Source organism: Streptococcus sp. 1171_SSPC, assembly GCF_001069335.1.
Taxonomy (GTDB): domain Bacteria; phylum Bacillota; class Bacilli; order Lactobacillales; family Streptococcaceae; genus Streptococcus; species Streptococcus xiaochunlingii.
Window position 1 is genome coordinate 1 of record NZ_JWAK01000037.1, and the last position, 95,899, is coordinate 95,899.

Annotated in this window: 107 protein-coding genes, 1 pseudogene, 1 riboswitch and 1 other annotated feature; of the genes and pseudogenes, 13 read left to right on the plus strand and 95 right to left on the minus strand. The window is 41.8% G+C overall.

Annotated features, from left to right (window positions below; all coding sequences use genetic code 11):
• From ADF75_RS07575 to ADF75_RS07620, 10 genes are all read right to left on the minus strand, one after another.
• Positions 1–257: RpiB/LacA/LacB family sugar-phosphate isomerase (locus tag ADF75_RS07575; protein WP_048789769.1), on the minus strand; the 257-nt coding region annotated here is incomplete at its 3' end.
• Positions 258–273: 16 nt separating this feature from the next.
• Entirely contained in the window at positions 274–699 is a 426-nt protein-coding gene (gene lacA / locus ADF75_RS07580) for a galactose-6-phosphate isomerase subunit LacA (RefSeq protein WP_048789685.1), read from the minus strand.
• 69 nt (positions 700–768) lie between these two features.
• Positions 769–1,653 (minus strand): aldose 1-epimerase family protein, encoded by an 885-nt coding sequence (locus tag ADF75_RS07585; protein ID WP_048789686.1) that lies wholly within the window; start codon positions 1,651–1,653, stop codon positions 769–771.
• A gap of 103 nt (positions 1,654–1,756) precedes the next feature.
• Positions 1,757–3,232, minus strand: a complete 1,476-nt coding sequence (locus ADF75_RS07590; protein ID WP_048789687.1) for a PTS galactitol transporter subunit IIC — start codon at positions 3,230–3,232, stop codon at positions 1,757–1,759.
• A 96-nt stretch (positions 3,233–3,328) separates the two neighbouring features.
• Positions 3,329–3,634, minus strand: coding sequence for a PTS sugar transporter subunit IIB (locus tag ADF75_RS07595; protein WP_006148587.1), 306 nt, complete (start codon positions 3,632–3,634; stop codon positions 3,329–3,331).
• 39 nt (positions 3,635–3,673) lie between these two features.
• Positions 3,674–4,150, minus strand: coding sequence for a PTS sugar transporter subunit IIA (locus ADF75_RS07600; RefSeq protein ID WP_048689142.1), 477 nt, complete (start codon positions 4,148–4,150; stop codon positions 3,674–3,676).
• Between the two features lie 208 nt (positions 4,151–4,358).
• Positions 4,359–5,105: a DeoR/GlpR family DNA-binding transcription regulator gene (locus ADF75_RS07605; protein ID WP_048789688.1), complete on the minus strand. Its 747-nt coding sequence runs from the start codon at positions 5,103–5,105 to the stop codon at positions 4,359–4,361.
• 326 nt (positions 5,106–5,431) lie between these two features.
• The gene (locus ADF75_RS07610; RefSeq protein WP_048789689.1) at positions 5,432–7,006 is read right to left on the minus strand and encodes a DEAD/DEAH box helicase; all 1,575 of its coding nucleotides are present in this window, start codon (positions 7,004–7,006) and stop codon (positions 5,432–5,434) included.
• 702 nt (positions 7,007–7,708) lie between these two features.
• A complete protein-coding gene (locus ADF75_RS07615) occupies positions 7,709–8,617 on the minus strand; it encodes a magnesium transporter CorA family protein (protein ID WP_048789690.1) in 909 nt (302 codons plus the stop codon).
• A gap of 81 nt (positions 8,618–8,698) precedes the next feature.
• A complete protein-coding gene (locus ADF75_RS07620; protein ID WP_006596927.1) occupies positions 8,699–9,079 on the minus strand; it encodes a PH domain-containing protein in 381 nt (126 codons plus the stop codon).
• Positions 9,080–9,180: 101 nt separating this feature from the next.
• Positions 9,181–9,304, plus strand: a riboswitch (TPP riboswitch).
• An 81-nt stretch (positions 9,305–9,385) separates the two neighbouring features.
• Here ADF75_RS07620 and thiT point away from each other — a divergent pair.
• On the plus strand, positions 9,386–9,961 hold the full coding sequence (thiT, locus tag ADF75_RS07625) for an energy-coupled thiamine transporter ThiT (RefSeq protein WP_048789691.1): 576 nt from the start codon (positions 9,386–9,388) through the stop codon (positions 9,959–9,961).
• A 116-nt stretch (positions 9,962–10,077) separates the two neighbouring features.
• Here thiT and ADF75_RS07630 read toward each other — a convergent pair whose 3' ends face one another.
• The 9 genes from ADF75_RS07630 to pbp2b form a co-directional block, all read right to left on the minus strand.
• Entirely contained in the window at positions 10,078–11,622 is a 1,545-nt protein-coding gene (locus ADF75_RS07630) for a peptide chain release factor 3 (RefSeq protein ID WP_048789692.1), read from the minus strand.
• A gap of 178 nt (positions 11,623–11,800) precedes the next feature.
• The gene (locus tag ADF75_RS07635; RefSeq protein WP_048789693.1) at positions 11,801–12,487 is read right to left on the minus strand and encodes a TIGR02206 family membrane protein; all 687 of its coding nucleotides are present in this window, start codon (positions 12,485–12,487) and stop codon (positions 11,801–11,803) included.
• A 22-nt stretch (positions 12,488–12,509) separates the two neighbouring features.
• Complete coding sequence (locus ADF75_RS07640; protein ID WP_048789694.1) at positions 12,510–13,184, minus strand: YwaF family protein; 675 nt, start codon at positions 13,182–13,184, stop codon at positions 12,510–12,512.
• 28 nt (positions 13,185–13,212) lie between these two features.
• Complete coding sequence (locus ADF75_RS07645) at positions 13,213–13,914, minus strand: YwaF family protein (RefSeq protein WP_048789695.1); 702 nt, start codon at positions 13,912–13,914, stop codon at positions 13,213–13,215.
• Positions 13,915–13,944: 30 nt separating this feature from the next.
• Entirely contained in the window at positions 13,945–14,556 is a 612-nt protein-coding gene (locus tag ADF75_RS07650; RefSeq protein WP_048789696.1) for an NUDIX hydrolase, read from the minus strand.
• On the minus strand, positions 14,546–15,916 hold the full coding sequence (locus ADF75_RS07655; protein ID WP_048789697.1) for a UDP-N-acetylmuramoyl-tripeptide--D-alanyl-D-alanine ligase: 1,371 nt from the start codon (positions 15,914–15,916) through the stop codon (positions 14,546–14,548). The genes ADF75_RS07650 and ADF75_RS07655 overlap by 11 nt, the downstream gene beginning before the upstream one ends.
• Before the next feature lie 88 nt (positions 15,917–16,004).
• Positions 16,005–17,051: a D-alanine--D-alanine ligase gene (locus ADF75_RS07660; RefSeq protein WP_048789698.1), complete on the minus strand. Its 1,047-nt coding sequence runs from the start codon at positions 17,049–17,051 to the stop codon at positions 16,005–16,007.
• A 171-nt stretch (positions 17,052–17,222) separates the two neighbouring features.
• The gene (gene recR, locus ADF75_RS07665) at positions 17,223–17,819 is read right to left on the minus strand and encodes a recombination mediator RecR (protein ID WP_006596694.1); all 597 of its coding nucleotides are present in this window, start codon (positions 17,817–17,819) and stop codon (positions 17,223–17,225) included.
• Positions 17,820–17,829: 10 nt separating this feature from the next.
• On the minus strand, positions 17,830–19,911 hold the full coding sequence (pbp2b, locus tag ADF75_RS07670; RefSeq protein ID WP_048789699.1) for a penicillin-binding protein PBP2B: 2,082 nt from the start codon (positions 19,909–19,911) through the stop codon (positions 17,830–17,832).
• 312 nt (positions 19,912–20,223) lie between these two features.
• On the opposite strand from pbp2b, the gene ADF75_RS07675 reads away from it, so the two are divergent.
• The 3 genes from ADF75_RS07675 (at position 20,224) to ADF75_RS07685 (ending at position 22,212) form a co-directional block, all read left to right on the plus strand.
• Positions 20,224–21,051, plus strand: a complete 828-nt coding sequence (locus ADF75_RS07675) for an exodeoxyribonuclease III (protein WP_048789700.1) — start codon at positions 20,224–20,226, stop codon at positions 21,049–21,051.
• A gap of 10 nt (positions 21,052–21,061) precedes the next feature.
• Positions 21,062–21,448 (plus strand): bleomycin resistance protein, encoded by a 387-nt coding sequence (locus tag ADF75_RS07680; protein WP_048789701.1) that lies wholly within the window; start codon positions 21,062–21,064, stop codon positions 21,446–21,448.
• Between the two features lie 170 nt (positions 21,449–21,618).
• Positions 21,619–22,212 carry a helix-turn-helix domain-containing protein gene (locus tag ADF75_RS07685; RefSeq protein WP_048789702.1) on the plus strand — a complete coding sequence of 198 codons (594 nt, stop codon included), beginning with the start codon at positions 21,619–21,621 and terminating at the stop codon, positions 22,210–22,212.
• Positions 22,213–22,237: 25 nt separating this feature from the next.
• Here ADF75_RS07685 and nth read toward each other — a convergent pair whose 3' ends face one another.
• The 36 genes from nth to ADF75_RS07870 form a co-directional block, all read right to left on the minus strand.
• On the minus strand, positions 22,238–22,867 hold the full coding sequence (gene nth, locus ADF75_RS07690) for an endonuclease III (protein WP_048789703.1): 630 nt from the start codon (positions 22,865–22,867) through the stop codon (positions 22,238–22,240).
• Positions 22,868–23,029: 162 nt separating this feature from the next.
• Positions 23,030–23,722: a 5'-methylthioadenosine/adenosylhomocysteine nucleosidase gene (locus ADF75_RS07695; RefSeq protein WP_048789704.1), complete on the minus strand. Its 693-nt coding sequence runs from the start codon at positions 23,720–23,722 to the stop codon at positions 23,030–23,032.
• Positions 23,723–23,749: 27 nt separating this feature from the next.
• Positions 23,750–24,088: a cell wall synthase accessory phosphoprotein MacP gene (gene macP, locus ADF75_RS07700; RefSeq protein WP_048789705.1), complete on the minus strand. Its 339-nt coding sequence runs from the start codon at positions 24,086–24,088 to the stop codon at positions 23,750–23,752.
• Positions 24,089–24,106: 18 nt separating this feature from the next.
• The gene (locus tag ADF75_RS07705) at positions 24,107–24,655 is read right to left on the minus strand and encodes an NUDIX hydrolase (protein ID WP_048789706.1); all 549 of its coding nucleotides are present in this window, start codon (positions 24,653–24,655) and stop codon (positions 24,107–24,109) included.
• A gap of 9 nt (positions 24,656–24,664) precedes the next feature.
• On the minus strand, positions 24,665–26,044 hold the full coding sequence (gene glmU, locus ADF75_RS07710; RefSeq protein ID WP_048789707.1) for a bifunctional UDP-N-acetylglucosamine diphosphorylase/glucosamine-1-phosphate N-acetyltransferase GlmU: 1,380 nt from the start codon (positions 26,042–26,044) through the stop codon (positions 24,665–24,667).
• 104 nt (positions 26,045–26,148) lie between these two features.
• Positions 26,149–26,589 (minus strand): ASCH domain-containing protein, encoded by a 441-nt coding sequence (locus tag ADF75_RS07715; protein WP_048789708.1) that lies wholly within the window; start codon positions 26,587–26,589, stop codon positions 26,149–26,151.
• Positions 26,564–27,433, minus strand: coding sequence for a putative PEP-binding protein (locus ADF75_RS07720; protein ID WP_048789709.1), 870 nt, complete (start codon positions 27,431–27,433; stop codon positions 26,564–26,566). The genes ADF75_RS07715 and ADF75_RS07720 overlap by 26 nt, the downstream gene beginning before the upstream one ends.
• A 38-nt stretch (positions 27,434–27,471) precedes the next feature.
• On the minus strand, positions 27,472–28,200 hold the full coding sequence (locus ADF75_RS07725) for a GNAT family N-acetyltransferase (RefSeq protein WP_048789710.1): 729 nt from the start codon (positions 28,198–28,200) through the stop codon (positions 27,472–27,474).
• 7 nt (positions 28,201–28,207) lie between these two features.
• On the minus strand, positions 28,208–28,687 hold the full coding sequence (locus tag ADF75_RS07730; protein ID WP_048789711.1) for an NUDIX hydrolase: 480 nt from the start codon (positions 28,685–28,687) through the stop codon (positions 28,208–28,210).
• 38 nt (positions 28,688–28,725) lie between these two features.
• On the minus strand, positions 28,726–29,331 hold the full coding sequence (locus ADF75_RS07735) for a DUF6707 family protein (RefSeq protein WP_048789712.1): 606 nt from the start codon (positions 29,329–29,331) through the stop codon (positions 28,726–28,728).
• 59 nt (positions 29,332–29,390) lie between these two features.
• Positions 29,391–29,831: a hypothetical protein gene (locus ADF75_RS07740; protein WP_236127967.1), complete on the minus strand. Its 441-nt coding sequence runs from the start codon at positions 29,829–29,831 to the stop codon at positions 29,391–29,393.
• 134 nt (positions 29,832–29,965) lie between these two features.
• Positions 29,966–30,553, minus strand: a complete 588-nt coding sequence (locus ADF75_RS07745; RefSeq protein WP_048789713.1) for an SMI1/KNR4 family protein — start codon at positions 30,551–30,553, stop codon at positions 29,966–29,968.
• Between the two features lie 55 nt (positions 30,554–30,608).
• Entirely contained in the window at positions 30,609–30,968 is a 360-nt protein-coding gene (locus ADF75_RS07750) for a hypothetical protein (protein ID WP_048789714.1), read from the minus strand.
• Between the two features lie 151 nt (positions 30,969–31,119).
• On the minus strand, positions 31,120–31,674 hold the full coding sequence (locus ADF75_RS07755) for a DUF4304 domain-containing protein (RefSeq protein ID WP_048789770.1): 555 nt from the start codon (positions 31,672–31,674) through the stop codon (positions 31,120–31,122).
• A gap of 354 nt (positions 31,675–32,028) precedes the next feature.
• Complete coding sequence (locus tag ADF75_RS07765) at positions 32,029–32,655, minus strand: hypothetical protein (protein WP_048789716.1); 627 nt, start codon at positions 32,653–32,655, stop codon at positions 32,029–32,031.
• Positions 32,656–32,866: 211 nt separating this feature from the next.
• On the minus strand, positions 32,867–33,796 hold the full coding sequence (locus tag ADF75_RS07770) for a hypothetical protein (RefSeq protein ID WP_048789717.1): 930 nt from the start codon (positions 33,794–33,796) through the stop codon (positions 32,867–32,869).
• Positions 33,797–33,899: 103 nt separating this feature from the next.
• Positions 33,900–34,298 (minus strand): NTF2 fold immunity protein, encoded by a 399-nt coding sequence (locus tag ADF75_RS07775; RefSeq protein ID WP_048789718.1) that lies wholly within the window; start codon positions 34,296–34,298, stop codon positions 33,900–33,902.
• Between the two features lie 83 nt (positions 34,299–34,381).
• Complete coding sequence (locus ADF75_RS07780; RefSeq protein ID WP_048789719.1) at positions 34,382–35,122, minus strand: hypothetical protein; 741 nt, start codon at positions 35,120–35,122, stop codon at positions 34,382–34,384.
• A 162-nt stretch (positions 35,123–35,284) separates the two neighbouring features.
• Positions 35,285–35,980: an SMI1/KNR4 family protein gene (locus tag ADF75_RS07785; RefSeq protein WP_048789720.1), complete on the minus strand. Its 696-nt coding sequence runs from the start codon at positions 35,978–35,980 to the stop codon at positions 35,285–35,287.
• A 27-nt stretch (positions 35,981–36,007) separates the two neighbouring features.
• Positions 36,008–36,571 (minus strand): hypothetical protein, encoded by a 564-nt coding sequence (locus ADF75_RS07790; RefSeq protein WP_048789721.1) that lies wholly within the window; start codon positions 36,569–36,571, stop codon positions 36,008–36,010.
• Positions 36,572–36,625: 54 nt separating this feature from the next.
• Positions 36,626–36,907 (minus strand): hypothetical protein, encoded by a 282-nt coding sequence (locus ADF75_RS07795; RefSeq protein ID WP_048789722.1) that lies wholly within the window; start codon positions 36,905–36,907, stop codon positions 36,626–36,628.
• 98 nt (positions 36,908–37,005) lie between these two features.
• Complete coding sequence (locus ADF75_RS07800; protein ID WP_048789723.1) at positions 37,006–37,446, minus strand: hypothetical protein; 441 nt, start codon at positions 37,444–37,446, stop codon at positions 37,006–37,008.
• Positions 37,439–38,008, minus strand: a complete 570-nt coding sequence (locus ADF75_RS07805) for a hypothetical protein (protein WP_236127966.1) — start codon at positions 38,006–38,008, stop codon at positions 37,439–37,441. Before ADF75_RS07805 ends, ADF75_RS07800 begins: the two co-directional genes overlap by 8 nt.
• 329 nt (positions 38,009–38,337) lie before the next feature.
• Positions 38,338–38,727 carry an Imm50 family immunity protein gene (locus ADF75_RS07810; protein ID WP_048789725.1) on the minus strand — a complete coding sequence of 130 codons (390 nt, stop codon included), beginning with the start codon at positions 38,725–38,727 and terminating at the stop codon, positions 38,338–38,340.
• Positions 38,728–38,824: 97 nt separating this feature from the next.
• Positions 38,825–39,451: a hypothetical protein gene (locus ADF75_RS07815; RefSeq protein WP_048691817.1), complete on the minus strand. Its 627-nt coding sequence runs from the start codon at positions 39,449–39,451 to the stop codon at positions 38,825–38,827.
• A gap of 1 nt (position 39,452) precedes the next feature.
• Positions 39,453–39,968: an Imm26 family immunity protein gene (locus ADF75_RS07820; protein ID WP_048691819.1), complete on the minus strand. Its 516-nt coding sequence runs from the start codon at positions 39,966–39,968 to the stop codon at positions 39,453–39,455.
• 31 nt (positions 39,969–39,999) lie between these two features.
• Positions 40,000–40,560 carry an immunity protein gene (locus ADF75_RS07825; RefSeq protein ID WP_048691821.1) on the minus strand — a complete coding sequence of 187 codons (561 nt, stop codon included), beginning with the start codon at positions 40,558–40,560 and terminating at the stop codon, positions 40,000–40,002.
• A 72-nt stretch (positions 40,561–40,632) separates the two neighbouring features.
• Complete coding sequence (locus ADF75_RS07830; protein ID WP_048789726.1) at positions 40,633–41,442, minus strand: pentapeptide repeat-containing protein; 810 nt, start codon at positions 41,440–41,442, stop codon at positions 40,633–40,635.
• Between the two features lie 43 nt (positions 41,443–41,485).
• The gene (locus ADF75_RS07835) at positions 41,486–41,872 is read right to left on the minus strand and encodes a hypothetical protein (RefSeq protein ID WP_048789727.1); all 387 of its coding nucleotides are present in this window, start codon (positions 41,870–41,872) and stop codon (positions 41,486–41,488) included.
• Between the two features lie 45 nt (positions 41,873–41,917).
• Positions 41,918–42,256: a DUF7716 domain-containing protein gene (locus tag ADF75_RS07840; RefSeq protein ID WP_048789728.1), complete on the minus strand. Its 339-nt coding sequence runs from the start codon at positions 42,254–42,256 to the stop codon at positions 41,918–41,920.
• Between the two features lie 18 nt (positions 42,257–42,274).
• Complete coding sequence (locus ADF75_RS07845) at positions 42,275–42,694, minus strand: SMI1/KNR4 family protein (RefSeq protein ID WP_048789729.1); 420 nt, start codon at positions 42,692–42,694, stop codon at positions 42,275–42,277.
• 176 nt (positions 42,695–42,870) lie between these two features.
• Positions 42,871–43,569 carry a 3-oxoacyl-ACP reductase gene (locus ADF75_RS07850; protein WP_048789730.1) on the minus strand — a complete coding sequence of 233 codons (699 nt, stop codon included), beginning with the start codon at positions 43,567–43,569 and terminating at the stop codon, positions 42,871–42,873.
• A complete protein-coding gene (locus ADF75_RS07855; RefSeq protein WP_048789731.1) occupies positions 43,562–43,798 on the minus strand; it encodes a DUF2829 domain-containing protein in 237 nt (78 codons plus the stop codon). Before ADF75_RS07855 ends, ADF75_RS07850 begins: the two co-directional genes overlap by 8 nt.
• A 100-nt stretch (positions 43,799–43,898) precedes the next feature.
• A complete protein-coding gene (locus tag ADF75_RS07860) occupies positions 43,899–44,729 on the minus strand; it encodes a hypothetical protein (RefSeq protein ID WP_048789732.1) in 831 nt (276 codons plus the stop codon).
• On the minus strand, positions 44,726–45,526 hold the full coding sequence (locus ADF75_RS07865) for a hypothetical protein (RefSeq protein ID WP_048789733.1): 801 nt from the start codon (positions 45,524–45,526) through the stop codon (positions 44,726–44,728). The genes ADF75_RS07860 and ADF75_RS07865 overlap by 4 nt, the downstream gene beginning before the upstream one ends.
• Positions 45,523–45,849, minus strand: a complete 327-nt coding sequence (locus tag ADF75_RS07870) for a PadR family transcriptional regulator (RefSeq protein WP_048789734.1) — start codon at positions 45,847–45,849, stop codon at positions 45,523–45,525. Before ADF75_RS07870 ends, ADF75_RS07865 begins: the two co-directional genes overlap by 4 nt.
• Before the next feature lie 235 nt (positions 45,850–46,084).
• Between ADF75_RS07870 and ADF75_RS07875 the strand changes: the two genes are divergently transcribed.
• The gene (locus tag ADF75_RS07875) at positions 46,085–48,049 is read left to right on the plus strand and encodes a peptide ABC transporter substrate-binding protein (protein ID WP_048789735.1); all 1,965 of its coding nucleotides are present in this window, start codon (positions 46,085–46,087) and stop codon (positions 48,047–48,049) included.
• 107 nt (positions 48,050–48,156) lie between these two features.
• Here ADF75_RS07875 and ADF75_RS07880 read toward each other — a convergent pair whose 3' ends face one another.
• The 3 genes from ADF75_RS07880 to ADF75_RS07890 all read right to left on the minus strand — a co-directional run bounded on the left by ADF75_RS07880 (position 48,157) and on the right by ADF75_RS07890 (position 51,354).
• Complete coding sequence (locus ADF75_RS07880; protein ID WP_048789736.1) at positions 48,157–50,160, minus strand: FtsX-like permease family protein; 2,004 nt, start codon at positions 50,158–50,160, stop codon at positions 48,157–48,159.
• Complete coding sequence (locus tag ADF75_RS07885; RefSeq protein ID WP_023022533.1) at positions 50,153–50,920, minus strand: ABC transporter ATP-binding protein; 768 nt, start codon at positions 50,918–50,920, stop codon at positions 50,153–50,155. Before ADF75_RS07885 ends, ADF75_RS07880 begins: the two co-directional genes overlap by 8 nt.
• A 176-nt stretch (positions 50,921–51,096) precedes the next feature.
• Positions 51,097–51,354 (minus strand): SemiSWEET family transporter, encoded by a 258-nt coding sequence (locus ADF75_RS07890; protein WP_048789737.1) that lies wholly within the window; start codon positions 51,352–51,354, stop codon positions 51,097–51,099.
• A 286-nt stretch (positions 51,355–51,640) separates the two neighbouring features.
• Here ADF75_RS07890 and ADF75_RS07895 point away from each other — a divergent pair, with 286 nt between their 5' ends.
• Complete coding sequence (locus tag ADF75_RS07895) at positions 51,641–51,904, plus strand: SemiSWEET family transporter (RefSeq protein WP_003012241.1); 264 nt, start codon at positions 51,641–51,643, stop codon at positions 51,902–51,904.
• Positions 51,905–52,273: 369 nt separating this feature from the next.
• Here the strand turns inward: ADF75_RS07895 and ADF75_RS07900 are convergent, their stop codons facing one another.
• From ADF75_RS07900 to ADF75_RS07915, 5 genes are all read right to left on the minus strand, one after another.
• A complete protein-coding gene (locus tag ADF75_RS07900) occupies positions 52,274–54,259 on the minus strand; it encodes an ABC transporter permease (RefSeq protein WP_048789738.1) in 1,986 nt (661 codons plus the stop codon).
• Entirely contained in the window at positions 54,260–55,018 is a 759-nt protein-coding gene (locus tag ADF75_RS07905) for an ABC transporter ATP-binding protein (RefSeq protein ID WP_048789739.1), read from the minus strand. It lies immediately after the preceding gene.
• Between the two features lie 15 nt (positions 55,019–55,033).
• Positions 55,034–55,162 carry a hypothetical protein gene (locus ADF75_RS10885; protein ID WP_267913801.1) on the minus strand — a complete coding sequence of 43 codons (129 nt, stop codon included), beginning with the start codon at positions 55,160–55,162 and terminating at the stop codon, positions 55,034–55,036.
• 157 nt (positions 55,163–55,319) lie between these two features.
• Positions 55,320–56,294, minus strand: a complete 975-nt coding sequence (locus ADF75_RS07910; protein WP_048789740.1) for a sensor histidine kinase — start codon at positions 56,292–56,294, stop codon at positions 55,320–55,322.
• Positions 56,287–56,964: a response regulator transcription factor gene (locus tag ADF75_RS07915; protein ID WP_048789741.1), complete on the minus strand. Its 678-nt coding sequence runs from the start codon at positions 56,962–56,964 to the stop codon at positions 56,287–56,289. Before ADF75_RS07915 ends, ADF75_RS07910 begins: the two co-directional genes overlap by 8 nt.
• 174 nt (positions 56,965–57,138) lie before the next feature.
• Here ADF75_RS07915 and ADF75_RS07920 point away from each other — a divergent pair, with 174 nt between their 5' ends.
• Complete coding sequence (locus tag ADF75_RS07920; protein WP_048789742.1) at positions 57,139–58,323, plus strand: DUF2974 domain-containing protein; 1,185 nt, start codon at positions 57,139–57,141, stop codon at positions 58,321–58,323.
• Positions 58,324–58,434: 111 nt separating this feature from the next.
• On the opposite strand, the gene ADF75_RS07925 is transcribed toward ADF75_RS07920, so the two are convergent.
• Positions 58,435–59,703, minus strand: coding sequence for a DUF6287 domain-containing protein (locus tag ADF75_RS07925; protein ID WP_048789743.1), 1,269 nt, complete (start codon positions 59,701–59,703; stop codon positions 58,435–58,437).
• A 175-nt stretch (positions 59,704–59,878) separates the two neighbouring features.
• Between ADF75_RS07925 and ADF75_RS07930 the strand changes: the two genes are divergently transcribed.
• The gene (locus ADF75_RS07930; protein WP_048789744.1) at positions 59,879–60,400 is read left to right on the plus strand and encodes a DUF2975 domain-containing protein; all 522 of its coding nucleotides are present in this window, start codon (positions 59,879–59,881) and stop codon (positions 60,398–60,400) included.
• Positions 60,401–60,410: 10 nt separating this feature from the next.
• On the plus strand, positions 60,411–60,617 hold the full coding sequence (locus tag ADF75_RS07935; protein WP_003006064.1) for a helix-turn-helix domain-containing protein: 207 nt from the start codon (positions 60,411–60,413) through the stop codon (positions 60,615–60,617).
• Between the two features lie 504 nt (positions 60,618–61,121).
• On the opposite strand, the gene metG is transcribed toward ADF75_RS07935, so the two are convergent.
• The 17 genes from metG to ADF75_RS08015 form a co-directional block, all read right to left on the minus strand.
• The gene (metG, locus tag ADF75_RS07940) at positions 61,122–63,113 is read right to left on the minus strand and encodes a methionine--tRNA ligase (protein WP_048789745.1); all 1,992 of its coding nucleotides are present in this window, start codon (positions 63,111–63,113) and stop codon (positions 61,122–61,124) included.
• 213 nt (positions 63,114–63,326) lie between these two features.
• On the minus strand, positions 63,327–64,019 hold the full coding sequence (locus ADF75_RS07945) for a phosphoglycerate mutase (RefSeq protein ID WP_002900876.1): 693 nt from the start codon (positions 64,017–64,019) through the stop codon (positions 63,327–63,329).
• A 233-nt stretch (positions 64,020–64,252) separates the two neighbouring features.
• Positions 64,253–64,711 (minus strand): Fur family transcriptional regulator, encoded by a 459-nt coding sequence (locus tag ADF75_RS07950; protein WP_048687796.1) that lies wholly within the window; start codon positions 64,709–64,711, stop codon positions 64,253–64,255.
• Between the two features lie 149 nt (positions 64,712–64,860).
• Positions 64,861–65,016: a hypothetical protein gene (locus ADF75_RS10685; RefSeq protein WP_192831476.1), complete on the minus strand. Its 156-nt coding sequence runs from the start codon at positions 65,014–65,016 to the stop codon at positions 64,861–64,863.
• A gap of 119 nt (positions 65,017–65,135) precedes the next feature.
• Positions 65,136–65,411 (minus strand): HU family DNA-binding protein, encoded by a 276-nt coding sequence (locus tag ADF75_RS07955; protein WP_006596762.1) that lies wholly within the window; start codon positions 65,409–65,411, stop codon positions 65,136–65,138.
• 134 nt (positions 65,412–65,545) lie between these two features.
• Complete coding sequence (locus ADF75_RS07960) at positions 65,546–66,379, minus strand: DegV family protein (protein WP_048789746.1); 834 nt, start codon at positions 66,377–66,379, stop codon at positions 65,546–65,548.
• An 83-nt stretch (positions 66,380–66,462) separates the two neighbouring features.
• Positions 66,463–67,194, minus strand: a complete 732-nt coding sequence (locus ADF75_RS07965) for a metallophosphoesterase (RefSeq protein ID WP_048789747.1) — start codon at positions 67,192–67,194, stop codon at positions 66,463–66,465.
• Between the two features lie 16 nt (positions 67,195–67,210).
• Positions 67,211–68,875, minus strand: coding sequence for a DNA repair protein RecN (gene recN, locus ADF75_RS07970; RefSeq protein WP_048789748.1), 1,665 nt, complete (start codon positions 68,873–68,875; stop codon positions 67,211–67,213).
• A 7-nt stretch (positions 68,876–68,882) separates the two neighbouring features.
• Complete coding sequence (locus ADF75_RS07975) at positions 68,883–69,314, minus strand: arginine repressor (RefSeq protein WP_048789749.1); 432 nt, start codon at positions 69,312–69,314, stop codon at positions 68,883–68,885.
• A complete protein-coding gene (locus tag ADF75_RS07980; RefSeq protein ID WP_048789750.1) occupies positions 69,307–70,122 on the minus strand; it encodes a TlyA family RNA methyltransferase in 816 nt (271 codons plus the stop codon). Before ADF75_RS07980 ends, ADF75_RS07975 begins: the two co-directional genes overlap by 8 nt.
• Positions 70,103–70,990 (minus strand): polyprenyl synthetase family protein, encoded by an 888-nt coding sequence (locus ADF75_RS07985; RefSeq protein WP_048789751.1) that lies wholly within the window; start codon positions 70,988–70,990, stop codon positions 70,103–70,105. Before ADF75_RS07985 ends, ADF75_RS07980 begins: the two co-directional genes overlap by 20 nt.
• Positions 70,987–71,199 (minus strand): exodeoxyribonuclease VII small subunit, encoded by a 213-nt coding sequence (locus tag ADF75_RS07990; protein ID WP_006596769.1) that lies wholly within the window; start codon positions 71,197–71,199, stop codon positions 70,987–70,989. The genes ADF75_RS07985 and ADF75_RS07990 overlap by 4 nt, the downstream gene beginning before the upstream one ends.
• Entirely contained in the window at positions 71,177–72,517 is a 1,341-nt protein-coding gene (gene xseA, locus ADF75_RS07995) for an exodeoxyribonuclease VII large subunit (RefSeq protein WP_048789752.1), read from the minus strand. Before xseA ends, ADF75_RS07990 begins: the two co-directional genes overlap by 23 nt.
• 112 nt (positions 72,518–72,629) lie before the next feature.
• On the minus strand, positions 72,630–73,484 hold the full coding sequence (locus ADF75_RS08000) for an NAD(P)H-hydrate dehydratase (RefSeq protein ID WP_048789753.1): 855 nt from the start codon (positions 73,482–73,484) through the stop codon (positions 72,630–72,632).
• 3 nt (positions 73,485–73,487) lie between these two features.
• Complete coding sequence (locus ADF75_RS08005) at positions 73,488–74,312, minus strand: hypothetical protein (RefSeq protein ID WP_048789754.1); 825 nt, start codon at positions 74,310–74,312, stop codon at positions 73,488–73,490.
• A 121-nt stretch (positions 74,313–74,433) separates the two neighbouring features.
• Positions 74,434–75,291 (minus strand): bifunctional methylenetetrahydrofolate dehydrogenase/methenyltetrahydrofolate cyclohydrolase, encoded by an 858-nt coding sequence (locus ADF75_RS08010; RefSeq protein ID WP_048789755.1) that lies wholly within the window; start codon positions 75,289–75,291, stop codon positions 74,434–74,436.
• A 156-nt stretch (positions 75,292–75,447) separates the two neighbouring features.
• Complete coding sequence (locus ADF75_RS08015; protein WP_048789756.1) at positions 75,448–75,678, minus strand: DUF1797 family protein; 231 nt, start codon at positions 75,676–75,678, stop codon at positions 75,448–75,450.
• 229 nt (positions 75,679–75,907) lie between these two features.
• On the opposite strand from ADF75_RS08015, the gene ADF75_RS08020 reads away from it, so the two are divergent.
• The 3 genes from ADF75_RS08020 to ADF75_RS08030 all read left to right on the plus strand — a co-directional run bounded on the left by ADF75_RS08020 (position 75,908) and on the right by ADF75_RS08030 (position 79,255).
• Complete coding sequence (locus ADF75_RS08020) at positions 75,908–78,175, plus strand: ATP-dependent Clp protease ATP-binding subunit (protein WP_048789757.1); 2,268 nt, start codon at positions 75,908–75,910, stop codon at positions 78,173–78,175.
• A 260-nt stretch (positions 78,176–78,435) separates the two neighbouring features.
• Entirely contained in the window at positions 78,436–78,885 is a 450-nt protein-coding gene (locus ADF75_RS08025) for an NUDIX hydrolase (RefSeq protein WP_048789758.1), read from the plus strand.
• A gap of 67 nt (positions 78,886–78,952) precedes the next feature.
• Positions 78,953–79,255, plus strand: coding sequence for a DUF1827 family protein (locus tag ADF75_RS08030; RefSeq protein WP_048789759.1), 303 nt, complete (start codon positions 78,953–78,955; stop codon positions 79,253–79,255).
• Between the two features lie 80 nt (positions 79,256–79,335).
• Here ADF75_RS08030 and ADF75_RS08035 read toward each other — a convergent pair.
• The 14 genes and pseudogenes from ADF75_RS08035 to typA form a co-directional block, all read right to left on the minus strand.
• Positions 79,336–79,770: pseudogene (locus ADF75_RS08035) on the minus strand (GNAT family N-acetyltransferase).
• A gap of 60 nt (positions 79,771–79,830) precedes the next feature.
• On the minus strand, positions 79,831–82,623 hold the full coding sequence (ileS, locus tag ADF75_RS08040) for an isoleucine--tRNA ligase (protein WP_048789760.1): 2,793 nt from the start codon (positions 82,621–82,623) through the stop codon (positions 79,831–79,833).
• 53 nt (positions 82,624–82,676) lie between these two features.
• Positions 82,677–82,893, minus strand: a binding site (T-box leader).
• Entirely contained in the window at positions 82,884–83,729 is an 846-nt protein-coding gene (locus ADF75_RS08045) for a DivIVA domain-containing protein (protein WP_048789761.1), read from the minus strand. (Overlaps the previous feature by 10 nt.)
• Before the next feature lie 9 nt (positions 83,730–83,738).
• Positions 83,739–84,527: an RNA-binding protein gene (locus tag ADF75_RS08050; RefSeq protein WP_048789762.1), complete on the minus strand. Its 789-nt coding sequence runs from the start codon at positions 84,525–84,527 to the stop codon at positions 83,739–83,741.
• Positions 84,524–84,784, minus strand: a complete 261-nt coding sequence (locus ADF75_RS08055) for a YggT family protein (RefSeq protein ID WP_006596781.1) — start codon at positions 84,782–84,784, stop codon at positions 84,524–84,526. The genes ADF75_RS08050 and ADF75_RS08055 overlap by 4 nt, the downstream gene beginning before the upstream one ends.
• Position 84,785: 1 nt before the next feature.
• Positions 84,786–85,415: a cell division protein SepF gene (sepF, locus tag ADF75_RS08060; RefSeq protein WP_048715778.1), complete on the minus strand. Its 630-nt coding sequence runs from the start codon at positions 85,413–85,415 to the stop codon at positions 84,786–84,788.
• Positions 85,416–85,424: 9 nt separating this feature from the next.
• A complete protein-coding gene (locus ADF75_RS08065) occupies positions 85,425–86,093 on the minus strand; it encodes a YggS family pyridoxal phosphate-dependent enzyme (protein ID WP_048789763.1) in 669 nt (222 codons plus the stop codon).
• Between the two features lie 2 nt (positions 86,094–86,095).
• Positions 86,096–87,373, minus strand: a complete 1,278-nt coding sequence (ftsZ, locus tag ADF75_RS08070) for a cell division protein FtsZ (RefSeq protein ID WP_048715782.1) — start codon at positions 87,371–87,373, stop codon at positions 86,096–86,098.
• 15 nt (positions 87,374–87,388) lie between these two features.
• Complete coding sequence (ftsA, locus tag ADF75_RS08075; protein WP_048789764.1) at positions 87,389–88,741, minus strand: cell division protein FtsA; 1,353 nt, start codon at positions 88,739–88,741, stop codon at positions 87,389–87,391.
• 141 nt (positions 88,742–88,882) lie between these two features.
• On the minus strand, positions 88,883–90,100 hold the full coding sequence (locus ADF75_RS08080) for a cell division protein FtsQ/DivIB (protein ID WP_048789765.1): 1,218 nt from the start codon (positions 90,098–90,100) through the stop codon (positions 88,883–88,885).
• Entirely contained in the window at positions 90,097–91,167 is a 1,071-nt protein-coding gene (locus ADF75_RS08085) for a UDP-N-acetylglucosamine--N-acetylmuramyl-(pentapeptide) pyrophosphoryl-undecaprenol N-acetylglucosamine transferase (protein WP_048789766.1), read from the minus strand. The genes ADF75_RS08080 and ADF75_RS08085 overlap by 4 nt, the downstream gene beginning before the upstream one ends.
• A gap of 1 nt (position 91,168) precedes the next feature.
• A complete protein-coding gene (gene murD / locus ADF75_RS08090) occupies positions 91,169–92,521 on the minus strand; it encodes a UDP-N-acetylmuramoyl-L-alanine--D-glutamate ligase (protein WP_048789771.1) in 1,353 nt (450 codons plus the stop codon).
• 164 nt (positions 92,522–92,685) lie between these two features.
• On the minus strand, positions 92,686–92,952 hold the full coding sequence (locus tag ADF75_RS08095) for a DUF3165 family protein (RefSeq protein WP_023026447.1): 267 nt from the start codon (positions 92,950–92,952) through the stop codon (positions 92,686–92,688).
• 22 nt (positions 92,953–92,974) lie between these two features.
• Positions 92,975–94,822 (minus strand): translational GTPase TypA, encoded by a 1,848-nt coding sequence (gene typA / locus ADF75_RS08100; protein WP_048789767.1) that lies wholly within the window; start codon positions 94,820–94,822, stop codon positions 92,975–92,977.
• Positions 94,823–95,059: 237 nt separating this feature from the next.
• Between typA and ADF75_RS08105 the strand changes: the two genes are divergently transcribed.
• Positions 95,060–95,782 carry a 16S rRNA pseudouridine(516) synthase gene (locus tag ADF75_RS08105; protein WP_048789768.1) on the plus strand — a complete coding sequence of 241 codons (723 nt, stop codon included), beginning with the start codon at positions 95,060–95,062 and terminating at the stop codon, positions 95,780–95,782.
• The last annotated feature ends 117 nt before the right edge of the window (positions 95,783–95,899 follow it).

Here is a 95,899-nt window from a genome sequence, read left to right on the forward strand (position 1 = left end):
ACCAAGGCTGAACGAATTCCAGGAACCTTGTTAACAGCGTTGTTAATTCCAACACCAGTACCACAGATACATACTCCAAGATCAGCTTGACCACTAGCGACTGCTTCACCGACTTTTTTCCCAAAAATTGGGTAGTGGGTACGCGCATGGTCATAGGTTCCGAAGTCAAGGACTTCATAACCTTTTGATTTCAAAAATTCAGAAACAGCCATTTTTTCATTTGTGACAATATGGTCACATCCAATTGCAATTTTCATTCGTTTACTCCTCCCCTTAGCACATCTTGTTGAGCATATCGACACGGATTTGGTGGCGACCGCCGTCATACTTACCGTTTACAAAACCTTTGGCGATATTTTTGGCCAATTGCTCACCCACGATTTGAGCGCCCATGGTGATCATGCGAGAATTGTTGTGGCCACGAGTCATGTAGGCAGAACGCTCATCTGAAACTTCTGCCGCAACCATTCCTTTAATTTTAGTAGCGACCATGAATGGACCAGCACCATAGGCATCAATGACGATACCAAGATTGTCTTCTGCTTGTTTGACTTCTTTAGCGACAGCCAAGGTCACATCAACAAAGTCTTGCCCTTCTTCTGTAACATCCACCACTTGGAAACCTTCTGCTTCCAAATATTCTTTGACTACTTCTTTTAAGCGGATACCTGCTGCATCCGCACCAATAATAACTGACATATTATGCTCCTTCTTTTAATTCATTTTTCAATCAAATACAGAAACTTCTATATTCAACAACATTATTATCTATAAAATTTCGATTTCAAAACTTAGTTCAGCTGTTTGACCTGCTGGCAAGAGACGAACTTGCTTTTTATATTCCAAATAATCACTCTCTTCAAGGGAAGTGGATAAACCAGACCAAGGCTCTAAAGCGATAAAAGGTCCTTTATTTGGTGTTGTCCAGATGATCAAGTTTGAAAAATCTGGAAAATGAAGGCTTACTCCTTTTTCGTGCTTTTTAGAGCGAAGGGTCACCCTTCTTGATTGTAAACAATCTAAGGTGATGGCATCCTTTTGGAAGAGATCGTAATCGAGATTTAGGATTTTTTCTCTCTGTAAGAAAGGTGTCCGATCAAAGACGTTTAGCAAGCCTGTCTCTGGATAGGATTTTGGAATACTACAGGTCTCTTCTTGTTCGAACTCTAAGTAGTAATCTTCAAACCCTTCAGCCACCAGTAACGGACAATTAAATCCTGGATGGCCACCAACGAAAAAGGGCATGACTCCTTCTTCACCAAGATGGTGAACCCGATAGGTTACTTGAATCTTCTTACCTAGCAATTGATAGGAAATTTCTAATCTGAAATGATAGGGATATTGCTGATACATTTCTTCCGTATCTTCTATCCCAAAAGTCACCTGATCTTCTGTTTGCTCTACCAGCTCAAAGTTTTTCTTGCGAACCAGCCCGTGGCGAGGGATCTTCCCCACACCTTGAGGGCGATACATGGTTGTATCATTTCGAACCGAACCACAGATAGGAAAGAGAACTGGGGCTTGGCCACTCCAATACTGAGTATCACCCTGCCAAAGATATTCGATACCTTCCTGATCCTTGATAGAGGTCAGCTCACCACCTAACTCCTTGAAACAAACTTCCAGATCATTATTTTTTAAAGCTATCCTCATATTTCACTCCTTAGCATGTTATTTTAGAGAAAAAACTAGGCTACCCCTCCATGTCTGGAAAATTGATACCCTAGTTTTATCAAGTTACATATTTAGGAGCGGATTATTTTGCATTTGCTGCGTATTCTTCGTTACGTTTGATCATTTGTTTTCTGTACCATGCAAAGATTCCAACGTAGAATGCTAAGAAGGCAACAACACCAACAATAGCTTTGATGTCTCCTGTAGTTGCGTTACCAATAGTCCAACCAAGAAGTTTTTCAACTGGTCCTTCAAGAGTTGAGTGAGTGATCAATTGAGCTTTATCAACTCCTTCTGGGAAGGCATTGACACTTTTCGCCAATACTGTTGCAAATGGTGCGATAAGAGTACCTGAAAGAAGGAAGAGTGGCAACAAGAGTGTTCCAAATACGATCATACGGATCAATTTACCACGTGTTACAACCAACAAGGCTGGAGTCACACCCATAGCGATGATCCCTGCAAGTGGCAAGATACCATTTCCGACTTTAGAAAGAAGCACTGCTTCGATCAACATGATTGGTGCAAGTACGTTCGCACAAGCCCAGATTTCAGCACGACCAGCGATAAATGGCCAGTCCAAACCGATGTTGAATTTACGTCCTTGAAGACGTTTAGTAGCAACGTTTGTAATACCTTGTGACAATGGTTCTACCGCTGCGATGAACCAAGAACCGATCAATGAGAACAATTCCAAGCAGACACCGGCAGTCAAACCAAGGCTCAACCAACCTTTAATAACCAATTCCCAAGTTTTAGCATCAGCTACATCAGCAACTGGATGTGGAGTACCCATGATACCGATGACAATACCAAGAAGGAAACCGATAAAGAATTTAGATCCCCAGAAACCGATCTTCTTGTTCAATTTTGCTGCGTCGAAGTCGTATTTATCAAGACCTGGGAAGAATTTATCAAAGATTTTATCCAAGACCATGATGATTGGGTTCATCATGTAGTTCATGTGAGTTGATGTCATTGGTGAAGAACTAGGTGCATTCAACAAGTCATCAAATGTTGGTTTCATCAAATCTGAGTTGATGATCTTCATAATCCCTACGAGGACTACTGCTAAAGTGGCAACGAAGAGAGAAACTCCTGCGCTAACTCCATTTTTATCAGCATACCATTTAATCAAAAGACCTGTGATAGACAAGTGCCAGATATCGAAGATATCGACATCAAGTGTATCTGTTTTCTTCAAAGCTAGCATAGCAACATTGACAACCAACATAACTAGCAAGAAGTAAAGTGTCCAGGCAGACCCCCAAGTGATGGTTGCAAGTGGCGCCCAACCTACGTCTGTGATATTCAATTGAATACCAGTGTTCTCAACGAATTTTGCAAGAGACGCTGAGAAAGCTCCATTCAACATACCGATGATTGCACCGATACCAGTAAGAGCGATGGCAAGTTTAATACCACCTTCAAGCGCTTTGGAGAATTTCACTCCAAACAAAAGTGCCAATAGAGTTAGGACGATCAACATGATGATCGGTGCACCCATATCTAGAATGGGTTTGAAAAACTTATTGGCAAAATCGATAATGCCATTCATAATAAATCCTCCCGATTTATATTTTTATATTTTACAAAATTAAGAATGTCAGCAGTTCCCAGCATAGGAACCACTTACAAAATACAGATGAACAAATTAGCTTAAGCCGTGTTCTTTGATGGCTGCTTCAATATTGTCATATACCGGAGCGCTCATAGCTGGGATACGGAACAAGATTGGACCAGCTTCAACTACTGGAATACCAGGATCAAAGCCTAAATCTGTTGCAGCGATTGGTGTAAAGATATCATAACCTTTAATCAAGTCTTCATTGACATCTTTTACCATTACCGCATCACATTGTACATCATATCCACGGTTTGAAAGCTCTTCTTCTAGAGCACTTTTAATTTGGTGGCTTGAGTTAACCCCTGCACCACAGGCAGCTAAAATTTTAATCATTTGAATGACCTCCATTATAAATATATTTAATTGTTACTATTAAGCAATCGCTTCTGTGATATAGCGATATAAGTCTTCTTCAGTTTCCAATTTCGACATGTTTTCAAGATTTCCATTTGTCGTAAAGAAATCCATCAAATGCGCCAAAATGTTTGTTTGGCTGGAACTAGAATTGTTAATGATGAAGAATAAAAGAGAAACTTCTACTTCTTTATCAGGTGCGATCATATTGTGGAAGGTTACCGGATTTTTCAATCGAACAACTACAATATTCTCTGTCAGGTTATGGATGATATCCGTATGAGGAATCGCTACATTCGGAAGATCCTTTCCTAGAAATTCCATATCTAAACCAGTAGGGAACGATTTCTCTCTTTCTTTTAATGCAGCTCGATAAGAATCTGTCACAATCTGACGTTCTTCCAATAAAGTTGCAACTTGGTCAAACAATTCCTCTTGATTCGCAACATCTAGGCAAAAGACTAATTCCCGATTAAACAGTTGATTTAATCCCATCTTTTCACCCCTTCCACTTTTAAAATATCTTTTAATTACATGATAAGTATATCACTATATGAATGCGCTGTCAATTACAATATGTAATTTTTTGTTCTTTTTTGTTTGTTTTTTATAGATTTATTTATAACCCCTCCCCTATTAAAGGATATAAAAAAGACCAGAATCTGCTTGAATCCTGGTCTTTTAGCTGTTTATTTTCTAATTTTTACAAAATTTTTGTATAAGAATTGTATTTTTCTCGTACTTTTTTAGAGATAGAATGATCGGTAATCACCGCATCTAAATCATCTAGACGGTAAAAAGCATAAAAAGAATAGCTATCAAACTTACTGTTATCTGCTACTACATACTTTTCAATGGCATTGTTAAGAATAATTTTATTGCCGTTTCCTTCTTCTTCGTTTGCAGTCATTGCTGTATGACCATCAATTCCATTTACCCCAATAAAGGCTTTCGAAACCTTAATTTCCTTTAAGAGCTTATTTGCAAACTGTCCTACAAAGGTCTGTGTCTTAACCCTGTATCGACCTCCCACTAAAATGATGTCATAATTGGGTTGATCTTTTAATTTTTCAAAAATAGGTAGGGAATTGGTTACAATACTGACATGTTTCCCTTCAAGATAATCGCCAATAAAATCTGTGGTGGTCCCTGCTCCAATAAAAATTGTATCGCCTTCATCGATCAAAGCCGCACATTTTTGAGCAATTTCCCTTTTCTCTTCCACGTTCAACATGTTCTTTTCTGTATGGGAGACTTCTGTTAGACTATCCTTGATTTTTCGATGGGCCCCTCCATGAACACGAACCAACAATCCTTGTTCCTCTAAGTCCATCAAATCACGTCGAATAGTCATATCGGTTACACCCAAGAAATCGCTTAGATCCTTAACAGAGACTACTTCGTTTTTGTCCAACTCTTGTAAGATTGCTACATGTCTACTCTCTTTCATATGACGTCCTACTTTCCTATTTCTGCTTTCATTATACTATAATAGTGATCATTTTCAATAAGAAACAAACATTTTGTCCAATTTTTTCTATATTTACCACTTATTTTGTTGATCATTTTTGTAGATAAATTAAACTTTTTGTTCATTTTTTTAAAAAAAGTAAATTTTTTTTAGCAAATCTGTTGACAGGGCTCATAAAAAGTTGTATTCTTAATATGTTAACAGAATTGGTAACGCTACCACAGAGTGATAGCAAACGTTTTGTTTACGAATTTCGGTCTCCTTATAAATATACAAGGGTAAACAACTGTTTACCCTTGTATTTTTTATTTATCTCCTTTGTTACGAATCACAAAGCCTGTTTTCTTCTCGCTTGACGTATTGCGAGGTTTTTTATGATCCTTACGGTAACGCTTCTCTTTGTCAAAACGATCATTGGAACGACCACCCTTTCGGTAGTCATCACGACGACCATTGCCACGGCGATCACGATCTCGACGGTCATCACCACGGCGTCCACCGCGACCAGACTTGCCTTTTCCGCCAAATCCACCACCAGATGGTTTGAATGGTAATGGTTTTTCACGCGCAATTTCAACTTCTGGAAGACTATCTGGATCCTGAACCGTCAAGCTAAGGATGTACATGGCCAATTCTTCTGGGCTGAATTCTGCAGCCAATTTACGAGCATCCTTTGCAAATTTGTCGAAGTTACCTCGAATAGCTTCATCCGCAAAGTCACGTTCAATTTTCTTGAGTGCAACCTGTTTCTTAGCTTGGAAGGCTTCTTCTGCTGTCGCAGGTTTCAAGCCCTTCATGCGTTTCTTGGTCAAATTCTCAATGATTTGGAGGTAGCCCATCTCATTTGGTGCTACGAAAGTAATCGATTGACCTGACTTACCAGCACGACCTGTACGGCCAATGCGGTGAACATAGCTCTCAGGGTCTTGTGGGATATCATAGTTGTAGACATGGGTTACACCTGAGATATCCAATCCACGAGCCGCTACGTCTGTTGCTACGAGGACATCCAGATTGCCATTTTTGAAATCACGAAGGACACGAAGACGTTTGTTTTGGTCAAGGTCTCCATGAATCCCTTCTGCGCGGAAGCCACGGATCTTCAGACCACGAGTCAATTCATCTACACGACGTTTGGTACGACCAAATACGATCGCAAGTTCTGGTTGCTCAACGTCCATGAGACGAGTCATGGTGTCAAATTTTTCTTGTTCTTTAACTCGGATATAGTACTGGTCAACCAATTCTGTTGTCAACTCTTTAGCCGCAATCTTCACATGCTCAGGGTCTTTCATGAACTGAACACCAATCCGTTTGATAGCTTCAGGCATGGTTGCTGAAAAGAGTAAGGTTTGACGATTTTCTGGGACACGTGAGATGATGGCTTCGATATCTTCCAAGAAGCCCATGTTGAGCATCTCATCTGCTTCGTCCAGGATGAGGGTTTCAATGTCTTGTAATTTCAAGGCCTTGCGTTTGATCAAGTCTAGGAGACGACCAGGCGTTCCAACTACGATATGAGCACCTGATTTAAGAGCCTTGATTTGTTTTTCGATACTTGAACCACCATAAACAGAACGGACTTTTACTCCCTTGCTCCGACCAAAGCGGAAAAGCTCTTCCTGACTTTGCACAGCTAGTTCACGAGTTGGCGCGATGACCAAAGCTTGAATGGTCTGATCTTCTGTATGGATCTTCTCAAGGGTTGGCAAGCCAAAAGCTGCAGTTTTCCCTGTACCAGTCTGAGCTTGACCGATAACATCTTTTCCTTCAAGAGCCAAGGGAATAGTTTGTTCTTGAATAGGACTTGCTTCTACAAATCCTGCTTTATCAACTTCTGCTAACAATTCAGCAGATAAGTTCAATTCATTAAATTTCATGTTTTTCTTCTTTCTAAAGATGGTGCGAAGCCATCCTATAGCGCTTAGTTTATACTTTTCTTGTCATGACGTACTTTCAGTTTTCATGAAAGACCGTGTTGCTTCTTTTCCACTAAAGAAAAGTACTGCTTTTTTGCAACTTATCTAGTATACCATAGACCAGGGTTAAAAGATAGTAAAACGAAACAGGTTGAAAAGTTTTTAGTGGGTAACCCCTTTCAAATGAACTCTTTCCAACTTTGGTTCATTAGTATAACTCCTTATTTATTTCTTTTTTAAATTTGCAATAATAAAGAAGACTGAAAAGTCTCTTCTTTCATTTGAAGCACCTCACAAAAACAGCGTTACAATAGGCTTTCTAAAAATTTTTACTCACAAAAAATCCCCTTTTATTTTGGGATTATTTCCTTGATTTTTAAAATAAAAATATGTATAATGAATTTAGTATCTAGGATATTTCAGTATCATTAAAATGATTCATTCATTTAACTGATTCAACGATTCAATCCAATTATAAATTGTTTATAATCCACTCAGTACTTTTAAATCTACTCCTACTATTTCCAAGAAGATTTTGTACAGTCGATCACTTGTATCAAAACTGCCTCTTCTTCTTAGGGGAGGCAGAGTTAAAAATGAAGAATTTTCTGAAATAACCAAGATACGAAAGAGGTAAGGAATTTCTTCCCTACCTCTCTTTTTTTATCGTTTATGAGCAATCCAGCGCAAGATTCGTGATAAAATCAACCACAAGACGAAGCTAGCGATCGAAATATAAATCCAGGCATTGGGATCGTTTGTAAAGGGCAATGGAACGTTCATTCCAAAGAAACCAGTGACAACTGCTAAGACCGCTAAGAGGGCTTCTAAGATGGTCAAGGTTGTCAAATTATCATTCAGATTGTTATTCAGAATATTATTGTAGGAGCTAGACAATTGCTGCAAGACCTGAGAGTTTAACTCTGTCATGGAGGCCAACTGCCGGGCCTCAATCATGGCATCATCAAACTGTTCTTTTTCCACATCATCTAATTGACGATAGATCAGGTGAGCCTTGATATGTTCGAGCAACATGCGATTTTGCTTGGCCGCAGATACCAGATAGACCATACCCGTTTCCAAGTCCGAAAGAGCATAAAGGTTCTTACTGGTCGTAGTTTTTCGCAAGAGACGATTGATTTCGTCCTTATGTTTATCCAGACGCTCAATAATCGGATAATAAGCATTGCTGATCATCTCGAGGCCAGCAAATAAAAGTTTAAAGGTAGATAAGCTTTCATGAGCATCGACATAGCGCTCCATTTTTTCAATAACATAGGCATTATCCCGGTTACTGATGGTGACTAGTCGAGGCCCTTGAATAATAAAAGTCATAGGAATGGTTTCGTAATACTCCTTTTCCTTTTCCATATCCAATACATTATAGATAAAGGTCACAGTCCCATTTTCACGATTATAATCCATATGAGCACGTTCATTTTTATCCAGTGCATATTCAATGGTTTCTTGATCGATATCATACTTTTGATACAACTGGGAGGTTTCCGCAATCAAGTCAGAATCAATATTAATCCAACTCCGGCCATCTCCTAACTTTCTTTCAACGAACATTTCGTTTCCTCTTTACCTTATCTGCCAGTGCTCCTACCGATCATCCAAAATCACTATACGAGTCCTGTCCTCATTCACTTATCAACGCAAAACAGCTGCTGCCAAAGCCTGCTGGATTTCGATGACACTATTATCACTCTTAAATTGGAGTGTTTCTGATGGTTCTACAGCTGATGAAACCCAAATTTTTAATTCAGCATCCAAATCAAAATGACCAGATGTTTCTACTGAAAAACGCGAAATAGAACGATATGGAAGAGATTTATAAGATGTTTTCTTCCCTGTCATTCCTTGCTTGTCCACCAAAATGAGACGGTACTCAGTAAAGACAATCAAGTCACGAATCAAGCTAAAAGCCAAGGTTACCTGCTCACCTGGAACTAGGATATCCCCTAAATCTTTTTCAACCTTATCGACGTCTTTTTGAGAAGCATTGCCCATCAAACCTGCAAAAATACCCATGATTATTTCCTCCACAATTTGTACATTTTCTATCTTTATAACTATACCATATTTTTTGCGAGTTAAAAAGTTGCAGGAAGTTTTTTTAGATAGTATAATGTAAGAGTCACAAGAGGAGCAATTGCTGAGATTGGCTAGCTTGGATACCAGAGGTGTTCGTTACTGCCTAAACTCTTACCACCTGATCAGGTTAGGACCTGCGTAGGGATGTGTCTCAAAACAGAATGAAATAGAGAACTTCTATGACGTCGTTTTGGTGTGGCAACAAATGAGCCAATCAAAACGATTGGTATAGGAGGTTTTTTTATGTCGAAAACTACGGTTCGACCAATGATTGAGGTCGCTCTCTTAGCGACCATTGCTTATATTTTGGATTTGGTTACTCAACCCATGTCCTTAGGTCCTTGGATTTCTCTATCCTTTAAAATGGTTCCTATCTTTCTCCTTAGTTTCCGCTGGGGCGTCAAGGCTGGTGCCATGGGGGGATTCATCTGGGGACTCTTGCAAGTCGTAACGGGGGAAGCAGCTGGTGGTTGGTTGACTCCAATCCAAGGTTTCTTAGAGTATTTTGTAGCCTTCAGCTTGATTGGTCTGAGTGGAATTGTCAAACCTTCCCTTGATAAGGCTATCAGAGATAAAAAACGAGTTCAGACACTCACATATATTACTGCCGGAGTCGTCTTGGGTGGTTTTGCACGCTACCTCATTCACTACATTGCAGGGGTCATCTTCTGGGGAAGCTATGCTCCAGCTGGCCAAAGTGCCTACATTTATTCTCTTGTTGTGAATAGCTCGTCCTTCTTAGGGGAAACCATTGCTAGCCTCATTGTCTTCTTTATACTACAAGAATTTTTGGGAAGACTCCTTATTACAGAACAATAAAAAGCCAGCTCGCTTGAGCTGGTTTTTTCGGTTTATATATTCTATTCCCAAAGTAAGCCTAAAGAGTGGCTAGCGTCCAACAATTAGGGACTTTAGTTCCGATTATTGGTGCTGAGTTACATCTTTTCTTCCAACTCCACATCTGGATACTTGTCCGCAAACCAACGGAGGGCAAAGTCGTTTTCAAAGAGGAAGACAGGCTGGTCAAAGCGGTCTTTGGCCAAGATGTTCCGGCTTGAAGACATGCGTTCGTCTAAGTCTTCTGGTTTGATCCAGCGAACGGTCTTTTTACCCATTGGGGTCATGACCACTTCTGCATTGTACTCATTTTCCATGCGGTGCTTAAAGACTTCAAACTGGAGTTGCCCGACAGCACCTAACATGTATTCACCTGTTTGGTAGTTGGTATAGAGCTGGATGGCCCCTTCTTGCACCAATTGCTCAATCCCTTTGTGGAAGGATTTTTGCTTCATGACATTCTTAGCAGATACCTTCATGAAGATTTCAGGGGTAAAGGTTGGAAGTGGTTCAAATTCGAACTTGTTTTTGCCAACTGTCAGCGTGTCTCCAACCTGATAAGTACCAGTATCGTAAACCCCTATGATGTCTCCTGCTACGGCATTGGTCACATTCTCACGGCTTTCGGCCATAAACTGAGTGACGTTAGAAAGCTTAGCGCCCTTACCAGTACGAGGAAGGTTAACACTCATACCACGCTCAAATTCACCCGATACAATACGGACAAAGGCGATGCGGTCACGGTGACGAGGGTCCATATTGGCTTGGATTTTAAAGACAAAGCCTGAGAAATCCTTGTCATATGGATCAACAAGCTCTCCGTCAGTCTTCTTGTGGCCATGTGGTTCTGGAGCAAACTTGAGGAAAGTTTCTAAGAAAGTTTGTACCCCAAAGTTCGTCAAAGCTGATCCGAAGAAGACTGGTGTTAATTCACCCGCAAGGATGGCTTCTTCTGAGAATTCATTTCCAGCTTCTTGCAAGAGTTCGATGTCATCTTTCACTTGCTCAAAGAATGGATTGTTAGCAAAAAGCTTGTCTCCGTCTTCTAGACTCGCAAAGCGTTCGTCTCCTTTATAGAGTTCCAAACGTTGGTTATAAAGGTCATAGAGTCCCTCAAAGGCTTTCCCCATCCCAATCGGCCAGTTCATCGGGTAACTTGCGATGCCCAAGATCTCTTCCAATTCTTGCAAGAGGTCCAGTGGCTCGCGACCATCACGGTCCAGCTTGTTCATAAAGGTAAAGACTGGAATGCCACGGTGTTTGACAACCTCAAATAATTTCTTGGTTTGAGCCTCGATACCCTTGGCAGAGTCCACCACCATGACCGCAGCATCCACTGCCATCAAGGTCCGATAAGTATCTTCTGAAAAGTCCTCGTGCCCCGGTGTATCAAGGATGTTGACCCGTTTCCCATCGTAGTCAAACTGCATGACAGATGAGGTTACCGAAATCCCACGTTGCTTCTCGATATCCATCCAGTCAGACTTGGCAAAGTTTCCTGTTTTCTTTCCTTTTACAGTACCAGCTTCCCGAATCTCTCCCCCAAAGTAGAGCAACTGCTCTGTAATCGTCGTTTTACCAGCATCCGGGTGGGAGATGATGGCAAAGGTACGGCGTTTTTTAATTTCTTCTTGTACGTTCATGTTCCTATTTCTTTCTCTTCTTATTTTCTGACAAGTTTACAAATTCATCTCTACATCGGATTTCTCCTCAATTTCTCTATCTGTCCTATTATAGCGAAAATAGGCACTTTTTTCAACGATGATTCTTCTTTGAAATCAAAAAGGAAGACTAAAATCATACGATTCTAGTCTTCTTCAATTATATTGAATTACTTACTTTAACCCGCTCTCTTCTGCGACTGAAAAATACATTAAAGAGAAGCAAGGCTGCTGCTAGGATGCTGGAAACCACGACATAATTCACCAGGAGGCTGTCCCCTTTGATAATCGGTGGTCGGGCCATAAGTCCATAATTTCCTCCAGTGACTTGGTTGACACCAACTAGAAACATATCAAGGAAGAAGGTATAAAGAACAATTTCTCGATTTTTTAAGAGGCTCGAATCATAGCATCTCAAGAGATAAATCAAGGAATTAACCAAGAGACAGTAATGCCCTAAGAGAAAAGAAAAGCTCGTAATATGAGGGAAGGTATAGGGATCAAAGACCGGATAACCCAAGGCAAAGATCGCCCCACTGACTCCCATCAAGGCAAAGAACTGCTTGCTCTTCCATCGGTCTGGCAACAACAAGACAGCAAACATGGCCAAACGGCAATGGTACAAGGGTAAACTATTGGACCAGGGAAGTTGAAAAGCAAAATACCAGATATAGAGACAGATCAATTGAAATATTTGTAAGTTTCGAAAGATTTTTCGAAATTGTTCATTTTGATAGTAACGTAATGAAGCCCAAACTGCCATTAGGATTAAAAGAACCATGACCCCATACCAAAGGAGCGGGATAACAGGTGGTGCAGTGGATTCAGTTGTGAAAAAATGATGCATACGATCTCCTTATTAAGCGGATTCAGATGTTCTTTTTCTTACTGGACTTAACGATCACATTGATCAGGATAAGGGTTCCTGTCATCAGGATGGTCACGATCAAATAGTTGAGCACAAGTCCATGATCACCAAGTACAGGAGGGCGACGCATAAAGCCATAATTTCCACCTGTTACAAGATTAGCGAGCTGAATAATAGCATTAACCCCAAAAGTCATCTGACAGATTTTCCAGGCATCCCTTGCTTCCACCTGGTAGGATTGAACCAGATAGATCAAGCAATTGGCCAAGAGGGCCCAGTGCCCAAAGACATTGTTGATCGAGGATACGTGAGGAAAAGGATAGGGATAAAAGACGGGATGAACCAAAGCCATGATAGAGCCAAAGACTCCTATCAGGGCAAAATACTGCTTGAAACTTCCCTTAGGAGCCAAGAGAATGATCCACATGGCCATCCGGCTATGATAGAAGGGTAGGCTCTCTGAAAAAGGCAAGCATGCTGCAATATACCAAGCGTTGATAATCAGCAACTGGATCAACTGCCCCCAATACCAAAAGTTTTGATAGCCTTTGGAAGAGGCAAATCGAATAGACAGAAGACCCACCACTACCAATGATGTCGGCAACAAGAAATACCAAGCCCCCAATTGAGGAGGAGCCGTTGGTTGACTGGTGAAAAATAAATCCCAAAGAGTCATGTCTTCCTTACCTCAGCTCATCTAATTTCTATTCCGAATGCGAACCGACAGTCTCTTCAACCATCTTGTATTTGTACTTATAACGTTGGTTGACTAAGAAAATTCCAGCCACCATCACAAAGCTAACCAAGAGGTAGTTTAAGAGAGCACCGTGGTCGCCAATGATTGGTGGACGCCGTAAGAAGCCATAATCTCCTTTCGTCAAAACATTTATCAAGAAAATCAAGGCATTCATGCCAAAAGTGATCTTGAAAATTCTCAAGCTGTCTTGTTTTTCAGATTGATAATGATCCTGTAGGTAAATCAAACTATTGGCAAGCAAGGCCCAGTGACTAAAAATCAGATTCAACACAGTGATATGAGGGAATGGGAAAGGATCAAAGGCCGGATACACCAAGGCCGCAATCGATCCTAAAACTCCCAAGAGAGCAAAATATTGCTTGATATAGGTCCCTTTAGGGGCAAAGAGAATCACCAACATGGCCAAGCGGCAATGATAAAAAGGCAAATTATCCGTCAAAGGCATGTGGGCGAGAATATACCAAGCATTGATGGTCAGGACTTGGATCAACTGTGCCCAATACCAAAAGCGTTGGTAGCTTTTGGACTGTGCATATCTGATGGAAAAGTAACCAACCACCAACAAAGAGGCCGGCAGAATGAAATACCAGAGACCAAACCCAGGCGGGGCTGATTTTTGGTTTGTAAACAATAAATCCCAAAGTGTCATTTTCACATTCCTTTAATTTATAGATCGTTTTTAATCACAATACAAATCTCGTTTCCCATCATAGACCTCCCAAAGGAAGTTCAATTGTTCTTCTGTATTGCGCTTGGTAGAAAGAGCAGGTATTTTTTCTCTCTCAAAAAAGGCAAGGTCGGAAATTTCCTGATTCTGTTGAAAACTTCCATCCAGCAATTCACATTCAAATACCAATTTCACATATTGGCGACTTTGCAATTGGTAGCGATTGGTATCAAATACTGCCAACAACCGATTGACACGTGCTACATAGCCCGTTTCTTCTTGGATTTCCTTTAAAATATTTTCTTTAGGAGAATAGCCAACCTCACCAAAACCACCCGGCAAAGCCCAGGTCTCTTCTCCCTGACCTTTCACCAGACAAAGTTTTCCATCTTTGACAATCCAAGCCCTAACATCAATTAAGGGGGTGTCATAATAGTTTGTCGGTCGAAACAAATCCGATAATTCTTGTGAATTCAAATCAGTCGCTTCTCTGACGAGATCCTGTAAAATGTCACGAATATCCTGATAGCGCTCTTGATCAAATGGATCTTTTGAGAACGCTAAGCCTGTGTTGGTGATTGAAATCAAGCGCTGAATGTTCTTTAGCACATTATTACTCGCCATTCTCCAACTCCTCTACCAATTTGGCTAGATTCATAGAATTGCTTCCCTTGATGAGGATTTGGTCCAGCTCTTTTAAGCTTTCCTTGACTTGTTTGACCAGGTCCTCAAACTGGTCTTCCTCAGCGGTCTTTTTGAAATAATAGACATGTCCGAGTGGGAACATCTGGCTCGCTAATTGAGCCAAGCCCGCAATGTCTTGACCGTAGAAAATAACGGTATCCAAGACATCCGGTGACAGGCTGAGAATCATTTGGTTGTGCAGATCAATGGATTGCTCCCCGAGTTCTTTCATATCTGCCAAGACCGCTAGCTTGCGGCCATTTGAATTGGCAGGAATAGTCGAGAAGGTTTCTAAAATTAAGCGCATAGCCGTCGGATTGGCATTGTAGACATCGGATAGGATATCCGCTCCGTTACCTGCCTTCTTCCATTCTGTGCGGTTCTTAGTAAGTTCTAGGCCTTTAAAGCTTGCACGGATGGCTTCTTCACTGATTCCTTCTTTCAAGGCAACATAGGCCGCAATCATGGCATTGGTCGCATTGTATTTACCTGTGACAGGTAAGTCAACAGCATCTGATAAGAAGTTCGCTTCAAAGGTTAGGCTGTCCTTGCGTTCCTCCAACTTGGTAATGCTGATGTCTGCTCCTTCACCAAAGCGCACAAGCTCTTGTTGGCTCGGTAAAAAATCCTCGACAATGGGATCGGCCGGCACTAGAAGCAAGCCACCAGCTGGCATCCCATCCGCAATTTGCAATTTTCCTTTAGCGATTTCTTTGCGATCTTTGAAAAACTCCAGGTGAGCTTCCCCAATAAGGGTCACGATTGCTGCCTTTGGATGCGCAATTTCTGAGAGAAGATGGATATCTCCCAGATGGTCCTGCCCCATTTCAAGGACAAGCTTCTCTGTCCCTTCTGGCATATGGAGAACCGTATAAGGAAGGCCAATTTCGTTATTGTAGTTCCCTTGTGTTTTATAGGTTTTGTAGGTAGTTGACAGCAATTGAGCCAACATATCTTTGGTCGTTGTCTTACCGTTTGAACCGGTGACCGCCAAGACATCTACTTGACTCTTCTCCAACACATATTGGGCTAATTTTTGAAAGGCCGCTAGAACATCATCTACCAACAAATAAGGGTGGCCTTCTACTTCTTTTTCAGACAAGGTCGCTACAGCCCCATTTTCAAAGGCCGTCTTGATGAAATCATGCCCATCACGCGCCCCCTTAAGAGGGACAAAAAGGTCTCCAGGCCCAATCAAACGGCTATCAAATTCAGGCTTGGTAAAGTCTACATCTTCAAATTGACTGATATCATTGCGAGCAGCCAGGACACCTGCTACTTCGTGCAAGGTTACATTCATGGTATTCTCCTCTAAAAAGGGGGAGCAGGAAGAAAAGCGACTCCTCTATGAGTTGACTTCATCTCCCACTCCCGCTAGGAACAGATTCTTACAGTAAGTGTGCTTCGCGTTTTTCGAAAGTTGCTTTTGCCAACTCGACCAAACGCTCGATCAAATCAGGATAGGACAAGCCCATGTTGTCCCACAACAAGGGATACATAGACCATTGGGTAAAGCCAGGCATGGTATTGAGCTCATTCAAGTAGATGCCCTCATCCTCTGTGTAGAAGAAATCACAACGGGAGAGACCTTTCCCACCAATGGCACGGAAGGCCAATTCGGCATTCTGACGCATGGTCGCAGCAACTTCTGCAGGAATTTCAGCCGGAATCGCCATCGTAATCTTATTATCGATATATTTGGCTTCGTAGTCATAGAAGGCTACATCTTTGACCACCTCACCAGGGAGGGTGCTCTTGACATCGTAGTTACCCAACAACCCCACTTCAATTTCGCGCGCCACAACCCCTTGCTCAACCAGAACACGGCTATCATATTTAAAGGCCAATTCCAAAGATTGACGAAGTTCTGCCTGGTTCTCTGCTTTTGAAATCCCGACACTAGAGCCCATATTAGAAGGCTTAGTAAAGACCGGATAGGTCAATTCTGTTTCTATTAAAGCAATTTTAGCTTCTAGGTCATCTCCTTCAAGAACAGCCACATAAGGAACTTGTGGAATCCCTGCAGATTCTAGGACCCGTTTGGTGGTAATCTTGTCCATCGCCACACTAGAAGAAAGGATATCACATCCCACATATGGAAGTTTCAAGACTTCTAGGAAACCTTGAACCGATCCATCTTCTCCCATTGGTCCGTGAAGGACTGGAAAGACAACCGCTCCTTCTTGGTAGATACTGCTCGGAGATACTTTAGCTTCCCAATCAATGGTCTCGTTGGTCATCAAGCGTTCTGTTTCAGCAGGCTTCTCTTCAAAGGTTTGGGTCTTGATGAAGTCTCCCGCCTGAGTAATGAAATAGGTCTCAACAGAATACTTGTCATAATTAATCGCCCGCATGACGCTTTCAGCTGAAAGTACAGACACTTCGCGCTCTGCGCTACGGCCACCATAAAGAAGTACAATTTTTTCTTTTGCCATTGTTTGGTCCTAATCCTTTTTTTAATTTTGTGCTTTCTGATTGACTTGTCAGAAGCACTCCTCACAACCAAGTTCGTCCCTCTAGTATACCACACTTTAAAAAGAAAGAAAACGAGAGAGAACACCTAAAAAACAAAAAACCGGAGGGGTTCCTCCAGTTTCTGTAACCGCTTATAACTCGGTTCGATTTTCAATAGCTCGAAGAAGGGTCACTTCGTCCGCATATTCGATATCGGCTCCGACAGCTAATCCACGTGCTAGGCGGGTCACTTTGATGCCAGCTGGTTTGAGGACGCGAGAGATATACATAGAAGTTGCTTCCCCATCCGCGGTTGCATTGGTCGCCACAATTACTTCTTGGACCTCATGATCCATTAATCGTGTGATCAAGGACTTGAGGTTAATATCATCTGGTCCGACCCCATTCATGGGCGAAATCAAGCCATGAAGGACATGGTAGCGACCGTGGTACTCCTGAATATTCTCCATGGCTGACACATCTCGACTATCTTCTACCACTAAGATGGTCGATGGATCGCGCGTCTCGTCTCGACAAATGGCACACTCTTCTTCATCTGTTAGATTCCCACAGATGGAACAATAGCTTAATTCCCGCTTTGCTGACAAGAGATTCTTGGCAAACTCATTGACATCGTCATCACTCATTCCGATGGTATAAAAGGCCAGACGAGTTGCTGTTTTGATCCCAATACCAGGGAGCTTCGAATAACTTTCAATTAATTTTGCGATAGGTGTTGGATAGAGCATAGCTTCCTTTCTAATTCATAGGATGTTTTTGCTGGTAGAGATTGATAATCTCTCTGGTAATACTGTGACTAACAGTCGCTTGGAGATTAGTATTGTGAGGGAAGACGACTGCCACCGCAATCTGAGGATTTTCAGATGGGGCATAGGCGATGACATTGGTATTTACAGCAGGGGTCCCACCATTTACAAATGTTTCTGCAGTCCCGGTCTTCGCACTGATTGGAACGGCAGCTCCTTCTCCGATGGTTTTACCAGTTGTTAAGCCACTGGTTCCGTATACCACCTGATAAAAACCTTGTTTAATGATAGCTAGATTTTCGGGTGTTAGAGCTACTTGATTGAGTTCTCTTGTTGCAATCTCTTCTTTCAGAGGGCCCAAACCTCCCTTGGCATCATTCTCATAAATTCCTTGGACCAGGTGTGGCGCCACGCGTTTCCCATCGTTGGCAATGGTTGCAACATATTGAGCCAACTGCATAGGTGTATAGTTATCAAACTGACCAAAGGCGTCTGTTAGGTAATTACCAATCGTGAACTCTTTGGGAACATAGCCCGTTGATTCATTCGGAAGGTCAATTCCCGTCTCTGTTCCCAGACCATAAGAGGCAAAGGTCGAACGCAATTTGTTCATAGCTGGATCCAATTGATCTGTCTTCAAACTCATGTTTGGCTGATAGGGTTGGCCCATCAAATTAAGGGCAATCTGCACCATATAGGTGTTGGAAGAATATTCCAACGCTTGGACCGCATTGATTTCTTGGCTTCCAAACTGGGTGAACCATGAAGTGATAGGAGCTGAACCAGAAAAGGAGATTGGTTGATCCAATAGGACTTGGTTCCCAGAAATCACTCCATTTTCCCATCCTGCTGTCAAAGTCGCTGCTTTCACAACCGATCCTGGAACAAAGACATTGGTCACTGTCCCTAAAGCATCAGGGGTCAGATCTTGCGAACCAGCTTCATGTTTCATCCCCGCCATCGCAAGGATTCTACCCGTTTTTGGATCTAAGGCAACAGCATAGACACCTTCTGAGTAGGTGGCGTTGCCAGCGGCCAATTCTGCCTGGAAGGACTTCTTCAAGATGTCTTCCACTCCTCTTTGGAAATCCAAATCAATGGAAAGCTTGATATTGTTCCCTTTGCTTCCTTTGGAGAGGGTTTCGATCTTTTCGACATTGCCATTCTTATCCAAATGGATTTCTTTTTCAACCCGTTCTCCTTGGAGAACAGACTCATATTGTTTTTCTAAATAAGAAGTTCCGACGCGATCATTTAAGGCATAGCCTTTTTCCAAATAATCATCCACTTCTTCAGCTGGAAGACCGGCTTGCTCTGTCGACACACTACCAACGATGGAAGCCAAGGGACTATCAACCACTTTTCGATCCCAACTCGTAATCACTTCAAATCCTGGAAATTCTTTTAAATGATCTTTGACCGTCGTTACCTGCTCATCGGACATTGGATCGGTCACAATCGTAGCACTAGCAAAGTTTTCAACGGCATTCATTTGGCTAAATAGATAGATGGCCTTCTTTTCTTCTTCTGTATAGCCTAATTTTTCAGTCTCAATACTATCAACAGCATGCTGATAGATAGTTGCTTCTGGAAGTGGGTTGCCGTCCGTATCGATTCGTTCGTCTTTGGGCAACTTGTCCACTACCTCTTTATAGACTTCCGAATTTGCGAGATAAAAGTCGATCTCTTGACGCTTGGTGATTTGGGGATTCGAAACACTTACATAATTCAGAAGAAGCTGAGCTGTTTGACGCATTTCTTCTGCAGTAAACTTATTGCTTCGGGTAAAAGACAAGACCTTCTTGTCAACATTTTCTACCAGAGGCTGACCAGAAGCATCATAAATCTGTCCCCGGAGACTCCCTCTTGTTAAGTGTTTTTTGGTAGCTTTTGCCAATTTTTGTGTATAAAAGCCTTGATGAGTAATCTGCATATACCCTAGTCGAGCAATTAAAATCAAAAAGAGGGTACAGACTATACTGAATAACAAATAAAGTCGTCTAGTAATCCACCGATTATCAAATTTTCTCACCTTAGCATTCGCTTTTTTTGAACGTTTAGATTTTTGCGCCATACCTCTCCTTTCACTGTGATTCTCAGTCCCAGTCCCTAACAAGACATAAAAATAGGATAACTTTAAAGGGAATCTGAGGAATATTTCTATTTTAAACTCAACTTCCATTATAGCACATTTCATCCAGACACGAGTCGCTAGACCAGATAAAATAATCGTCATTCTGAACTCCTCGGCAAGCATTGTTTTATGCATATGCGGGAGGCATAGCTCTTGACTGCAAAATAGCTCCTTCCTCAAATCACAGGAGACAAGTGATAGGAGATTTTTTGGTATAATAGAAACATCGAAAAAGTTAGTAAAGGAAACGATATGAAACTGATCTCATGGAATATTGACTCATTGAATGCCGCCTTGACGAGTGACTCTGCACGCGCAAAACTCTCTCAAGACGTCCTCCTCACCTTGGTTGCAGAGGATGCGGATATCATTGCCATTCAGGAAACAAAATTATCTGCTAAAGGACCAACAAAAAAACACTTGGAGGTCTTAGCAGAACTTTTCCCTGGATATGAAAATACATGGCGGTCCTCTGTGGAACCAGCCCGTAAAGGCTACGCAGGAACCATGTTCCTCTACAAAAAAGAATTGAAACCGACCGTAACCTTCCCAGAAATCGGTGCTCCTTCTACCATGGACGTCGAAGGTCGGATTATTACCCTTGAATTTGATGACTTCTTTGTGACCCAGGTCTATACTCCGAATGCTGGAGATGGGCTCAAACGCTTGGAAGAACGCCAAATCTGGGATGCCAAATATGCAGACTACTTGGCAGAACTAGACCAGCAAAAGCCAGTTCTGGCAACAGGAGACTACAACGTAGCCCACAAGGAAATCGACTTGGCCAATCCAGCCAGCAACCGTCGTTCCCCAGGCTTTACCGATGAAGAGCGTGCTGGCTTCACTAACTTGCTAGCCAAAGGGTTCACTGATACCTTCCGCCACTTGCATGGGGACCTTCCAGATCAATATACTTGGTGGGCACAACGTAGCAAGACATCTAAAATCAACAACACAGGCTGGAGAATTGACTACTGGCTCACTTCTAACCGCATTGTGGACAAAGTGACTAAATCAGCTATGATTGACTCCGGTGCCCGTCAAGACCATACACCAATTGTCATGGAGATTGATCTTTAAGGAGAAAACAATGGACTATCAAGCTGTCATCCCTGAATTTGTCGTATCGGATATTGAGAAATCGCGTCGCTTCTACTGCGACTTGTTGGGATTCTCTGTCCAATACGAGCGTCCAGAGGAAAAATTTCTCTTCCTTTCCCTTGAAGACTGTCAGCTAATGCTAGAAGAAGGCAAGGAGGAAGAATTAGCCCAACTGACCTATCCTTTCGGTCGCGGTATCAATATTTCCTTTGGCATTGAAGATGTCCCACAGCTCCATCAAAAACTGCTGGAAGCTGACTATCCCATCCATCGTCCGCTGACAAAAAGAGAATTTCGAGTGGGAGATAACTTTATCTATCCCCATGAATTTGCGATTTTGGATCCAGATGGTTATTTTTTAAGATTTAGTGAATAAGAAAAAGGAGGCTCTTGGCCTCTTTTTCAGTAGGTAACTATCCATTGACAGGCTTGTAAATCTATAGTCAAAAACAGTTGCTAAAGCCTATGAAATCAACATGTCAAAGAACTTTGATAGTCATTTTTTGTATAATTGAGTAGAATAAAATCAGAAAGCGAGGAAATCTTATGCAAGTCGGAAAGCAGATCCAGCACTATCGTAAAGAGAAAAATTTATCTCAAGATGATTTGGCTGAAATCATCTTTGTCAGCCGTCAATCCATTTCCAACTGGGAACGCGGCGCAACCTATCCTGATATTCAAAACCTGCTCTTACTAAGCAAGGTCTTTGAAGTGTCATTGGACAAACTAGTCAAAGGAGATTTGGAAACCATGAAACAAATTATTCACGACCAAGAATTTATGCGCTATCAAAAAGATGAAGTGGTCTTTAGCTTACTACTAATTGGCAGTCCTATCATCAGCACTCCCCTCATTCTTTATTTGGATGGATACGGCATCGCTATTAGTTGCTTGATTCTTGCTGTCGGTATATTCTACGCCCTACGCATTGAAAAATTCAAGAAAAAGCATAATCTTCGTACTTATCGCCAGCTTGTCGCCTATGAACAAGGACGCAGTCTGAGCGAGATTGAAGAAGCTGAAGAAAGGGGTAAAGATCCCTACCAAAGAATCCTCATTCCTATTCTATTTGTCCTTGGAATTGGCGCTATTACTCTACTGATTTCTTGGCTCTTACTTACTTTCTTCCCTATCAAATAAAAGCGAAGTCATTAGACCTCGCTTTTTAACTGTCTTTAAAGTTATACAATTGCGGATAGTGATCACATTCAGGATTTTTTGGATGGCAAATAGCCCGTCCAAAATAGATCATGGCCTGGTGAGCTGGGAGCCAGCGCTCAGGGGGAAGAACATCCATGACTCGTTTTTCCACTTCTAACGGCGTAGCCGACTTCTTGACAATGTCATGGTGCTTGCAGATCCGCTCTACATGGGTATCAACGGCAAAGGCAGGAATGCCAAATCCTACACTCATGACCACATTGGCTGTCTTGCGTCCCACTCCAGCTAGGCTCTCTAATTCTTCACGCGTCTGAGGGACTTGGCCATCAAAGTTATCCAACAATTGTTGGGCACATTTTTTGAGAAACTTAGCCTTATTGCGATAGAGGCCTAATTTGGAAATATGCTTGGCAATGTCGGCTTCACTGGCGACCGTCATGTCTTGAGGAGTTGGGAAAGCTTCAAACAAAGCGGGCGTTGCCTTATTGACCGCTGCGTCCGTCGTCTGAGCAGAGAGCATGACCGCTACTAATAATTCAAAATGGTTGCGAAAATCCAGACTTGGCTGAGCATCTGGAAAGAGGGCGATAATTTCTTCAATCACATGTCGTGCCCGTTTTTTTGATAAAACCATAACGTCTCCTTTGTATTACTAGACTTTATTATAGCATGAAGTCCATCTATTTCTGAAGGAATCAGCTTCAGAAAAGGAAGTAGGACAGAATGAATTTTAAATGATATTCATTCTGTCCCACTTCCTATTTATATTAGAGGCGCCTTAACTCTATTGTTTGTTTTACACCAATCTCTTCAAGAAAGAAATCAATGTTTGAGCAGAGCGTTCGCCAGCCTCTACGATAAATTCATCAAAAGAGATATTGGCTACGTGATCTGCCGTATCACTCATAGCTCGAATGACCATGAAAGGACGCCCAGCTGCATGAGCGGCTTGGGCAATAGCTGCTCCTTCCATCTCAACTGCCAATACTTCTGGGAAATGTTCCCGAATTGCTGCGACTTTTTCTTCACTCGCGATAAAGCTATCTCCTGTTGTAATCAAGCCAACATGTGTGGTTGCAGCCTCTTCTTCCAGAACTTTTTTCATCTCTGATACAAAATAGCGGCTGGATTCAAAGTAAAGTGGTTGACCTGCCATTTGACCATACTTATAGCCAAAGGCTGTCACATCGACATCATGGTAGGCCAATTTGTCTGCAAGGACAATATCTCCAACAGTCATCCCTGGTGCAACGGCACCTGCAGAACCCGTGTTAATAATGGCTTCCACCTTAAAATCATTGGCCAATACAGCCACACTCATGGCTGACATGACCTTGCCGATACCACTTTCAACCAAGACCACTTCATGGCGACCAATCGATCCTGTATAGTAGACTTTTCCTAAGCGAAGGTGTTTCTCTCCGTTCTGCAAAGCTTCCACTAAGATTTTTAACTCTTGTGGCATGGCCGCAATGATTCCAATTTTCATAATCGTCACTCCTTTGGTAGACGCTCCCTATAGGCGCCAGATTGCAAGAATTAACAAGATGAGGAGCAAGATGACCCAAAATAAAATCTTATTTAATTTTGATTGAAAAACCTCATCCTTTTGGTTTTCAATCCGACGGCTCTTGGTCACTGTAGGTTGGACTCTGATCGGAATAGTCTCCTGAGGATAGGAGGTTCCTCGTCCACCATCGCCTTCTCTTGAGGTCACCGGCCGTTCATAACCAAAGCCTCTGTTTCCTGTCGGGAGAATTTTTGTCTCTTCCTCATCAAAGAGCGGGGGACCAGAGATCGCTTCTCCCCGGTTTGCCCGCTCAATCATTTCATCTGTTAATAAAGGTTTGCCCATCGGTTTCTCCTCTATTCTTTATTTGTTTTGTAGGTGTTTCCAGTATTGAATTGCCATAATGGTTTTGGCATCGCAGATATCACCCGTTTGTATCAGCTCCTCAGCTTCTGCTAAAGTCACCTCAAAGAGCTCCAAAGTCTCATCTGCATCTTGAGGGCGAGGATTTTCCACTTTTTTCAAATTGGTCGCAAGATAGAGTTTGATCCGCTCGTTACAAAATCCAATGGCTGAATAAAAATCATACAACAACTCTAAATCCGCTGTGTAACCAATTTCTTCTTCCAATTCACGCAGAGCAGCTGCTTGAGGATCCGCATTTTCACCCTTTTCCAACTTGCCTGCTGGGATCTCTACAGAAGTTCTCTCGATCGCCTTGCGGTACTGCTTGACCAAAATGGTCTTGCCCTCATCTGTGATCGGTAAAACCGCTACTGCTCCATTATGAAAAATCAAATCACGCTGTGCTTGACCTTTCCCATCTGGCAGTTCCACTTGATCTGTGACTACTTGGAAAATCGGTCCTTGGTAAATCTCCTTGCGATCAATGGTTTTTTCTTCAAATTGCATGAAAATCTCCTATTTATTTTTAGGATGGTGAGGAAGGCGAGTAGCGTACTCATCCTTATTCACTTGACGGCCACGACCGATCGCAATCGCATCAGCTGGCACATCCTTGGTAATGGTAGATCCAGCACCGACTAAGGAATTGTCGCCTAATTCAACTGGTGCAATGATGGTCGAATTTGAGCCAATAAAGACATTATTTCCAATAAGGGTCTTGTATTTATTCTTCCCATCATAGTTGACAGTGATGGTTCCTGCACCAAAGTTGACGTTGCTGCCGACTTGGCAGTTACCAATATAGGTCAAATGGCCCGCTTTGGTATTTTCGCCGATAGACGAACCTTTGACTTCGACAAAGTTTCCGATATGGACATCTTTTGCAAGGCTAGATCCTGGACGAATATGGGCGTAAGGTCCTACTGTCACGCCATCGGCTACGGTGCTTTCTTCAATCATAGAGTTGGTAATAACAGCACCTGCACCAATCTCACTGTCCACGACATAGGTTCCATTAGTTAAGACTGTTTCAGCCCCAATTTTTGTGTGTCCTTTTAGGGTGACATTGGCTTCAATTTGTACCTCTGGGGCGATTTCGACATCGATATCGATATAGGCCGCGTCTGGATTAACAAAGCTCACTCCATTAACCATGTGGACTTGGTTAATGCGACGACGCATGATGCCTTCTGCTGTCGCAAGAGCTACGCGGTCATTAACCCCAAGACTTTCATCAAAGTCTTTGAGAGTATAAGCCCCAACTTTTTCACCTGCTTCTCGGAAAATTCCGATGACATCCGTGATATAGTATTCTCCTTGGGCATTGTTAGTATTGATATTCTTTAAAGCTTCAAAGAGACGCGCATTGTCAAAGACATAAGTCCCTGTATTGATTTCCTTGATTTGTTGTTCATATTCTGTCGCATCTTTTTGCTCGACGATTCGAAGCACTTCCGCATTGTCATTACGGACAATCCGACCATAACCAAATGGATTCACTGCTTCGGCTGTTAAAATCGTTGCCACATTTTTGTGGTTGATATGAAAATCGATCAAGTGTTTGAGGCTTTCACCCGTAATCAAAGGTGTATCCCCTGCGATGACAAGGGTGTGGCCTTCAAGAGCTTCCAAGACTGGCTCTGCCATCATAACTGCATGACCAGTTCCCAATTGTTCAGTTTGTTTGACAAACTCTGTTTGTCCCGCTAACACTTGCTCCACCAATTCAGCCTTGTGGCCCACAACCGTTACAGTCTTTTCGGGTGAGATGGCTCCAACACTACGGAAAACATGTTCCAACATAGAGATCCCAGCAACCTTGTGTAGAACCTTCGGCAAATCTGATTTCATACGGGTACCTTTTCCCGCTGCTAAAATAATGGCATAATTTGGCATAGACATTCTCTTTTCTGTACAATATCGCTTACATTATACCATTTTTTAGCCCTTTTGGAAAATTAGATCCGAACCAAAAAAACTCTCCAAAAAGGAGAGCATATCTATAATGGATAAACCTTGCGAAATTCTTCTAAAACCACCTTGCTGTCAGGTGTAAACGTCAGACCTGCTTCCTCCAGCCACTCCGTGAAAAACTCCTCATGAACCTGACGCCAATAGGCCAGAGATTTGTCTCCCTCACCTTCCTTATAGGCATGCTCAGCAGACACTTGATGGAAGGGATGAACGGAAACCTTGGTAATTTCGACAATGCAGATAGCCTGGTTTTGACTGTCTAAAATGATATCGAAAGTCCCTTCTTGTGGAAGGGGTTCGTCCTCCACTGCGTAGAGGTCGTAGGCAGAGGCGGTTGCTGTTTTTTCGCCTCTTAGAACCAAGTCAGCCAAGAGATCTGCCTCTACTCCAAAAGCCCAGGCATCGATTTCATCACCGATAGAGGGGTTCATTTGCTTGTATTTATTCCACATTTCTTGAGGTGTCATGAGTTCTCCTTTGTAATTTTTTACTTTCTTCTTTTATATGTTTAAGATGGTCTGGATGGTCAATTTCTAAATCAAAAATCTCTGGAATAGAGCTGTAATGGAGAATACATTCGATACCCATCTGATTCATTTTTTGTATGAAAGAAGGATTCAGATAACCTGCTACAGCGAAATCTATCTTTTTCATCCTTGCTTTATCCTGCATCTGTCTCAGCATTTCTAACATAATGGGACTTTCCATATCATGCCATTGACTATTTCTCACAGTGGCAAAAACAAAAGAAGTTAAATCATTCATTCCCACTACAATCTTTGAAATACCTGTTTCCAGTATCCTGTCTAAGTCAAAATAAGCTGACGGTAATTCAATCATTGTTCCAACTTTTCCAGTAAAACCATGCTGGCGCAATACTCTAATAGCTTGTTTTAACTGTTCGGCATCATTGACAAAAGGAAAAATAACAGACAGATTGGGATTAGTTTGATAGACTTCTGTAACGACATTTGTCTCAGCCTGAAATTCATCTGGACACGCCAACAAACGCCTGATACCTCTGTATCCAAATAAGGGGTGGCGTTCGTCAAAATACTCTTTAGTCCCATCTAGAATATTTGCTTCTGCATTTGTTAACTCTGAAAAGCGATACCATACATCCTCATCTGAGTATAAGGAGCAAATTGAGCTTAGATAATCTTTTACAAATTGCTGACAATTTGGTAATAGTATGTTTTGATTGAGCTCTCTTAGCAAGTATTCCCCACGAATCAAGCCGACGTGGTGCAATAAATGGGGATAAACTTTTTCAACAATTTTTTCGCCACTAAGAGACAGTTGATTTCTCATCTTTCACCTCGTCTTAAAAGATACAATATCAGATATCATTATACGACACTTTCCTCTAGTTCAAAAGCTTCATAAGGTCCAACTAACTCATATCCTAAAAATTCTGCTACTTTTTTAGAAGCCACGTTATGAGCATCCCAAAGTGGAAACGTATCTCTATTTAAACTCTCTAGAATCATTGTAGCACCAAGCTTTTTAGCAAATCCATTTCCTTGTTCGTTTGGTCTAGTTGCAACTTCCACTTCAACTGCTCCTTGGTAAACTAACCCTGAGGAAATCCCAGCAATCAGTTCTTTATTTTTAACAATCACAAAGCCAAATCCACCTTTTAAAGTAAAATTCTGGTAGGACTCAAAATCTCCCTGTAAATCTTGTGACCATTCATCCTCAGAAAGGCAGTTATAAATATGATTATCAATAGGTACAATATTGTAACCTTTCTCTAACTGACTAACTAGATCATTTAGAAATTCAACTTGAAAATTTGCCTTATCCTTAAAAGAATAGCGAGTAAAAGAAATTAACCCAACTTGTCGACGCATAAAATCTTGCCACTTAGTGTCTTCTGAAATAATAATCTTATAATCTAAACCATATTGCCTAATAAAATCTTCCCAAAATCTAGAATTTAGCTCCCCTGCTAGGTATAGAAAATTCCCAATATCATAAAAACTTGTTGTCCCATCACTGTTTCGGTATACAGTTCCAATTTGAGATTTAAGACCATAGAGAACCATATTTTTCTTCCAGGTTTTAAATAGTTCCATTATCCCTCTATTTCACCTTCCAATTCCTATAACTTGTCAGTTCTAATTCTGGAAATCCTCGTAACTCTGCCTTCACTTTTAATACTAAAGGCGAGGCATTGTCTGCAGTAATTTCTTCCAAATTCAACCAAATTGCATTTGCTGAATCATTGCTTCCATCAAGAACTTCATGAGGAAGGGATTTTTGAAAACGTTCTAAATCAAGTACTATATCATAAAAAGCCATGATATGGTGTACGGCGAAGTCGTGCCCTTCTTCTTGAACCAGCACGTCATAAATCCTAGGATTTAAGTAACGGCTAAGAGTATAGCCCGTCTCTTCCAGAACTTCTCTCTTGAGGGTTTCTGTCAACCCCTCACCGAGTTCCTGACTACCACCCGGTAGATCAAAACGATTTTGATAGGGGCCTCTTGTTTTTTCAATACAGAGCAGTTTCCCCTCTCGAAGACAGACTCCGTATACCCCAAAGTGATTTTTGATTTCCATATTCTATTCTTTCTTAATCTCCAAGATTGTTAGCTCACTTATCCCTTAAAAGGAAAGAGGCTATAGATTTCATGCTCCTTAATATACTTCTTTAGTATCTCCATATTCTCTTCGATTTTTGCTTGGATATCTGTCTCTTCACAAGTTGACTCATCAATAAAAAGGTGAATCTTCAATAAATCTGTCAAGTATAACAAACGGCGTTCCATTTCCGATTCAGGACTTGAGGCTTGCTCGATTTTTGCAAGCTTTTGCTCCAAGCTATCACCATTCAAAAATCTCTGATGAACTCTCCTTCTAATTTTTTGAGTGGATTCCTCCCCTTGTTCTAAGGGAGATAAAAGATGCTTTTTATAGACGACTACCTGATTTTCTACCTCTCTTTCCAGATAGGCCAATAAAACCAGAGAGCTATCAACAAAGGTCCAGGTGTTATAATTCCCTTCAAATGGAACTTGTATGATACGATCTAATAATTCCTTAGCCATTTCCTCTTGGCCATCCAGATAAAATAAATAGGCCAGATGATTCAGCGATTCAAGATAGCTAGCTTGGATTTTCTTATTCTTTTTGGGAACCTGGTTTAAATACGAGAAGAACTCAGCATCATTTTCAATCTCTTCGATTAGTTCTTTCACTTTCATTTCTTTTCTCCTATCCAACTCACTTTGTGTTACTAAGAAAGGCTTTTCTCAGATTAATTTTACCGAAATAGATATTCTTTCGCTGTCGCTTGGACGTCTGGGGAAAGGTAGCGCTCTATCAAGTCACCTGTCCCTACAATATACTCCTCCAGAGGGACATCTTCTCTTTGCTTCCAAAAATTTGAAAAAGCGAAATAGAACTCAAAAAACTCCGTCAAACTTGCGCTGAGTTTGTAGAAATTAGGATCTCCAGGACTGCCTGCGTAAACAGGTGATTTTTCATCTTTCATATCACAGAAAAGAATATCGTCTGTATCTGTAGTAGCGAATATCTGGTATTGCCCTTCACTAAATTGAAGAACATCTTGTAGGGCCCAAGATTCAACTGTCCTTGCAGGAGAATCTAATGGCAACAAAACGATATTAAAATTTTTATTGGCAAAAAATAAATCCTCTTTGAACACTATGTGTTGATAGTAATCAAGTAATTCTCCTGTCAAATCTGAGGACTGGATCCTCAATTTTTCATCTGAAAAACTCACCGATTGGGGGATAAACGTTGTTTCCTAATAGAGTTTAATGATCTTTTTTAATACAGTAACTACTGTCATTTTTCTCTCCTTGGTCATTTCTCTTACGTCTCCTTTAGGAATTCCTGCCATATCTTCACATCTGGATTTATCTCATGAGCTACCTCAGCATGCTTCTTATAATCCATATCCAAGTAGCCTTGTTCATTCCGGAAAATAATGCCTTGTTCATAACAGTTTTTAAGAGCTGTGAGCATAGATTCTAATGACCGGTATTCGACCTGGGCCTCTTCTTCAAATACATAAAAACCAAGGATTTGCCCCTGACCTTCTGAAGCTAGGTTCATGGCATAAAAATCTCCACCTCCGCTGGCAAAAATTGGGAACCAAGATTTGTCCCAAGCATCCGTTTCTATTAGTTCCAAGTAGGTCTGTATACTTTCTTCCAGAGACATCAAATAGAAACCAGGAAAAAATGCCAGCTCACCGAGTGTGATTCCCTCACTATCTTTTGATCCGTTTCTCCAAGCATAAAGGGCATGCAAGTCCTGGTTTGGTTGCAATGGGATTTCCTCAAATAATTCTTGAGTTTTTTGAGAAAATAGTCCCGGATTTAGATGATCTACACAAGGATGATGTAGCTGTTGGAGACTTTTTTCAATCTCATTTAATAATTGGGTAATCGTTTCCATTTGTTCTCCTTACCTTGTAGTTCAGTTTCTTCGTCCCTATAATAGGGCCTTCCCATTATTCAATCCCATCCTCTTTGTTATACTCTATCATGCATTTGATTGCGTATTCCACCCATTCCCAAAAATCGTTAAACTCTTTCCGTTGCTCCCATCCTTCCGCAGCAAAATCATGAATGAGTTGGACCTTATTGCCCTTTCCTATTTCAAAACAAGCTGTATCATCACAATCTCCTCTTTTAGCAAATGGAATCAACTTTCTGCTTGGGTATCTTTCCTGCAATCCCTCATACAAAGATAGGGCCCATTCTGAATCCAACAGATACCAACAATCAAAATCAACTAAATTGAATTCAATCAATTTTTTAAACGATTCAGGATACTGAAATAGCCTTTCATCAAGTAAATAGTTTTTCATTTCTTATTTCCTTTTGGTACAAGATTGATATAGGATGCTAAGTCAACATTATTTTCAACCTCTTCGATGAGTTCATTAAGATTCATTTCTTTTCTCCTACCGGTTCCTTTCGTCAGGATGTTGACCAGTAAATCAGCACTTTCATTCCACCCTAATAAGTAGTTTTGATTATTTCTCCCAAACGAATATAGGTTTTAAAGAAGTTTTTAGGTACAGAGGCAATCTTAGGTGTAATGGATAAGCCATAGTTTGCAAAATCTAAAGCCAACTTCTTAGAATCGATTGCATCATAATACTCAACATACAATCTGCATAAGTTCACTTTGGTGATAGAGAATTGTTTTAACAACCAATCCTTCTCAAGATCCTTCTCGGGATCTATGCTTGAAAATACGGTTGAATACGATGAATACTGAGCAGTAAAATCGATGGCCTCTTGAACAGCCTTTTCCAATTCAGCTTGATCCATGCCATTTCTATGATCGATAGAACCTAATCGAGTCCTTAAAGCACAATCCACTTCTTCTAACAGCCCCGAGTCCAGAAAGAGGGGATGAAGGCCAACATTCACGAAATAGGCACTACCATCTGATTTTCGTTGAAAATAGATGACTGTGTAAAAATCATGATCGACTTTATAATAGTTATTAGTTCGCTTTAGTCGCGAAAAGCCATTTTTTAGGAAGAGTTCTTTGGCCTCTTTCATTTCTTTACCTCTATTTCTAACAGAATGTGGTGAGTTCCTCATTGCATTTTCCTAGGAATCTATATGAATATAGGTTATCCCTACAACTTTCCCGTTCTCAATCGCATATTGCTTAACAGAATGAATGGAACTGATCAAACCTTCCTTACAGATTTCCTCTAGGGTTGCTGGCACTATTTGACCCTTTAATTTAAAATCCCGAGCCTTATCTATCTCCCCCACATCATCAATAGACGTCCAAAAGAGTATATATTCATCGCAATAAAAATAAATCTGATCATCATAGAACTCAGGTATTTTACAGAACTCAACTACATACATTATTGCTGTATTAAATTCTGAACCTGAGTTAACTTAAAAGAAGTTAATGCGCTTCTCGTCTTTCCCTTTTTTAACATCTGAAATAATATCTCTCACTATCTGAACGTCAAATTGTTCCGAAAAGATCAAAATTTTCTCTCGACTGCTCTCAGAAAACAAATAAGATGCTGCTAAGATAAATAAAAATGGATTTGTGACTTTGCCAATATGCTCAAGGTATTTAGGCTGAGTTACATAAGACATAATTCTATTAAAATCATCATCTTTAAGTACTAACTTTTTCATATAAATAGCAGCGCAAGCACCTGCAGCTTTCGAGAAGCTATTTGATTCCAAGGACTCATAAACAAATGATAAATTCTCTATTTCTGAATTCTCTAGATAGACAATGGCTAATGCTAGAGAGCGATAGGTTACAGGTGTTGGAATGTCTCTTAGAATCAATGACTTCAGATAGGGAATTTCTTCTGCACAATCTGTTGCGGCCATGGCGTAGAGCAAGTACATTTGCGTTTCCCAAGCTCTGTTTTTCTCTATCTCCGTCTCTAAAGCACTATGTAAGTATGGCCCATATCCTTTTAGTCTGTCCTTTAAAATTTTCTTAGCTGCTTTCTTAACTAAAGGTGAACGCTTTGATGTTAATTCTTCTATGAGTGGCATATAGTCTCCTTGCTAAAATCATCATTTAATTGATCAAAAGAAAAATCCCTTCTTGCAAATTTTCAAAGTAAGAAAATTAGTTTTATCTTAAGTTAGAAAAATTTGTACTTGAATAACCTGATATTCGTTTATCTTAAACCAGTAATCCCGACTTGATTCAATTGTCATAGCGATAAATTGGGCATGTATATTTTCCATATTTTATAAACAACTAGTCTAAAATCGTTCCTAGAATCATCTTATTTTGCTCAGATAGCTGAAAGTCATCCATCAAATAGGGCAAAAAGTCATCAAGCAAGGGATGACTAATTCCATCTATTGAGAGACCTTTTTTCTGACGTTCTTTTAATAAAACCAAGATTTCAATTGGGAAATATTGCCAAAGTAAGGTATTGAAATCTACTAAATGACTATCTCTGGTGTTCGCTAAATGATAATCACACATGGATAAAATTGTTTCTCTAAAAACATCAACTTCCTCTGAAAAAATAGTTTCCATAACCTGTTTATAGGCATCATTCACATTCTGATAAGGATTCGTGTCAAAGGGTTGATATTTGGCATCACAAGCATTCTCCAGTAGGTTAGCAAGCCGATCACCCTCCCCATTTCCATAAAGAAAAACGACTAAAGGCAATAAACTCTTGGCTGAAAAGAAAATAATTTTTTTCCCTTTCTCAACTTGGGCTTCTTTAAAATAGGCTAATTTATCAATTAAAAACTCTACATAAGTATTATCTAAATAGGCAAGGGCAAATAAGATATTCAAACAAATATCTGTATCAAAGTTTGAGCCCCCTTTAGCCAAATATTTAGCAGAAGCCATATCTGCCATTACAGAACAAAAACAGCCATTCAATAATAACTTGTAGTTTTCAGATGTTTTACTTTCTATAAAATTAGAGACTAGAGGATACGGACTTATAGAATCAATCATATCTATATGATCATACAGATATGATTGATTCTCACCATTTTCTTCATAGTTAATTTTAACGCTTTTCTTATCAGATTTTAGAGCTGTTAAAATGGCTTCAGTATTAGATAGGTTTTCTGCCTCTAAGTGAAAATCTCTTGCCTTCAGTATTTTATTTTTTATAGCAGTTAATTTTCTTTTTTGATTTGAAAGTGTTTTATTCATATTGACCTCTAACATTTCATTACTTACACTTGTCATTGCCTAATCCAACTACCACTGTTTTTTGAAGTACATCTTTTCCTGCATTCCTATACTATCCAGTATATCACAAGGAAGAATTGATCCACTTCCCATCATCAAGCCATTCTTTCTTATCAATCCACCATTTCCCCTTTTGAAATACCATTCGAAAACGATAGAGAGTTTCTAAACCAGAACGATTCTCCTTGATATAGAAGTAAGTTTGATTCCCGTCATGCTCTTCAGCAATGATGGGATGCGTTTCTAATTTATACTCAAATGGAAATCGGACAGACAAAGTTACTTCCCTTGCTCTGAGTGTTGTTTTAGATTTACAAAACTGATTAAAAATAGTAGCTAATTCATCCTTCAACATCTCTTTATCGGCTTGGTTTCTTAGGCTCCTAGTGGTTTTTCTCTCCCAAGAATACATAGCCTGCATAAACTGGAGGAAGGTTTCTTTTGCTAGATTCGTATGGCTCATATTTCCTCCTGCTTAAACAATGGGACTAATAGTTCGTTTATTCTGAAAACATAGGTCATAAAAAGCTGTATTGAAGTCATTTTTTAACCCTCTCGCATGCAAACATGTGGTAACTCGCTTCTAAGAAGATCCCTTTGCTTTTGATTTGTTCTTCCCGTTGTTAAAAAACGAAGATGTTTCAGACTCTTCAGGTAGCTAACTGTTGTTGCGTAGTTAAAAATAGACGTATCGACAAAATCTAAAAAACGGAGCTCACTAGATGGATGGATAAAATCCAATTCTGGTAATTTTTTATTTGCCGTAAATGAAAGATAGAGCAACTGATTTAAATCTCTAATAAAATTAAAGTTAGGCAACATTACACCATAATCAAAGTGCAGATAACGCATGCCAGTATGAAAAGAAATGTTCTCTATCGTTTCCAAATTTGTCATGGAAGATATCCCTAGAGCTTTCACACAATCATTCTGGGGTAAGATGATCTTTCTTACTTTTCTAGCCCCAACTATTAAAATCTTTTCTACTTGTTCATATTTTGAAAAGTCTAGCACATCAGATTTACTTCCCATCAAGTAAATCACCCTCGTATTGCTAGGTAAAGAAAGCTGGTTAAAATCTACATCTTTCAGCATATCCTCTAGGTTTTCGACAATGTACTTTTGTCTTAATAAGCGATTGATATTGATAAATTCTTTATAAGTCAATGTTTCATCCAATAATGGTGCAATCTCTTCAATAGAATGCAGAGGCTCCATTGCCATTAGATTCTCTCTTTCAGAAAATCCTTTTTTAATGATCTCTAAATATTTATCTAAACTGGTCATTATTCACCTCTTTTCATGAATAAAATGCTTCGTTTTCTATTTTCAACATAAATCATTTTACAATGACACCCTGACTAGAAGACTAAATCATCGCTTGTCGCCAAAAGGTTAAAATCACGAGTCTTCAGAGTATTTTTTCTAAATAAACTATATCCTGCTTGCTCAATCTCGATCAAAAATGACCTTGACTCTGGCTCTACCCGAAGCGTCTAGATATTGCTCTAGTTTCGTAATAGACTCCTCTGAATCAGACAATTGAACAAACAAATCCCCATTGATGGTCATGACATCCTTTGTCGGTAAAAGCATAAGATTCTCAACGCTTGGATCATTCACAATCATTAAGGAAGGGGAATAAATACAGCTTGTAGAGAGGTCTAGATTTCCGAATCGTTCCCTTGCAGAAACAAAAATAGATTCCATCCCACCCTGGGCTTTCAGAACAAATTCCCTCTCAAAAAACGCTTCAAAACTGTCGTAGATCTCGATGACATCCATAGTAATCCCATCTAAATAATAAACTTGATGACTTTGAATGTTCCCATCCTTCAATCTATAAGCGAATTGATCTCCAATAGCAGACATACCAAAAAAATAGTAGTCTGATGCATAATCTCTCCAGACGTCTTTCCATACCTCATCCGAATTCCAGGAATCTAGCGTAATAGCTTGAGTAGAATCCGTCCCAAACAAGCGATAATAGCCACCATAAAACTCCAAGCCATTGGTTATGGAGAGCAAATCCAGGTGAGCTTGAGGAAACTGTCTGGCTTTGAGTTTTTCTAGTTCAAGAGCTGAGGCCCCACTTTCTTGTATAACCAGATCCTCACAACATTTTAAAAAATTCTTCATTTCCATTTGCTTCTCATCTCTCCCTATTTGGCTTTAACCCAGCATAAATACTATAAAATCATTTCGATAGTCTTCAGGAAGTTGCCCCTCGATAATAGCCATGATTCCTGTTAAAAAACCTTCTTTATAGTCCGACAAGTCCTCATCAAAGTAGATGTCATTCTCAAACTTGGTGATTTCTAGCTTTTTCATCTGACTATAAGTAGACAAGAAAGTAGATAAAGAGGGGCTTAAGCAATAGAGCTTGGAATTCCCAGGAATCTTGCCAAATACAGGACTAAGCTCGCTAGTTAGATCACAAAAAATTGGCTCATCCCCCATCATGTGAGCAAAAACCACATAACTCTCTTTCCAGCTAGTATCCTGCCATCCTTCTGATGCAGCTTCACATAGAGGGAGAGGAATTAGAGCAAGATCATAGGGAGCTCCTCTAAAATAAGCTTCTTCCTCAAAGCTCAAATGTTGGTAGAACTCTTTCAATTGACCAGACAAATCTGGCTTTTCGATATGGAGACAGTCACTAGTAAATACAAGCTCTCCTAAGCCCTTGTTTCTATGATAGACTTCTACAAATTCCTTCAACAAATTGAACATCATTATTAGACTCCTCTCACATTTTTGGGATTATATTTGGCTATTTTCAACTGACGATTACGTATCATTCTGGCCGCTAGCGACAGCCTGAGCCCAAATTCGCTCAAATTCCTCTTGACTAATCTTGATGGAGTCTGATAAATCCAACTCATCTTTTCGACCATCATAGAGTAGAAACCCTACTTCTGGAACATAATCCTGTAGGCAAGAAGAAGCATAAGAGTGCCCATTCAAAACGTTAATTTGTCGACTTGCACGCTGACCAGTAAACTCTGTATAAATAACTCCTAGGCCTGACATAAACTCACTATTGCCATAATAATATTCTTTTTCACACATTAGAATCTTCCTTTACCATTTGTCTCTCCATGAATGGCGTTCTTTCCTCTTTGCCTCTTTCATCGACTAATTCTATATTCATTTTCAATTTATAGAATCTACGGGCTCTTAGATTTATTCTCCAAGACTCTCACTTCTACTTTATCCTCCGCTAAATGGAGATCCAGTACTTTTTCCTGGTCTTGAAAGAAAAGTATCAGGTCTCTGGTAGAAAATTCACTAAAATAAGAAGGCAAAAAGTCATCCAAAGACTCCATTTGAAACAAGACGTAAACTGGTAAAAACTCCCAAAAAACTAGGATAAACCGACTGCTATTGCCAACAAGACTTTGAATTGACCTACTTAGATCTTTAGTAGTGTGGGCAAGAGGAAACTCATAAAGGCAAGGAATCGGAGAGTCTATAGGATTCAACTCCCCAGCATACCAAGCAATTTCTTTAGGTTTATCGGTCAGAAAATGGACATCCTTTATCCCCTTCAAACTCTTGATTCGTCTTTTCACTTTTAACAAGGATAATTTCTTTTTTAAGTCACTCATTGTTCTTGCTCCACCATTCTGAAACAGAAATTTTGCTCACAATCTCATTCTCTTTATCCAGCAGATATAGGAAGTTACCTTTTGCTTCCAGTTTACCAAGCTTAGCCCCATAATCCATCTCATGAGCAGGGCAGGATTGAATCAACTGGCGGATGCTCTTATCCTTGTGCTCTATCTCCCAAAACAAATCCACCTTATCCAGCTGATGCTCCACTTGAATGGAATAGGTCGTGGATTGGATCTTCTTCCTTTTCCACTCCCAGCTATTTTCATAATCGTTTTTCTCTATTTCATTGACTACATCCTCTATCAAGGAGTATGGAATAGAGAACTCCTGAAACACGCGCTTTACCCCTTTTACCAAGGCCTCTAAGAGCATCTTTTTCTGTTCCAATGGACTCAAACTTTCATAGCTAGAAAAATCAAATAAGACCTGGACAGTATAGACACCAAGTAGGTTCATGATAGCTGGATTGCTAATCGTATCTACACATTCTACGATGATTTTCCAACAATCCTGGGTTATAACTGGTTTGAAAAGCCGTTCTACCATAGAGGTCATACATTTAGATTCATATACGAACGCTCTTCGCTGACCTTTCCAATTCTGTCGGTAGTCCTCAATTCTTGCTTCCTCGTAATTTAGCCCAGCTGAGTCCATCAACACCTCAATCCTCTGTTGATTTTCCACATAGGGCTTATCTAATTCAAAATACTGTAACTTCATATTCGTGGTCTCGCAGTGTTTTTCTTGTAGAAAGGCCTAGCCTTAGGTCAAGGTCTAATGTTTGTGCTCTTCCTTCACTTTTTCCCATAGTCGTGGTATCCCTCCTAGCAGTGGAGGATTGTTTGATCATCCAGAATCTCCTCCATTAATCTAGGAATGCAATTCTAAGTATCTATTTTCACAGGAGCAATCTCAGCAATTCTAACTAGGTCAGAAGCCCCCGATAACATCACATCATTTTGGTTTATAAAATTGAATTCAACCTTATTCTCTAAAAAAAGCAGTTCTAGTTGACCATTCACCTTATGAATCCCCTTAGAATAAAAATGGATTTCATCTAAATTAAAAAACTCTAAATTAATTTTTATGGCATTAAATGCACTTTTCTGCCACTTTTCAGGAAAATTAGTTGGGAAATCATATAAATAAAGGACAAGATCTAATTTGTAATCGTAACATAATACAGTATCAAGAAATACATTATTCAAGTCCAAATCACCATCAAACAAATGAATAATCTTTTCCTTCCCCACTACTTTTTCAAACCATTTCACAGTAAGAACTCCTTTTTAAAAATGAATAAAAGTATTATTTTTAAGAGTTTTTGTTTCGCTCTTTAAGGAGATGGTAACTTCTCTCTCTAAGTAGGTCTTAGAATAGCCTAATCCTCCTGCCGTCCTTTCCTTTGGATACATCCTCAATGATCGTATTTATATGTACTTCATTAAATTGACAGGAAAAGTCTACAATTTTCTGGCGATTCTGATCTGGATATAGATAAGATGCAGCCAAAATGAACATAAACGGAGCGATTGTTCCTCTTATATTTTCCAAATAAACATCCTTGGTGATAAAGGTCATGATTTTCTCAAAATCGTCATCTTTCAGCACAATCTTTCTTAGATAGAGTGCTGCACAAGCACCTGCAGCTTGCAATAAGTTATTCGATTCCAAGGACTCATAAACAAAAGACAAGTTCTCTGTTTCTAAATTTTCTAGATAAGCAATCGCTACTGCTAGAGAGCGATAGGTTACAGGGGTTGGGATGTCTCTCAGCAGTAATGACTTGAGATAGGGGACTTCTTCTGTACAATCCGTTGCGGCCATGGCGTAGAGCAAGTACATTTGTGATTCCCATGATTTAGGCTTTTCCATCTCCCCTTCCAAGGCCTGATGCAAGAATGGTCCATATCCTTTTAGTCTGTCCTTTAAAATTTTTTTCGCTGCCTTTTTTACCAAGGGCGTACGTCCTGAAGTTAACTCATCTACATAGTCCATCTCAAACTCCTTTATTTCCTCTGCTTGCCAGTTCTTCTTCCAATATTCTGTTATAAACTATACTTCCGACACAGGCTTCCCAGTCCAGCTCCTTAACTTCTTCCCTAGAAAAAAACTTAGGTTCCCGCCTACCATCTAGCCAGACCTTCCCAAAGTGAAGACCATTTGGGTCTCCCCACTTAAAGGCTAAATCCTTAAAAGGGCTTGGATCAAAATCCGCTTGGTGACCAATTATCTGCCAAGTCCATACTGGACTTCGATCAAACAAGGTGAAGGAATCTACAATGATGGGCTTACCTATAAATTGAGCACGACTTAGCTCTTCAACTGTTATAGTATGACTTGCTTGAAAGATATCGAAAAATTGGATGACATGACCAACATTCACTTTTCCAAGGATTTGACCAAATACAAACATTTCCTCCGAAAATTGATAGCAAAAAATATCACCAATTTTAATAAATCGAAGTTTTGTTCTTGGCTTTTCATTCCAATCTCGAATCTTTATCTGGGTCATTTGTTCTCCATTATTTATATAATTCCAAGTCCTACTGCTCTTTATTTAAGATATGAAAGAGATCATCTCTTAGAACAATTCCATCGTCTTCTATCAAATAGGCCATGTGCTCCCAGAAAGGAACTTCTTGTTCAAGGGGCTTTTCTAAGGCAAGTACTTGATCCTTCAAGTGTGCTGCAATTTCTTCGACTTCATCTTGCTCAATCTCATAAAACTTTGCTTTCAAAAGAAAGATGCTTGATAGAAAGAGCGAATAAGAGGAAACAAAAGTATGTAAGGAAGAATTGACATAAACCTTCGATTCTTGAAAAATTTCCCTTCCTTCTCGATTGCAAAGCAAGAAGATCTGCTTCTCTTCTCCTATTACAAAAGCACCTAAAAAACACTGACCAAAAAGCCTATAGACCTCTTGCTTTCTCCTGAGTTCGACTAGTTCGTCACCTGCTTTAACAAAAGAAAATCCCATTTTAGAATAATCCTCTAAATATGCCAAAAGGTTGAAACGGACCTCATCCAAACTAAATGGTTTCTCCTCTGTAGGCACCACACAAAAACCTTGCTCCTTCACTAATTCATTGATATTGACTGTCATTTCTCTATCCGATCTCCCTTTTTTTGCTTACCTATTGGCAATTATCTCAGTCATTTTTCAAACAAGAGCTAGTTACTTCCATTCAAGTCCCAAACACCTAGACACATCCTCAAAATAATCATCCCAGGCCCATTTGTAATCTTTGCGACTCATCAAGTAATCCACATACTTTTCATTCATCCAACTTTCTGTATAAATAGAAAGGGCCTGCCTTTTTCTATCATCTTGGATTGTCGCAATTTTTTCCTGAGCCTTCTTTGACCGTTCACTCAGATTTTTTATATAGAGAATATCTGGATCCGAGGGACAAATGGTCTCTGTCAAATCACACCTTGTAAACTCGACAAAACTGAGATGAGCCTCTGATAGATCTGCATATAACTTTTCTACTTTCTTTGTTTTCGACCCAAAGGTACATTCAGACAGTTTTCCAACAATTTTATTCTGCTGAAATTCTGGTAGAGGAAAGAAAATATCGTTCATCCTACACTTTTTAAAGAGACAATCTCTCATCTCGCTGACATTCTCTAAAAGAGGACGCTTCATCTGACAAGAAAGGAAGGTAGACGATATTATGTGACTGTCATAAAATAATGTTCCCTTTAAATTGCAGCTTTTGAAAGTACAGTTTCGAATAACTGTATGATTTTTAAAGCCGATGTCCCTTAAATCGCAGTTTTCAAAAACGACATTCTCAAAGATACAGTTTTCAAATATGACTCGTGAACCCTCTAGTATACTGATGCTTGTATCCTTAAAGTGCTGATTACTAATGAAACGAATCCTACTCGCTTCCTCTATTAGATTTTCAATCGATAGCTTCTCACCACTGTTTAGGATGACCTGGCCATCCTTTATGATAATCCCATCTTTCTCAACCATATCCTGCTCCATTTTCTAGTGCTTCTTTTGTTATCGACTAGACCTAGTAGTAAGCGACTTCCCCTATACCATATTCTAAAATTTCAAAACTATTGAGGGAGAATTTAAGTCCTCTACCATGCTCCGAATCCTCTCTCAGTCCAAATTCCAAGCCGAAAATTAAGTCAACGTCACTTTGTTCAGACAAGATAAAAATGGAAAGGATTCTTGCATGTGATAGATCTGTAAATTCCTCCTGAATTTTTTCCAAAGCTTTTGGATACCATACTGATGATTGATCCAGTAGATGGTCGAGTTTTGCTTTATAAGACGAAGTCAACTCCTCATTGACAACCTCTAAAGAATCACTTAAAGCAAGGCAAACTTTTTCCTTTTCCTCTGGAATTGCTACATTCATCTCGTTATGGATATCAAATTTATATTCTCTCATCACTATCTTTCCTCCTTTCGGATGCCAGTTCTCTAATCGGCCTAGCTAATCTTCAAATTTCATAAAGCAATCATGCTGCTGATAATAATTCAAAGCCTCGACCAAGTCATTGTGACTAGCATCTGGCTTTTCCTCAAGTGCGACTGCAAGAACATCAATCAACTGCTCTCCATAGTAGACTAGCTGGAGATCTTGCTCCGCTACATCCGTCGGGTAGACATCAGAGTCTTCCACGACATCCGGATAATCGGATACCCAATAGAGGCTATCTAGTGCCAGTTCTCCATCCTCCTTGCCATAGAGGCAAAAATCATCTGAAGATAATTGATTCGCTCGCACCTGCTTAATTATCTGCTCTAGTGAAAGTTCTTGGTATTTCCGCATCCCTTCTCCTTTTTAATCTCACTCTTCAACAAAAGAGTTCAAAAATTCCTCAAAAGAAGCCCATTGACCGTAGATCTCAGCTGTTTCTTCTAGAACATAGAAATACACCTTGCCATAATCCTCTGCCCTTAGAGAAAGAGCATAGTTACCCGATCCAGGATCATAGGCAAAATGGAGAAGATCTGCGGCCTTAAATCCCTCAGGCACAGCCTCATCGTCAAACCAGGTAAAAGACTTCTTCATCTCCTCAAGTGAATCAAAGGAATTGAAAGGAAAGAGATGACAGTCATCGTGAACACCCCTTACTTGGGGCTGGCCACCGTTGTACTTGAGATAAAAATCCTTCATGGCTTCCGGCAATTTCTTTCCAAGAATCTCCTCAAATTGTAAAAAATCTTCGCTTGAAATAGCTGGATCTGTGTCTGTTAATACTAGCATCTCGTCTCCTTTTGAGTCTCTCTTCCCAAAGGCTTTTTTTATTTGACCTCCATATTACAGGTCCCTTTTAGGCTATCATACCATAAGATTCCCTTTCCATAAAGCTAAAATAGAAAATGAGTCCAGCTGTTCAACTAGACTCATTTCATTCTTATCTTTTTTGCTTATTTCAGCCCTTACTTCAAACTCCAACCACCATCAATCGTCAGGATCTGTCCTTGCATAGCTGTCGCCTTTCCGCTTGCCAAAAAGAGGCTGACTTCTGCCACTTCTTCTGGCTCTATCCAGCGTTTGATAGGGGTCTCGCTAGCCACCCAGTCTGCTAGGCCGCCTGGCTCAAAGTCCGCAGCGGTCATAGCCGTTTTGACAGCTCCAGGAGCAATGCCAAAGACCTGAATCCCAGCTTCTGCATAATCCAAGGCCAGCTGTTTGGTAAAGCCTGCTAGAGCATGCTTGGAGGAAGTATAAGCGTGACCGCCACCTCCTGCTAGGCTAGAAGCAATGGAGCACATATTGATGATGATTCCTTGCTTCTTCTCCAACATTTGAGTCAGATAATACCGTGTCAATTCTACCGGAGTCACATAGTTGATCTCAAAGATCTCCTGAATCTCCTGAGCGCTTTGCTCAAGAAGTGGTTTGTAGTCATCCAATACCCCAGCCGTATTGCACAAGACGTCGACCTCAGGACACCAGTCAAAAATCGGCGTCAAATCTAGGGTCAAGTCCCGCTGCAAGAAGTGAAACTCACCTGGCAACTGGGGAGCAGCTCCCTGGTCCACCCCATAGACCTGGTAGCCCTTTTCTAGAAAGAGACGGGCTTGAGCCAGACCAATCCCGGAGCTAACGCCTGTAATCAAGACCCCTTTAGTCATGAACTTCCACCCAGTCTGTCGCTAAGACATCACAAGGAGTTGGACTCCACATGGAAAAGCCTTCGCCTTCACCAGATACGTTAATGAGAAAATAAGGCGTCACTTCTAGAGCCACTCCATTTTGCTCGATGGTATCGAAAAGCTGGACATAGTTCTCTGATCCGCCCCAACCCGTACGCACATATTTCTTTTTTGCCTTTAGTCCAGGCAAGATTTCTTCGAATGTCATCATCTTCTCCTTTGATTTATACTCCCTTTCATTATAACAAAAATCAAGCATCCTCGTTGCTTTTCAACAGTACAAGGGGAACTTCCTCCCCCTTTTCACTCTATTTACCATTTTCTGTCTTATTCTTTTTCAAGGCCCGAATGGTAAACAAATAGTATATAACTAGCCCAAAAACAATGACAGCTGTTGGCAGGAGGATAGTCATACTAGGATTCTGAATCCCTTGCGCCAAAGTCCAGCGATGCAAGAATCCCACTACTAAGAAGGACAGAATAGGAAAGATGAAGGCACGAGCAAACTCTTCTTTCCACTGCCACAGGATAAGACCTGCAGAAGCTCCTGTAATGAGGAAAGTATCCCATGGACTAGGTACCGTCAACCAGGCAAAAGCTGGCAAGAAACGGACCCCTACTATTTCACTGATGAAATAGATCCCAAGGACGAGAACGACTGCCACATAGAGTGCTTTTTTTAACTTTTCTTCTGCAAAAATAAGGCGACGTAGGAGATAAAATAGTAACCCAACGGCTAAAAGTCCCAAAATACTATCCGTTAGATAGACGAGGGGCTTAAGAACCAGGACTGCTTGCGAGGCAAACTCACTTAAGAGGCGATAAAAAATCACAATTCCCGAGACAATCGCCCCATACTTCAGAACAGACCGCGTAGATTCTTTAGGCATATTCTCAATGATTAGGTCTGCCATTCCCTTAGGATCCTGTCCAAAATAGTCCTTGGCCGTCAATCCATCTCCACTTGCTTGCGCAAAATCAAGCGCTAGATTATAGACCTGCTCTCTTAAAGCTTTTTCCTCATATAAGAAGCCAGCAAAATTGAAATAATCCCAGAGATCTTGGAAATAAGCTTGGTCCTCCTGGCTAAAGGTTTGCATCAAGGCCTGCGTTTCTTCATAATAAATAGCTGATGTCATGATGTTTCCCCCTTTCTTTGGAGACGAAATACAATGAAGGACAAGACTAGTCCTATTAGAGGGAGTAGCCAGCGTAATACATTAGCAGTTCCTGGATTCACAAAGCGAACACAGCATCCAGTTACAAAGAAAGTCACCCCCATGACCAGTAGGCTAACAGCAAGCCGTCCTTGATTTCTATAGGTCATGATCGTAAATCCAAGAAGAACCAGAAAAGCCAGAACAATCGCCCAACCATCTGGCAAAAGGATACTTCGATTCAGACTCAAATGGTCAGAAAACACGCGCTCTATCCTAGGAGACAGGATCAAGCTAATCACACTGATAACAAGAGCCCAAGGCCACTTGATTTCCCCATAGCTCTGCTTGGACCAAAGCCACATCATAAATTGACTGTACACAAAGAAAATAAGTAGATCTAGCAGGTATGTTAAGGGAGCAATCACTAGTGGCAGCATCCAGGCAAAATCCATTACAAACCGCATGCCAACGAAAATCGTTCCAAGAATCAAGAATAACCCCACACAAGAACCTAGCCTGCGTCTAGGTAACTCCGAGAGAACTTGGTCCATCATGGCCCTTGGATCCTTTCCAAAATAATCCACTGCCCGATTGCCCTCTTTCTCAGCAACTTTTAAATCGCAAACCATATTGTAGAGCTGTTCACCCAGTAGCTCATCATCATAAAAATAAGACTTCACTCCAATATAAGCTATCACTTTTTTCATATAGGATTGATTGTCCTTATTCAGGTGCATCAATTCGGCTGACATTTTTTCTGTATAATCTTCGATCATGCTTCCCCCTCCTTTTTCACGCGTTCTACTTTAATGACCAGATCCTGCCACTGGTTCCAAAATTCCTCTAGGCGCTCTCTTCCTTCCATGGTTAGAGAGAAATATTTGCGATCAGGTCCATCCGGAGAGGGCCTCATCTCTCCTACTATGACTCCCTGCTTCTCTAGCTTCTGAAGCAAGGGATAAACGGTCCCCGCAACAATCTTATCAAAGCCGGTTTCCTTAAGACTTTGGATCAATTCATAGCCATAAATAGATTTTTTTGAAATAATTTCTAAAACACAACCTTCCAGGACACCCTTGAGCAATTGCGACTCTTTCATCCTGCTACCCCTTTCTATACAGCCTCTTTTTAGCTAGTTTGTTTTACATACTAGCTCTTTCATTATTAGTATACTCCTCCCAAGCTAGTTTGTAAAGCATAATAGTGAAAAATTTTGAATAAAACTCAATAAATTATAACAATATGACTAAATATACAATTAATTTCAAAAAAAATTTGCTTTTTATAAAAAAAGGTGTATAATAATACAAAATCTTTATTAAAGGAGATAAGTGATGAAAAAATCTAAACTATCTTTCCTTGCAGGTATCACGGCTGCTTCAGCCCTGTTCCTTGCTTCTTGTGGATCATCTGCAAAGTCTTCTCAGACGAACACTTTTTCATACGTGTATAGCACTGATCCAGACTCTTTGAACTACCTCCTTTCAAACCGTTCAACAACAAGTGATGTCACAACTAACTTAGTAGATGGACTTTTTGAAAACGACCAATACGGTAACTTGGTCCCTGCTCTAGCAGAAGATTGGTCTGTTTCTAAGGATGGATTGACTTATACTTACAAACTTCGTAAAGATGCAAAATGGTATGACTCAGAAGGGAACGAATATGCAGATGTCACTGCACAGGACTTCGTCACTTCTCTGAAATACGTAGCGGACAACAAGTCAGATGCCCTCTACTTGGTTCAAAACTCAGTAGCCGGCCTGGATGACTATGTCACTGGTAAAAATACAGACTTCTCTAAAGTTGGGGTCAAAGCCGTTGATGATCATACCCTCCAATACACCTTGGCTCAACCTGAGTCCTTCTGGAATTCTAAATTGACGACTTCAACCATGATGCCCGTCAATGAAAAATTCCTCAAGTCTGCAGGGAAAGACTTCGGTAGCGTCAAACCTTCTGGAATCCTCTACAACGGTCCTTACTACTTGAAATCCTTCACTTCCAAATCTTTGATGGAATTCACTAAAAATGAGAATTACTACGACAAAGACAATGTGAAGATTGATGATATCAAATTGACCTACTTCGATGGTTCTGACCAAGACTACCTAGCTCGTAACTTCTCTGATGGAAACTTGACCACAGCGCGTCTCTTCCCAACGAGCTCAACTTTCAGTACGATTGAGAAAAAATTCAAGGACAATATCGTTTATTCACCACAAGATGCGACTGTCTACTATGTCTACTTCAACGTAAACCGTCAAAACTACGGTCATACTGAGAAAACAACAGACGACCAGAAGAACCAAACCAAAACAGCTCTTCAAAACAAAAACTTCCGTCAAGCCATCAACTTTGCCCTTGATCGTACTTCTCTAAGTGCCCAATCAAACGGGAAAGATGGGGCTAGCAAAACTCTTCGTACGCTTCTTGTACCTCCAACATTTGTGCAAGTAAACAACAAAGACTTCGGTACTGTTGTTGAAGAAAAACTTGCTGCAACAGGAGATGATTGGAAGGATGTCAGCCTAGCTGATGCGCAAGATAGCATGTTCAATGCGGACAAGGCCAAAGCACAATTTGCTAAAGCCAAAGAAGAGCTCCAAGCACAAGGTGTTCAATTCCCAATCCACATCGACTATGTAGTTGACCAATCTTCTGCTAGCATTGTGCAACAAGCTGATTCAATGAAAGACTCCATCGAAAAAACATTAGGAAAAGAAAATGTTGTCGTGGATGTTCAGAAAATGTCTACGGAAGATGCGGACAATGCAACCTACTTCGCTCAAAGTCCTGATCAAAAAGACTTTGATATGGATATCGCTGGTTGGGGACCTGACTTCCAAGACCCATCAACTTACTTGGATATCTTCAATCCAGTCGATGGTTCAGCCTTAGCAGGAATGGGAATCAATCCGTCAACTGACCAAGCCCTAATTGAAAAACTAGGTTTGAACGAGTACAAACAACTATTGGATGATGCCAATGCGGAACAATTGGATACCAAAACTCGTTATGAAAAATATGCTGTTGCTCAAGCTTGGTTGACAGACAATGCCTTTGCACTTCCTGTCTACTCTAAGGGTGCTGTCCCTTCTATCACGAAGATCAAACCATTTACAAAAGCCTTCTCCTTGATTGGTATCAAAGACGGGGCTAGCTACTACAAGTACATGGAATTACAAAGTGATACAGTCACAACGGCTGACTACGACAAAGCTTATAAGAATTGGTTGAAGAAAAAAGAAGAATCCAATAAAAAAGCGCAAGAAGAACTTGCAGAACACGTGAAATAATCACGATAAAAACACCGAGGATCAAATCCTCGGTGTTTTTGGTTGAAAAAAGTGTTCCAGTTAATTTCTTTTTCACCTATTTTCCTAAGCTTCCATCGTATCAAACGCTATCTCACGACAATCTTCCGATAACTTCTAGAAGTCAGAAGAAAGACGAGGACATAAGAGATGAAAAAGACAGCGCAGATGGAAAGAGTTGTTTGAAGGACCAGTCCCGCATTGGTCGCTCCTAAGATGGCAACGATCTTTGCAATCATCTTGTAGGCCACTCCTAGGTATAGGAAGGAGAAGAATAATGGAAGGAAGAAGACAGTGAGAATCTGTTTGCGAATGGTGGTGCCGGTTTGCTTTTGGTCCAATCCTACTTGTTGCAAGATCACAAAATTATCCCGATCCTCATGACCCTCTGAAATCTGTTTGTAGTAAATGACGAGTACTGTAGCTAATAGAAAGATGACCGATAGGAAAATCCCAATAAAGAGGAGAGTCCCTGCTGTTTCACGCCACTCCTTCTCTATGCTGTATCGTTCAAATCCACCAAAGAAAGTCGCACCATATTGACTCATTTTGTCTGTCGAATAAAGGTCTTTGATCAAGCCACTGATGAAATCTTGATTCTCTTTATCTTTTGCAGTAATAGCGAATTCCAAATTTTTATCAACTTTTAGTCCCAGTTGGTTCAAGTCAGGGAGGACCAGATACAAGCCCATTTGGTGTTGAAACAGGTCGGATTGAGGGAGTTTCCCTTGGATAAAATTGGAGTTTAGTTTTTCTTTAATTGTGAAGGTCTTCCCATTGATTTCTAATTGTGCGTCTAATCTTCCAGGATACTGATACCCATAGGCTAGGATTTCATTTTCCCCAAGCTCAACTTTTTGACCGGTCAGTTGTTCATAAGTCGCCTGATCAAAAAAGTAGACTGTTCCCTCTGTCTTCAACTCCTGACCAGTTGATGGAGTGGACTGGTCATTCACCTCTAAGCTCCTTCCATCAATCTTTCGAATTTCAGCCGACCAGTATGTTGTCTGTGCCACCTGATAATCGGACAGATTCGTCGCATCGGCTGTTTTCTTAATTTGAGCTTGAACATCCTTGATAACCGGTTCTGTCTCAGCATCTGAAGGCATATGCCCCACACTAATCATGTAATCCGAAGGGTAAACAGTATCTAGGTAATTCTGCCCTCCAATAAAGATATTGAGCGACCCGGTTAAGGTGACTAAGACCATGGTGGATAGAATACTAATCGTCGCAAGGCCCGCTGCATTTTTTCGCATCCGAGCTATTAAGTTGGAGACAGATATAAAATTCTCTGGCTTGTAATAATAGGATTTCCGACCTTTGAGAAATCTTAAGAAGGTAATCGAGCCTGCGTTGAATAAGAGATAAGTCGCTAGAATGACCAAGATGACGGCAATAAAGAATCCTTGGACAGCTGCAACTGGCCTCTCAACGGTTAGCGCTATATAAAAAGCAATTCCTAAGAGCCCTAGTCCTAACAGAGTTTGAACCAGCAAGAAGCGTCCCTTCTTCTCCCCCGCCTTTTTCTGTTGCATGAGGTGGAGGGAACTGTAGCGCAAGAGGCGGAAAGAATTCAACAAAAGAATGAGGCCAAAAGCTAAGGCTAACCCAAGTAAAGTGTTAAGAACAGCCTCTATCTGGAAGGTTGATTGAATGACGACTGGTAGCCCCATACATTTTAGGAGCAAGGCAAAAATCAAGCGATCAAACAAGAGTCCCAAGCCCAGTCCTACTCCAACTGTGAGAACATAGAAGGAGAGCAATTCCCATAAGGTCATGACGAGAAGGTGCTTCTTCTCCATTCCCAGTACACTGTACAGTCCCAGTTCTTTGGAACGATTTTTCATGACGTAGCCATTGGCATAAGCCACTAAAATGATGACGACTAATTGGACAACGAAACTACCAAAACCAAGAACAGTTCTCGCCGCTCCCCCTCCGTAAGAATCCTCTAAATGAGGGGTCGATGACAAGGCGATAAAACTATAAAGGATCATAGTCGTTAAAATAACAGCCAAGGCAAAGGGATAATAGAGCTTGCGATTTTGTTTGAGGTTGGAAAGAGCTAATTTACTTGTTAATTTAAACATCACGATCCTCCTTTCCCGCCATGACCGTCAAGGTATCTGAGATTTCTTGGAACATCTGACGCTCTGTTTTTTCCCCACGGAAAATCTGGTTGTAAAGAATCCCGTCCTTGATAAAGAGCACGCGCTTGGCCCGAGCTGCTGCTGCGGTTGAGTGGGTCACCATGAGAATAGTTTGCCCCATGCTATTGATGTCTTCAAAGACGTCGAGCAACGCAGCAGATGATTTGGAATCTAGCGCCCCTGTTGGCTCATCCGCAAGGAGGATTTCTGGCGAGGTGATGATAGCCCGTGCTACGGCTACCCGTTGTTTTTGCCCACCAGAGATTTCGTAGGGATATTTTTCAAGCAGTTGGTGGATGCCCAATTCCCGACTGACGCTATCGACCTTACTCATCATTTCCTTGACCGGTCTGCGAGAAAGGACCAGAGGGAGAAGGATATTGTCCTTGACAGACAAGGTATCAAGCAAATTGAAATCTTGAAAGACAAAGCCTAGTTTTTCCCTACGGAAGCTCGACGCGTCCTTGTTCTTGATGGTCGAGGTGTCCATGCCATTGAGGTAGACCCGTCCTTCGGTCGGCTGATCCAGCATGGCTAGGATATTGAGAAGGGTCGATTTACCGGATCCTGATTCCCCCATGATAGCGACATACTCCCCCTTCTCCACGGTAAAATGGATATCCTTTAAGGCTTCAACCTGAGTTCCTTGAAAGCGGGTTTTGTAAATTTTTTTCACATGTTGTACATCTAATAAGGCCATTTTCATTCTCCATTTCTATCCGGTTATATGATTGACATCCATAAAACTTTTTTACACCTCTATTGTAACGATTTGGAGAGAGATCTACAATAAGCTAACCTTTCATTTTGAGCCTGATTTCTTACATTTCTGTAAGGTATAAAAAAACTAGCTTCCTTGCGGGAGCTAGTTCCTTCTTATAAAGCTGTGATGGCTGTGATCAAACCAAAGATGATCCCTGGTGCATTGGCTGCAGCAAGTGGGATATCACGTTCTTTTTTAAAGAGTCCGTAATAGACCCAAAGGCTACAGTTGATAGCGGCAACTAAAGGTTGAACAAAGTTTCCTTTGTGACCTGAGAGGTTATCCATGATTTGTGGGAAGTAAGATACATACATCATGACAGACATAAAGGTCGCAACCCAACCAAGAATTTTCATTTGTTTATCATTCATTTTGAAACTACCATTTCCTTTTCTTTTTTAAAGTATGCACTATTCTAGCGCTTGCCCTCTTAAAATTCAAGTGCTTTTTTCAAATGTTACCGAACTGTAAAGTGTCACAATCTTGTGATTTTGCAGGAAGATGGATTTCTCTTCGAGAGAGTCTTCTCTCTAGTAATTATTTTAGACACTTTGTCTAATTTTTTTGCAAATATAATCATTTTCATCTTGAATAGCATGCAAATTAATTGCATTATCTTTCTATTTATGCTATTTTGATACACAGAGGTAAAATTTTATGAATAAACAAAAAATCAACCAAATCGTTGGCTCGATCGGTGCCTTTATTGGGATTATCGTTTTCATTGCCTACATCCCACAAATTATTGCTAATTTACAGGGAAATAAGGCCCAACCTTTCCAACCCTTGTCAGCTGCTATTTCTTGCTTGATCTGGGTTATTTATGGTTGGACAAAGGAACCTAAAAAAGACTGGATTTTGATTATTCCGAATTCGGCAGGTGTCATCCTAGGGGGATTGACTTTCCTTACATCACTTTAATAGAAAGCGAACAAAGACTGAACTCTACGGGTTCAGTCTTTTTTGTGTATCCCTTTGAAAAACAAAAACAATCGCAGTCGGTTTTCGTACAAAAAAGCCCGCTATGAGCAAGCTAAAAAAATTGACAATTCTTTTCTTTGAATAACCTATGCTGGATTATTGTGCAAAAATATCCAAATAATATCTGATTATTATTAGAGTATATTGAAACTTTCCGCTGTGAGAAAAGTGCCTGAAATAATCATGTTTCAGGCACTCGGAATTATTGAGACTTTAGGCTCAATAATTAGTCATGGAACTTCTTCGAAGTTCGCTGACGTCCGTACTCACCTAAGGAAAGTTTCTAATTTAATTTGAGCTTCTCTTTTCTTATATCTGCACAATCTTACGATAGCTCCGAGAGGTGATCCAAAAGACGATCAGGTAGGTGATGAGAAAGACAGCACAGACACTGAGGGTCACGACGAGGACTTGGCCACTATTGATGACACCGAGCGCTTTGAGAATGAGGCGGATCATATGGTAGGCAAAGGCCAGGTGGATAAAAGCAAAGATGAGGGGAAGGAAGAAGACGGTCCGCACTTGGCGGTTGATGGTCCGTTTGACCTCGTGTTCATCGAGTCCCACCTGTTGGAGAATGACGAAGCGGTCACGGTCTTCATAGCCTTCAGAAATTTGCTTGTAGTAGATGACGATGACCGTTCCGACCATAAAGATCAGTGACAAGAAAATCCCGATAAAGAAGATGCCACCAAAGAGGCTATTCAACTCTGTCACATCATTGGCCCGGTTACCTCCATAGATAAATGTTCCTTGGCCCTGTTGGCTACTCAATTCATCGATCATCTTGTCATAACTAGCTGCTAACTTGAGCTGCTGGTCTTCATCGACATTGACATTGAAACCACCATAGATTTGGGTAACGACAGCAAGATTCGGAAACTGAGCGACAAAAGCTGAAAGGTCAGGCACGATTAGGTAATTGAAATCCTCTGTCAGCATATTGAAGATGTTTGGGACATGATCGGTGATAAAATCCTTGGTCACTTCTTCCTTGACTTGAAAGTCTTGCCCATTGATGGTGAACTGTTTCTGCCCTGTCAGAGCCCTATTATGGGCAAAGAGAAGGACTTGGTTGCCGGCCAGATCAACGTGTTCTCCGGTCATTTGCTCATAGCTAACTGCATCAAAGACCAGAAAGACTGTCCGCGGTCTAACATCGTGTTCATCGTCAGGATAGACCGTGAAATCCGTACCCTTTTGTGATTCAACCCCAAAGGTAGCATAGGTCATCAGGTCACGATTCTTGATCTCGAGATGGTGTTCAGAGGCAAATTCATCAAATTTCTGATTGATTTGCTCCAAATCCACTCCTTTTCCTTGAATGGAAAAATCATGTGGATTCATGATTTTCTTGATCATTTCACCACCCATATAGATGTTGGTTGCAGCAGAGATGGTCACCAGCACCATGGTCGAGAGGATGGCAATGGTCGCAAGTCCCACTGCATTTTTCTTCATACGATAGATGAGGTTAGAGACCGAGATCATATTGTTTGGCTGGTAATAGTAACTCTTCTTTTTCTTAAGCAGGTGCAAGAAGACGGTGATCCCTGCATTAAAGAGTAGGTAGGTCCCGATCATGACCAGGATAACGGCTAGAAAGAAGATCACAATCGCAGACATGGGGTCTTCAACAGCTAGCGCTAGATAATAGCCAAAAGCGAGAGAGACTAAACCCAGTACGGTTTGGGGCCACAAGAAGCGGGCTTTCTTCTCACCACTGGCCTTCTCACGCGTCAACTGCAGGGCATTCAAACGGAGAATCCGCCAAGCGTTGAGAAAGACCAAGAGGGCAAAGATGAGACCAAAGGTGACAAAGACCAAGACCACAATCCCAGGTTGGAAGGTGGATACTAGCTGGACCTTCATCTTCATGAGTTTCAAGAGAAAGGCAAAGATCAGCTTGTCAAAGAGAGCCCCAATCAAGACACCAGCTGAGATAGTCACAAAGCCAAACATCAAGAGTTCCTTGAAGATCATGCTGATGAGATGGCGTTTCTCAAGGCCGAGCATGCTGTAGATTCCCAGCTCCTTGGAGCGATTTTTCATGACGAAGCTATTGGCATAGAGCACGATGATAGCTCCCGCAGCATTTACCACGAACAGTCCCAAGACCAGAGTAAAGATTATGGAAGAGCCCCCTCGAAGATCTTGAATATGAGGATTAAAGGTCAGGGAGTCAAAGAGGTAGGCGATGGTCACTGCAAGAATGACAGCAATCGCAAAGGGATAATAGAGCTTGCGGTTCTTGATGAGATTGGAGCAAGCTAATTTAGTGGTTAACCGAAACATCTACTCCACCTCACTTGCCATGACCGTCAGGGTATCCGAGATTTCTTGGAACATCTGACGCTCTGTCTTTTCCCCACGGAAGATCTGGTTGTAAAGAATCCCATCCTTGATAAAGAGCACGCGCTTGGCCCGAGCTGCCGCTGCGGTTGAATGGGTCACCATGAGGATGGTTTGCCCCATGGTATTGATATCTTCAAAGACATCTAGTAACGCAGCTGAAGACTTGGAATCCAGCGCCCCTGTTGGCTCATCCGCAAGTAGGATTTCAGGTGAGGTGATAATAGCACGCGCTACGGCTACCCGTTGTTTTTGTCCACCAGAGATCTCGTAGGGATATTTTTCTAAGAGCTGGTGAATGCCCAACTCCCGACTGACGCTCTCCACCTTGCTCATCATCTCCTTGACTGGTCTACGAGAGAGGACCAAGGGCAGAAGGATATTGTCCTTGACAGACAAGGTATCCAACAAATTGAAATCTTGAAAGACAAAGCCTAGTTTTTCCCGACGGAAACTGGAGGCATCCTTGTTCTTGATGGTTGAGGTGTCTATGTTATTTAGGTAGACCCGCCCTTCGGTTGGCTGATCCAGCATGGCTAGGATGTTGAGAAGGGTGGATTTCCCGGATCCTGATTCCCCCATGATGGCGACGTATTCCCCTTTTTCCACGGTGAAGTGAATGTCCTTTAAGGCTTCGACTTGCGTTCCTTGAAAGCGGGTTTTGTAGATTTTTTTGATATGTTGAACGTCTAGTAATGACATGTTTTTCTCCTTTAACTAGTAGATCAAGAAAAATTCTTGGGTTTGTTGCAAGACTTTGCGACCAAATTCTACCTTTTCCAGATCAGTTTGGTTATTTGGTTTCTTAATCTTTTTGGGTTGTTTCATCCATTTCAAGAGTTTCATTTTCTTGACCTCCTTTATTTGATGAGACTATTGTATAAAAAATAAAAGGTGGTCACCATAACCTAACCTTTCATTTTTAAAATCTAACCTTACATTTTTGTCATTTTCAAATAAAAGAGAACCTTAGGGAGAGAATCATTAGTATAGGCGAGTTCCCCTAATCCATCACCAATTTCTTCTCCTCAAAACGTATGGCAACAGTCGTCCCTTGGCCAACTTGTGAGGTCATTTGGAGTTGATGCCCTAGCTGGTCTGCAATCTTTTTAGACAGATAGAGGCCTAGTCCCGAAGATTGCTGGGTCAAATGCCCATTGTAGCCGGAGAATCCCCGCTCAAAGACACGGAGTATGTCGCTATCCTTGATTCCAATCCCACTATCTTTCATATAAAGCGTCTGGTCTTTGAAATAGATCTCAATCCCGCCAGTGCTGGTATACTTGAGGCTATTAGACAGCAATTGCTCGATGATGACCAAGAGCCACTTGCGATCGGTGATGACCCTAGCATCTAAATCATGCAGATCCACCGTTAAGCCCTTCTGGATAAAGAAGATGGCATACTTTCGCACGACTTCTTTGACCAAGTCCTCTAGTGACACGCGCTTCAAGACCAGATCATCGTGAAAGCTTTCGAGTCTCAGATACTGGAGGACCACGTTGGCATAAGAGTCGATCTTAAAGAGTTCCTGCTCCATTTGCTTTCTCAGGTCGCTGTCTTTTATATTTTGAACCAAGAGTTGGCTGGCCGCAATGGGGGTCTTAATCTGGTGGACCCAGAGGGTATAGTAATCCATCAGATCATTGTAGGTCTCAATACTCACTGTCGTCTGCTCCCGCTGGGCTTGCTGACTGGCTGCTAGCTTTTGACTCAAGACCTTTTCTAGAGGAGTCTCAGCTACCCCCTCTCCATAGAGCACTTCCTTCTGATAAGCCTGATACTTAGCAACCGTATCCCAAATAATAAGGAGAAGAGTCAAGAAAGCCAAAATTCCCGTCAGGTAAAGGAGGAAATGGCGGTAGCCTTCGAAAATATAGGCAAACAAGAGGAGGGAAGAAAGGAGTAATCCCAACAAATAGAGATAACGACGATGAGCAAGCAGATAGTGCTTAACAAAAAAGAATCGATTACCCATTGCTCAACCCGTATCCTATCCCTTTTTTCGTTTCAATAAAATGTTCCAGTCCTGCTTCTTCTAGTTTCTTCCGGAGTCTAGCTACATTGACCGAAAGGGTATTGTCATCAATGAAGAAATCACTGTTCCACAATTCCTTCATCAGGTCATCTCGAGCCACTACACTTCCAGCCTTCTCAAACAGAATGCGAAGGATTTGAAATTCATTCTTGGTTAGATTGACCACTTCTCCCTCGTAGACCAGATCCATGGATTTGAGATTGAGGATAGCACCCCGGTGTTCTAACAAATCTTGATCAGTCCCAAACTCATAAGAGCGGCGAAGGAGTCCCTGAATTTTCGCCAGGAGGACATTGGGATCAAATGGCTTGGTCACATAGTCATCTCCTCCCATATTGATAGCCATAACGATATCCATGGCTTGATCGCGTGAGGATAAAAACATGATCGGCACTTTGGACACCTTGCGGATCTCCTGGCACCAATGATAGCCATTATAAAGAGGAAGGCCGATATCCATCAGAATCAAATGAGGATTGGTCTGGACAAAGGTACCCAGTACATCCATAAAGTCATCAACTGCAATGACTTCAAAGCCCCACTGCTCCATGATGATCTTCACTTGTTGGCGAATGGTTTCATCATCTTCGACAAGAAGAATTTTATGCATGCTCTTTCCTGCTCTTTCTTACTAGAATGTTACCCTTTCATTATATCAAATTATCCAAGAAGCATACATATTTTTCGACAGCATTGCATAGAGGTCATCAATTTCCTATTTTTATTGAGGGGCTTTTCAGGTATTTTATGCTATACTGAACATACAGATACAAAGGAGAATCCCATGTCCACGATTTTTGATTATCTAGACCATGTCAGCTATGATTCTATTTACGATCGCCCCTTTAAGGAACTCGATGTTCTGGCTCTGACGGAGCTGACCTATCTTCCTTTTGATCGGATCGTGCCCCAAGGAGATACGACCAATATTGAAGTCCGCTTGTCTGATGCGACAGAGCTGGTCGATCAGACCACCGATTTTATCGTGACGGACCAGCACTTGCAGTTAGTTGATAAGCTGGCTACATCGAAACGCTTTAAGAATATCAAACTGCTCAACTATGTCGATGAATATGACCTTGATGTTCAGAAACAGTTTGCGGCCATGACTTATCGTCTCACCATGGATGTTTATTTGGTTGTCTTCAGAGGGACGGATGATACCTTGATTGGTTGGAAGGAAGACTTCCACATGACCTACATGGACCATATCCCAGCTCAGAGACGTGCAGCCAGCTACCTACAACATGTCATGAAGGAGTTCCCAAAAGGACACTTCATGGTAGCCGGACACTCCAAAGGGGGCAATCTCGCAGCCTACGCCTGCTCCTACCTTCCTGATCAGCTGTTCAAACAAGTCGATGCCATCTACTGTTACGACGCTCCAGGTCTCAACAAGTCCATTATCAAAACAGAGGGCTACCAACGAATCGCACACCTCATTCATCGCTATGTCCCACAAGGATCCATCGTCGGCATGATGCTGGAAGTTCCTGAGCCTGCTACGATCGTCAAAAGTCGAGCTTTTGGTGGCTTTGCCCAGCATGACGCCTTTACTTGGATGGTTGAAAAGGATGGATTTGTGACACTGGATCAAACTAGTCCCGATAGCCAGCAGATGGACCAAACCTTAAAACAGTGGGTACAAGAAGTGCCTGACAGCCAACTCAAGAAATTTTTCGATACCTTCTTTGGCCTCTTCTTGGATGCAGGAATTACTTCAATAAACGATTTGATGAACTTGAAAAATTTCTCCAAGATCAAAGATATCTTTCAAAACACTCAGGAACTAGACCCCACCGAGCGGGAAATGCTGGAACGTCTAGCTAAGCAACTCATCGATACCCGTGTCCAAGCATGGAAAAAATGGCAAACAGTTCCTCGTATCCTGGTTCAAATGGCTGCATTTTTCAAACGAAAACAAGCAGTCGAAACCACCTCCCCACTGCTCCTTGAGCATAAAGAGTAAGTTTAAAGAGACAGGTTGAAGTAAGAAATAATCAACTCCTTCAGCACCTAGTGATAAACAATTGAACCAAAACAAAACCCAGGAAATTGAATTTCCTGGGTTTTTTGATTCTTATTGACGATAGAAGTATTGATCTGCTGGATAGTTTCCAGCTGATTGGGTAACAACTAAGCGAGGTTTGCTCTTATCTGACTGGTCTCCATCAGGATTTTCAAAACCAATCTTAAAGAGGCCAACTGCCACTCCTGTTTCTCCCACACGTAGATCTACATAAGGGACTTTACTTGTCTTATCCGAGTTCGGCACTGCTTTTAATCTTCCTTGGCCCTTTACAGTTCCATCTTCTTGGATGACCATCTCCTGGCCTTTAGCATTGCGCCATGTCCCTGCTAGACTTGAGAAGTCTCCACTATTGATGGCCGTAATATCAAGGTCTGCGTCCTTCTTAGGCTCTGGATAGGCTTCCCACCATTTGTCTTGGTAGGCTTGGAAGGAGGCTTGATGGTAGAAGATGCGTCTCAAAGGCGACACGACACCATCAGGACCTTGAACATTTTCAGGAATCAAGGTGACAATCAATTCCTGACCAGGAGTTTCTCCACTTGTACCAGCTTGGACAAAGTAAACCTGATAGGTCGATCCAGCTTTCTTCGGTTTCTTATCTTTATTGAGGACAAATTGGACATTGCTAGCTCCACTCCAGAAGCTCCATCCCTTATCCTGATCAGAGTAGATAGAAGGGAAGACAGTAGTCCGATGATTATAATAATCTTCTGGACTATAGCCATACAACTTAAAGCCAGAATCTGCGATCTGCTTTTCAATCGATTCATTGGAATAACTTCCTGAGAAGGTTGTCAAATCCCCATCCAATACCGCATCATCTGGATTCGTCGACTTGAAGAAATCCTTCCGATTGGCAAAGACCATCTCATGATCGGGGTCTTTATCTGACATAGTTACCGTAATGAGGGGATCCTTATCTGATTGGTATTTAAAGATACGCACAGTGACGGTGAAATCAGTATTTCCATCAGACTTTTTCATCTGACTAGTAGAAACTTTATTGGCACCTTCTACTTTGAAATCCGTTGAGAACGTTGCTGAAACAGCACCATCATCTGTTTGATAATCAATTTTCCAAGATTTCCCATCTTTCTGTATCTTGGCCTTATCACGCGCACTAGAGACATATTCGCCAGACAGATCGATGGCTTTTTCCTTAGATGAAGATGAGGTCTTCGAAGTCTGTTTGAACTCTTTTTGATGATCCGGTTGAATATTGGAGCTAGAGTAGAGATAGACTCCTCCGATTAGAACCACTGCACTCACAAAAGCGATGATCATCCAAAGATATTTCTTATCTAACTTTTTGATCATTTCAACACCTCCTTGAAATGGTAGTTACCTAATAGTATACCTTAAATTCTATTTAAAGTAAATTTTGACTGAAATTCATAAATTATTTATCGTTATTCGATACTTTTTTATTGACTTATTTTTTATAAGGAGTATACTATAAGTGAAAAATAAAAAAACTTTAAGGAGGCTTGCGATGAAAAACTCAAAAACCTTAAAAAATGTCATTGAAGTCTTAACGGCTTTCATTTACTTCTGTGGCTTTATGACCCTGGCTGCACTGGTCGTCCACCTGCTTTCCCGGATGGGAGTGTTTAAGGATCTCATTCAATCTGGACGCTTGTCCTTTGATGTGAATGGCATCCAACTCTTCCCCAAACATCCGCAACCTCTCTGGCAGTTGCTCTTCCCACTAGCCTCAAGCGCTATCTATATTTTTCTTCTCATCACCATTCGTAGCTTCCTCCAAAATCTCTACCAAGAAAAGATCTTTTCTCACTCCAACATTGATCTTTGCAACCGAGCTTGGAAGATTCTCTTGGTCTTGTCCTTTATGTCTGGCACACTTGAAACCAGTGGCGATGCTTATCTCCTTCCCTTCACTTTCCAATTTACCTTTAACACAGGGCTTCTCCTTGCCGTTCCAATCGTCTGGGTCTCTGGCAAGATTCTGGAGAGAGGGATTGAGATTGCTGAAGAAAATGAGCTAACCATTTAAGGAGGGTGCCATGATTATCGTCAATCTAGATGTCATGCTGGCCAAGCGGAAAATGAAATCCAATGAGCTAGCCGACAAAATCGGCATCACGACTGCCAACCTCTCCATCCTCAAGACTGGCAAGGCCAAAGCCATCCGCTTTACCACCCTTGAAGCCATCTGCAAAGAACTCGACTGCCAGCCAGGAGATATCCTGGAATACCGGCCAGATGAATAGGAACTATATTCGGAGACTTTCCTTAGGTGAGGACGGACGGTAGCGAATCCCTTTGGGATTCCATACCTAAGATTTGAGCCCACTGTCTCAAATCTTCCGAGAGTCTGAAACGAAAATGTTTCAGACTCTTTTCTCACTGCGGAAGTCTCCATTAACATTCATTACTAATAGGACTCATCTTCTATCCTTGTAAAATTCAATGATGGGAACTATATCAATACAACAAAAGCACTCCCGTGGGAGTGCTTGAGAGCATAGACAATCTGCTCTTCCTTACAAATCAAATATATTCTATAAAAATTAAAAAATTTATTCGTAAGAACTATTCAATCATCTACTAAAACTTTCCGTCGTGAGAAAAGTGCTAGAAACAATTGTGTTTCTAGCACTCGGGAGTTTTGGAACCCAGGGTCCAAAACTAAGTCATGGAACTTCTTCGAAGTTCGCTGACGTCCGTACTCACCTAAGGAAAGTTTTTTAGATGATTTTTTCTTTGTCTATCGTTTAGCCGATGATGCTTCCATTTGGAACAGATGGATCAACCGTTAAGACTGTTAATTGATCTCCGTGTTCTGCGGAAAGAATCATGCCTTGGCTGACATATTTCTTCATCATCTTACGTGGTTTGAGGTTGGCCACGATTTGAAGTTTCTTGCCGACCAATTCTTGTTCATTTGGATAGAATTTCGCGATACCAGAGAGGATTTGACGATCTTCACCGTCACCAGCGTCAAGGCGGAAGCGAAGCAGTTTGTCTGATCCTTCGACGCGTTCCACTTCTTTGACCTCTGCTACACGGATTTCAACCTTGTCAAAGTCTTCAAATTTGATCTCATCTTTTTCAGACTTGAGTTCCACTTCTTCTGGAATCCATTCTTTTTCTTGTGGCTTGCCTGCAGTCATTTGAGATTGGATGTAGGCAATTTCTTCTTCCATGTCGAGACGTGGGAAGATTGGAGTTCCTTTGGCAACCACTGTGACATTTTCAGGGAAGCCTGCTAAAGTCAAGTTTTCAAGATCGAAGTCCAAGCCCAAGCCAAGTTGTTCCATGATGGCATTTGAGGTGTTCATCATGAATGGTTGGATCAAGTGAGCCACAACACGAAGGCTAGCTGCCAAGTGAGCCATGACTGCTGCCAATTGTTCCTTGTCACCATCTTCTTTAGCGAGGACCCAAGGAGCTGTCTCATCAATGTACTTGTTGGTACGAGAGATGATGTTCCATATGGCTTCCAAAGCGCGTGGGTAATCCACCGCATTCATTTGCTTGTGGTATTCTGCGATGTTTTCTTCAACCACCTTAGCCAAATCAGCATCAAATGCAGTGACATTTTCGACATAAGCTGGAACTTGACCACCAAAGTATTTGTTGATCATGGCTACCGTCCGGTTGAGGAGGTTTCCAAGGTCATTAGCCAATTCATAGTTGATACGAGCCACGTAGTCTTCTGGTGTGAAGGTCCCATCAGAACCAACTGGAAGGCTACGCATGAGGTAGTAACGAAGCGGATCCAAGCCGAAGCGTTCCACCAACATTTCTGGGTAGATGACATTCCCTTTAGACTTAGACATCTTGCCGTCTTTCATGACAAACCAACCATGGGCAATCAAACGTTCTGGCAATTTGATATCCAACATCATAAGAAGGATTGGCCAGTAGATGGAGTGGAAACGAAGGATGTCTTTTCCGACCATGTGGAAGACGGTTCCGTTCCAGAACTTGTCAAAGTTGCCATGCTCATCTTGATCATAACCAAGAGCTGTTACGTAGTTAAGAAGGGCATCAATCCAAACATAAACCACATGTTTAGGATTGGATGGGACTGGGACTCCCCAGGTAAAGGTGGTCCGAGATACCGCCAAGTCTTCCAAACCTGGCTCGATAAAGTTTTTCAACATTTCATTGAGACGGCCATCTGGCGTGATGAAATCCGGTTGAGATTTGAAAAATTCAACCAAACGGTCTTGGTATTTGCTGAGGCGAAGGAAGTAAGACTCTTCAGAAACCCATTCTACTTCGTGTCCTGATGGAGCTACCCCACCGATGACCTTGCCATTCTCATCACGGAAGACCTCAGCCAATTGGCTTTCTGTAAAGAACTCTTCATCAGAGACTGAATACCAGCCAGAGTACTCACCCAGGTAGATGTCGTCTTGCGCAAGCAAGCGTTCAAAAACCTGAGCCACTACTTTTTCATGGTAGTCGTCTGTCGTACGGATGAATTTATCGTATGAGATATCGAGTAATTGCCAGAGTTCTTTCACTCCAACCGCCATTCCATCTACATAAGCTTGCGGTGTAATGCCAGCTTCTTCTGCTTTTTGTTGGATTTTTTGACCATGCTCATCGAGACCAGTCAGGTAGAACACATCGTAGTTCATCATGCGTTTGTAACGTGCCAAGACGTCACAGGCGATGGTTGTGTAAGCTGAACCAATATGCAATTTACCAGATGGGTAATAGATAGGGGTTGTGATGTAGAATGATTTTGTCATTTTCTTTTCCTTTCAAGGCTAATGAAACCTTATGTAATAACACTTCATTATATCATTTTTAGGAGTCCCTGAAAACCAAAAAACAGCTAGGTCTGCGACGGACAAACAAAAAAGCTGACTGAAGTCAGCTTTCTATGATTGATAACGAATCCTGCTAAAATTGCCTCGCTTTGGCATTTTCAGGCTCGGGATAAAAATATCCACTGGATATTTTTATTTACCAAGATAGTATTCTTTTACAACGTTCAATTTTTCGTCAAATTCGAATACCAATGGTGGGAAGTTAGGGATTTCCACATCCATGATTTCGTCGTCTGACAATTGTTTGATGTGTTTTACAAGGGCACGGATTGAGTTACCGTGTGCTCCTACGAATACGTTTTTACCATCTTTAAGAGCTGGAGCGATTTTATCTTCCCAGAATGGAAGGGCACGTTCCAAAGTCACTTTCAAGTTTTCAGCATCTGGAATGACTGAGTCGTCAAGTGAAGCGTAACGACGGTCAGTGTGTGCTGAGTGCTCATCATCGCGATCCATGTTTGGAGGCAATACATCGTATGAACGACGCCAGATGTGAACTTGCTCATCACCAAATTGTTCAGCAGCTTCAGCCTTGTTTTTACCAGTCAAACCACCGTAGTGACGTTCGTTCAAGCGCCATGATTTTTCAACTGGAACCCACAATTGGTCAGAAGCTTCAAGAGCCAAGTTAGTTGTTTTGATCGCACGTTTCAATACTGAAGTGTAAGCTTGGTCAAATTCGATACCAGCTTCTTTGATCAATTTACCAGCGTCGATCGCTTGTTGTGTACCTTTTTCAGACAAATCAACATCAGCCCAACCAGTGAAAAGGTTAGCTTTGTTCCATTCAGACTCACCGTGGCGAGCAAAAACCAATTTTACCATTTGATGGATCTCCTTTTATTTTCCGAGGTTCCCCTCGTTTATCTATTCTATTCTACTAGATTTTGAGGGAAAAATCTAGTCTAAACAGAGCTAGATCGAAGATTTCGTGAAAATTTTATCAATTCTTTTTCATGGACATTTACAAGTCGCTCTCCCCAGGTTCTAAATCCTGCCTCTTCCACCCTCTTTCCACAAACAAGACTAAACAAAAAAACCTCTAAAAAGAGGTTTGCCTACAATTGCTTCTGGCATTCCGGACAAAGGCCATAAACTGTGGTTTGGCACTTGGTAATGACGTAGCCACTTTTTTCTCTCGCTTCTGCTCTCACGTCTGGAACTTCGATATCAATATCATCAATCTTCCCACAAGACTCACAAATCAAATTCAAATGATCGTGTCCCATAAAGTCAAAGTAGGTCGTGGTATCATTACGAACTTTAATTTCAGAGACAAAACCTTCTTCAATGAGGACCTTGAGATTGTTATAAACGGTTGCCAGGCTCATATTGGGAAAGGCTGGTTTCAAGTCCTGATAGATGGCATCTGCACTTGGATGTTCCTGACTTTTGACAAGATAGGAAAGGACAGCCCGACGCGTCTCTGTAATCCGTACAGATTTTTTACGCAAGTGTTGCAATACATCTTCCACTTTTTCTTGTTGAACGGAATCGAGCGTTAAACAAGCTAGCATGGTCTTTCCCCTTTCTGTCTCTTCTTTAAAACTATTATATCACGAATACCACATTTTGCCTAATTAGAATGTTTGTAAATAAGAAAAAGTGCAGGATTAAATTAGCTCGAATCAAGCTCCTTTACTCCCACACTTTTTTATATCTAATCTTAACTTCCCCAACTAAAGATCCATCTCATAGTTCCTAGTAAAATTTTAACAAAGAGGAACATAAAGAAGAGTTCCACCATAAACCAGAGACCTTTCAATAGATAAATAATTGGCTTAATCATGAGCAGAACAAAGATTCCAACAATCCATCTCATGGTCCACCCTCCATTTCTCACTTTTTTCTATTATACTCCTATTTATAGGCCCTGTCTAGAAAGGACTCCAAAACAAAAAATCCCTTCTAGCAAGCTAGAAGGAACCTTTTTAATCACAATTATTTAACTGCGTCTTTAAGAGCTTTACCAGCTTTGAATGCTGGAACTTTAGAAGCAGCGATTTTGATTTCTTTACCAGTTTGTGGGTTGCGACCTTTACGAGCTGCACGTTCACGAACTTCAAAGTTACCGAAACCGATCAATTGAACTTTTTCACCTTTTGAAAGGTATTCTGAAACAGCTGCAAATACAGCGTCAACTGCTGCTGCTGAGTCTTTTTTAGTCAATTCTGTAGCTTCTGCCACTTTTGCGATCAAATCTTGTTTGTTAGCCATTTAACAAATCCTCCAAATTTTTTTAGGTTTTACCCTTAACATCTCTATAATATCTAAAAAATGCTTTTAGGTCAAGTACTAAACTTGTTTTTATCAACATTTATCTAGGAATAAATTCCTTTACTGACGGGCTTCTATGCAAATCGGACGAGAACTGCCCAGGCATCTTCACCAGTGTGAGTTTGAATGATCGAACCTGTCTCCAAAACAGAGATCGGAGTTGCAACCAAAGGCTGTAATTGCGCCTTCATTTGGTTAGCAAAGTCAGGCCCACCAGCATAGGAAATCCCTATCTCAGCGATTTCTTTACCAGATAAGTCTTGTATCAACTCGTCCAACCATTTTTTAAAGGTCTTCTGTCCGCGTCCTTTGACAATCGGTTGCAGTTCATCATTCTTCATTTCCATGACAACCCGAATGTTCAAAAGAGAACTCAATAAACCAGTTACGCGGCCAATCCGGCCTCCTTTCACCAGATTTTCCAGAGTAGAAACCCCAATATAGAGTCTAGATTTTTGCTTGACCTCTTCAATGTGGGCTACAATTTCCTCTACGGTAGCTCCTTCTTGAGCCATTTTCGCTGCTTCCACCACTTGGAACTTCATGGCTTGGTCTGTAAAGCTACTATCGATCACCGTGACATCTGCATTGGCTAAGGTAGCGCCTTGACGTGCAGCTTCCACTGTACCAGATAAGGCATGAGACATATGGATCGCAATAATTTGCGCCCCTTCTTCCGCCAAACCTTCGAAGGCTTCCGCAAACACACCTACCGGAGGTTGACTGGTCTTTGGAAGGGTCTTACTAGACTTCATCAACTGAAGGAATTGTCCTTCTGTTAATTCCGCATCTGAATAGAGGACACCGTCCACCATAACAGAGAGGGGAACGATGGTAATTCCGTATTTTTCAACAACTTCAGGCTCAATCGTTACGGATGAGTCTGTAACAATTTTTACTTGTGACATAACATTCCTACAATCTTTTCTTAGATATATCCACTCTATTATATCAAATTTTCTAGGCTTTTGTGGGACAAAGTCCTTTTTACTTAATCATCGATAGCTGCAAAGCCATCATTGACCAAAGCAACATCTGCCTTCATTCCACTTTCATCAAAGAGAATGCCATGGAGGACGCCACCATATACAGCCCCGCCATCCATGCCAATCTTCCCATCTTTGGTCACCCAGAGCTCCTTGGTTCCAATCTTTTGATCCAAGAGATAGTGAACCGGGGTATGGCCAAAAACAATGGTCTTTCCTGTCTGATTGGTCGCTTCATGGAAGGGTTGGCGAATCCAGACTTTCTGATAATCCGTGGTTTCATGCCAATCAGGCAGAGTCAAGTCAAGCCCAGCATGCACAAAAATATAATGTTCTGTTTCATAGACAAAAGGAAGCGAACGGATGAAAGCGACGAAATCCCCACAAGTCTCTTGCACGCGCCGAGCATCCTTCACGCCATCTACTGGAGCCGTGAGGGGACGACCAAGTAGAGAGTTGATGGTCGTGTCCCCACCATTTCGTCGGTAATGGTCATAGCGCTCTGTTGGGTTATCGATCCAGGCTAGAAACATGTATTCGTGGTTCCCAGAGAGGCAGATGGCCCCTTGCTGTTCGACAACATCTTTGACCAGTTCGATAACCTTACGACTATCTTCCCCACGGTCTATCAGATCTCCGAGAAAAACCAGCTGGGACTGACGATCCCAATGGGTCATCAGTTCCTCTAGCATACCGGCTTTTCCATGAATGTCTCCCACTACGAAATAGCTTTCCATATCGGTTCCTTTCTTCTTAGGACGGCCGTTTTAGCAATTGCTCTGCCTGCATGCGGGCTGCTTCTGTCACATCTTCACCAGCTAGCATCTTAGCGACTTCTTCGACCCGCTCTTCATGACTGAGCAAGCGAACGGTCGAAACCGTTGAAAATTCATCGCTCACCTTTTCGATAAAGAATTGGTAATCGGCTACTGCAATGACCTGAGGTAAATGAGAGATGGCTAGTACCTGACCATAACGTCCAATCTTATAAATCTTCGAAGCAATGGCCTGCGCCACCCGACCAGATACACCTGTATCCACCTCGTCAAAGACAATACTGGTCTTACCTTCTTTACGTGAAAAGGCTGACTTGATGGCCAACATAAGACGGGACAACTCCCCACCTGATGCTACTTTTACCAAAGGTTTAAAGTCCTCTCCAGGGTTGGTTGAAATATAAAACTCAACCGTTTCGTTTCCTTCCCGATTAAACTTAGATGGGGTAAAACGCACTTGGAAACGAGCTTTTCCCATATAGAGATCCGCCAATTCCTGCTGGATCTCTGCTTCCAGCTCTTGGGCCAAGGTATGACGCCCTTGACTCAGTTCTTTAGCCAAGGCAACCAACTGTCCTTCCATAGACTTGAGTTCTTTTTCCAAGTCTTCAGAAGAGGTTCCCCCTCCTGTTAATAGGCTATATTCCTTGCTAATTTGCTCCAGGTAATCAAGGACATCCTTTACCTGACCACCGTACTTACGAGTAATTGAATGGATCAGGTCTAGTCGAGCTTCCACCTGCATCAAACGGTTACCATCAAAGTCCAATCCATCTACCAGATCCTCCAAGCGCTTGGTCAGATCCTCCAGAGTATAGTAGGTCTCAGCCAGTTGATCAGACAAGGTCTTGTATTCTACATCATACTCTTCGATGCTTTGCAGATCATTCATGGCCAACCTCACATTGCTAAGACTGGAGAAGTCTTCTGCATCCAGCATGGCATAAGCATTGCTTAGGGTATCTGCAATCATCTTATGATTGAGCAGACGTTGCCGTTCTTGCTCTAACTGGACATCTTCATCTAGGGACAGGGCTGCCGCCTCGATTTCCGAAATTTGGTATTCCAGCATCTCGATCCGAGCTTGGTTTTCCTGGTTATTTTTTTGGATCTGCAAGACCTGCTTGCGCAAGGACTTATAATTCTCAAAGGTCTCTCTATAGGCCTTCTTAGTCGCAAAAAAAGTATCCTCCCCAAAGCTATCCAGCATAGCGATATGCAATGGCGCCCGCATCAGTTCTTCCTGATCGTGCTGGCCATGAATATCCACCAAATGCTGGCCAACGGCCTTGAGAACGGAGAGGTTGACCATCTGCCCATTGATCCGACTGACACTCCGACCATTCTGGAAAATTTCTCTGCGAATAATCAACTCCTCTGCCCATTCTAAGCCCTGCTCTTCAAATAACTGCTGAAGGGCAGGATTTTCGTCAATCGCAAAGAGGCCTTCAATCTCAGCCTTAGGAGCACCGTGGCGGATAACATCGGTCGTCGCCCGGCTCCCCAGCATCATATTCATAGCATCGATAATGATAGATTTTCCTGCTCCAGTTTCACCGGTTAAAACCGTCATTCCTGTTTCAAAATTCAGAGCGATTTCCTCAATGATGGCAAAGTTCTTAATTGAAATTTCTAATAGCATCTCTCTCCTACCATTCCATCAATCGTTGTTCGATAAACTGAGCCTTTTCTTCCGAGCGGGCCACAATCAAAATACTATTGTCGTCTGAAATCATGCTAAAGATGATGTCATCAAAATCTTCTTGTAGATGCCGCTTGACTAGATAGGCTGTCCCTGGGACAAGCTTGAGGTTCAAAAAGCTCCCCATGCGTTCAAAGGATTGAAGATTATTTTCTGCTAATTTTCCACTATGTTGGACGCGTGGCAATTCATAGACATAGGCAGAACCTTTTAAAGGCGTTTTAATAATCCCCAACTCTTTGATATCGCGGGAAACAGTCGCTTGTGTCGCAGAAATTCCAGCTTCTCTCAGATGTTCGACAATGGCATCCTGAGTACCCACTTTATTTTCTCGGATAAAGCGGCGTATTTTTTCTAATCGGTTTTGTTTACTATTCATGTTTAAAGTCAGTATGGGCTTTTTCGACAACTGCCGCAAACTCTTGCAGTTGAAGACGATCTTGCCCAGTATTTTTTTCTAAATAAAGTAAAAATTCAATATTGCCATGGCCCCCTTGGATCGGTGAATAATCCACTCCCAAGACGGAGAAGCCATGTTCTAACGCAAAGCCTTGAACCTGTTCCAGGACGGACAAGTGGACCTTGGCATCCTTGATAATCCCATTTTTCCCAATCTGCTCTCGACCAGCTTCAAACTGGGGTTTGACAAGGGCGACCACCTGGCCTCCCTCTTGTAAAATCCCATGGAGGGCTGGCAAGATGAGGTTGAGGGAAATAAAACTAACATCAATGCTAGCAAAGCTTGGGGTTTGCTCAAAATCCTCAGACGTCGCATAGCGGAAGTTGAACTGCTCCATCGAGATGACACGAGGATCCTGACGAAGCTTCCATGCCAACTGATTGGTCCCTACATCCACTGCATAGACCAAGGCACCCCCATTTTGGAGCATGACATCCGTAAAGCCTCCTGTCGAAGCCCCGATATCCAGTGTGACCTTATCCTGCAGATCAATCTCAAAAAGGTCCAAGGCCTTTTCTAACTTGAGACCACCACGACTGACATATTTGAGTTTTTCACCCTTGAGTTTTAATTCTGTCGCTTCGTCAATTTTTTCGCCTGGTTTATCGAAGCGCTCGCCATTATGGACCGCAACGACCAGACCAGCCATCACACCGCGTTTGGCCTGCTCCCGGGTTTCAAAAAGTCCCTGCTTGTAGGCCAGTACGTCAACTCTTTCCTTCGCCATGAATTCTAAGTCTTTCTATAATCTTTTTGATTCCAGTCCCGTCGAAGTCTACCTGCTGAGAGATGCGATTGAGCAAGTCCTCACAGGCATCTAGCTCCCGGTCCAAATAATCCTGAGCTCCATCTAGACCGAGGAGGGCAGGATAGGTCGATTTTTCAGCTTGCAGGTCCTTCTGAGGGGTTTTCCCTAAGGAGGCAAAATCAGCAGTCACATCCAAAATATCATCCCGAATCTGGAAGGCCAATCCTAAATGGAGGCCAATTTCCTCTAAGAGAGTCGCGATAGCTGGCTCAAGCTCTAAGAGGATCCCTGTTGCTTGGAATGGATAGGCGAGCAGTCGCCCCGTCTTATTGGCATGGATGACTTGCAACTGGTCCAAGGTCAGGCTCGCCCCTTCCCCTTCCATATCCAAGACTTGGCCTGCCACCATCCCAGCTGTCCCTGAAGCATCCGATAACAGAGCAATCAGTTGCACCCGGATAGAAGCTGGAAGGTCTGCCTCTGCCACACAGCCAAAGGCATCTAAGAAGAGCGAGTCTCCTGCTAAGATGGCTAGGTCTTCCCCAAACTTTTTATGGTTGGTCAATTGACCACGACGATAATCATCATTATCCATGGCTGGTAAATCATCATGAATCAAGCTTCCCGTATGAATCATTTCAAGAGCGGCTGCCACCTGAAAATGAGCTTCAAGGATGGGAGCATGAAAGGCTTCCAGCAACTCCAATAAGAGCAAAGGTCGAATCCGTTTCCCCCCTGCATGGACTGAATAGAGGATAGATTCTACCAAGCGGGGAGCGATTTGTTTAGCCTCGTAGAAACCTTCTATCGCTTTTTCAACCCCTTGCAGTTTTTCTTCTAGAATCATACTAGTTCCGTTTCTGAGCCATCTGCTTGCATCACCTTGACCAAGGTCTTTTCAGCCTGATCAAGTGTTTCTTGCAAGTCTTTTGATAGCTTCATTCCTTTCTGAAACTCTGAGATGGCCTCTTCGAGGGGCACTTGCCCACTTTCCAACTTTTGGACAATAGCTTCCAAATCAGCTAAATTTTCTTCAAATTTCTTTTCTTTCGACATGCTTTACCTCTACTTCTACTTGCCCATCCCGCATGACTAGCGTCAAGGCATCCTTTTCTTTGATTGTATCCACGCTATCCAAAACATGATCTCCAGCCTGTACCAAGGCGTAGCCTCTAGCCACAATGCGACTGGTATCCAACATCAAGAGAGCTTCCGATAGGCGCTTGGCATCTGCTGCTTTTGTCTGGTAGAGCTCCTTGACTTTCAAGGTCAGCAATCGCTCCATCTGGAGAATCTGGTCTCGATAACGCTCGAGCTGATGCTGTGGCGCTTGGGAAGCCAATCGATGGCGGAGTTCTTGTAACTGGCGACTATTTCTGGTAACCGACTCTGACACAGCCTGTTTCAATCGCAACTGAATCTGATCCAGCTTTTGCAGGTAAGAATCGTACAGCCGCTCTGGCTGACGGAAGATGACCGATTGGCTTAGTTTTTTCAGGCGTTCTCGATGATAGACTAGGCGATTGCGCATAGCGGTTGCCATCCGCCCTTCCTGCTTCTGCAAATGATTGAGCAGGTCCAACTTGGTCACAGGCGTTGCCAACTCAGCCGCAGCTGTAGGAGTTGCTGCCCGGCGATCTGCGACAAAGTCTGCTAGAGTAGTATCTGTCTCATGCCCTACACTGGAAATAATGGGAATTCTAGACTCAAAAATAGCCCGCACAACTGGCTCTTCATTAAAGGCCCACAGGTCTTCGATGGAGCCACCACCACGACCGATGATCAAGACATCGAGGTCCGACCGATCATTGGCCTTTTGGATATTGGCGACAATTTCTTGGGCAGCTCCCTCTCCTTGTACCTTGGTTGGAAAAAGGAGAATCTCCACGCCCGGAAAGCGCCGCGAAACAGTCGTGATAATATCGCGAATAACGGCCCCACTCTGACTGGTAATAACCCCAATTTTCTTGGAGAACTGGGGGATAGCCTGTTTGAACTTCTCTTGAAAAAGGCCTTCTTCCTGGAGTTTCTTTTTCAACTGCTCAAACTGAATAGCTAGAGCACCGACGCCATCTGGCTCCGCCTTTTCGATGACAATGGAATAACTGCCACTTGGCTCATAGAGTTGGATCCGACCGATGACATTGATCTTCATGCCTTCTTCGAGCTCAAAGCCGAAACTCTTATAAATCCCAGCCCAGACAGTCGCCTGGATCACAGCTTTTTCATCCTTTAGAGAAAAATACTGGTGATTGGGACGCTTACGGAAATTCGAGACCTGACCCGTCAAATAGACCCGCTCTAGATAGGGGTCCTTATCAAATTTTAACTTGAGGTATTTGGTCAGACTGGATACCGATAAATACTCTGACATAGTTCCCCTTTCACACGGAAAATTCTAGTATAAATTATACCAAAAATAAGCGGAAAAATCTGATTCTACCTACGGAAAAAGCCTCAGATTTCATCATCTGAGACTTGATTTTTTATTGGCAGTTGGAAAGGCAAATTTCCCTCATCCATTTTGGAATTTCTTTACTAATCGCGGTCGGTAAAACCACGTAGGCATTCTTGCTCAAATCGTCTGCAATGCCCGAATGAAGGTGACTGGCAACTACCACGCGCTCATAGAGTCCAACTTGCGGAAATTGACCCGCAAAGCCCGCAATCATCCCTGCTAAAGTATCGCCCATACCACCCGTTGCTTGATAGGGGCCTCCAACCGATAGTTGGTAATAATCTGTCTGCCCTTGTTGCCAGATCTTAGTCTGAGGACCCTTTTGGACTAAAATACTTGCTGGAGGAAGTTGGGACAGAGACTGCCTTGTTGCTTCTTCCCCTTGATCTCCGATTGCTAGCCCGGACATGGCCTCCCATTCTTTTTGATGAGGAGTAAAGACCAGTTGAGCTGGAGGAAGAGAAAGTCCTAAGCGAGTATAGAGGCTAATGGCCCCACCATCTAGAATGAGCACTTGATGAGGTTGAACTCTTTCAAAAACAAGTTCTACAAGGTGTCCCCCTAGCTCATTGGCATTGAGTCCTGGTCCCAATAAAATGACGCCTACTTTTGCGATTTGCTCAGCCAATAATTCTTGGTCCGTCACAGCAAATGCCATGGCTTCAGGTAGCTGACTATGAAGGGAAGGGATATTCTCTCGGTCTGTCGCTACCGTGACAAGTCCTGCTCCACTATGAACCGCTGCGAGGGCTGCCATAATAATGGCTCCACCATAGGGATAGGTCCCTCCAATCAAGAGCAGACGCCCATAGTCTCCCTTATGACTAGAACGAGGACGCTCGATGATAACTTTTTTCAAAAGAGCTTGATCAATCTCTTTCATACACTACTCCTTCAACTTATCCTTACCATGTAGTACTTGATTAACCTTAGTATTCCAAGCCTGTAACCCTTCTCCCTCATAGTCTAGGTAAATCACTCTATCTTGTAATTGACAAGGAATCAAGCTTTCAAAACAAGACTTATCTTTTGAAGGAATAACACACAAATGAAGAAAGGTATCCAAATCTAAACTATCTCTTACCTTCGCAACATGATAGCCATCAAACATATAACCTGGTGCTTGAATTAATTCTTCATACAGAAAATGAAAACTAACGCCAGGAATGAACTTTTCTTGCAATTCCTCCTCAGACGGTGCCCGTCCTAACAAACGCTCCATAGCGAGTCGGTAACCCGAAGTCGTATTAGACCATCCGAACATGATATAGTCAAAATAGTCTGCTGGATCAGAAGCTGCATTACGACTATCTGTAACTAGCTCAGCCCCACTTTTACCAAATACTTTTACCGCCGACATGAGTTTTCCAGTCTGAAAAATAGCCTTAGCCACCTCAACTGTACAAGTATGACTACAATAATTTGAAGTAACCAACTTCCTCTGGATATCATAGGTAGAAGCTACAAGGCGATGACTTGGTCTGTACGGAGGAAAATAGCTATGCTCTTGCAAGTAATCATGAATTTGTATATTTAATTCATGATTCTCACATTCCACATTGGTCTGACGATGATGGTCGCGCTCATAAGCAATAAACTTTGCTAGCTTCTCCAATTCCCATTCTTTAATCTGAGGATAGCTTTCAAGGGCAAATTGATAAATTCCATCCCACTGGAGACTATAATCTGAATTACAAACTTTTACAATCATATAATCACCTCTACTTCATTATACTACAAAAAGATAGAATTAAACTTCAATTGACAAAACAGGGTTTATAATAAATAAAAAGGTCGAGAAATTACTATCTCAACCATTTTTCATCATAAACTTAATTTTTATCCAAACTACGCACTGCAGCCTGATAGGTCTGCTCCATCAGCATGGTAATGGTCATAGGACCAACGCCACCTGGAACCGGAGTGATGTGACTAGCCAGAGGAGCTACTTGTTCATAGTCGACGTCTCCACAGAGCTTCCCATTTTCGTCACGGTTCATTCCGACATCGATAACGACCGCTCCCTCTTTGACAAAGTCAGCTGTAACAAATTTGGCACGACCAATTGCCACCACTAAGATATCGGCTTTTCTAGCAATTTTAGCCAAATGATGAGTCCGCGAATGGGTCAAGGTCACCGTTGCATTTTTTGCTAGGAGAAGCTGGGCCATCGGTTTCCCAACGATGTTTGAACGGCCAATGACGACTGCATTTTTCCCTTCAACATCGATATCATATTCCCGGAACATTTCCATAATCCCTGCTGGTGTAGAGGGGACCATGATCGGATTTCCTGCCCAAAGATGTCCCATATTGAGAGGATGGAAGCCATCGACATCCTTAGCCGGATCAATGGCTAACAAAACTGCCTCATCGTCGATATGGGCTGGTAGAGGCAACTGAACCAAAATTCCATGCCAGAGTGGATCCTGATTGTAGCGGTCAATGAGGGCCAACAAGTCCTCTTGGGAAATGCTTTCTGGCACTCGAACCACTTCACTTCGAAATCCTGCTGCCAAAGCTGACCGTTCTTTATTGCGGACATAGACCTGGCTAGCTGGGTTTTCTCCTACCAAAATCACTACCAAGCCTGGGACCTGACCAGTCTCAGCCTTTAAGCGAGCGGTTTTTTCTGCTAATTCCCCCTGCAATTTTACTGCCAAGGCCTTCCCATCAATTACATGTGTCATCTCAATCTCTTTTCTATTCAATATCTTCTCTATTATATCAGATTTGTGAACCTGCTCCTAACACTTCTTGATTAGACAAGGTTATAAGAAGAAACTATAACTAATTTCTTCCAACAAAAAAGAGACTAGATGGTCTAGACTCTTGTTTGATACTTCTTAGTACAACAATTCGTAGATTTCCATTGCGATTAAGTCAATGCTATCGAATGTATAGGTCTCACGCGCTTCTACATCACGAAGAGTAAATACTGATCCATTTTCTTCATCATAGTTGTAAGCTACTTCAGCAACTACAACTCCTTCACGTTCAAAATTACGTTTTAAGTTTCCACCGTCTTTCATCATCGCTTCCAAACGGCTGATAATTCGTACCAAATGTGATTCCATTTTGATTCTCCTATTTACTTTCTACTCTCCTATTTTATCATAAAAGAAGGAGGAAATTCCAATAAAAATCAACTTTTCCGCTATTTTCCTCTTTATTCCATGCCTAAAACCGGACTTCATACTAAATTCTTGCAAACTTTTAGAATACTGCTATAATGAAACTATAAAAGTTTGACTATTTCTGACCAATAGTTTTTACACTTTTTACCCTAGAGAAAGAGGTAAGAGAATGCTTTGTCAAAACTGTAAAATCAATGATTCAACCATTCATCTTTATACGAACGTGAATGGCCACCAACAACAAGTAGACCTTTGCCAGAACTGCTATCAAATTATGAAAACGGATCCTAACAATAGTCTGCTCGCAGGATTAAACCAACAAAATCGCGGAGGACGGGATCCTTTTGAAGATTTCTTCAATCAACTAGGAAACTTCCAGGCTCCGCAAGAACCCCAAACCCCTCCGACCCAATCTGGAGGAGGCTATGGTGGTGGAAATGGCTATGGCTCAAATGGAAACGGTCGTTCTTCAGGACCAAGTAGAGCTCAAGCCAAACAACAATCAAAGGGCCTCCTAGAAGAGTTTGGAATTAACGTTACTGAAATTGCTCGTCGTGGGGATATCGATCCGGTCATTGGCCGTGACGATGAAATTCTTCGCGTCATTGAAATCCTCAACCGTCGAACCAAGAACAACCCTGTCCTGATTGGGGAACCCGGTGTCGGAAAAACAGCTGTCGTAGAAGGACTAGCGCAAAAGATTGTTGATGGGGATGTCCCTCACAAGCTTCAAGGTAAGGAAGTCATTCGCTTAGACGTTGTCAGCTTGGTTCAAGGAACTGGGATTAGAGGGCAATTTGAAGAGCGCATGCAACAATTGATGGAGGAAATCCGTCGCCGGGAAGATGTGATTTTGTTTATCGATGAGATCCATGAAATTGTCGGTGCCGGATCTGCTGGTGATGGCAATATGGATGCTGGAAATATCCTCAAACCAGCCCTCGCTCGTGGCGAATTGCAATTAGTCGGTGCGACAACCCTCAATGAATACCGAATTATCGAAAAGGATGCGGCACTTGAACGCCGGATGCAACCCGTTAAGGTTGACGAACCTACAGTGGAAGAAACCATCACCATCCTCAAAGGCATTCAAAAGAAATACGAGGATTACCACCACGTCCACTACACCGATGGTGCAATCGAAGCTGCGGCTCTCCTTTCCAATCGCTATATCCAAGACCGCTTCTTGCCAGACAAGGCCATTGACCTCTTGGACGAAGCAGGCTCTAAGATGAACTTAACCCTCAATTTTGTCGATCCCAAAGTCATCGACCAACGCTTAATTGAAGCCGAAAATCTCAAGGCTCAAGCGACGCGTGATGAAGACTTTGAAAAGGCAGCCTACTTCCGCGACCAAATCGCTAAGTACAAAGAAATGCAAGGGCAACAGGTCACTGATCAAGATACGCCAGTCATTAGCGAAAAGACCATCGAACACATCGTCGAGCAAAAGACCAATATTCCAGTTGGCGATTTGAAAGAAAAAGAACAATCCCAATTGATCAACTTGGCAGCTGACTTGAAGGCTCATGTCATCGGTCAAGATGAGGCTGTTGAAAAAATTGCTAAGGCCATCCGTCGCAACCGGGTAGGGCTTGGAACACCAAACCGTCCAATTGGTAGCTTCCTCTTTGTTGGACCAACTGGTGTCGGGAAGACCGAGTTGTCCAAGCAATTGGCCATCGAACTCTTTGGTTCTGCTGACAGTATGATTCGCTTTGATATGAGTGAGTATATGGAGAAACATGCCGTTGCCAAATTGGTCGGTGCTCCTCCAGGCTACGTCGGCTATGAAGAAGCAGGCCAGCTGACTGAAAAGGTGCGTCGCAACCCTTACTCTCTCATCCTCTTGGATGAAGTCGAAAAGGCCCACCCAGATGTCATGCATATGTTCCTCCAAGTCTTAGACGATGGTCGCTTGACAGATGGGCAAGGCCGAACGGTGAGCTTCAAAGATACCATTATTATCATGACTTCCAATGCGGGAACTGGAAAAGCGGAGGCTAATGTCGGCTTTGGGGCAGCTCGTGAAGGTCGTACCAATTCTATCCTAGGTGAACTGGGAAACTTCTTTAGTCCAGAATTCATGAACCGCTTTGACGGCATCATTGAATTCAAAGCCTTGTCTAAGGAAAACCTCCTTCAAATCGTCACTCTCATGTTAGACGATGTCAACCAACGCCTAGCCCACAATGATATCCACCTGGATGTTACCGATAAGGTCAAGGAGAAACTGGTTGATTTGGGCTACGATCCGAAAATGGGGGCACGTCCTCTTCGTCGCACCATTCAAGACTATATTGAAGATGCCATTACAGATTACTACCTAGAAAATCCTAGTGAGAAAGATCTGAAGGCTGTCATGACCAGCAATGGGAAGATTTGTATCAAAGGAAAGAGCAAACCTGCGAACGAAGCAGAAAAAGTAACTGAATAATCGCATTCTAAAGAGGCTGGGACAAAAGTCCTAGCCTCTCAATTATTTTTGGATTGTTGAGCAAGACGCAGTGGTTGAGTGGGCTCTANTACGCTGATTTCATCAGCTTTTACAGCCCTACTCAACTGTGCGGAGCTGGGACGACGAAATCGAATTCTAACGAATTACCGATTTCTGTCCCACTCTCTTATTTTCATCTCCTACTGCTTTTTATGTCCATCTATGTTATAATGATAAAAAAATAAGAAGCGAGTATCATTATGACTGTTGCAACTTTTGGAACAAAAGAAGAAAATGTTGACTATGTCAATCGTTATGGAGTCTATGCGGTGATTCCAAATCCAGCAAAGGACAAAATCATCCTAATCCAAGCTCCAAATGGGGCTTGGTTCCTACCAGGTGGTGAGATCGAGGCAGGAGAAGATCATTTCTTGGCACTCGAGCGCGAACTGATCGAAGAGCTGGGCTTCACTGCGACCATCGGCGAGTATTATGGACAAGCAGATGAGTACTTCTACTCCAGTCACCGTGACACCCACTACTACAATCCTGCTTATATCTATGAAGTAACTGACTTTGTAGATGCTCAAAAGCCACTAGAGGATTTCAATAACATTGCCTGGTTCCCCATTGACGAAGCCATTGAAAAGTTAAAAAGAGGAAGCCATAAATGGGGAATCAAAATGTGGAAATCTGCCCAAAAATTGTAAGCGACTTCTTTCACAAAATAAAAAAAAGTGCTATAATAAATGGAGAAAGAGCTTAGGAGGATCTCACATGAAGCTTATGAATACAACAAATAGTCATGCTAATTTGGTCAAAAGTCAATTAGAAAGTACCGATGCTACCCTTGTTGAGGTCTATTCAGCTGGTAACACCGACGTTATCTTCACCAAAGCTCCTACTCATTACGAATTGCTGATTAGTAACAAACACCGTGCTATTCGTGAAACAGAAGTTGAAAAAATTCGTGAGTTCTTTTTAAAACGCAAGATTGATCTTCAAATCATTGACCAATCTGCTATTAAGACCCTCTACTCTGATAAACTAATTGAAATTTCTTTCCCAATTGCTAAGTAAGGTGCTTCTACCTTACTTTTTTCTTTGCTGTTTTTTTCAAAAAAAATCCGTTCATCTCATTATCGAGATGAACGGATTTTTTATTTCTGATAGATCATTTTTACGTGAGGGGTAGAAGCCAAGATAAAGGTCTCGCTCACCGTTTGAAAACCTAGCTTTTCATACAAGCCAACCACCTGTTCTTGGGCCTCAATTTCAATGGTCCGCCCAGGAAATCTCTGTTCACACAGGTCCAAAATCTGCTCTACCATGTCTTTTCCCAGTCCTTGGCCACGACTATCTTTGGCTACAGCGACTCAACCAAAATGAATCGTAGCCCCTGTCTCAAAGATACGTGCATAGGCATCTACGCGTCCTTCCTCATCTTGATGAAAAAGGTGAATAGCTCTAAGATCAATAGCGTCAAGATCATTGTAGATTCTTGTCTGTTCCACGACAAAGGTCTCCAAACGCAATTGAACGATCTCGTAAAACTCTTTCAGTTCTAGTTCTTTAAATTCTTTCTGGTACCACATCAGTTCCTCTTTATTGAAAAGTCGCAAGGAGACTTTCTCCCTGCGATTTTTCACATCTTATTATTTAGATTCAAATCCTTCTGCTACTGCACCTGCAAAGTTTTCTTCGACGATGCTTGCACAGTGATTGCAGATAGTTGCATGGTAGCTACGTTCTGCTGTACTTGGATCGATACGGCGGCAACGGTCACAAACTTCACCAGTAGCCCGTTCAACTGTGAAGGCTACATCTTCAAAGGCCACTGCACCTTCTGGAGCTGGACCTTCTGCGATGGTCAGGTCTGAGACGATCAAGAGTTGCGCAACATTGCTGTTAACAGCCCCAAGAAGAGTCTTCACCACTTCATTAGGATAAACTGTCAAATGAGCTTCAAGAGATTTACCAATTACTTTTTCATTACGCGCTTCTTCCAAGGCTTTTTGAGCTTGACCACGGAAGTCCATAAAGGCTGCCCATGTGTCCAAGATTTCTTCTTGGTTAGGGAAGTTTTGTGCATCTGGTAACTCGGATAATTGAACAAAGTCCTCTGCTTCAAACTCAAGATAGGACCAGATTTCTTCCGCAGTGTGAGGAAGGATTGGTGTCAAGAGTTTGGTGATTTTGACAAGGATGTCATAGAAAACAGTCTGCATTTGACGGCGTTCGAGTGATTTAGCCCCTTCAATGTAAACAACATCTTTGGCAAAATCAAGGTAGAAGGCTGACAAGTCAACGTTGATAAAGTTAACTAGCGCCTTATAGATTGTCAAGAATTCGAAGTCAGCATAAGCATCACGAATCGTCTTAACAAGTTGGTTAAAGCGGATAGTCATGTACTTATCTACTGAACGTAATTCTTCGTAAGATACTGCATCCTCAGCTGGGTTAAAGTCAGAAGTGTTAGCAATCAAGAAACGAAGAGTATTACGAATCTTACGGTAAGTCTCAGAAACTTGGCTCAAAATATCCATTGAGATACGTACGTCGTTACTTGAGTCTACACTGGTCACCCAGAGACGCAAGATTTCAGCACCAAATTGTTTTTCAACGTCGCTTGGAGCAATGGTATTTCCAAGAGATTTAGACATCTTCTCACCTTTACCATCTAATGTGAAACCTTGAGACAAGATTTGCTTGTAAGGTGCTACGCCATGGTTAGCAACAGATGTGATGAGTGATGAGTTAAACCAACCACGGTATTGGTCAGAACCTTCAAGGTAAAGGTCAGCTGGATAAGTCAGATTTGGACGATTCACCAAAACACCATTCCATGATGAACCCGAGTCAAACCAAACGTCCATGATGTCTGTTTCTTTCTTGAACTCGCCGTTTGGTGAACCTGGATGGGTAAATCCTTCTGGCAAAAGATCTTTGGCATCACGTTCCCACCAGATGAGAGAACCATGTTCTTCAAAGAGTTGCGCTACATGCTCGATGGTTTCAGCTGTCATGATTGGTGTGCCATCTTCGGCGTAGAAGATTGGAAGAGGAACTCCCCAAGCACGTTGACGAGAGATGACCCAGTCACCACGGTCACGGATCATGTTGTAAAGACGGACTTTACCCCATTCTGTATGGAATTTAACTTTATCAATAGCATCCAAGATTTCTTGGCGGAATTTTGAAACAGAGGCGAACCACTGTGGCACCGCACGCCAGATGATTGGTTTTTTCGTCCGCCAGTCAAATGGATATGAGTGAGAGATTTCTTCTTGAGCAAGAAGGAGGTTGCCGAGTTTTTCGATAACCGTTGGCACAACCTTGTCGTAGAATTGACCTTCGAACTCTGCACCAGCATTTGCCATCATAATACCGCGTTCATTAACCGTTACTGCAACTTCAAGACCATTGGCAACACCAACATTGTAGTCATCCTCACCAAAACCAGGAGCTGTATGGACGATACCAGTACCAGAATCTGTTGTAACGTGGTCACCAAGGATCACCAGTTCATCTACTGCTGTATCCCATGGGTGCTCTGTCACAATTTGGTTCAATTCTGAACCACGGTAAGTAGCTAAAACTTGAACGTCAGACCAACCGAATTTCTCAGACAAACTGTTCAACAATTCTGAAGCAACGACAAACTTACGAGATTCACCAGCTGGTTGCACCAAGACGTAATCAATATCCGCACCAACAGTCAAACCACGAGAAGCTGTGATGGTAAATGGAGTTGTTGTCCAAACAACGATGTAGGTATCTGTATCTAGGATACCTTTTCCGTCCTTAACCTTGTTGGCATAGTAAAGGGAAGTTGAAACCAAGTCATGGTATTCAATTTCAGCTTCGGCAAGAGCTGACTCGGATGACCAAGACCAATAAACAGGCTTGGCTCCACGGTAGATGTAGCCTTTATTAGCCATTTCACCGAAGACACGGATTTGCGCAGCTTCATAGTCAGGCGTCAAGGTTACATATAAATTTTCCCAGTCACCTGACATCCCCAAGCGCTTGAAATCATCACGTTGTTTATAAACTTGAGACAGAGCGTATTCACGGCAAAGTTTCAAGTACTCAACCAAGTCCATCTCTTTGCGTTTAACACCTTGTTTTGCTAAAACTTGCTCGATTGGCAGACCATGAGTATCCCAACCTGGGATATAAGGTGCGTTAAAACCTGACATAGACTTAGAACGAATGATGATATCTTTTGAGATATGATTCATGGCATGTCCAACGTGGATATTTCCGTTTGCGTATGGAGGGCCATCATGCAAGACAAAATGCGGTTTCCCTTGGTTCAATTCCTGACGGCGTTGGTACAATTTTGCTTCATCCCATTCTTTTTGCCATACTGGTTCTTTTGTAGGAAGACCAGCACGCATTGGAAAAGCTGTCTTCCCTAAATTCAATGTATCTTTGAGTTTCATGGAGTCTCCTATTAAAAATATAATTACACAAAATAAAAGACCACGACCCCGCCAAAAAGGACGACAAGTCGTGGTACCACCTTCATTCAAGAAAGAGAATCCTCTCTTTCTCCTCTTTTGTCGCTAACGCTGACCAGCGTTAGTGGTTACTCGTTTCACCACTAAGATTTGTAAAAGGATCAATCCTATCAAAGGAAGTACAGGTCTTCCACCATCACCTGCTCGCTAAAACTATTTGATAAGATCACTGTTTTTACAGATTATAAAATTGAAACAGATTCCCGTTGTTCTTCCACTTCTGGTGCATCAATATCAGCAACTAGAGGAGTTTCTACAACAATTTCATCAATAGAATCTTGATCTACCTGATTTTTTTCTGCTTCTTCCAAAGCTTCTTGAACTTTTTCATTCAATCCTTCAAAAGCTTGAGTCGCAGACAATTCACGGTTTACAGCTTCAATATGTTTTTGCAATTCTTCAATTTCTGCGCGTGAGAATTGACGAGTCAAATCAATTGCTTCATCATCGTAGTTATGATGAACTGTTTCTTCCAAAGCTTTTTCGACTACTTCACGGAAAGCTTCATCACTTGTTTGAATATACATAGCAGTTGGGCGAAGAATTTCATCCCATTCTGGTGTATCAATGATGCTCAATTGGCTTTCGATAGTTGATTTCAAGCGTTGGTGGAAGACACGCGTCTTATTCTTCAATTCTTCCGTTTCTACAGCAACTTTTTTGGCATTGTCTGTAGCATGACGAAGAATTTCATTTGCTTTTGCTTTTGCTTCTTCAACTAAATGGTGAGCATCTTGCTCCGCTTGACGAACGATTGTTTCTGAGCGTTCATTTGCCGCATGTTTCACACGTTCTGCTGTATCTTGAGCGATCAATACTGATTGACTCAAAGAGTCTTTCATTTCGTCAAAGTAGTTCAAGCGCTCTTCCAACGCACTAATTTTTGTTTCCAAATCATGATTTTCACGAACTAATTTTTCATAGTCTCGGTAGACCATGTCTTGAAACTCTTCAACTTCTTTAGCATCGTAGCCTCTAAATTTTACATAAAAGCGTTTATCTTTGATTTCTAAAGCTGTAAGTGCCATAGTTCCTCCTTATTTTCTACTGGAAAATACTTCAACCGTTAATTTGTATTTTCCACTTTTTGATAGGCCATTTTCTGATAGTATTTTAAATCGGCCATACTTTCGAACACTAATTAAATCTGCTACTTGGATCATCCGGCTAGGATTATCAATAGTGGCATAGTTTACCTTTACCTGTCCCGACTGAACCAATTGAACAGCTACAGACCGAGCAAGTTTAAAGGTAGAAGCTACTAGTTTATCCAGTCGAACACTAGTAACCAATAGATCTTTGAGTTTGGACGGTTCGTCTACGGTGATAGGTTCTCGACAGTCAATCTCACGAATCTTCACAGACGCCTTTGCGATCTTCTTAAGATTCTCTTTAAAATAGGAGGAGAAACGTTCACCCACATAGATATGAATCTTCCCTTGTCCAACTAGAATATCACCAAAAGACTTTCTTTCTATGCCTAATTGATGGAGAAGCGAACCCAAAACTTGAGAGTGACTTAACCGATAAAACTTATCCGGATAAAGAACTTCTAACAGGCTAATTTCAAAATCAGATGCCTCTAACTGATAGTAGCTAGGAGCCAGAATCACTCGTGCATATTCTGTAGGATAGATTTCTGCACTTGAAAACACCTGCAAACCGTGGTGGGCACCAATTTGTCGTAAAATATCAACCTGATGTGGATTTAAAAAGGAAGTCAGTTCAAAACTATACTGTTGCTCCACTCGAGCTACTAATTCTAGAACTCGATCTATAAAGACGTGGTCTTCTGGACTATAGTGTTGATAAAATCCCTTGGTCATATAAATTGCACCAAAAATTGAAGGACAAACCGTTCCACTACGGATAGAGCAAGTAAGGCAAACATGACTGTAAAGTCTAACCCACCAAATTGCAAAGGAATCTTTCTAAATAGGCTCAAAAATGGTTCGACGATCCGTTGAACCATTTTAGCTAAAGCCGATTCTGATGCATTTGGAAACCAACTAAGCAAAGCATAGATGATTAGTACTAGCTCAAAAACCTGAAAGAAATTTCTAACTAATTGTAGGACAAACATATTAACGATTTCGTTTCATATCAAAGTCGTACTCAGCAACTTCGACATCATTTGGAAGGCGAATATCTTCAATATTCACAACGACATTGATTGGTGTTAATAAGTACATAGTACTTGCAACACGACGTAGATTCCCGGCTAATACATAGCGAGCACCATCCAAATAATCCAAACATCTTCTTGCTTGAACTTCTGTCATGTATTGGAAGTCAATAAGAATACTTTCGTTTGCCAACAACAAGTCGACAATTTCAGTTGCTTCTTCGTATTTACGAGGATAGCGAACATCAATTGTAATCTTTTCATCTGCAGCAGAACGATTTCTTGCCAACTCTTGTTGACGTTGATGAAGTCGAGTAATATTTTCAGAAGATGATTTTTGAGATGAAGCTGATTCAACCACTGCTGTAGAAGCTACTTGTGGACGACTTGCTGCAACAGGAGTAGGTTTCTGCTCCTTGGCAGCTACCACAGCTTTTTGACGTGGTTTTGATGATGGTTGTACTGGTTTAGGGGATGCTACAGGTTGGCTAGCTCCGACTGCTTGAGCAGGCGCTTCTTGCACATCGTACTCATCTCCATCTTCAGTAAAATAATCAATCAATCGATCAAATCTATCTTTAAATGACATAATTCTTTCCTATTTGAAAAATGAGGTCCCAATTCGCACAAAAGTCGCACCGTTAGCAATCGCCACATCATAATCACGACTCATTCCCATGCTTAACTCTGTAAAGGGCATATTTTTCAACTGTTTCTTTTGTAATTCTTTTTGAAGTTGGTGAGTTGCTGCAAATATAGCTTGCAACTCGTCCTGACTTGCCTCAAAAGGAGCCATCGTCATTAAGCCAACAATTTGTAGGTTATCCAAGCCTTCTAGTTCAGGAAGAATCGCATCGAGCTCTTCAGGAGCAAATCCATGCTTGCTTTCCTCTCCAGAAATATTGACTTGTATAAAACATTTAATTGGGTGACTCGCCCTTTTTTGAATTTCTTGGGCAAGCTTCATAGAATCTAAAGCATGGAAGTAATCTACATAATTGATAACTTCTTTTACTTTACGACGTTGGAGACTACCGATCAAATGCCAGGTCAGTCCCTCATCTTTTAGAGCTTGGTATTTTTCTAGAAATTTATCAACACGGTTTTCACCGATATGACACACTCCTGTATCAACCAAAGCCTTAGCTTGGTCGATACCAACATACTTAGTAACAGCAATCACATTGACCTGATCCGTGCGGTTTGCTGTTTCCATTGCTTGTGCAACCTGCGAGAATATTCGCTCTTTATTTTCAATCAGATTCATTCTTAACGATTACGGAAAAATGGTGGTGTTTCCAACTCGTCATCTTCTGAAGAAGAATCCACATAGCGTTCAACTTGACGACCAGTGCTGGTATCAGACTGACGGACAATGTTTTCACGACGAATGTCCCAATCTCCAAACGCAGATCCACGAGGTGTTTCTTGTTTGGCACGTGATTGAGGAGTAGGCATTTCGATTTCTTCCTTCAAATCGAATTCGCGATCGAATTGTGGAGTTTGTGGACGTTGTTCACGTGGTCCAGTTTGGTAATAACGTGCTGAACTTGGTGCATGAGACGCAATTCCACTAACTCTTTCAACTTTGTCCTGACGAACACCAGTTGCGACAACTGTTACGCGGATTTCATCTTTCATTGATTCATCAATAGATGTACCGAGCCAAATGTTTACGCCATGACCAGCTGCTTGGTTAACAATTTCAGAAGCTTCTTCTGCTTCAATCAAGGTCATATCCAAACCACCAGTAACGTTGACGATCACATCTTCAGCACCGTCAATGGTTGTTTCAAGGAGTGGTGAGTAGATAGCTTTACGAGCTGCTTCAATGACACGCTCTTCACCATTACCTACACCAATACCCATCAAGGCATTTCCTTTATTTTCCATAACAGTCTTCACGTCAGCGAAGTCAAGGTTAATCAAGCCTGGGCTTGTGATCAAGTCAGTGATCCCTTGAACCCCTTGGCGAAGGACATTATCTGCTTCGCTCAATGCTTCAAGAAGTGGTGTTTTCTTATCTACAATTTCTAACAAGTTGTTGTTAGAAATGATCAACAAAGTATCCACATGCTCGCGAAGTTCATTGATCCCTTCGATTGCAAAGTTTCCGCGTTTTGTTCCTTCAAATCCGAAAGGACGAGTCACAACGGCTACTGTCAAAGCACCAACAGCTTTAGCAATACGAGCGATGACTGGTGCAGCACCTGTACCAGATCCTCCACCCATCCCTGCAGTGATGAAGACCATGTCTGCACCTTGCAAAGCTTCTGTCAATACTTCTTCACTTTCTTCTGCGGCTTTACGACCAACCTCAGGTTGACCTCCAGCACCCAAACCACGAGTCAACTTAGGACCCAATTGGATAACTGTTTCTGCTTTTGCACTTGAAAGTGCTTGTACATCTGTGTTTGCTGCGATGAATTCTACACCAGCAACTCCTTCGTCAATCATGCGGTTGATGGCATTACCGCCACCGCCACCGACACCGATTACTTTAATAACTGCACCTTGTGCCGCTGCTGTGTCAAATGAAAATGTCATAAATACTTACACTCCTTAATCAAACATATTACCGATTAAATTCTTCATTCGGTCTGTAAAGGTAGTTTTTTCTTCTTGTTTTTGTTCTTCAACTGGATGTTGTTGCTCGACGTTAACTACAGGCTCAATTTCTTCCGGTACATATGCTGGAACAACTGGTTGCTGTACTGGTCGTTCAAACTGAACTGGTTGCTGACGTAGACGTTGATCTCCATGTACAGCAGCTTGAGCAAGAATATCTACATCTGTTAGATTTCCAGCATATTCAGACAAGCTAATCACGTGGGCAAAAGCTGGATTGCGGATACCAATTTGATTTGGAACATACAATTTCACATTTACACCAAAGACTTCTTGCGCCAATTCTTCAATACCAGGGAGAATAGCGCCACCACCGATGATGACAATTCCTCCAGGCAAATCAAGCAAATGTCTTCTTTCAAGATCTTGTTTGATTTGGTCGAAGATGTGTTTGATTCGAGCTGAAATAATCTCTGCCAAATATTTTTCAGATACTTGGACAGGTTCTACTTCACCAATCACCTCAACGTGGAAGACTTCATCACCAACTGATGGAACATAAGCTTCTCCATAGTTGAACTTCAAGCCTTCTGCTAATTTTTGAGAAGTTTTCAATACTTTAGAAATATCTTTGGTAACGTAATCGCCACCCTCTTGATAGATATTTGTAAATTGAAGTTCTTGATTTCGAACAGAAGCTACTGTCGTTTGTCCTCCACCTAAATCAATGACGGTCGCACCAAACTCACGTTCTCCTTCGTTCAATACAGACTTAATCATTGCAAGTGGTGAAATAATGATGTTCTCAACTTGCAAACCAGCACGTTCAACTGTTTTCCGTAAATTATGGAGGACAGTTCTAGGACCAGTATACAAGAGACCACGCATTTCCAAACGGATTCCCATCATTCCACGTGGATCGCGGATTCCTTGGAAACCGTCAACTGTGAACTCTTCTGGAATAAAGGTAATGACTTCACGGTCTGGAGTCATACTCTTTGTCAAAGCAGATCTGACAACATTTTCAACATCTGCATCCGTAATTTCTTTTGAATCACTGGTTACAGGAATCATTCCTTGAGTTGCTTCAATTTGAAGAAGGTTTGCTGGCAACCCAACGTTCACAAGATTGATTGAAATTCCTGCTTTTTCTTCTGCTTGGCTTACTGCACTTTTAATCGCATTAGAAGCAGCCTCAATATCAACAATAATTCCATCTTTGACGCCAGCACTTTTTGCATTGCTGACTCCAATTACATTCATTTCTCCATTGACATGTTCTGCCACCAATACTTTTATTGAACTAGTACCGATATCTAAACCTGTAAAAAAGCCGTTTCTAGCCATTACACCAGTCCTCTCTCTTTTGTTTTCCTATACGTCAATTAATAGCTCCATTTTAGTTAGAACTATCCAAATTTCATTATAACACAAAAATGCCCATAGTGGGCATATTTTCTTTATTTATTTCAGATAATTTATGAGGGTTTACTCAGCGGGAACTTCTTCGTGTTGCTCGGTTACAACTGCACTCTCATCAGAATCTGTCGAGTCAGCGTTAGCTTCTTCTGTTTTGTTCCCCTCCCCTTCTTCTTTTTCTTTCTTTTCCTGAGCTAAAGTAGCCATTGTTTCTGCATTGTAACTATATATCCCTGCTTCCATATCAATGACACTGTCATCTTCAATCAGCTTGCGAATTTGATGGTAATAAGGCAATTTACGCTTGATCTGAGATACAGGCACTAGGACCTTAGTGCTATCCTTCATGGTCAGCGTCACTAAATCCTTCGTCACCTTGCTCGGTGTCAAGTCCACTGACTCAATTTCGTCGCGCACAGAAGATGGTATTTTCCCCAGTTGTTTGACGAATTGTCGGACCAATTCTCGATCAGAAAAACGAACGGCTAGGTAGCCCTTGGGAAGCTGATCCGCAGCAACTGGCGTCTCCACCACTTCCCCATTCTCTAAAATGGGATAGTGATCTTCCTCCGTCACATAGTAACCAAAGACCTGGTATTCCTCCACCTGAACCTTAAACGTCGTAGGGAAGGCATAGGTCATCGAAATATCTTTGACCCATGGACTTGCCGCCTTCATATTGGCAAGATAGCGATCCCGATTTAAAAAGGTTGTCAAGGTATAATCCCGGTCTTGGATCTGACTCTTTTCAAACAACAAGGTCTGATCCGCATTTTTATTCCCTGAAAATTCGATGATTTTTTGCTTAGCTAAGGGTGTTAAAAGGTAGGCAGAAAAGACTGCAATCAAGGTACTGATCACCAAAACAGGAATAGCTCGATAGATGTGACGTCTCGCAATCTGACCTTCCTTTTTGGCCTTCTTCGCTAGTTCCTCTTCTTCGAACCTATCTTCTGAAGGCTCTGTTAGGTAGATGATTTTTTCTTCTTCATCCTCTTCGTCTATTTCGTCAGGAAGAGTTTCTTGCACTTCCTCCTCAGCTAGATCAGCTACATTCTCATCTTCCTCTACTTCTGCAGACTCGCCATCTTGCCCATCTGCTTCTGGATCTTCCGAGGGAGCGTTTTGATTCAGAAGTTCCTGTCTTTCCTTCTCCTCTTGTGCCTTCTTTTCTTTTTCTTCTTGCTCTTCTAATTGTTTCTTTTTTTGATACTCCTGGTTTCGTCTCTGCCATTCAGAGAGCTTGGTTACTTCCTTAGGAGTTTTTTGGTTCTTCTTATCCGTCATTTTTTCCTTTTATTAATTTCTTGATGGACTAGACTGTAAAATTCATCCAAGGAAAGCAATTCATTCGAAGCCTTCATCGCTTGATGATAGCTTTCAGTCTCTTGGAACATTTTATCCATCATTTCTTGCAACCGATCCATGCTCAATTCTGGCTCGGCGATGGTTTCTGCATAGCCTTTTTCCACAAAGTATTGAGCATTTTCAATCTGATCTCCCCGACTAGCTTCTTTCCCTAGGGGAACGATGATATGGAGCTTATTCATGGCCAAGAGTTCAAAAATCGTATTGGCACCACCACGGGTCACTACTAGGTCTGCCTTTTGGAGCAAAGGAAGATAGTGATCCGTCACGTAATCAACGCGATAAAGATGAGGTGCTTGTTCATTCAAGGAAGAGTCCCCTGTCAAATTAATGACATTGTAGCTTGCCAACAAGGCTTCTCGATGATTTGTGACAAACTCATTGAACACTCGCGCGCCAGCAGAGCCACCCACAAAGAGGAGGGTTGGCAACTGTGGATCAAATTGAGCAAATACTGCTTCCAATTCTACTGGAGTTGGAAGGGCTTCCTGATGAACCTTGGTCACAGCTCCCACATGTTGGGCTTTCACTAGGCTTTTCGGCTGCTCAAAGGTTGTGAACATTTTTGTCGCAAACTTATAAGCAATTTTATTGGCCAAGCCCATGGAACGGTCGGATTCATGGACCAATACAGGAACAAAACAGAGTCGTGCAGCCACTACCGGAGGAACAGAAACGAAGCCTCCTTTAGAAAACAAAACCTGTGGCCGTACACGAAGCATGATCCAAATTGATTGGAGAATTCCCCAGAAGACCTTGAAGATATCCAACATATTTTGCCAAGAGAAATAACGGCGCAACTTGCCCGTCGCAATCGAATGGAAATGGATGTCCAAACCAGACTTCAAAATCTCTTGGTGTTCAATCCCTTTCTTGTCTCCAATATAATGAACTTCCCAACCATCCTCGATGAAGCGAGGGATGAGGAGAAGGTTCAAGGTCACATGCCCAACTGTACCTCCCCCTGTAAATACTATTTTTTTCATATTAATTTTTCAACTCTTCTACTGTTTTAAGGAACTCATCGCCCCGTACTTCAAAATTCGCGTACATGTCCCAACTGGCATTGGCTGGACTAAGCAAGACGATATCGCCCGGCTCAGCTAATTCAAAGGCTTTGCGCGTTGCGTCTGCCACATCCGTCGCATCTAGATAGGACACACCCGCTTGATCCGCTGCTCGTTTCACCCGTTCAGCAGACTCTCCAAGGATGATCATTTTTTTAAGACCAGTAATATCTGGCACCAATTCGTCAAACTCATTGCCTCGGTCCAAGCCACCAGCAATCAAGATGACATGAGCATTATCAAAGCCAGACAAGGCTTTTTGGGTTGCCAAGATGTTGGTAGACTTGCTATCATTGTAGAATTTCACCCCTTCAATCTCAGCTACATACTGCAAGCGGTGCTTCACCCCGCCAAAGGCTGATAAGGTTTCTTGGATAGTTTGATTGTCAATGCCACGAAGTTTGGCCACTGCAATAGTAGCTAAAGCATTTTCTACATTGTGGCTACCTGGTACTCCGATTTGGTCTGCTCGCATAACGGCTTCACCTCGGAAGTAAAGGACACCATCCTCTAAATATGCTCCGTCTACCTTTTCTTGGGTTGAAAATGGCACCACAGTAGCCTCTGTTTGCTGCGCCAAGTCTTTGGCTAAATCTTGGTTAAAGTTTAGTACTACAAAATCCTTGGCAGTCATATTCTTTTGAATCGCCCATTTTGCAGCTACATAGCCTTCGAAAGATCCATGGTAATCCAAGTGGGTCGGCATCAAATTGGTAATGACTGCGATTTCTGGGTGAAAGGCTTCAATCCCCATCAATTGGAAAGAAGATAATTCCATTACCAATGTGTCTTTAGCTGTCGCTGTTTGAGCGACTTGACTAGCTGGAAAACCAATATTTCCAGACAAGAGACCGTTTTGTCCAGCAGCCGTTAATACTTCTCCAATCATGGTGGTGGTGGTTGTTTTTCCGTTAGAACCAGTGATTCCGATGATGGGTGCTTCTGAAATGAGGTAGGCCAATTCAACTTCGGTCAAAACAGGGATGCCTTTTTCAAGGGCCCGTTCAACCATAGGATTCGTGTAAGGAATTCCAGGGTTCTTCACCATCACTGCAAAGTCTTCATCCAAGAGTTCCAAAGGATGTCCTCCTGTTACGACTTTGATTCCTTCTTCCAGCAAGCTTTGGGCTGCAGGATTTTCTTCAAAGGCTTTGCCATCATTCACCGTTACGATAGCTCCTAGGCGATCGAGTAGTCGTGCTGCAGATTCTCCAGACTTAGCCAATCCTAAAACAAGGACTTTTTTATTTTTAAATGTTTCAATGACGTTCATAGCATTTTTCTCTCCAATTTGTTCACCTTCTATTTTACCCTTTTTTAGACAAATTAAAAAGTCTAAAGACAGCAAAAATGACCTCTTCAGCATCTTTCATAAAAAAAGAGTCGCCATGATTTTATACCACAACAACTCTATTATATGGAGACAAGCTCTCCAGTTTATTCTGATTTATCCAAGCGTTTAGAAGACTTGGTCGGCAATCGCGAAATATCAACGAGGGCCAGGTAGCCTACAAAAGCAAGGAAGGCGCCCACAAAAAATTCTGAAGGCAATTGGAAAATTTGGAAAATCGCTAAGCAAAGGAGGATGACCAAAGAGACCAACAATACGACTAGGGTAACTACATTCAGAGTTCCTCTGATGCTCTTTGGAGCTGCAAAAAGGTAAAAAAGGAGGATCAAAATACCTATAATTAAATAAACCATTTTGTCACTCCTTTCTTATTTCTTATTCAGCTGCAGCTGATTTTTTCTTTTTGTTTGCTTTTTCGCGCTCTGCCTTATTCAAGATTTGTTTACGTAGACGGATTGATTCAGGTGTTACTTCCATGTACTCATCGTCGTTCAAGAACTCGAGTGATTCTTCAAGCGTCAAGATACGAGGAGTCTTGATAACCGCTGTTTGGTCCTTAGTAGCGGAACGAACGTTAGTCATTTGTTTAGCCTTCGTGATATTAACAGTCAAGTCGTTCTCACGAGAGTTTTCACCGATGATCATGCCTTCGTAAACCTCAGTACCTGGGTTAACAAAGATGGTTCCACGTTCTTCGATAGACATGATAGAGTAGGTTGTTGCCTTACCAGTATCGATAGAAACAAGGGCACCACGGTGACGACCACCGATTTCCCCTGGAATCAATGGCAAGTATTGGTCAAAGGTATGGTTCATGATCCCGTAACCACGAGTCATTGACAAGAATTCAGTTGAGTATCCAATCAAACCACGCGCAGGAACAAGGAAGACCAAACGAGTTTGACCGTTACCTGTTGCAACCATATCCAACATTTCACCCTTACGTTCAGAAAGGCTTTGGATGACAGACCCTTGGTATTCTTCTGGTGTGTCGATTTGCACACGTTCAAACGGCTCACATTTCACACCATCGATTTCTTTAATGATAACCTCTGGACGAGATACTTGAAGCTCGTATCCTTCACGACGCATGGTTTCGATCAAGATAGACAAGTGCAATTCCCCACGTCCTGAAACGGTCCATTTATCTGGTGAGTCTGTTGGTTCTACACGAAGAGAAACGTCTGTTTGCAATTCTGCTTGAAGGCGCTCTTCGACCTTACGAGAAGTCACCCATTTCCCTTCACGACCAGCAAAAGGTGAGTTGTTGACCAAGAAGGTCATTTGAAGGGTTGGCTCATCGATATGAAGAACTGGAAGAGCTTCAATAGCATCTGTTGGAGTAATGGTTTCACCAACGAAGATATCTTCCATACCTGATACGGCAATCAAGTCACCTGCTTTAGCTTCTTGGATTTCACGACGTTCCAAACCAAAGAAACCAAAGAGCTTCGTAACACGGAAGTTCTTCGTTGTGCCGTCTAGTTTAGAAAGGGTTACTTGGTCCCCAACTTTTACGGTACCACGGAAGACACGTCCGATACCAATACGACCAACGAAGTCATTGTAATCCAAGAGTGACACTTGGAATTGAAGGGGCTCATCTGAGTTATCAACTGGAGCTGGAATGTGGTCGATAATAGTGTCAAAGATTGGCGCCATGGTCTTTTCTTGATCTGCTGGGTCATCTGACAAGGAAGATGTTCCGTTGATCGCTGACGCATAAACGACTGGGAAGTCAAGTTGGTCATCATCCGCACCAAGCTCGATAAAGAGTTCCAAGACTTCGTCTACTACTTCTGCTGGACGAGCAGATGGCTTATCGATTTTGTTAACTACAACGATCGGCACAAGGTCTTGTTCCAAGGCTTTTTTCAATACGAAACGAGTCTGTGGCATGGTTCCTTCGTAAGCATCTACGACCAAAACAACACCGTCAACCATTTTCATGATCCGCTCAACTTCTCCACCGAAGTCCGCGTGTCCTGGTGTGTCCATGATGTTGATACGAGTTCCATTGTAGGCAACTGCTGTATTTTTCGCAAGGATGGTGATTCCACGCTCTTTTTCGATATCATTTGAGTCCATAGCACGCTCTGCCAACTCAGTACGTGCGTCAAGAGTTTCAGATTGTTTCAACAATTCGTCAACGAGGGTTGTTTTCCCATGGTCGACGTGGGCGATAATCGCGATATTACGGATATCTTCTCTTAATTTTGTCATGATTTCCTCTATTGTATTCAAAAATTTATTTTCTAACTGAACGATTATACCACAATTTTAAGCAAATGACTTAACTCAAGTAAGTGTAAATGTTTTCATGCTTTCTTTCGAAAACCTTCTTTCTCATTCCCACTCCTAACCACTCTATTCATGAAAATCTTTCACCTCTTTATCCCTTTTCTTCATCCTTTTTCCGAATACTTGTGATTCTCTCCATTTCATGCTATCCTGTCTTTTATGAGATTAGATCAATTACTGGCTCACTACCAAATTCCCCGCAAAGAAATCAAACAGAGCCTAGCCAAAAAGCAGATCCTAGTCGACGGACTTGCTGCAACAAAATTATCCCAAAATGTGGATACAGGTCTCCAAGAAGTTCGCTGGAAGGATCAGGTCCTTACCGACTGTTCCCATCACTATTTTCTTCTTTATAAACCTCAAGGACTAGTGACGGCTACCAAGGATGCCCAACATCCTACAGTGTTGGATCTCCTCCGAGCAGAAGACCGGACCCTCAAGACCTATCCTATCGGTCGACTGGATCGGGATACGACCGGACTCCTCCTACTAACAGACAATGGACCTCTAGGTTTCCAACTCCTTCATCCCCAATACCATATCGAAAAAGAATACGCGGTAACAGTCAACGGCCCTCTTGAACCCGCTCATATAGAGGGATTTCAAGAAGGAATCACCTTCTTAGACGGGACCAGGTGTAAGCCGGCCAAACTAAAAATCCTTAACTCCAGCCTTACCGAAAGTCAGGCACTAGTCACCCTGTCTGAAGGGAAATTTCATCAGGTGAAAAAGATGTTTTTATCTGTCGGTGTCAAGGTAACTAGCCTCAAGCGAATCAAATTTGGAGATTTTTCATTAGACCCCGACCTAACAACAGGTGATTACCGCCCCTTGAACCAAGATGAATTACAGATTATTAAAAACTATTTAGAAAACAATTGATAAAACAAAAAAAGCTTTAGTTTGAACTGCACCCCAAAAGTTAGATAGAAAAAATCTAACTTTTGGGGTGTTTTTACTATGAAATTGACTTATAAAGATAAAGTTCAGATCTATGAA

Coding starts and splice junctions, on each gene's coding strand:
- lacA (WP_048789685.1), bottom strand. CDS start 699: ATGTCAGTTATTATTGGTGCGGATGCAGCAGGTATCCGCTTAAAAGAA.
- ADF75_RS07585 (WP_048789686.1), bottom strand. CDS start 1,653: ATGAGGATAGCTTTAAAAAATAATGATCTGGAAGTTTGTTTCAAGGAG.
- ADF75_RS07590 (WP_048789687.1), bottom strand. CDS start 3,232: ATGAATGGCATTATCGATTTTGCCAATAAGTTTTTCAAACCCATTCTA.
- ADF75_RS07595 (WP_006148587.1), bottom strand. CDS start 3,634: ATGATTAAAATTTTAGCTGCCTGTGGTGCAGGGGTTAACTCAAGCCAC.
- ADF75_RS07600 (WP_048689142.1), bottom strand. CDS start 4,150: ATGGGATTAAATCAACTGTTTAATCGGGAATTAGTCTTTTGCCTAGAT.
- ADF75_RS07605 (WP_048789688.1), bottom strand. CDS start 5,105: ATGAAAGAGAGTAGACATGTAGCAATCTTACAAGAGTTGGACAAAAAC.
- ADF75_RS07610 (WP_048789689.1), bottom strand. CDS start 7,006: ATGAAATTTAATGAATTGAACTTATCTGCTGAATTGTTAGCAGAAGTT.
- ADF75_RS07615 (WP_048789690.1), bottom strand. CDS start 8,617: ATGTTCGTTGAAAGAAAGTTAGGAGATGGCCGGAGTTGGATTAATATT.
- ADF75_RS07620 (WP_006596927.1), bottom strand. CDS start 9,079: ATGGGTATTTTTGCAGGTTTGATGGGCAATGCTTCTCAAAAAGACGTC.
- thiT (WP_048789691.1), top strand. CDS start 9,386: ATGTCGAAAACTACGGTTCGACCAATGATTGAGGTCGCTCTCTTAGCG.
- ADF75_RS07630 (WP_048789692.1), bottom strand. CDS start 11,622: ATGAACGTACAAGAAGAAATTAAAAAACGCCGTACCTTTGCCATCATC.
- ADF75_RS07635 (WP_048789693.1), bottom strand. CDS start 12,487: ATGCATCATTTTTTCACAACTGAATCCACTGCACCACCTGTTATCCCG.
- ADF75_RS07640 (WP_048789694.1), bottom strand. CDS start 13,184: ATGACTCTTTGGGATTTATTTTTCACCAGTCAACCAACGGCTCCTCCT.
- ADF75_RS07645 (WP_048789695.1), bottom strand. CDS start 13,914: ATGACACTTTGGGATTTATTGTTTACAAACCAAAAATCAGCCCCGCCT.
- ADF75_RS07650 (WP_048789696.1), bottom strand. CDS start 14,556: ATGGCGAGTAATAATGTGCTAAAGAACATTCAGCGCTTGATTTCAATC.
- ADF75_RS07655 (WP_048789697.1), bottom strand. CDS start 15,916: ATGAATGTAACCTTGCACGAAGTAGCAGGTGTCCTGGCTGCTCGCAAT.
- ADF75_RS07660 (WP_048789698.1), bottom strand. CDS start 17,051: ATGGCAAAAGAAAAAATTGTACTTCTTTATGGTGGCCGTAGCGCAGAG.
- recR (WP_006596694.1), bottom strand. CDS start 17,819: ATGCTCTATCCAACACCTATCGCAAAATTAATTGAAAGTTATTCGAAG.
- pbp2b (WP_048789699.1), bottom strand. CDS start 19,911: ATGGCGCAAAAATCTAAACGTTCAAAAAAAGCGAATGCTAAGGTGAGA.
- ADF75_RS07675 (WP_048789700.1), top strand. CDS start 20,224: ATGAAACTGATCTCATGGAATATTGACTCATTGAATGCCGCCTTGACG.
- ADF75_RS07680 (WP_048789701.1), top strand. CDS start 21,062: ATGGACTATCAAGCTGTCATCCCTGAATTTGTCGTATCGGATATTGAG.
- ADF75_RS07685 (WP_048789702.1), top strand. CDS start 21,619: ATGCAAGTCGGAAAGCAGATCCAGCACTATCGTAAAGAGAAAAATTTA.
- nth (WP_048789703.1), bottom strand. CDS start 22,867: ATGGTTTTATCAAAAAAACGGGCACGACATGTGATTGAAGAAATTATC.
- ADF75_RS07695 (WP_048789704.1), bottom strand. CDS start 23,722: ATGAAAATTGGAATCATTGCGGCCATGCCACAAGAGTTAAAAATCTTA.
- macP (WP_048789705.1), bottom strand. CDS start 24,088: ATGGGCAAACCTTTATTAACAGATGAAATGATTGAGCGGGCAAACCGG.
- ADF75_RS07705 (WP_048789706.1), bottom strand. CDS start 24,655: ATGCAATTTGAAGAAAAAACCATTGATCGCAAGGAGATTTACCAAGGA.
- glmU (WP_048789707.1), bottom strand. CDS start 26,044: ATGCCAAATTATGCCATTATTTTAGCAGCGGGAAAAGGTACCCGTATG.
- ADF75_RS07715 (WP_048789708.1), bottom strand. CDS start 26,589: ATGACACCTCAAGAAATGTGGAATAAATACAAGCAAATGAACCCCTCT.
- ADF75_RS07720 (WP_048789709.1), bottom strand. CDS start 27,433: ATGAGAAATCAACTGTCTCTTAGTGGCGAAAAAATTGTTGAAAAAGTT.
- ADF75_RS07725 (WP_048789710.1), bottom strand. CDS start 28,200: ATGGAACTATTTAAAACCTGGAAGAAAAATATGGTTCTCTATGGTCTT.
- ADF75_RS07730 (WP_048789711.1), bottom strand. CDS start 28,687: ATGGAAATCAAAAATCACTTTGGGGTATACGGAGTCTGTCTTCGAGAG.
- ADF75_RS07735 (WP_048789712.1), bottom strand. CDS start 29,331: ATGAAAGTGAAAGAACTAATCGAAGAGATTGAAAATGATGCTGAGTTC.
- ADF75_RS07745 (WP_048789713.1), bottom strand. CDS start 30,553: ATGGAAACGATTACCCAATTATTAAATGAGATTGAAAAAAGTCTCCAA.
- ADF75_RS07750 (WP_048789714.1), bottom strand. CDS start 30,968: ATGAAAAACTATTTACTTGATGAAAGGCTATTTCAGTATCCTGAATCG.
- ADF75_RS07755 (WP_048789770.1), bottom strand. CDS start 31,674: ATGAAAGAGGCCAAAGAACTCTTCCTAAAAAATGGCTTTTCGCGACTA.
- ADF75_RS07765 (WP_048789716.1), bottom strand. CDS start 32,655: ATGCCACTCATAGAAGAATTAACATCAAAGCGTTCACCTTTAGTTAAG.
- ADF75_RS07770 (WP_048789717.1), bottom strand. CDS start 33,796: ATGAATAAAACACTTTCAAATCAAAAAAGAAAATTAACTGCTATAAAA.
- ADF75_RS07775 (WP_048789718.1), bottom strand. CDS start 34,298: ATGAGCCATACGAATCTAGCAAAAGAAACCTTCCTCCAGTTTATGCAG.
- ADF75_RS07780 (WP_048789719.1), bottom strand. CDS start 35,122: ATGACCAGTTTAGATAAATATTTAGAGATCATTAAAAAAGGATTTTCT.
- ADF75_RS07785 (WP_048789720.1), bottom strand. CDS start 35,980: ATGGAAATGAAGAATTTTTTAAAATGTTGTGAGGATCTGGTTATACAA.
- ADF75_RS07790 (WP_048789721.1), bottom strand. CDS start 36,571: ATGATGTTCAATTTGTTGAAGGAATTTGTAGAAGTCTATCATAGAAAC.
- ADF75_RS07795 (WP_048789722.1), bottom strand. CDS start 36,907: ATGTGTGAAAAAGAATATTATTATGGCAATAGTGAGTTTATGTCAGGC.
- ADF75_RS07800 (WP_048789723.1), bottom strand. CDS start 37,446: ATGAGTGACTTAAAAAAGAAATTATCCTTGTTAAAAGTGAAAAGACGA.
- ADF75_RS07805 (WP_236127966.1), bottom strand. CDS start 38,008: ATGACCTCTATGGTAGAACGGCTTTTCAAACCAGTTATAACCCAGGAT.
- ADF75_RS07815 (WP_048691817.1), bottom strand. CDS start 39,451: ATGGACTATGTAGATGAGTTAACTTCAGGACGTACGCCCTTGGTAAAA.
- ADF75_RS07820 (WP_048691819.1), bottom strand. CDS start 39,968: ATGACCCAGATAAAGATTCGAGATTGGAATGAAAAGCCAAGAACAAAA.
- ADF75_RS07825 (WP_048691821.1), bottom strand. CDS start 40,560: ATGACAGTCAATATCAATGAATTAGTGAAGGAGCAAGGTTTTTGTGTG.
- ADF75_RS07830 (WP_048789726.1), bottom strand. CDS start 41,442: ATGGTTGAGAAAGATGGGATTATCATAAAGGATGGCCAGGTCATCCTA.
- ADF75_RS07835 (WP_048789727.1), bottom strand. CDS start 41,872: ATGAGAGAATATAAATTTGATATCCATAACGAGATGAATGTAGCAATT.
- ADF75_RS07840 (WP_048789728.1), bottom strand. CDS start 42,256: ATGCGGAAATACCAAGAACTTTCACTAGAGCAGATAATTAAGCAGGTG.
- ADF75_RS07845 (WP_048789729.1), bottom strand. CDS start 42,694: ATGCTAGTATTAACAGACACAGATCCAGCTATTTCAAGCGAAGATTTT.
- ADF75_RS07850 (WP_048789730.1), bottom strand. CDS start 43,569: ATGACTAAAGGGGTCTTGATTACAGGCGTTAGCTCCGGGATTGGTCTG.
- ADF75_RS07855 (WP_048789731.1), bottom strand. CDS start 43,798: ATGACATTCGAAGAAATCTTGCCTGGACTAAAGGCAAAAAAGAAATAT.
- ADF75_RS07860 (WP_048789732.1), bottom strand. CDS start 44,729: ATGACATCAGCTATTTATTATGAAGAAACGCAGGCCTTGATGCAAACC.
- ADF75_RS07865 (WP_048789733.1), bottom strand. CDS start 45,526: ATGATCGAAGATTATACAGAAAAAATGTCAGCCGAATTGATGCACCTG.
- ADF75_RS07870 (WP_048789734.1), bottom strand. CDS start 45,849: ATGAAAGAGTCGCAATTGCTCAAGGGTGTCCTGGAAGGTTGTGTTTTA.
- ADF75_RS07875 (WP_048789735.1), top strand. CDS start 46,085: ATGAAAAAATCTAAACTATCTTTCCTTGCAGGTATCACGGCTGCTTCA.
- ADF75_RS07880 (WP_048789736.1), bottom strand. CDS start 50,160: ATGTTTAAATTAACAAGTAAATTAGCTCTTTCCAACCTCAAACAAAAT.
- ADF75_RS07885 (WP_023022533.1), bottom strand. CDS start 50,920: ATGGCCTTATTAGATGTACAACATGTGAAAAAAATTTACAAAACCCGC.
- ADF75_RS07890 (WP_048789737.1), bottom strand. CDS start 51,354: ATGAATGATAAACAAATGAAAATTCTTGGTTGGGTTGCGACCTTTATG.
- ADF75_RS07895 (WP_003012241.1), top strand. CDS start 51,641: ATGAATAAACAAAAAATCAACCAAATCGTTGGCTCGATCGGTGCCTTT.
- ADF75_RS07900 (WP_048789738.1), bottom strand. CDS start 54,259: ATGTTTCGGTTAACCACTAAATTAGCTTGCTCCAATCTCATCAAGAAC.
- ADF75_RS07905 (WP_048789739.1), bottom strand. CDS start 55,018: ATGTCATTACTAGACGTTCAACATATCAAAAAAATCTACAAAACCCGC.
- ADF75_RS10885 (WP_267913801.1), bottom strand. CDS start 55,162: ATGAAACTCTTGAAATGGATGAAACAACCCAAAAAGATTAAGAAACCA.
- ADF75_RS07910 (WP_048789740.1), bottom strand. CDS start 56,294: ATGGGTAATCGATTCTTTTTTGTTAAGCACTATCTGCTTGCTCATCGT.
- ADF75_RS07915 (WP_048789741.1), bottom strand. CDS start 56,964: ATGCATAAAATTCTTCTTGTCGAAGATGATGAAACCATTCGCCAACAA.
- ADF75_RS07920 (WP_048789742.1), top strand. CDS start 57,139: ATGTCCACGATTTTTGATTATCTAGACCATGTCAGCTATGATTCTATT.
- ADF75_RS07925 (WP_048789743.1), bottom strand. CDS start 59,703: ATGATCAAAAAGTTAGATAAGAAATATCTTTGGATGATCATCGCTTTT.
- ADF75_RS07930 (WP_048789744.1), top strand. CDS start 59,879: ATGAAAAACTCAAAAACCTTAAAAAATGTCATTGAAGTCTTAACGGCT.
- ADF75_RS07935 (WP_003006064.1), top strand. CDS start 60,411: ATGATTATCGTCAATCTAGATGTCATGCTGGCCAAGCGGAAAATGAAA.
- metG (WP_048789745.1), bottom strand. CDS start 63,113: ATGACAAAATCATTCTACATCACAACCCCTATCTATTACCCATCTGGT.
- ADF75_RS07945 (WP_002900876.1), bottom strand. CDS start 64,019: ATGGTAAAATTGGTTTTTGCTCGCCACGGTGAGTCTGAATGGAACAAA.
- ADF75_RS07950 (WP_048687796.1), bottom strand. CDS start 64,711: ATGCTAGCTTGTTTAACGCTCGATTCCGTTCAACAAGAAAAAGTGGAA.
- ADF75_RS10685 (WP_192831476.1), bottom strand. CDS start 65,016: ATGAGATGGATTGTTGGAATCTTTGTTCTGCTCATGATTAAGCCAATT.
- ADF75_RS07955 (WP_006596762.1), bottom strand. CDS start 65,411: ATGGCTAACAAACAAGATTTGATCGCAAAAGTGGCAGAAGCTACAGAA.
- ADF75_RS07960 (WP_048789746.1), bottom strand. CDS start 66,379: ATGTCACAAGTAAAAATTGTTACAGACTCATCCGTAACGATTGAGCCT.
- ADF75_RS07965 (WP_048789747.1), bottom strand. CDS start 67,194: ATGGAAAGCTATTTCGTAGTGGGAGACATTCATGGAAAAGCCGGTATG.
- recN (WP_048789748.1), bottom strand. CDS start 68,875: ATGCTATTAGAAATTTCAATTAAGAACTTTGCCATCATTGAGGAAATC.
- ADF75_RS07975 (WP_048789749.1), bottom strand. CDS start 69,314: ATGAATAGTAAACAAAACCGATTAGAAAAAATACGCCGCTTTATCCGA.
- ADF75_RS07980 (WP_048789750.1), bottom strand. CDS start 70,122: ATGGCGAAGGAAAGAGTTGACGTACTGGCCTACAAGCAGGGACTTTTT.
- ADF75_RS07985 (WP_048789751.1), bottom strand. CDS start 70,990: ATGATTCTAGAAGAAAAACTGCAAGGGGTTGAAAAAGCGATAGAAGGT.
- ADF75_RS07990 (WP_006596769.1), bottom strand. CDS start 71,199: ATGTCGAAAGAAAAGAAATTTGAAGAAAATTTAGCTGATTTGGAAGCT.
- xseA (WP_048789752.1), bottom strand. CDS start 72,517: ATGTCAGAGTATTTATCGGTATCCAGTCTGACCAAATACCTCAAGTTA.
- ADF75_RS08000 (WP_048789753.1), bottom strand. CDS start 73,484: ATGAAAGAGATTGATCAAGCTCTTTTGAAAAAAGTTATCATCGAGCGT.
- ADF75_RS08005 (WP_048789754.1), bottom strand. CDS start 74,312: ATGATTGTAAAAGTTTGTAATTCAGATTATAGTCTCCAGTGGGATGGA.
- ADF75_RS08010 (WP_048789755.1), bottom strand. CDS start 75,291: ATGACACATGTAATTGATGGGAAGGCCTTGGCAGTAAAATTGCAGGGG.
- ADF75_RS08015 (WP_048789756.1), bottom strand. CDS start 75,678: ATGGAATCACATTTGGTACGAATTATCAGCCGTTTGGAAGCGATGATG.
- ADF75_RS08020 (WP_048789757.1), top strand. CDS start 75,908: ATGCTTTGTCAAAACTGTAAAATCAATGATTCAACCATTCATCTTTAT.
- ADF75_RS08025 (WP_048789758.1), top strand. CDS start 78,436: ATGACTGTTGCAACTTTTGGAACAAAAGAAGAAAATGTTGACTATGTC.
- ADF75_RS08030 (WP_048789759.1), top strand. CDS start 78,953: ATGAAGCTTATGAATACAACAAATAGTCATGCTAATTTGGTCAAAAGT.
- ileS (WP_048789760.1), bottom strand. CDS start 82,623: ATGAAACTCAAAGATACATTGAATTTAGGGAAGACAGCTTTTCCAATG.
- ADF75_RS08045 (WP_048789761.1), bottom strand. CDS start 83,729: ATGGCACTTACAGCTTTAGAAATCAAAGATAAACGCTTTTATGTAAAA.
- ADF75_RS08050 (WP_048789762.1), bottom strand. CDS start 84,527: ATGACCAAGGGATTTTATCAACACTATAGTCCAGAAGACCACGTCTTT.
- ADF75_RS08055 (WP_006596781.1), bottom strand. CDS start 84,784: ATGTTTGTCCTACAATTAGTTAGAAATTTCTTTCAGGTTTTTGAGCTA.
- sepF (WP_048715778.1), bottom strand. CDS start 85,415: ATGTCATTTAAAGATAGATTTGATCGATTGATTGATTATTTTACTGAA.
- ADF75_RS08065 (WP_048789763.1), bottom strand. CDS start 86,093: ATGAATCTGATTGAAAATAAAGAGCGAATATTCTCGCAGGTTGCACAA.
- ftsZ (WP_048715782.1), bottom strand. CDS start 87,373: ATGACATTTTCATTTGACACAGCAGCGGCACAAGGTGCAGTTATTAAA.
- ftsA (WP_048789764.1), bottom strand. CDS start 88,741: ATGGCTAGAAACGGCTTTTTTACAGGTTTAGATATCGGTACTAGTTCA.
- ADF75_RS08080 (WP_048789765.1), bottom strand. CDS start 90,100: ATGACGGATAAGAAGAACCAAAAAACTCCTAAGGAAGTAACCAAGCTC.
- ADF75_RS08085 (WP_048789766.1), bottom strand. CDS start 91,167: ATGAAAAAAATAGTATTTACAGGGGGAGGTACAGTTGGGCATGTGACC.
- murD (WP_048789771.1), bottom strand. CDS start 92,521: ATGAACGTCATTGAAACATTTAAAAATAAAAAAGTCCTTGTTTTAGGA.
- ADF75_RS08095 (WP_023026447.1), bottom strand. CDS start 92,952: ATGGTTTATTTAATTATAGGTATTTTGATCCTCCTTTTTTACCTTTTT.
- typA (WP_048789767.1), bottom strand. CDS start 94,822: ATGACAAAATTAAGAGAAGATATCCGTAATATCGCGATTATCGCCCAC.
- ADF75_RS08105 (WP_048789768.1), top strand. CDS start 95,060: ATGAGATTAGATCAATTACTGGCTCACTACCAAATTCCCCGCAAAGAA.